Here is a 100,717-nt window from a genome sequence, read left to right on the forward strand (position 1 = left end):
GGAAGTTGTAGCCGCCAAGCCAGCCGGTGACATCAACCACTTCGCCTATGAAATAGAGCCCGGGGGCATTCTTTGCTTCCATCGTTTTGGAATCGAGATCGCGCGTATCAACACCGCCCAACGTGACCTCAGCCGTGCGATAGCCTTCTGAGCCTGCCGGTTTCACACGCCAGTCATTGACCGCGGCAGCAGCGCGGCGCAATACGGCATCTGACAGGTCAGCGAGATTGCCTGCTGGAAAATCAGCGGCAATCAGCTGGGACAGCTTCTTGGGTATGAAATAAGAAAGTGCAGTTTGCAGGGCCTGCTTGCCATTTTTGGATCGCTGTTCGCGCAGTGCTTCAAACAGATCGGTTTGGGGCAGCATGGAAATGACGATTTCATCCCCTTCCCGCCAATAAGAGGAAATCTGGAGGATAGACGGACCACTGATGCCGCGATGCGTGAACAGCATTGCCTCTGTAAATTTCGTCTTTTTGCACGCAACCACGGCATCAACGGCAACACCCGCAAGCGGCTTTAGCCTTTCAAGCAGATGCGGCTCAAACGTTAAGGGCACAAGACCGGGACGTGTCTCGACGAGACGAAGACCAAAACGCGTCGCAATCTCGTAGCCAAAACCGGTGGCCCCCATCTTCGGGATCGACTTGCCACCGGTAGCAATAACAAGCGATTTTGCTGAAACTGTGCCGCCCGAATGGCGAATGACAAAACCGCGTTCGGTTTTCTCGACATTCTCGATTGCTGTTTCGAGCTGCAAAAGCGCACCGTAGCGGTGCATCTCATCAAGCAACATATCAATGATCTGCGTTGCCGAACCATCGCAGAAAAGCTGCCCCAGCGTCTTTTCGTGATAGGCAATCCGATAGCGCTCAACAAGTTTGATGAAGTCTCGCTGCGTGTAGCGGCTCAATGCGGAAATGCAAAAGTGCTTGTTCTGCGACAGAAAATTCTTCGGGCTTGCATGCATATTGGTGAAATTACAGCGACCGCCTCCAGAGATACGGATTTTGTCACCCGGCTTTTTAGCATGATCCAGCACTAGAACGGAACGACCGCGCTTCGCGGCTTCAATCGCACACATCATGCCAGCAGCGCCAGCGCCTATCACCAAAACATCGACGCTCTGCAACATTCAACTCCGGTTCAATTCTTCGCGGCACCATATTATTGTATATCGCAAGCGCAAGACGTGTTTTGGAGTTTTTAAACGTCTGACGGTTAGGAACAATATAAAGTTGGACCATTTTCACGGAAGCGGGGGCAGAATTTGAAAGCTTCGGTCTCTTCAACGTCGAATAAAAAATCTGGAAGATCCCGTTTCATAAGCGGTCCGGTCTTCTGGATGGTGCTCGTTCTTGCCTTGCTTCTAGTCGTTTTGGCCCTGCCGCTTGTTGTGCCAATCGGCCCGATGTATTGGGACACCTACATCTATCTCGATGCAGCTCAGCGCATAGATACCGGGCAGATTCCATCGGTCGATTTCTTCACTCCTGCAGGGCCACTGGGGTATTATCTATTCGCTTGGGGACTGAACGTCTTCTCTTATGCTCAGCCAATGCTGCTCGCGCAATGGTCGACACTCGTAGTTGCCGCGCCACTAATGGGCCTCGTCGTTGCCGGTATTGACCGGCAAAACCGATTCACGGCTTTTGCATTGCTGATCCCGTTTCTGATTTTCGCTATCTCTCCGGCAAATGCTCAGTTTGAAACGTCTTATCCCGGTCTCGATGGCTTCGGCATTTATAATCGCCAGGCGAACCTGCTGCTTTATGTGCTGCTCGCGGGGCTCGTTTTCATACCGAACGGCAGAAAGCTTGCACTGTTTTGTGCCGCGACGATGCTTTGCTTGTTTCTGACAAAAATCACTGGTTTCCTTGTTGGCGGGCTCTTCGGATTTACAGCCCTTCTTGCCGGGCGGATCTCGATGAGCAATGTGCTAATGGCCATTGTTGCAGCCCTCGTGGTGCTCGCCGGACTGGAACTTAACGGCCACATGATATCAGCCTATCTTGCAGATATCGTCCAATTGCTCGTGCTAAACCAAGCAGTATTGCTGCCACGTTTTCTCACCGTCATATCCGGTAAGCTCGATGTTATTCTGCCAGCAGGCATTCTGGTTCTTGTGTTGTTCTGGCTCGAAACACGCGGCAAAATCACCCCAGCCCGCTTTTTCGATCACGGCTCAGTTTGGCTCGCAATCACGCTTGCCGGTGGGATCTTTGTCGAAACACAAAACACCGGCAGCCAGGAATTCATTTTTCTGTGGCCAGTTTTGCTCATCATCTGGCAACGCATCAAGCCGTTGAACGACAATAAAATCAAAATGACTGTGGTGATCCTGACGGCATTCATCGCAGTCCCCACGCTCAGCAACATTGGACATAAAGTATTGCGCGCAATTGCTGTCGCCCCGACATATGTTCAGCCGCCCGTTACCGAGATGAAAAACATGGCTCAGGTTTCCGCCAGAGCCGACATGATGGAGCGGGCTAAACTCTTGCCGCAGCATTATGAGGATTATTCCGCGCCCTATGAAGCACTGGCGCAGCAAGGGCAGCTGCCGAGCTGGCGGCTTTATTCCGAGCTCGACTTTCAGATTTACTGGCTTATCTCGGTCGACAAAGCAGTCAATGCGCTCAAAAAATTCGAAGCAGAAAACAGCATCCAGTTAAAAACGCTGATGACCCTCGACTTCACCGATCCCTTTCCGTGGCTCCTCAACCGAGAAGCCACCAGGAAAATCCAGATCGGTGCCGACCCTTTCCGCACTGTCGGAGCAATGACACCAGAGACAAAAGCGGCAGTTGAAGCAACCGATGGCATATTGCGACCTAAGTGTCCGATGACGACATCCCGCCTTGCCTTGCAGCAAATCTATGCCAACGCACTCAAAGATCGCGATGTTATCGCAATCGACCCTTGCTGGGATTTACTGCTACGCCCCGGCATTCTGAAATAATATAAAAGCCGGGTTCGCCCGGCTTTTTTTTCTTACTTGATCTGCGCCTTTACGAAATCCTTGACGATGCCAACAATGCCTCGTCCAAGAATTTCATCAAGCGCTGCTATGAATTCATCAACATGCATGCGGCCACAAATCAATGGCGGCTCAAGGCGGATAACGTTGCGATTATACTCGGTGAAAGCCACCAGTACGCCGTGATCACGCAGCAGATGACTACCGATAAAGCCTGGCAACGAACCCTTCAGCTTTTCATCAAGCATAGCCAGTACAGGGCGCAACACCATTGGCATTGCGTTGGAGAAGTCATGGAACTCCAGCCCAACCATCATGCCCTTGCCGCGCACTTCTTTGATGAGTTTAGGATAACGCGTGTGCAGGTCGTTCAGACGCTCCAGCAGATAATCGCCAATCTCTGCCGAGTTATCGATCAGATGCTCGTCGTAAAGCACGTTAATCGTTTCAATGGAGGTTATGCAAGCTTCGCCGATGCCGCCGAAAGTCGCCATGGCGTGGATCATCGCCGTCTTGGGCGTGCCATAGGCTTTCATATAGACGTCGCGCTTGGCAATCATCGCAGCCATAGCCGTTTTGCCACCACCCAGCGACTTGGCCAGGGCAGTAACATCCGGAATAACACCGTAATGTTCAAAGGCATAGAACTTTCCGGTACGACCAAAGCCGCATTGCACTTCGTCCGCGACCCAAATAACACCATACTGATCACAGAGCTGTCGCAGCTTCTGCCAAAATGCGGTATCGGCCTGAATGATACCTCCGCCACCCTGAACGGTTTCAAGCACAATAACGCCAATTTCAGGGTCCGCGCGAAACGCGTTTTCAATGGCATCAATATCGCCGAACGGTACGCGTACCGTATTGTCGACGAGCCTGAACTCGCCACGATAAAGTCCACCATCGGTGATCGACAGCACCCCCTTGGTTTTGCCGTGGAAAGAATTTTCGGCATAGACGATCTTCGGCTTCTTCGGTCCTGCAGCACGTTCTGCAACCTTGATTGCAGCCTCCATCGCTTCCGAGCCGGACGAGCCTAAGAATACCATATCAAGATCGCCCGGCGAGCAGGCTGCAATGTCATAGGCCAGTGCCGCCGCATATTGCGACATGAAAGCGATGGCGATTTCGTGCCGCATTTCATCCTGAAACTTGCGGCGTGCTTCGAGAATACGCGGGTGATTGTGCCCCAGCGCCAGCGAACCAAAACCACCAAAGAAATCGAGAATCCTGCGGCCATTCTGGTCATAATAATACATGCCTTCGGCACGCTCGATTTTCACCTTTTGAAACCCGAGCAACTTCATAAAATGCAGCTGTCCCGGATTAAGGTGTCCTGTGAAAAGCTCTGTCATGCGTGGCAGGTCAAGCGCCTTGGCGTCTTCAACCGTCAGAAGCTTCGGCTTAGGCGTGGTATTCGTTATAACTTGATTGGTCATGATCAGTCCTCACGCTGCCTTCGATGCAAGCTTTTTGTGATATTCGCTATAGGCTGCGATCAGCATCTCTTCATCGCGATATTGCGGCACCCAGCCGAGCTCCCGCTCGCCTTTCGAGACATCGAGAATGCACATTTCATCGGCAATCAGATATTGCTCCGGATCCATCAAAGGCTTGTTGACCCAGTCGAGGAAATCCAGCGTGCGCTTGACCGCCCAGGCTGGTGTCGGAACCAGAATGGACTTGGAGCCCGCGTGCTTGACCAGATCGCCGAGCAGTTTGCGCACCGGCGGCGGATTGAGCGAGCCGAGATTATAAACCTCGTTCGGCACCCCTGCCTTGAAGGCCGCATAGCAGGCAGACGCACAGTCAAACACGGAAATGAACTGATAAGGATTTTTACCAGAGCCGATCATCGGCACCGGCAGATTGTTATCAATCAGCTTGAACAGCTTTTCCAGAATGCCAAGGCGCCCCGGCCCTATTATTAGCCTTGGACGAAACAGCGAAATATTCATGCCGCGCTTACGCCATTCTGCGGCCAGCTCCTCGGTCTTTAGCTTCGACAACCCATATTCGCCAAGCGGATTGCATGGGTGATCTTCCTTCTGCGGCCAGACGTAAGTATGGCCATAAACCATGTCAGTTGTGAAATGCACGAGGCGATTTGCACCTGCCTCGTGCATCGCCTTGATGATGTTTTCCGTGCCGTAATAGTTAACCGGAAAAAAGAAATCGTGACGTTTGGACCGCACCTGAAGCGGTGACAGCATTTTGGCCGAGAGATTATAAACCATATCGTCAGCGCGAAGCCCAAGCTTGCGGATTGCGTCCGGGTCGGTCACATCCGTGTGCACGAAAGTTACCTGTGCATAATGCGCAAGATCGCTTTTCACGATGTCTGCGACAATCACTTCATGGCCGTCGGCGAGAAGCAAGGGAGCCAAATAACGCCCTACAAAGCCATCCCCACCAAAAATAATATGTCTCATAACTCTGCCCCAACCTTAAATTTATGATGCTGAACTGTCGTGAACCGCCGCGTTCTGTTCGGCATTCGGCGTCTTGCCGCTCTGCGCAATCAGCACTGTTCCAATGCAGATGAAAGCGATGCCCGCAATCTTGTAGGCGCCGAGTTCTTCCTTAAACAAAAGCCACGCGAAAACCGCCACGGCGACATAGGCAAGGCTCAGGAAAGGATATGCAAAAGACAAATCGACTTTTGAGAGCACATACATATGCGATGCCATGGAAATCACGAACATAGTCAATCCAGCGAAAACCCACGGATTAAAGACAATCTGAAAGATCCGGTAAATCAGCGTATCCGCTGTATAGCTGGCACTACTGAACGTCATCATGCCGTATTTGAGCAGCAGCTGTGCTGCCGCATTGGTCATGACCGTGAAGAGAATGAATGGAATATATTTCATCGTCTGTCCCGTGGTTTAATTCTTTAATGCGGTACGCCGCCAGAAATCGGAGCAGAACCGCGCGTCGCGCATGTCTTCAAGCTGCTGCCATTCTGGAAATCCCGCTTTGAATGTTTCAGCGCTCATGCGCTGATCCTTGTATGGATTAACGCGCCCGCCTGCCTCGACGGTCATTTTGTCAAGCTGGTCCAGCAGATCAAGCGTTTTGCGCCCGCGATTGGGGAAATCCATCGTAAGCGTATATCCCGGCCTTGGAAATGACAGCAACGCGGGAGAATGAAGATCGCCGAAGCGCTTGAGCACTGTCAGGAAAGAGGACTGTCCGGCATCACGACTTGATGTGAGCATTGCCGGGATAGTCTTCTCTGCCGTATCAAAAGGTATGACGCTCTGATGCTGATATAGCCCGGTTGGACCATAAAAGCGGTTCCAATTGTGCAAGCCATCCAGCGGATAGAAGAAGCCTGCTGAGTCCGTCAGATGCGGCTCCTGCTTGCGGCGCTTTGCATGGAAATAGATACTGTTGAAGGCCGTCAGGCTCAACTTATTGAGAACAGAAAATGGCAAATCGAACGGTACACCCAGCCACGCTTCACGACTGTTCACGCTACGGTTGCCATTGATCGCGTGATGTCCGGTTATCAAGATACCGCGCCCTTCCGAGCTGCCACTTGCCAGTTGATCCACCCAGGCCACCGCATATTCATTGTGGCGGTCGGCATCTTCTGCAATCGCGAAATACTCAGACAAGCTTTTAAACGGCGTGATGCGTTCTTCGACGTCCAACGATCCAACCGGCATGAGACGGATACAAGCATTGAGAATAATCCCTGTCAGACCCATACCACCAATCGTTGCAGCGAAGAGCTCAGCATTTTCAGCGCTTGAGCAGATGTAATGCACGCCGTCAGATCGAAGCAGCTCCAGACTCTCGACGTGGCTGCCAAACGTTCCGCGCAAATGGTGGTTCTTACCATGCACGTCATTGGCAATTGCTCCGCCAAGCGTCACAAATCGCGTACCGGGCGTGACCGGCAGAAAATAGCCATATTTTGCAACCGTCTGTATAATTTCGCTCAACAGCACACCAGATTCCGCCTCCAAAATTCCGGTGTGCGGGTCGAAACTTACAATGCGATTGTGTGTCCGCATCGGCACAAGCAAACCCGCGTCATTATGGCAACTGTCGCCATAAGACCGCCCATTGCCAAAAGCCAGCAGAGTTTCCTGGCCTTCCAGCTTGGAGAACACATCGCCGAACGCAATCGCGTTGCGCTTGCCGCGGTCGATGCGCCCAAAGCTGTCGAAAGATTGTTTCATTACCGCATCCCGGCCACAAACAGCAGGACTGTGCCAATTGCTATCACCACCTGACTGCGCCAGTCATTGGCCAGAAACACAACAGGATCGTCGTCCATTTCCTTGCGATGCGCCAGAATCCAAACACGGATAATGATGTAGAGTACGATCGGGACAAGCGGCCAGATAAGCCATGGATAGGTATATAGCTGCTGGACTGCGGCACTGTTGATATAAAGCGCCAATACCACGACGGCTGTAAAGGCGGAGGCCACACCGCTTTGTCCGACAATATCAATATCCTCAGGACGATAACCGCGGCCTGCAATGCGGTCTTTTTCCGTAACCGTCGAACTCTGGAGCTCGACGTAACGTTTCACCAGTGCGAGCGACAGAAAGAAGAACATAGCGAACGCCATCAGCCAGAATGACTGCGGAATATCTGTCGCGGTTGTCCCCCCCAATAGTCGCAGGGTGTAAAGCGCAGCAAGGCAGATTACGTCGACCAGCAACATCCGCTTGAGCGCTATCGAGTAAGCAGTCGTTGCGATCAGATAAAGGCCTATGACCAGCCCAAACGCAGGCGGCAAGAAAATGCAGGTCGCTGCTGCCATCAGCAGAAGAAAAGCTGAAACTTTAAGCCCGAAGGGGATGCTAAGCGTCCCGCTCGCAAATGGGCGCAGTTTTTTGCGAGCGTGTTGGCGGTCAAGCGGCAGGTCAATAATGTCATTGAGAATATAGATCGCAGATGCCGCTGCAGAAAACGCAACAAAGGCCAGGACCGAGGACAACAGCACATCTGGATAAAAGATGCTGTGAGCTAGGATTGCAGGCACGAACACCAGCAGGTTCTTCAGCCACTGATGAACACGCAACATTTTCAGATAAGGTTTGATACCCTTGGAACTGCTTTCGAACAGCCGGCTGCGATTGGCCTTCTGAAAGCGTGACGCAGCACGGTCGGGAGCCACGATAACCGCCTCACGCGCCGCCGCAAACACTGCGAGATCAGCACGGTCATTGCCCGCATAGTCAAAGCCGTTCAGACCATACCGCTCAATCAAAGCTTGTGCCTTGCGGTGCGATGAAAGGTTGGTCTTCCCGCTCGTCGCAAGCACTGCTTCGAAAATACCAAGTTCTGCCGCCACTGCCTGCGCCAGAGGTTCTGCTGCAGCTGTAACCAGCACGAGCCTGCGGCCAGCCATATGCTCCCGACGGAGAAACTCAAGAAAATCCTGGCGATAAGGCAGCAAACCCGCGTCCATGGAAATGCGACGCGCAATCTGCTGCTTTAAATTGGCTTTGCCGGACCACAACCAGACTGGAAACAAAAACAGGAGCAAAGGGTTTCGCTTCAGAAGAATGAAAGCGCTTTCCCAAAGAAGATCTGTCGCAACAAGTGTTCCGTCGAGGTCTACGGCCAAAGGCACTTCCTGGCTTTTTAGCCGCTCATCCATTTTTAGTCATTACCCTCAAACCCGCCCCGACAACTCTCGTCAGCCAAGCCCCCTTGGCAACGAACAAAACGAGAGCACAAATGAACAATAATTGGTCTTCGATACAATCGATAATTGTTATTGATGGGCTTGTCTCTACCAAACTGCCCTTTAAGCAATCGCTACGAGTTTTGGTTAATAAACACGTCATCCTACATAATTGCTGGTCTTACTTGTCATCGCGTAATATAAGGCATCGATTATTCTCCCGTTTGATCTGCGCTCATTGCACGGACGCCTCAGGTTTAGAGTCGACAATGAATATTGAATCTGCCTTTATTGACGGTGCCAGTGTCTTTGAGTTGGCGCCAATTTCCCTGTGGCTTGAGGACTATAGCGGGTTGCGAGCGCAGTTCGAGCAATGGCGTAAACTCGGCGTTACAGATCTCAGAGCTTTTCTTCACGAAGACACGAACCGGTTGCGCATCTGCACAAGTCTCATCCGAGTTCTAAAGGTCAATCGCAAAACCCTGTCGCTTTACGAAGCACGCGACGTCAATCACCTGATCGAAAATCTGGAGCGTGTTTTCCGCGACGATATGCTTGATCCGCACATTGAAGAAATGGTTCAGCTCTGGAACGGCGACAATGCCTTCAACAGCGATACCGTGAATTATTCACTCAGCGGAAAACGTCTCGACATCCAGCTTAAAGGCGTGGTTCTGCCAGGCCATGAAGATAGCTGGGATCGGGTTCTGCTTTCTATAGAAGATGTGACGGCACGCGAAGAAGCACGACGCGAGCAGTATAAGCATAAGCAACACGCGGAAGGGCTGTTCGAACATTCCCCCGTCTCGCTCTGGGTTGAGGATTTCAGCCGCATAAAGCAATTGATGAACGATATACGCGAGCGTGGCATTGTCGATTTCCGCGTTTTCACTGATGTTCATCCCGAGTTCGTGCGTCAATGCATGAGCGAAATCCGCGTTCTGGATATCAATCGAGAAACGCTCGATTTGTTTCTTGCACCTGACAAACAGACCCTGCTCAAAAACCTTCCAAACGTTTTCAAAGACGATATGGAAACTAATTTCCGCGAGCAGCTGATTGATCTCTGGAATGGCGTATATTTTCAGCGCCGTGAAGTGGTCAATTATGCGCTTGATGGTACCGAACGGCACCTCTTGCTGCAGTTCTCGGTGCTCCCCGGCCACGAAGACGATTGGTCGCTGGTTCAGGTCGCACTTGCCGACATAACTGCGCGCAAGAAGGCCGAAGCATATCTCGAATATCTCGGTAAGCATGATGTGCTGACCAAGCTACATAACCGCGCATTCTATGTTGATGAGTTGAATCGGCTCGAGCGCAAGGGCAACACACCGGTTTCTATCATCATTATCGATCTCAACGGTCTGAAAGCCGCCAATGACCAGCTGGGCCATGCCAGCGGCGATGGCTTGCTGCGGCGCATCGGTGAAGTGCTAAATGAAGCTGTTAAGCTGCCTGGCCATGCGGCCCGTATCGGCGGAGACGAATTTGCGGTCGTGCTGCCCTATGTGGATGAGCGTGGTGCAGACGCCGTCATGGAAGACATCCGCCGTCTAGTCGACATCAACAATCAGTACTACTCGCAGCTCAAAATCGAGCTTTCAATGGGCGCCGCTACCAGTATGCAAGGCGAAAAGCTGGAGACAGTTGCGAAGCGGGCAGACCTGTTGATGTATGAAGACAAGCGCAAGCACTATTCGGCAGAAGCACTCCGGAAGTCACAGCTTTCCTGATCAGTCGTCAAATTTGATGATTGTCTTGCCGCGTGTAAGATCGGTAGCAAGCTGCGCCAGTTGGCCTTGGACTGCGAGCGGCATGGCACCGGTGACTTCCACACCGGTTGCGGTGAAATTTTCATTCGCGATGATCACATGTTCCACAGCTGTGAGGCGGGCTTTCAGCAACGCATGATCGGAAAAGTCACAGGCAAGTGAAAAGCCGATCAACGGGATCACTTCAGTCTTTTCCGCCTGACGCAGACACATTGCGGCGGTGCCGCCATATGCACGCATCAATCCACCACTTCCCAGCAGAATGCCTCCAAACCAGCGCGTGACCACAACCACGATATTATCAAGCTGCTGCCCGTCTATTGCCTGCAGAATTGGCTTGCCTGCTGTGCCGCTCGGTTCGCCGTCGTCGCTGAAGCGATAGTTCTGCCCAATGCGCCATGCCCAGCAGTTGTGATTGGCGGACGGATCGGAATACTGAACTAGGAAATCCTTCGCTGCCTGCTCGTTGGCCACGGGAGCGGCGAAACCCACGAAGCGGCTCTTTTTTATTTCTTGCGCGATCGTTTCGATACGACTGATGGTGAACATGGCTACCCTGAAAGCGATATTTTGGGGACCTAGCATTTTACGTTGCGGATGACGACCCCTAATACCCGCGTGAGCATTGCGCCTATGCAAAGTTGCGTATAAGGCAATGAAAATGAGCCGCACGTCTTGCCTGCCGCCCATCCTGCCCAAAAATATGAAAGGTCCGCCGATGTTCGATTTGATTGTGAGAAACGCCAATCTCCCCGACGGACGTGAAAAGCAGGACATTCTGATCAAAGATGGCAAGATTGCCGATATCGTACCATCCAAGGGTGAACATCAGGCCGCCAAGGAAATCGACGCATCTGAGCGTCTGGTGACACCGCCTTTCGTTGATCCGCATTTCCATATGGATGCGACCCTGTCACTTGGCCTGCCGCGCCTTAACCGCTCCGGTACGCTCTTGGAAGGCATTGCACTTTGGGGCGAATTAAAGCCGATGCTGACTGTTGAAGCGATGGTCGAGCGCGCTTTACGTTATTGCGATCTGGCGGTAAGCCAGGGCCTTCTTGCCATCCGCAGCCATGTCGATGTCAGCGATCCGCGCCTGCTCACGGCTGAGGCCATGATCGAAGTCCGCGAGAAGGTGAAACCTTATCTCGACCTTCAACTCGTAGCATTCCCGCAGGATGGTTACTTTCGTTCGCCGGGCGCTGTTGATCTCGTCAATCGTTCACTCGATATGGGCCTCGATGTTGTGGGTGGCATCCCGCACTTCGAACGCACCATGTCGGATGGGGCAGCCTCCCTTGAAGAACTCTGCCGCATCGCTGCAGAACGCGGACTGCCAGTTGATATCCATTGCGATGAAACCGACGATCCAATGTCGCGCCATGTTGAGACACTAGCGGCGCAGACGATGCGTTTCGGACTTCAGGGCCGTGTATCCGGCTCGCATCTCACTTCCATGCATTCCATGGACAACTACTATGTCTCCAAGCTCATTCCGCTCATCGCAGAAGCTGAGATGAACGCAATTCCAAACCCGCTCATCAACATCACTCTGCAGGGCCGTGCCGACACCTATCCGAAACGTCGCGGTATGACCCGGGTGCCCGAATTGATGGCAGCTGGTGTCAACGTTGCCTTCGGCCATGACTGCGTTATGGACCCTTGGTATTCGATGGGTTCAGGTGACATGCTCGAAGTCGGCCACATGGCTGTTCATGTTGCACAGATGACCTCGATCGAAGGCAAGAAGCAGGTCTTCAACGCTCTCACTATCAATTCTGCAAAAGCACTCGGCCTTGAAGGCTACGGCCTCGAAAAAGGCTGTAATGCGGACTTCGTCGTGCTGCAGGCACGTGACCCGCTGGAAGCTCTGCGTCTTAAAGCCAACCGTCTGACAGTCGTGAAGCGCGGCAAAATCATCGCTGAAACTCCGCAGCGCGTCAGCGCTCTCAATCTTGAAGGTCGACCGTCGTCGGTTGATGGTGCGGATTATGCACCACAGGGATGATATGTCCACAAAGATACCACGAAAAACCAGTGCCTCAATTTCAATCGTCTGATAAAACCGCTTGAATTAACGGCAGATTCGTCTGAAATACGTGACGTTGCTCATAAGCCTCGAGAAAAGAGGCAGAGCAATCAGTCGCGCATAATTGCACGTCTACACATCACCCAAGAGGGGTCCCCATGACCATAACGTCCAAACTCACACGCCGCAGCGTTCTCGCAATGTCTGCGGCATTCGGCGTAACAGCAATTTCAACCCGCGTTTTTGCAGCAGATGAAAAGCTGAAAGTCGCAGGCATTCACGCGTCGCCAGTTGAAAACGCGTGGAATTCGCGCCTTCATGAAGCACTCAAGCAGGCACATGACGAAGGCGTCATCGAATATGTCTTCTCGGAGGGAGTTTCCGCCAGCGATTATCCCCGCGCAATGCGCGAATATGCCGAACAAGGCATCAAATTGATCGTCGGCGAATCCTATGCAGTCGAACGTGAAGCACGCCAGGTTGCAGGAGACTATCCGCAGACGACATTCATCATGGGCTCCTCCGGCAAGCCACAGGGCGACAATTTCGGCGTATTCGGGACCTGGAATTTTGAAGCTGCCTATCTCGCAGGCATGCTCGCAGGCGGCATGAGTAAATCCGGCACTTTTGGCTCAGTTGGCGCTGTGCCAATTCCGGAAGTCAACATGCTCATCAATGCTTTCCAGGATGGGGTGAAAGAAACCCGCCCGGATGCGAAGTTCAATGCTTCGTTCATCGGCACATTCTTTGATCCACCAAAGGCCCGTGAAGCTGGTCTTGCCCAGATCGACGCCGGTGCAGACATTCTGTTTGGCGAGCGTATCGGAACCGCAGACGCTGCCAAAGAACGCGGTATCAAGGCAATCGGCTCGTTGATCGATTACACGCCACGCTACCCGGAAACCGTCTTCGCCAATGCTATGTGGTATTTCCGCCCGATCCTCAATGCAGCCATTGCTGACGTTAAGGCCGGAACGCCGACCGGCAAAGATTACACGCCATTCAGCTTGATGAAGGAAGGCGGCAACGACATCGTTTACGTCAAGGGCTCAGCACCAGCTGAAGTCGAAGCCAAGATGGAAGCGCGTCGTGCCGAGATCAAGGCTGGCACTTTCAAGATCGAACCGAACCCCGCTGAACCTAAGTAACCCATTTCAGGACGGCAGACGTGGCACTCGATAGGAAGCAACAGGACGCAACGGCGCTCGCCAACGCGATTGCGAAAGGCGTTTTGACCGCAAGAGAGGCTATGGATGCCGCGATTGAAGCCGCACAAAAATGGCGCCCTCTGGGCGCCATTGCATATCTCGACGAAGAACTAGGCCGCAGCAATGCAGCTGCTTTTGATCACAAAGCTGCATTTTCCGGCGTACCTTCTTTATTCAAGGATCTCGGAGGACCGTGTGCTGGCGTGCCCATCCGCCTTGGCTCACGCGCCTGTGCCGATGCATCGCGAGACCTTGACTCAGAGCTCGCTGCGCGTTTGCGCAAAGCTGGTCTTAACTTCTTCGGGACGACAACTGTTCCCGAATTCGGCATGGCGCTTGCAAGCGAGCCGATAGACGGCCCTCTCGCTCGTCACCCTTTCGATGAAAGCCTGTCGCCTGCCGGCTCGTCTGGGGGTGCTGCCGCAGCTGTGGCAGCAGGCATTGTCTCCATAGCGCATGCAACCGATGCTGGCGGATCCATCCGCGTTCCGGCAGCAACCTGCGGGCTAATCGGCCTCAAGCCAAGCCGTGGCGCTATGCCAGCTGGCCCGCATTTCGGTAACTATCTCGCGGGGATCGCAAGCGAATTTGCCCTTTGCCGTTCGACCCGCGATGCAAAAACTCTATTCCCACTGATCGCTGGAAAAACCGAAAGCTTCCTTCCCGATGTCGCATTCGCACCAGACACGAACCTTACGAGTTTGCGTATTGGGATCGTTTCGGGTGATTTGGCCAAATACCCGGTAACGGAAGAAAGCCAACAAGTGGTTGCTGATGCTGCTCGCTTTCTTGAAACGCAGGGCCACACAATTTGCACGGTCAATGCAGACGCGCTTTCATCACTTATCGATGCCAGTGCAACGGCGTTTGACCGGATCATTTCAGCCAATCTCGCATCAGCGATTGATGCATTCTCTATTGATGAAGCAAAGCTCGAAAGTCTAACGCGTGCCGTCGCATCACGAGGGCGCAAAATGAGCGCAGTCGAACTCTACGCCGCCATGAATGGTGGCGTTGATACCGCCTATCAGCTCTGGCAGATCTTTCACAATTTCGATGTTATGATTACCCCGATGCTCGCGCGTGGTCCCCAACCAATTGGTTCATACGCAATGGATCATGACGATGTAGACGGCCATTGGCATAAGATGAATGCCTTTGCCCCTTACGCGGCACTGGCCAATATTTCCGGCTTCCCGGCGCTTTCCATGCCTTTTGGTGAGGACGCAAACGGTATGCCGCTGGCAATTCAGTTGATTGGACGGATGGGAGCGGACAATCTCCTCTTGAACCTTGGCGAGCTGATGGAAGAGGATCATCGCTGGCAGCACAAATTTCCCGTTGCGGGGTTGAACATATGACCACCACAGTTCTTGAACTGCAAAACATCACCAAGCGTTTCGGCGCGCTGACCGCCAATGACAATATTTCATTGAAGCTTGAGCGCGGCGAAATCCTCGCTTTCCTGGGCGAAAACGGTGCTGGCAAAACCACGCTGATGAATATCCTCTTCGGCCACTATGTGCCCGATGAAGGCCGCGTCTTCGTCAAGGGTGGAGAAATCCCGCAGGGCAAGCCCCGTGCCGCAATCGATGCAGGCGTTGGAATGGTGCATCAACATTTCACTCTCGCGCCCAATCTCACGGTTCTGGAAAACATCATCACCGGCACCGAAAGCCTCTGGAGGCTGAAGTCAGCGCATAGTGCTGCCCGCAGCAAGATCGCGGAAATCGCCAAGCGCTTTGGCCTGCAGGTCGATCCCGATGCCCGGCTTGGCGATCTGTCGGTCGGCGAACAGCAACGTGTGGAAATCCTTAAAGCGCTTTACAACGATGCGGATATTCTGATCCTTGATGAGCCGACCGCCGTCCTGACTACCCAGGAGGCCGAGAACCTGTTTGCGACATTGAAAGAAATGGCGCGTCAGGGGTTGTCTCTCATCTTCATTTCGCACAAGCTGCATGAAGTCATGTCAGCCTCAGACCGCGTTGTGGTCCTGCGCGGTGGTAAGCTCGTCGCTGAGCGTAATGCCTCCGAAACATCGAAGGAAGAACTGGCTGAACTTATGGTCGGCCGACGTGTCTCGCGCCCTTCGCGCGCAGCCGCAACTCCCGGCGAGACCTTGCTCGAGGCGAAAAATGTGAGCGTGACAGAGGATGGCGCGACACGCTTGACTGATCTCGACTTTCATCTGCGTGCAGGCGAGACGCTGGGCATCATCGGCGTTTCCGGCAATGGTCAGGCAGCGCTGGGTCGTCTTGTTTCGGGGCTCAGCCAGCCTGCCAACGGCTCCCTCGTCATGTTTGGTCAATTGGTGACCAAATTTGATCCCCGTCAATTTGTGGCGGACGGCGTTGGTCGTATTCCGGAAGATCGCAATGCAGAAGGCGCAATCGGCGACCTGACGCTGTGGGAGAACGCCGTGCTTGAACGCGTGCGCGATCCGCAGTTTTCCAAGGGCATTCTGATCAATCGAAAGACTGCGCGCGAATTTACGGATCGCATCATCAAGGACTTCGATGTGCGTGGTGGCACGCCCGACAGCCGCATTCGCCTGCTCTCTGGCGGCAACATGCAAAAGCTTATTCTGGGCCGCAACCTCGAAACGGCTCCACGTATTCTGATTGCAGCCCAGCCAACACGCGGCCTCGATGAAGGTGCGGTCGCAGCCATTCATGCCCGCATTCTGGAAGCACGTACCAAGGGCGCTGCAGTGCTTCTCATCTCGGAAGACCTCGACGAAATCATCGGCCTTGCTGACCGCGTTCAGGCGATCGTCAAGGGAAGGCTCTCACCACCCATTGATGCGAGCGAGGCCAATGCACAAAAACTTGGCCTGATGATGGCTGGCGAATGGAGCAAGGCATGATACCGAAAAGTTTGAAGTGGTTTTCGGATAAGACCGTGCTCAATCAATCGAAGGGGCTCAACTGATGCGTATTGAACGACGCGAAACACGGCCCATGGCTCTTGTTGCAACCGCTCCAATAATCGCTGTTCTTGCTGCCTTTTTGCTCGCCGGTCTGTTGATTGCAGCCGCCGGTGCGCCTGTGCTGGAATCTTTTCGCCAGATCGCCATAGGCGCATTCGGCACAAGGCTTTCGATCACTGAAACATTGACACGCGCAACCCCTCTAATGCTGACCGGTCTTGCTGCCGCTGTCGCTTTCCGTTCCAAACTCTGGAATATCGGCGCTGAAGGACAGTTTTACATAGGCGCTCTGGCAGTTGTTGCCTGCGGCACACAATTGGCGCTCCCTGCCCCGTTGCTTATTCCACTATTGCTGATCGTTGGCGCGATTGCTGGCATGGTCTTTCTGCTGATCCCACTTGGCCTTCGTTTGCGGTTTGGCGTCGATGAAGTCGTGACTACTCTACTGCTCAATTTCGTCGCCGTGCTGTTTGTCTCGATGATGATTGAAGGGCCTATGAAAGATCCTCTAGCTTTCGGCTGGCCGCAGTCCGAACCTGTACCCGATGCAGCCGTGCTACCAAAAATCATGGCGGGCATGAGGCTTCATATCGGTATTCTAATTGCCGTCGCCCTTGCTTTCATCATCGCATATGTGCAGAAGCGGACCGTATTTGGCCTTGAAACAAAGGCCGCAGGGCTTAACCCTCGTGCCGCACGTTTCGCAGGTGTTCCCCTTGGCAAAACGCTGGTCAAAGTTGCTTGCATTTCCGGTGGTCTGGCCGGTCTCGCCGGTGCGATACAGGTCATGGGTGTTAAAGGCTATGTTACGACAGACTTGTCGCCGGGCTTTGGCTATTCTGGCATTATCGTTGCAATGCTCGCCAATCTGAATCCCATCGGCGCTATTTTCTCTGCACTCTTTGCGGCCGCGATGTTTGTCGGTGCCGACGGCATGAGCCGTGCCATTGGCATTCCGAGCTTCATCGCTGATGTTACCGTCTCGCTTTCACTCCTCGCCATGCTGGTCGCACTCTTCTTCACCCAATACAGGATCGCCCGATGAACGAGTTGATGGATATCCTGCTTTCCGCTGGCCTCTGGGTCTCAGTCCTGCGCATCGCAACACCGCTGATTTTCGGTACGCTTGGCGCGCTTTATTGCGAACGCGCCGGCGTTCTCAATCTCGGCATTGAAGGCATCATGACCTTTGGTGCGATGATCGGGTGGCTTACAGTCTTTAACGGGGCTGACCTGTGGGTAGGCGTGCTTGCTGCTGCCGCTTCAGGTGCCGTTTTTGGGCTGCTGCATGCTGCACTGACGGTGCCGCTCGGCCTCTCGCAACATGTCGTGGGATTGGGCATAACGCTATTTGCATCGAGCCTCAGTTACTTCCTGTTTCGTCTCCTGGTGCCACTTTCTTCGACCCCACCGACGATCACGCCATTTCAGCCAGTCGATCCGTCGTGGCTGGCGGACATTCCATTTATCGGACAGGTTCTCGGCACCCAGACGGCGCTCACATGGATCGCTATTCCCCTGGCGCTCTTGCTCGGTTACGTACTTTTCCGCACACCACTTGGCCTTGCCATTCGCATGACGGGCGAAAACCCCCATGCGGCCGAGGCGCAAGGCATCAACCCGATCCGCGTTCGTATACTCACGATCATGTTCGGCAGCGCTTTGATGGCCGTAGGCGGTGCGTTCCTTACACTCTCCGCATTCAACTCTTTCTTCCCAACCATGATGCAAGGGCGCGGCTGGGTGTGTATCGCACTCGTCGTATTTGCCTCGTGGAAGCCCGCACGCGCGCTTTTAGGCGCTCTGCTCTTCGCGTTGTTTGACGCGTTCCAGCTGCGCTTACAGACGGTGTACGGCAAGGTCGTTCCTTATCAGGTTTTCCTGATGATCCCTTACATCATGTCGATTGTTGCGCTGATCGTCATGGCGCGCCGCGCACGCGTTCCCCAAGCACTGATGCAGCCCTATCGCCGCGGCGAGCGCTAAATTCACGCAACTCATAAAAGCAAATAAAAACGGCGCCTTTAGGCGCCGTTTCTTTTCATCATATTGTCAGAAGCAATCAGGCAGCGCCCTTGCCGCTCTTTTCAAAGCGCTTACGTTCATTTGGATCGAGATACAGCTTGCGCAGACGGATCGATTTTGGCGTCACTTCAACCAGTTCATCGTCCTGAATCCAGGACAGCGCGCGTTCCAGCGTCATGCGGATAGGAGGCGTAAGCTTCACAGCTTCATCCTTACCGGCGGCGCGGATGTTGGTGAGCTTCTTGCCCTTGAGCACATTGACTTCCAGATCGTTGTCGCGGCTGTGAATGCCGATCAACATGCCCTGATAAACCTTGACGCCAGCGTCAATGATCATCGGACCGCGATCTTCCAGGTTGAAGAGTGCGTAAGCAACAGCTTCACCCTGATCGTTCGAAATCAGAACGCCGTTGTTACGGCCCGAGATTTCGCCCTTGTATGGCTGATAGTCATGGAACAGACGGTTCATGATCGCCGTACCGCGTGTATCGGTCAAAAGTTCCGACTGATAGCCAATCAGACCACGGGTCGGAGCGTAGAACACCATACGGACGCGGTTGCCACCTGAAGGCCGCAGTTCCACCATTTCGGCCTTACGTTCAGACATCTTCTGAACAACGGTGCCCGAATATTCTTCATCAACGTCGATGACGACTTCTTCAACTGGCTCAAGCTTCTCGCCATTTTCGCCGTCTTTCATAACGACGCGTGGACGCGAGACGCCAAGCTCAAAACCTTCACGGCGCATGTTTTCAATGAGAACTGCGAGCTGCAATTCGCCACGACCGGAAACGAAGAACGAATCCTTTTCGTTGGATTCTTCAATCTTGAGTGCGACGTTACCTTCAGCCTCTTTCAGCAGACGGTCACGAATAACGCGGCTCGTAACCTTGTCGCCTTCTGTGCCAGCATAAGGGCTGTCATTGACGATGAAGGACATGGTCACGGTTGGCGGATCGATTGGCTGAGCTGCGAGAGGTTCGCTCACTGAAGGGTCGCAGAACGTGTCAGCAACTGTGCCCTTGGATAGGCCCGCGATTGCAACGATGTCGCCAGCCTGCGCCTCGTCAATTGGCTGACGTTCGATGCCACGGAATGCGAGAATCTTCGAGATGCGGCCGTTTTCAAGCAGCGAACCATCCTGACCAAGAACCTTGACAGCCTGGTTGGATTTGATCGAACCCGAATGAATGCGACCAGTGATGATGCGGCCCAGGAACGGATCAGCTTCAAGGATCGTACCGATCATGCGGAAAGGACCTTCAGCAACCTTTGGCGCCGGAACGTGCTTGAGAACAAGATCAAACAGCGGTGCCAAACCTTCATCCTGCGGGCCTTCCGGGTTCAGCGCCATCCAACCGTTACGGCCTGAACCGTAAAGAACCGGGAAGTCGAGCTGCTCGTCGGTTGCGTCGAGATTGGCGAAGAGGTCGAAAACTTCGTTGATGACTTCTTCGTGACGGCCATCCGGACGATCAATCTTGTTGATCGCCACGATCGGACGCAGGCCAACTTTCAGCGCCTTGCCAACAACGAACTTCGTCTGCGGCATTGGGCCTTCAGCGGCATCAACGAGAACAATCGCGCCGTCCACCATCGAAAGGATACGCTCAACTTCGCCACCGAAGTCGGCGTGGCCTGGCGTGTCAACGATGTTGATGCGGGTGTTCTTCCAGACAACAGAAGTGGCTTTCGCGAGAATGGTGATCCCGCGTTCCTTTTCGATGTCGTTCGAATCCATCATGCGTTCTGCAACGCGCTGATTGTCGCGGAACGAGCCCGACTGCTTCAGCAGTTCATCGACCAATGTGGTTTTGCCATGATCGACGTGTGCGATAATAGCGATATTACGCAATTCCATATGGAGATCACTTCTATATGAGTTGGGAGCCGCGCCAAGGTGGATGCACGGAAAATCAATGGGGCGCTCTTACAGGTTTTTTTGCGTTTTAGAAAGGGGCAGTGCGAAACTGCCCCCTAATTAACCCGAAAAGCCCGGATTTAAATGCATTTTTACACTGTATTTCTGACAGTTTTTTGTCGCCGGAGCCTATAAAAGGGTTCCCGACAAAATAACCAGAGCCACGCTGAAATAGATCACAAGCCCCGTAACGTCGACCAATGTGGCAACAAATGGCGCCGAAGCGCTCGCCGGATCAAACCCTAGTCGCTTGAGAATAAACGGCAGCATTGACCCTGTCACCGAGCCGAAAGTCACGATGCAGACGAGCGCCATGCCGACAGTAGCTCCCACCAAAATCCAATGCTCGCCATAATCATAAATGCCGAGCTGCTGCCACAAGGCAATGCGCAACATACCTATGAGGCCCAGGAAACTGCCGAGTGCAAGTCCAGTTGGCACTTCGCGTAGGGCAACGCGCCACCAGTCCTTGATTTTGACTTCCTGCAGCGCAAGCGCACGAATAATCAGCGAGGTTGCCTGTGAACCAGAATTACCGCCAGACGACATGATGAGTGGAATGAACAGCGTGAGAACCAGTGCCTTTTCCAACTCGAGTTCAAAATGCTGCATCGCGCTTGCTGTCAGCATTTCGCCCAGAAACAGAATTCCAAGCCAGCCAGCGCGCTTCTTCAGCATCTCGCCAAAGCCGATACGCATGTAAGGCTTGTCAAGCGCCTCCATGCCGCCGAAACGATAAGCGTCTTCGCTCGCTTCTTCCGTCATGGCATCCAGCACATCATCGACAGTCACAATGCCGATGATGTGGCGGCTGTCATCAACGACAGGAACGGCCAGAAGATCATGCTTACGGAACAGGCGCGCAACGTCTTCGCGATCTTCATGTGGCGATATAGTGATTGGATCGTCGTCGCGAGCAAGCGAGAGAATCGGCTCATCAAGTTCACGTATGATAAGGCGACGCAGACTAACCACCCCCAGCAAGACACGGGTCTGCGGATCAACCACATAGATTGCATAAACTGTCTCGCGGGTACGCTCGACCTTACGAATATGATCAAGCGTTTGCCCCACGTTCCAATTGGATGGCACCGTGATGAACTCGATCGTCATCAGACTACCGGCCGTGTTCGGCGGATAGCCCATCAGCTTCTTCAGCGCGGCTTTTGTTTCTGGCGCAAGAATGGGGAACAGACGAGCACGATCGGCATCTTCGAGTTCCTGAAAGACATCGGTCGCACGGTCGGCAGACATACCATCAAGCAATTGACTGGCGATGTTCGGGGGAAGGATTGCCAGAATTTCGGTTGTGCGTTCCAGTTCCGGCTGATCAAACAGGCGGATGGCATCGTCGTGCGAAAGCTGGGCGATAACAGAGACGGCGTCATCTGCATCCAGTTCATTGACGATCTCTACCGCGTCGCCCGTTCGAATATCGGCGATACGGCTAGCAATTGCTGCAGCAGGGAGGTCGGCAACATTGAGTACTTCGGAGGCGAAGTTGTTGTCGGTCATAGGCTTGCCTTTCTGTCGATCCGCCGTCAAAGACAGACCGTGCAAGCTGACCGCAAACGATCAGATCACGAACTGCCTTGACGGCTGAAACAATCGACTGTGACTGTCGCTTGGCATAAGAGAATAAAACTCCGGTTGAAATGCAGCCAAAGAAAATGCGGCTGCTTGGGTCATGTGCGCCCGGCAGGGGCTAAAGTCAACCCCCGGCGGGTAATCGTGGAAGCTTTTTCATACGAGTTTGAAATTGCGGTTTTCAAGTCGACTGAGGCAAACGCCGCCACAGCAGAAAAGCAATCGCCCCAGTAAAGCCAAGCGCCGGGATAAGCGTTGCAAATGCAATCACCGGATCCCCCATCAGCGCCGCAATTGCACCGCCAATAAGCCCACCACCCATCTGAAAGAAACCCATCATGGCCGAGGCAGCACCTGCCATCTTCGGAAATGGTGCCATGCCAGCTGAAGTCATCACCGGCATCACTAGCGACACGCCAAAAGCAAAAAGCCCCATGGGCATCATCACCAACAGATAAGTGGGCTCGAACACCCGGAGTAGCGTCGCAATCAGTATGCTTGCCACTACCATCGCAACATAACCGGCTGCAGCCAGCTGACGAGGACGATAGAACTTCATCAGTCGCCTGAACAACAGGCTTCCGACAAAATAGCAACTCGTCTGCAAAAGCAGGCCCACACCGAATTGTGTTGCCGTCATACCCACCCGCCCCATCAGCACAAAGGGCAAAATAGTGGCCGCTGTATAAAGCCCGCCGGTGGTGCCACCAACACCAACGCTTGCATAAACAAACGGACGACTCATCAGCAACGTGCAGTAAGAACGCAACAATTGCTTTGGTCGAATGCGGCTAAGATCGCGACTGACGGTTTCCCTGATAATGAAAATTGCCATCAGGACAACTAGAATGCCCAGACAGACCATGACGACGAAAATTGCCTGCCAGCCAAACAGTTCCATCGTCACACCGCCAAGTGTGGGCGCGACAGCAGGTCCAACTGCGATAACGATACCAATGAGGTTCATCACCCGCGCAGATGCGTCATGGGTGAAAAGATCGCGCACGATTGCGCGCGAAATCGTTACCCCGACAGCAGCCCCAACGCCTTGCAGAAATCGCGCAACCAGAAGCATGTCAATCGTGGTGGAAAAAAGGGCGAGAATGCTGGCAATGAGATAAATCACCATGAAGGCGATGGTAATCGGTCTCCGCCCGAAACCATCTGACAGCGGCCCGCAGACAAGCTGTGAAAAGCAGAAGCCTGTGAGATAGACCGATATTGTGAGCTTCACCATGGCTTCTGTCGTGCCAAAGGCACGAACAATCTCAGTCATGGCTGGCGTATAAAGTGCCATCGACATAAGACCCAGTGCGGCGAGAAGACCGCCGATAACGCCGACGCGTAATTCGCTCATTACCGGTTGCGTATCCTGGGCATTACGATGATGAGGCGCGAGTTTCATGGAATGCTACTACCGCTCTCGGCTTGACCACGAAAACCCGCAGTCAGAATGCCTAATTTACAGGGACTTGTAAGTGCCCACATTGCATGGGATCACGGCTGTCTTTCATCCCTATTATCTGCGGGGGGTAGGGTCAAGCCACGCTATACGGTCATGCGAAACAGAAGCATAGACCCTTGCCCGATAGTCAATGAACTCCTAAATCTGGTGCATACGGAATTCAATTGATGTGGAGTTTTCTGATGTCCGAAAAGCCAGCTTACAATCACGCGCTTACCGAATGGAACGGACCGCTTGGCCTGCCGGATTTCAAAGCATTCAAGGATGGCGATTTCGCTGCCACCTTTGATGCAGCTCTGGCGGATGACCTTGCGGAAGTGGAAACAATCTCTCACGAGACCGCTGAAGCGACGGTTGAAAACACGCTGAAAGCTTTACAACTGACGGGCAAGTCCCTTGATCGCGTTTCCTCCATTTTCTGGCTTCGCGCCGGTGCTCACACCAACGACACTATTCAGACGCTGGAGCGTGAAATCGCACCCAAAATGTCGCGCCATTATTCGCGCATCATGATGGACCCGAAGCTGTTCGCACGCATCGATGCACTTTATGAGAAACGCGACGATCTTGAGCTGGATGTCGAAACCAAACGCGTTTTGGAAAAGACCTGGAAAGGCTTTGTTCGCTCCGGTGCCAAGCTTGATGAAACCGGCAAGAAAGAACTCGCAGGCATCAATGAAAAGCTTGCTGGCCTTGGCGCACGCTTCGGCCAGAATGTTTTGAAGGATGAATCGAGCTGGGCTTTGTTCATCACAAATGAGGCCGATCTTGCGGGTCTTCCGGATTTCCTCAAAAATGCCATGCAAAGTGCTGCAGCCGAGCGTGGTCAGCCGGACGCATGGGCGGTGACGCTATCACGCTCGATTGTCGAACCATTCTTGACCTTTTCGGAAAATCGGGAACTGCGCGAACAAGCTTTCAACGCCTGGGGCAAGCGCGGCGAAAATGGTGGCGAGACCGACAACCGCGAAATCGTGCGGGAAATGGTGGAACTACGCGAGCGCAAGGCTCACCTGCTGGGCTATGCCAATTTTGCCGCATATAAGCTCGACGACACCATGGCCAAGACGCCTAAGGCTGTCATGGACTTGCTCGAGCCGGTCTGGGACAAGGCGCGCGCTAAGGCCCATGAAGAAGAAAGCGAACTTGAACGTCTGATCGCAGCCAACGGCCATAACCACAAAGTAGCGCCTTGGGACTGGCGCTTTTATGCTGAAAAGCTTCGTGCCGAACGCTTTGCCTTTGATGAGGCTGAACTCAAGCCATATCTGCAACTCGAAAACATCATCGAAGCGAGCTTCGATGTTGCAAGCCGCCTTTTCGGCATCCGTTTCGAGGAAAAGAAAGGGATCGCCGCATGGCATCCCGATGTAAGGGTGTTTCGGGTATTGAACGCTGACGGCAGCGAACGGGGGCTATTCTTAGGTGACTATTTCGCCCGCACATCTAAGCGCTCTGGTGCATGGATGAGTTCGCTGCAATCGAGCCACAAGCTCAATTCCGGGCAGAAGCCTTTCATCTACAACGTGATGAATTTTGCAAAGCCAAAGGCCGGTGAGCCCGCGCTTCTTTCGCTTGATGATGCCCGCACACTGTTCCACGAATTTGGTCATGCGTTGCATGGGCTTTTATCGGATGTGACATGGCCTGCTATTTCCGGCACCGCTGTTTCGCGTGATTTTGTTGAACTGCCATCCCAGCTCTACGAGCATTGGCTGACCGTCCCTGCTGTGCTTGAAAAATATGCCGTGCACTACCGCACTGGAGAAGCAATGCCAAAGGCGCTTTTAGAAAAGGTGCTTGCCGCACGTTCTTTCAATGCAGGCTTCAACACAGTGGAATTCACCTCATCCGCGCTTGTCGATATGGCGTTCCATACGGGCACGCAAACAATCAGCGATCCGCTAGCCTTTGAGGCGGAAACACTGAAAAAACTGTCGATGCCCGATGCGATTATCATGCGTCATCGCACGCCACACTTTACCCATGTCTTCTCCGGCGACGGCTACTCCGCCGGCTATTATTCCTACATGTGGTCGGAAGTGCTCGATGCCGATGCATTCTCGGCATTTGAGGAGACGGGCGATGCGTTTAACCCGGAACTGGCAGCGAAGCTAAAGCAATATATTTATTCTGCCGGCGGCAGCCGTGATCCAGAAGAGCTTTACAAAGCCTTCCGCGGTAAGATGCCAACGCCGGATGCAATGATTGAGAAACGTGGGTTAAATTAAGCCCATCTCAATGGATGAGGCCGGGAAACCGGCCTTTTTCAATTCTCATGACTGAGAATATTTACAAGCCGTCCATAGGGATCACGCACAAAGAAGCGTCGAACACCCCAATCCTCGTCAATGGGCCCATATTCAACTTGAAAGCCAGCGGCAATCATTCGCTCAAGCACCGCATCAGTATCATCGACTTCTATGGAGAGATCGGGCACCTGCGTGCCCGAACCACCTTCAGTAGCAAAGCTGATCTGCACCCTTGCTTGTGCATCTGCGGCATAGGTGACAATCCAGCCATGGTCCATCACCACGTCAAGTTCCAGTACATCCGCGTAAAATCGCTTCGCTGCCGAGAGATCATCGGCTACTATGTTGGATATGATGCGGCGGACAGCCATCAATATTCGCCGAGCTTGATGTCTGGTGTGTAGTCGACGCCGTCGACTTCCTTCACAACAGGCTGACCGCAATGCAGAACGCCAGTTGCCGCATTGAACGCGTAGGTCGGGGAGCCATAAAGCTGCCAACCCTTGTTAAGTGCCGCGGTAACTCGGTGACAGAACGCGGAATCATCCGGGCCGGTGATGAAACGATAGAGCTTCATAGTCATTCTTCCTTGGTTAAGATGTAAAACTGGATTTTGCGAGAACGCGCTCGGCTAGTTCGAGATGCAGACGCTCAACCATCTCTCCATTGAGCGACACTACGCCCTTTTGAGCATTTTCGGGCTGCGCAAACACTGAAATTACAGCGCGGGCATGGGCCACATCTTCATCGGACGGTGAGAAGGCACGGTTTGCTGGCTCAATTTGCGAAGGGTGAATAAGCGTCTTGCCATCAAAGCCCATCAGAGCTGCCTGTAAGCATTCAGCTTCAAAGCCCACACTATCCCGAAAGTCATTGAAAACGCCATCCAGCACATCAATACCGCCAGCGCGCGCGGCCAGAATGATCTGCATCAGCCATGGGATCAGATATGGCCTCCCGACTTGCGGACGAACACCGGTGGCACGCGCAATATCATTTGGACCCACCACAAAACAGCCGAGCCTTGCCGCCGAACGATGGCCAAGTACAGCAATTTCATCCGCATTGAGGATACCGCGTGGAGTTTCGATCATCGCCCAGACACGCGTATCAGGGTCCGCATCGTGGCGGTCAAGCCGATTGGCGGCGTCAATCACATCCTGCGGCCGCTCGACCTTGGGCAGCAACACCGCGTCCGCCCCCATATTGGCTGCGGCAGCAACGTCGCCTTTACCCCATTGCGTATCGGAAGAATTCACCCGCACCACCCGCTCGAATCCAACCTTTGGATGCTCGGAAAAATATGCGGACAGAGCGTCTCGCGCTGCAATTTTTGTCTCAGGAGCTACGGAATCTTCGAGATCGTAGATCACACAATCCGCTGCAAGCGTCAGCGACTTTTCGAGCGCACGACTATTGGATGCGGGTACGAACAAGACGGAACGACGCGGGCGAGCAATTGTTTTCATGCGCAATTTGTGCACCGTTCTGCATCAGCAGACAAGCGCTCGCCCGACAAAGTTTTTTAAATTCCGCTCGCTTCGTGTTCGAGTGTTCCGGTGAACTCACATGATGCACCGTGGTAATAGGTGCATCCGCCGACCTCTTCGATCTCGAGTTTATACTCACCAACGAAATTCATCTTGATCTCGCAATAGCGCGGGTTCCGCGCAGACTCGGCTTCGTTCGGATCAAAGCCTTCGCTCTGGATTTTGAAAATCGCTTTTTTGTCTTTAATAGTAACATCCCCGGAAACGCCGCCACCGCAGCCTGGCTGATTATCGACCATTGGGACGCTTGTCGTTAGAGATACGGCATATTGATCGCCACTTTTGTGCGTCACATCAGCCTTAAGCTCCATGCCTTCATTGCTTGTAAAAATTCCTTCATGCGGATTGAAACCCGGCTTGTTCTCCGAAGAAGCTGGCAAACTGGTCAGTGCTAATGTCAAGCCAAAGAGAAAAATTCGAAGCATATTCCACCCATCGCTGCTAGTCTTAAGACATGAAAATTGAACCGACTTTGATTATTTAAGCCCTAAGGTCAAGCACATATAGTATTTTGGTGTTGTTAGCATAATTGATCTTGCCGACGCGAATTTTGCTAGAGTGAGCGTTGCAGCGCCTTCAATTCTCAAGACTTGAAATCCGCACTAGCTCTGCTTATTTTCAATTCTTCGGTTGGAATGCACCCGCCGCTCGCAGCCTGATGGCCATGGTAAAGCATTCTAAATACGCGTTCCTGTTCCGGTGAGTGCAGAAACGGCAATGCGGGCACCCGTTTACGAAAATGCCGCTCACATGCAGGAGCAAAACCATGACAACAGCCATCCTTGCTGGGCACAATACATCTGATTTTAAACATCAGGCTCGCCGTTTGCGGCAGGCACTGGGTGAAGAGGGCATTCATATCAGCCACGGAAAGGCGCTGGATCTAGTTGCTCGCCAGTCCGGCACGCGCGATTGGAACACCCTTGCAGCCCATGGCGTGCAAGTCGGAACCTTACGCGCCGAAGACAGTGCTGCCCCATACCGTGTCGGCCAACGCGTTTCAGGCATGTTCCATTCAACTGCCTTCAACGCTCGCATCATCGGTGTTGAAGAGACAATCAAACCTGATCTCTGGCGGATCACCCTGCAGTTCGATCCTGCGATTGATGTCGTAGTTTCGCCAAACCTCTCGATGCTGCGCAGACGCTTCACAGTTGTTCTTGGTGCAGACGGGAAATCTCGCAGGTTGACGGGCAGCGAGACCGGCGGCATTGCACTTAATGTGCAATAATTTCGTCTAACTTCGCTTCAGCGCATGATTGCGAATTTTTGATGCGAGTTTCAGACATATTCATGCGTAACACACAATAGTCGTTTCCGGCTCGCCTCAAAACAGGCCGGAAGCGCTGCTAATCTGCCGAAAGGGTTGCGACCTATTAGGCAGTTGCGGCCTGAAACATTGACTCTGTGCGGTGCTGATGTAAATCAGACTGCAAATTTAAAATACCCAACCGACAGGTCAGGAACATGGACAAGTTCACCAAGCTCACGGGCGTCGCGGCCCCCCTGCCGATCGTCAATATCGATACGGACATGATTATCCCGAAGGATTATCTGAAGACGATCAAACGCACGGGTCTGAGCAAGGGGCTTTTTGCCGAAATGCGCTTTAATGAAGACGGAACCGAAAATGCGGATTTCGTGCTCAACAAGCCGGGCTATCGCAACGCCCAGATTCTGGTTGCTGGCGACAATTTCGGCTGCGGCTCCTCGCGTGAACACGCACCTTGGGCTCTGCTCGATTTCGGCATTCGTTGCGTAATTTCGACCTCGTTCGCCGACATCTTCTACAACAACTGCTTCAAGAACGGCATTCTGCCGATCAAGGTCAGCCAGGAAGAACTCGACAAGCTGATGGACGATGCATCGCGCGGTGCGAATGCTACGCTCACCATTGATTTGGAAGCCAAGGAAATCCATGGCCCGGATGGCGGCTCAATTTCCTTCGACCTCGATGATTTCAAGCGTCATTGCCTGCTCAATGGTCTCGATGACATCGGCCTGACCATGGAAAAGGTAACAAACATTGACACATTTGAAGCAAAGAACGCTCAACAGCGTCCTTGGGCATAATGGTCATTGCATTAAACGCCTCTGGTCGACGCGTGGTGGCCTGAACAAGTGAATAGGACACGATTGGCTGAAATGGCCCGAGAAGATCAAAGCGGTGATTGGGCGGCACGTTTGTCGCCCTCGCTAGACGAAATCGAATCCATCGCGATCGAAGCTCTTGCGCATCTGCCGCAAGAGTTCAGGACGCTGTGCGGCGATATTATTATCCAGATCTCTGACTTTCCCGAAGAACAGATTGTCGAAGACATGGGATTGGAAACGCCGTTCGACCTGTTAGGTCTGTTTGAGGGCACTGGTATTGGTGAACGCTTCAGCCTGCAAACCGGCGAAGGCCCCAATCGCATCACGCTCTTCCGCCGCGCAATTCTGGATTACTGGTCCGAACACGAAGAAACGCTTGGCGACATCATCACTCATGTTCTCATTCATGAAATCGGCCATCATTTTGGCCTTTCGGATGACGATATGGAAGCGCTGGAAGCCCAGGCAGATTAGAATTACGGATTTGCGATGAGCGGCACACTTTTGCTATTTTCGACCAAAACAGTGACAATTTCGGCAGTTTTCCAGTAGATTTCGATACAATCGCATACAGATATTGCATGCGCAGAATGCTATTGATTGCCTCAGTTCAAACTGAGTGACGATCATGAGCCTTTCTCCGGCGGCCTATCAGCTTCTCCTCGTTTACACGACCTATGTTATTGCTGCCGGAAGTCCTGGCCCCAGCAATATGCGCATCATGGGCGTTGCCATGAACCAAGGCCGAAAAGCGGGATTGATGTTTGCCGCAGGCGTCGTGACAGGCTCCATCTTCTGGGGTCTGATGGCTGCGACCGGTGTTTCAGCGATCCTCACACGTTTTGCTGAGGCGCTGATTGTTCTCAAGATTTTCGGCGGGCTGTACCTCCTGTACCTGGCCTTTAAAGCGGCACGCGCTGCCATGACATCGGACGAAAAGATCGCTGCTCGCGCAACTAGCGGAGATGCTTTCCTATCAGGCGGAGAGCTTTACCGACGTGGCTTGCTCCTGCATCTTTCCAATCCCAAGTCGATCCTGTCATGGATCGCACTGGTAACGCTTGGCCTTGGCACAAACTCGTCTTGGCCACAGCTGACGGCATTCCTCGGCGGCTGTATAACGCTGAGCATCACCATCTTCTGCGGCTACGCCGTTGTATTCTCGACCGCGCCCATGGTGCGCATGTATCGACGCGCTCGCCGCTGGATCGAAGGCGTTCTTTCAGCCGTCTTTGCCGTCGCTGGCATTCGCCTGCTTCTGTCACGCTAAACCTGTCTGAGAAACGAGTATCGCAATGAAGATTTTCAAAGGCCTCTCCGCCTTCCCCCTCACCCCAATCGACGCAGCAGGCAATCTTATTGAGGACGCGCTCAACTCTTTTCTCACCCGCGTCCACGACGCAGGCGCGGACTCGGTTGGCCTGTTGGGAAGCACGGGCGGCTACGCCTTCCTCACACGAGAACAACGTCGACATACGGTCAGGACTGCGGTGCAACACATCAGCGGCAAGGTGCCGCTGATCGTAGGCGTCGGCGCATTGCGTACCGACGAAGCGCAAGCGCTTGCCCGTGATGCGGCAGATGCTGGCGCTGATGCGCTCTTGCTCGCTCCCGTCTCCTATACTCCGCTCACACAGGAAGAAGGCTTTGAGCATTTCAAAGCTGTAGCAAGCGCGACCGATCTGCCTTTGTGTATCTACAACAATCCCGGCACCACTCGTTTCATTTTCACCGATGAACTGATTACGCGCCTAGCAGAACTCAAAAACATCAAGGCAATCAAAATGCCTCTGCCTGCCGATGAAGATTATGCGGCAGAGATTGCGAAGTTGCGCGCTACAACGCCCGATGACTTCGCTATTGGCTATAGTGGCGATTGGGGAGCAAAGGACGCCCTGCTCGCAGGCGCTGATGCTTTCTACAGTGTGTCTGCAGGTCTTCTACCGAAGCAGTTCGCAGCACTGGTGCGTGCTGCACAAAGCGGCGCACGGGAAGACGCCGAGCGCATCAACGCTGCATTTGAGCCACTCTGGAACCTGTTTAAAGCCCATGGCAGCTTCCGCGTAATGTACCTGATCGCCGATCTGCTGGGTATTTCAAAAATCGAACCGCCGCGGCCGATTCTTCCATTGGGAGGAAAAACGCGTGGCCAGGTTGAGACGGCATTGAAAGCGTTGAATATTCCGCCTCAATGAAAAATAATAAAGGCGCCCGTTTGGGCGCCTTTCGCTGGTTGGGCTTATGCCACGCTCAAGCGGACATCGATATTACCGCGTGTTGCATGTGAATAGGGACAAACAATGTGCGCTGCATTGACCAGCTCTTCTGCTTTGGCTTTTTCAACACCCGGCAGAGCAACCGCCAGAGCCACATCCAGACCAAAACCTGTACCATCTTCACGTGGGCCAATACCAACGGTTGCAGTCACCGTGCTATCAGCGGAAATCGAAACCTTTTCCTTGGCTGCCACGAATTTCAATGCGCCAAGGAAGCAAGCTGCATAACCGGATGCAAAAAGCTGCTCGGGATTGGTGCCTTCGCCACCCGAACCACCGAGTTCCTTCGGGGTGTCGAGAACAACACTTAAACGCCCATCAGCGGTCTTGGCGCTGCCCGTGCGGCCGCCGGTTGCTGTGGACTGGGTCGTGTAAAGAATTGCCATTTTAAAATCTCCGTCGGTGAGTGTTCGCTTATCTCCACAACCAAAATTGCAAAATTTTAAATTGTGCGCAATCTAATTTTGCGAAATGTTTTGACACATATATGTGATGCGCAATTCAATTGCACCTCATGTAAAGTTCTGCCAAGGAGCTTACGCTATGAAAGAAGACCCAAAGGGATCCCATCTCAATCTTTCGGATATGGTTTGTTTCGCGATCTATTCGACCGCGAATGCGCTGAGCCGCGCCTATCAACCGATCCTCAGCAAACTGGAACTCACCTATCCGCAGTTTCTGGTCATGATTGTTTTGTGGGAACAGGATAACCGCACGGTTTCTGAAATTGGCGCGAAACTCAATCTCGATTCCGGCACCCTCACACCGCTTTTGAAAAGACTAGAAGCAGCAGGCCATATTGCGCGTCGCAGAGACCCACAGGATGAGCGGCAGGTCCGTATTACGCTGACCGATGCAGGCCGGGCTTTGCGCATAGGGGCCGAAAGCATTCCTGAGCAGGTCTTCTGCGCGCTCGGTCAGCCCATCAGCAACTTGCAGGATCTTCGAGCACAGCTGCTCGATGTCCGCAACAATCTCAAAGCCAGTATCTCAGGTTAGATCTTCAGTGCGCAGCTTGCCAGAACACCGTCATAATTTTCTGGATGCACTATAAAAAAACGCCGGTTTCCCGGCGCTTTTGCTTTCAAACTGCAATCTCGATTAAGCAGCTAATGCCTTTGGCGTAATCAGGCCGCGAGCAACAAGCAGTTCTGCGATCTGAATCGTGTTGAGAGCAGCGCCCTTGCGTAGATTGTCGGAAACAACCCAAAGTGCCAGACCGTTTTCAACCGTGATATCTTCACGGATACGGCTGATGTAGGTTGCATCTTCGCCAGCCGATTCATACGGCGTGATGTAGCCGCCGTCTTCGTGCTTATCGACAACCTGACATCCCGGCGCTTCGCGTAGAATTTCGCGCGCTTCTTCAGCCGAAATCGGATTTTCAAACTCAATGTTGACTGCTTCCGAGTGACCGATGAACACGGGTACACGAACAGCCGTTGCCGTAAGCTTGATCTTTGGATCAAGCATCTTCTTGGTTTCGGCCACCATCTTCCATTCTTCCTTGGTGTAGCCGTCTTCCATGAAGACATCGATATGCGGGATCACGTTAAACGCAATGCGCTTGGTGAATTTCTGAGCCGTAACTGGATCCGCAACAAAAACTGCGCGCGATTGCTGGAACAGTTCGTCCATGCCTTCCTTGCCGGCGCCCGAAACGGACTGGTAAGTCGAAACGACAACGCGCTTGATCTTGGCTGCATCGTGCAGAGGCTTCAGAGCCACGACAAGCTGCGCAGTCGAGCAGTTCGGGTTGGCAATGATGTTCTTCTTACGGAAGCTTTCAATCGCATCAGGATTCACTTCCGGAACAATGAGGGGCACATTGGCATCATAGCGCCATGCAGAAGAATTATCGATTACAACGCAACCCTGCGCACCGATCTTTGGCGACCATTCCTTGGAAATATTGCCACCAGCGGACATGAGGCAAATGTCGGTATCAGAGAAATCGTACTGATCGAGTGCCTTCACCTTCAGCGTCTTGTCGCCATAGGATACTTCGGTGCCCTGGCTGCGGCGTGAAGCGAGCGCTACGACTTCATCAGCCGGAAAGCCACGTTCTTCGAGGATATTGAGCATTTCGCGCCCGACATTACCGGTAGCGCCGACGACTGCAATCTTGAAACCCATTTACCTTCTCCTGTCCTCTCCGCTTCCATAAAAACCCGCGACCAGCGGGCCTTTTCCCTGGGCCGGACCCGGGGAGAGAGGGCGAGCAGGCCAAGGGGTCAGACCGTTTTGGTGGTCGTTTTAATGCAAGTGGCCATGGTAGTTTTGGAAACGGACGCCATAGGGCTGTCAATGGCGATGAGGCCATTCAGTCCACACAGGCTATGTGATGCGCGAGAAGCGTTCACGGGTTTGTCTCCTTTTCCGATTGCGCTTTTAAGCCCTTTGAAAAAAGAGTCAATGTGTTTGCAGCCACGAGCGCAACAAAACTGCTCAAATATGCCGGAACGATGCCGCTTATTACGCCTCGACCACAAAAATGACAAAGGCCCGCGCCCGAAATCCGGCGCAGGCCTTTAAAAAATGATGCTCAAATTAGTAAAGCAGACGCGTCCGAACCGTGCCCGGAATTTCACGCATTGCCTGCAATACATCTTCGGCATGCTCTTCCATCGCGTCGCCTTCGATCACCACGTAACCGACTTCACCATCGGTCTGCAGAAACTGACTGACGATGTTGATGTTGTGCGATGAGAAGATATTGACGAGGCTGTTGAGGATACCGGGACGGTTCTCGTGCACATGCATGAAGCGCGTACCGCTTGGACGTGCAGGCAGTTGAACCTGCGGGAAATTGACAGCTCCCAACGTCGAACCGACATCGGAATATTCAACCAGCTTGCGGCTGACTTCCATACCGATGCGCTCCTGCGCTTCTTCGGTCGAACCGCCGATATGCGGCGTCAAGATGACGTTCTCCAATCCCTGCAATGGCGAAACGAACGGATCCTTGTTGGAAGCAGGCTCAACCGGAAACACATCAATTGCCGCGCCGGCAAGATGACCTTCTTTAAGAACCTTCGCCAGCGCCTCCAGGTCAACGACCGAGCCGCGCGCATTATTGATCAAGAAAGCGCCTTTCTTCATCTTACGCAGCTTGGCTTCAGTGATCATCTTGGCCGTCGATTTATTCGATGGCACATGAAGACTGATCACATCGGAGATTTCGAGCAGCTCATCAAGGGTTTCCGTCGGGATGACATTACCATATTGCAGTTTGTCGGTCATATCGAAGTAACGGACGGTCATGCCGAGACTTTCAGCAAGATTACCGACCTGCGAGCCAATATTGCCGTAGCCTACGATGCCCAGCGTCTTGCCACGGACTTCGCGGCTGCCGGTCGCACTCTTATCCCAGCCACCAACATGAGCTGCATTAGAGCGCGGGAAAATCCGGCGCATCAGCATGATGATCTCGCCAATCACCAGTTCAGCAACAGAACGCGTATTGGAAAACGGTGCATTAAAAACCGGAATACCACGTTTGCGGGCAGCTTTCAGATCAACCTGATTTGTGCCCACCGAAAAGCAGCCGACTGCAATCAAGCGCTGCGCTGCTTCAAACACTTCATCAGTAAGCTGCGTGCGCGAACGGATGCCCACGATATGCGCGGAAGAAATTGCCTCAATCAGTTCAGCTTTGTCGAGTGCCTTAGGCAAATGCACGACGTTAGTATAGCCAGACGACTTAAAATAATCGACAGCAGACTGGTTGATGCCTTCGAGAAGAAGAACGTTGATACGCTCGCGCGCGAATGAAAGACGTGCAGTCATGTTTGGGGCTTTCAGGCTCTGGGCTCAATACTCGCTCAGCGACATAAATCAATCTGCAAATGTCGTCACTGCGATATTTTGGGTCGGAATTGATCGCGAGAGCGACTTAGCACCCAATGAGTGAGAAAAAAACCAAATTCGATGAGAAAAGCCTTGTTAAGGCAGATTTGGATAAAGATTCTAATGTTGTGGCATCTGGGCATCCAAGAACGCGCCAAACCCTCCGAGGAGGCTCGTAAAGAACTCTGGCACCACGTAAGCAAATAAGTTTCTCAACCGGCAGAGCTCGCTTCGCTTCTCATACTAAAAGATAATAAACGGATTAAACGATTCAGTTCATCATGCTTGCGTGGAAAAAGTGTGTGGAAGTTGGAGGAGAACGTTCACACACATCAGCAAAAATGCTGTTGGGAGGAATCAATGTCAGTTCAATCGAGCGCCGCTGCCGGCGCGCCTAAAATGACGCGCGAAGAAAAGAAGGTAATTTTCGCTTCTTCGCTCGGTACTGTATTTGAATGGTACGACTTTTATCTCTACGGAACACTCGCAGCCTTTATCGGAGCTGCGTTCTTCAATGAGTATCCCGAAACGACCCGTAATATATTTGTATTGCTGGCTTTCGCGGCGGGCTTTCTTGTACGACCGTTTGGCGCGCTCGTCTTCGGACGTATCGGTGATCTGGTCGGACGTAAATATACATTCCTTGTAACTATCGTCATCATGGGCGCATCGACGTTCCTCGTCGGCATCCTGCCTGGATCTGCGACGCTCGGTATTGTTGCGCCAGCGATTCTAATCATTCTGCGCATGCTGCAGGGTTTGGCGCTTGGTGGCGAATATGGTGGCGCTGCAACCTATGTTGCTGAACACGCGCCGAATGGTCGCCGCGGATTTTACACCTCGTGGATCCAGACGACCGCAACTTTGGGATTGTTCCTTTCGCTCATGGTCATTCTGAGCATTCAAAACGTAATGACGACGGAGTCTTTTGCTGCTTGGGGCTGGCGTATTCCGTTTCTGGTTTCAATTGTTCTTCTGGGTATCTCGGTCTGGATTCGTATGCAGATGAGCGAATCCCCGGCCTTTAAGAAGATGAAGGAAGAAGGAAAGACATCCAAGGCACCGCTGTCTGAAGCTTTCGGTCAGTGGAAAAATGCAAAGATCGCCCTCATCGCTCTCTTCGGGCTCACCATGGGTCAGGCGGTTGTCTGGTATTGCGGTCAGTTCTACGCGCTTTTCTTCTTGCAGAACGTTCTCAAGGTCGAAAATCAGACCGCAAACATCATGGTGGCGGCCGCGCTTCTGATCGGCACCAGCTTCTTCGTAATTTTCGGCTGGCTATCCGATAAAATCGGCCGCAAGCCAATCATCATGGCGGGTCTACTGCTCGCGGCGGTCACATATTTCCCGCTGTTCAAGGCTCTCACGCAGGCCGCAAACCCTGCGCTAGCCCAAGCAGAACAGACGATCCGTGCAACTGTCACCGCTGCTCCTGGTGACTGTAACTTCCAGTTTAACGCGACCGGAACCTCAAAATTCACTAGCTCCTGCGATATTGCAACGAGCTTCCTGTCACGCAGTGCTGTACCATATGACGTCGTGATCGGTCCCGCCGGACAGCCTGCAACCGTCAAGATCGGTGAATCCACTGTAACTTCGTTCGATGCGAATGCAGCCGGTGCAGAAGCAACCGCAAAGCAGGCCGCGCTCACGCATGACATCAACTTCGCCCTGCAAAAGGCTGGTTGGCCGCTCGTTCGTAGCCCAGCAAAAGTCGCGGATTCTAAACTCGATGCATTCATCGCAGCCAATCCGGAACTGGAACTGAGCGCAGAAGCTGTTCGCGCGGGTGAAAAGGCTACAATGTCAAGTGCAGATCTTGTGAAGAACAAGATCATCACCCAGGCTGAAGCCGATGCTGCAGCGCAGCCAGAACAGGCTGTCTACACCATCCCGAATGCGGGAGCATTCAAGATGGTCGCCGATCCTTCGCAGATCAACTGGTTTATGACGATCGCCATTCTTACCATTCTCGTCATCTATGTGACGATGGTTTATGGCCCAATCGCCGCGATCCTGGTTGAAATGTTCCCGACCCGCATTCGCTACACCGGCATGTCACTGCCATATCACATTGGTAACGGCTGGTTCGGTGGCCTTCTGCCAGCAACGGTCTTCGCGATGAGTGCTGCAAAGGGTGATATCTACTACGGACTTTGGTATCCGATCGTAATTGCAACAATCACGCTCGTTATTGGTCTCATCTTTGTCAAGGAAACCAAGAATGTCGACCTCAACAAGGTCGAGTAATTGAGCTTAAATTTAATGAAGACGCCGCCTCACCAGGCGGCGTTTTTTTTCGATGCACTCAACGATATTGCGCCTCGATCTCGATAAGCTTCTGCTTGCGCCACAGACCTCCGCCATAACCCGTCAGTGAACCATCCGCACCAATCACCCGATGGCACGGAACAATGATGGCAATCTGGTTGGCACCGTTGGCGCGTGCCACAGCACGCACAGCAAGCGGCTTTTCTACGGCCCTCGCAATCTCGCTATAACTTCGTGTCTGACCGGCTCCGATATGCTGCAACACTCGCCAAACTTCGCGTGTAAATGCGCTCCCATGCATCACCAGAGGAATAGTGAACTTAGCAGATCGCCCTGCGAAAAATGCATCAAGCTCATGTTCGAGCATATCATGCGCCGGATAACGCCCGATGCCAATTGCGCCGTGACTGGCCTTGTATAGCTTTTTTAGCTCTTGCGGTAATGCCTTTCTGTCGGAGAACTCCAGCAGATGGAGTGCAGATTGATCGCACACAGCAATCATCGTACCGAGCGGCGTCTTGATCCAATCTGCCCGCAGCAAACCGTCCTTTTGCAACTGTGCCGGTGCCAGACCGAGGATACGGGCGAAGGCATTGCGGAACGCGTCAGGGGATTCAAAACCCGCATCAATTTGTGCGTCGATGACACGCTCGCCCTGCACAAGTGTTTGGAAACCCTGTCGCAACCGTTCCTGCCTCGCCATTTCAAGGAAGGTGATTCCAAAATGCCTTCTGAAACTGCGCCGCACCGTCGAAGGATCAAAACCCATCTCAGTGACATCGTCTTCGCTCCAGCGCCGTTGAGGCTGTGCTTCCAACGCCCTCAGCAGGCGATCAACTGAAACATCGGCCTCAGCTGCAGGCTGCAACGGGCAACACCTTTTGCATGGCCGGAAACCATCAGCAATACATTCAGGAATCGAAGCAAAAAATCGACAATTCTCTTTCAGAGGCTTTCTTGCAGGGCAGCTCAGCCGACAGAAGATGCCGGTCGAAACTACGCCCACATAGACCCTTCCCTCATAAGCGGAATCGCGAGCGAGTAAGGCATCATACAACGTGTTCATATCGGGAAGTGTGTTCAACATGACAATCATATTAGCGCTTTGGCTTCAATTTGCAGCCGGAAATCGGGCGTTTATTTTCCAACATTTCGCTGATGCAAACCAACCATACCCCTTTACCATAAAAGAATATTTCTATTCATTCCCAATAACTGGAACGCTATTTATTCGGTATGTACTGGTGACAAACTTAACAATCAGGTGAAAAATTGGCTTCAGGGGTCGAAACAGCCATCAGCGCTGCCGATGCTTTCTCTCATATGAGAATTATCAACGGGATGGGGATCAGTCTGTGCCTGTCACGGCTTCTCATTTTCGCTTCCCGGTTCGTCCAGCATCCCAATAAGCATAAGATTTCCTACATGCATATCGGCTGGATTATTGTAGTTTTTCTCTGGATAATTCAGTTTTGGTGGGATTATCTTTCTGAAAGCAGTACAAAGACATACAATATATATACATATGTTCTTGATCTTCTGTATGTATTTGGATTGTTTTTCATGTGCGTCACTTTAACTCCAGATGACATCACGGAGTATGGTGACTACGAGAGATACTTTCTGTCACGAAAAATCTGGCTCCTGTCACTGCTTATATTCCTCAACCTCGTAGAGCTAATGCGCAGTGCGGGGCCAAGCATTTCCATCAACGGAGAAAAGCTTGAAATCGCTGACTTTGTTGTCTTCGCGATTGAGACGATTGCAATCCTTTTGGCAATGCGCATCAAGCGTAAAGGCTTTCAGTACTTCTTCATATTCTTGCTGATCGGGGCAGTTTTTGCTGACTTCACAATTCAATTCGATTGAACTGTGAAAATAAAAAAGCCGCCATGCATTCACATGGCGGCTTATCTTTCTGGTGCAACAGCGATTAAGCCGAAAGCGCCTTGAATTTTGCAAGAATCGCATCACCCATTTCGGTCGTGCCGACCTTATTGGTACCTTCCGACCAGATGTCGGCGGTGCGCAGACCATCATCGAGGACACCAGCAATCGCCGCCTCCAGACGATCAGCTTCATCGATCAGGTTGAACGAATAACGCAGGCACATAGCGAGCGAAGCGATCATGGCAATCGGATTGGCAATGCCCTGACCAGCAATGTCTGGTGCCGAACCATGCACTGGCTCGTAAAGCGCCTTGCGCTTGCCGGTCTTTGCATCCGCTGCACCGAGCGAGGCGGATGGCAACATGCCGAGCGAACCGGTAAGCATCGCCGCGACGTCGGAAAGCATGTCGCCAAACAGGTTGTCGGTGACAATTACGTCGAACTGCTTCGGCCAACGGACGAGCTGCATACCGCCCGCATCAGCCAGCATATGCTCAAGTTCAACATCCGAATGCTTCTCCTTGTGGCGCGCCGTAACGACCTGATTCCACAAGACGCCCGACTTCATCACATTGCGCTTTTCCATGGAGGTGACTTTGTTGCGGCGGGTGCGCGCAAGTTCAAAGGCCACATCGGCAATGCGTTCGATTTCATAGGTGTCGTAGACTTGCGTATCGATACCACGCTTCTGGCCATTGCCGAGATCGATGATTTCCTTCGGCTCGCCGAAGTAAACACCGCCGGTCAGCTCGCGCAGGATCAGGATGTCGAGGCCCTCGATCACTTCCGGCTTCAGCGACGAAGAATGCGCCAGTGCCGGATAGCAGATTGCTGGACGCAGGTTCGCATAAAGGGCCAGATCTTTGCGCAGACGCAGAAGGCCTGCTTCTGGACGCACTTCATAAGGCACACTGTCCCACTTCGGGCCGCCAACCGCGCCGAAAAGCACGGCATCAGCAGCAAGCGCCTTTTCCATATCCGCATCGGAAATTGCCTGACCATGCGCATCATATGCCGATCCGCCGACCAGACCTTCGTCGGTTTCAAACGCAAGATTGAGGCCCGAATTGAGGAAAGCGATGATTTTGCGGACCTCAGCCATTGCTTCGGGACCGATGCCATCGCCGGGCAGGAGAAGGAGTTTTCTGGATGCCATAATGCCAAGCCTCTGTTTTTTCTCGCACAATAGCGGCTGGGAAATCAATTTCCCATAACGCGCTTTCAAGTTCCGCGAGGGTTATAGAACCCAGTCGCGCGGCAAGCAACAACCCTCAACGCGAAACTTATGAAAAAGAACAGAGGACATGTAGAAATTATATAACCGGGTTATCGGGCAGATTCGCTCAAACTTCAAATCTGCCCAAGGCTTATATTCTCTATTCCAGAGGACGTGCTTCCGATGGCAGCATGATCGGAATGCCACCGCGGACCGGATAGGCAAGCCTCGCCTTTTGCGAGATCAACTCGTTATGCTCCGCTTCATATTGAAGCGGTCCCTTGGTTAGTGGGCAAACCAGCAGCTCAAGCAGTTTCACGTCGAGATTGCCGGTACTTTCATCAATTGCCATTATTGTTTCCCCAGCGGTCATTGCAGACGCGAACCATAATCGTCCTTGGCTTTCGCCAGAACCATTTCAGTAATCGCGATCAAGGTCGCAGCTCGTGTTCTTAAATCTGCAGCTTCCAGAAGCGCCTGCTTTTCAGCAGGGCCGAAAGGCGACATCATTGAAAGCGCATTGACCAGTGTGTCATTTGCAGCCCGCGAAATACTATCCCAGTCGGCTTCTAGATTGTGTACGTCCAGATAATCCTTGAAAGCGCGCAACAGCGCTTCCCGGTCGATCTCGCCCATGTCGCGCGCAGCTTCAAGGTCAGTTAGGAATGGCGCAATCTTGCATTGGCGATAAGGCCTTCGGGAATTGACTTCCTCCAAAACCCGGAACCGGCAGATGCCCTGCAATGTGATAAGCACACGGCCGTCGCCAGTTTCAGAATAAGTGGTGATCCGTCCGAGACATCCAACCTTGCTCAATTGCGGTCGAGCGGTTTCATCGAACGTCTCGCTTTCGTCATCCTCACCTGTATCTTCAATGCGAGGCTGAATCATCGCGATAATTCGCTTATTAGAAATCGCGTCATCGACCATTTCGAGATAGCGTGGCTCAAAAATGTTCAGTGGCAACTGACCACCTGGCAAAAGAAGGGCCCCTTTGAGCGGAAATACCGGAACAAGTTCCGGAATATCCGAAGCTGTCCGATATCGCGCGTTGCCCACCTGCATGACTTTCTCCTTCCGAGCATTTCCAGCAAAGTTGTGAAGCGGCTTCGCATTTGTAAATGCATGAAAACAGCGAGATGAAGTGGCTTCAATCGTTCCCTGTCATGAAGCCTATTAAGAGAATAAGAGCGACGACAGCTTACGCCGCGCACCCAGTGTCGCCGGATCTGTGTTGCCCCATGCCTCGAAGAACTGAAGAAGCTGCTTGCGCGCGCCATCATCGTTCCAGCTGCGATCAGCCTTCATCACGGCCAACAGCTCATCAGCCGCTTCAACACGGCGTCCCTGAGCATTTCGCACCTGCGCAAGATCATAACGCGCCTGAAAATCGTTCGGATCAGCCTGAATACGGCGCTCCAGCTCTACCGGATCACCAATGAGCTTCACCTGATCGGCAAGAGCCAGCCGGGCTTCAAGTGCGCGAACCGGCGCTGCATCCTGCTTGTCAGCAGGCAGGCTTGCCAGAATTTCGCGCGCCTTATCGGCATCACCTGATTCAAGGAGGCAAGTCGCCAGACCAACAACAGCATCTACATTATCAGGGGCCACCTGCAGGATTGACGAGAAAATCTGCGCCGACTGCACAAAGTCACCAGCTTCAACCAGTTCCTTGGCCGCGGTCACTGCTTCGGCAATTGCCGCTTCCTGATCGCTTGGTCCACCAATTTTTGCGATGAATTCCTTCACCTTGGATTCCGGCAAAGCACCCATAAAGCCGTCGGCAGGCTGGCCGTTCACGAAGGCAATCACAGCCGGGATAGACTGGATGCCGAGCTGACCCGCGATCGACGGATGGTCATCGATATTCATCTTAACGAGCTTGACTGCGCCGCCTGCTTCACGAACTGCGTTTTCGATGATTGGCGTGAGCTGTTTGCAAGGGCCGCACCATGGCGCCCAGAAATCAACAAGCACCGGCTGATTGCGCGATTCCGCGATAACATCCGCCTGAAAGGCTGCGGTCGTTGTATCCTTAATAAGATCCTTGCCGCCTAGAGAAGCACCACCGGCAGTCGAAGCCGACGTGTCAAAAGACACATTGCCCGTCATTTGCGCAGCTGAGTTCGAATAGGGATTGTTCTGGCTCGTCATCGGATATTCCTTATGTCTTCCAGCTTGCATATAGTGCAGCAGCAGGCCGGTTTCGATATCTCAGTTTGTATCTGCAGCAACGAATTTCAAGCCACCTCGGCCCATCAAGCGTCACTTGCCAGTCTATACCTATGAAGACACCTTCGCATCCTCTGAAACAGCAAGAATGCGTACTTCATGTCCTGTCGCGGCGAGAAAACGCATCAGATCATCCCGCTTGATCGATGTGGTGGCCTCGTTGGTCAGGGGATGCCCATTGATGACGTCGTTTTCCATCAAACTTGCGTCAAGGACGATCTGAACTTTGTGGCCTGTATCGTTTACCGCGCCAAAGACCGTAACGCCACCAGGCACGACACCAAGATACTCCATCAGCTTCTCTGGCTTGCCGAAGGAAACACGGCTCGAAGCACCAATAATCTGATGAATCGACTTGAGATCAACAACAGCTTCTTCATCCACGGTCACCAGAAAGAAATTGTCTTTTTTGTCCTTCAGGAACAGATTCTTGGTGTGACCTCCGGCGATTTCGCCACGCAGGCTTTGTGAATCGGCGACCGTGAACAGAGGTGGGTGTTCCACCGTCTTCACCTCGATATCGAGGTTTTTCAGATATTCATGCAGCTCGGCCGATGTCATGGGCATAAGATTCTGTTCCCTTAATGCACAGTCTTTGCAAAAGACCATTATAGAAGCGTCGCTATACACTTAATCACGCAGACCAAAGACGCAATAGCCGTATTTTTGCCATCCGTAGAGCGATTGCTTCCCTACAGGCCCGAAGCACCACGGTTTATCGAGAATGACAAAAAGCACTCTCAAATACCGCTGATTCACACTGATTTGCCGAGTCGGAATCTGAATTGCCAACGATAAGTATCTTATTCACAACGAGGCAACGAATAATTTTTATTATTAATATCAATACCTTATATCATTTCTGCGATTTCTTTTCAGGAAAGAACATTTTCCCTGTTGCAATATCAAAAGCGTTGGGCCATATAGCGCCTGCCTGACGGAAACGACTGGCGCGAGCGGGTGTAGCTCAGGGGTAGAGCACAACCTTGCCAAGGTTGGGGTCGAGGGTTCGAATCCCTTCGCCCGCTCCAGTTTTCCGTTAAGTAAAGGCAACAAAATCCCGGCTTCGTCCGGGATTTTTGCTTTTTTACGCCAAAAACCTTCAAAGCCGAACAGCTCAAAAGTGTGTCTCCACGTCTGTGTTAGAACAGTTCTCGCAATGCGCTCTAAAGCGTACGACGATTGCTTGCTAGCAGCCACAAGAGATAGACACCGCCAAGCAGGCCCGTCGTCAAGCCAATCGGCATTTTCACATTGAGCGGAAAATGCTGGCTGACGAGATCAGCCCCTATGAGCAATGTCGCGCCCATAAGCGCGCTCGAAACAAGCGGCACGCCCGATCCACGCGTCAGCCGACGTACCATTTGCGGGGCAGCAAGTGCGATAAAGGCTATCGGTCCAGCCGCAGCTGTTGCAATTGAAGTTAGTCCAACAGCTGCCAAAACCATGACAAGCCGCGTCGATTCAGTTGCGACACCCAGCTGGCGTGCGGCATCGTCCCCCATTTCGATCAGATCGATCCGCTGGGCATGATAAATTGCAACCGGCAGTATCGCCACAAAGCCGATGATGGCAGGCACCGCATGAGACCAGGTTCGCGTGTTCAACGAGCCGGCAAGCCAGAGCTGTGCCGATGCCGCCTGATCAAGGTCCCCTGCGACAAGCATCACCGTATTTAAACCTGACAGAACAGCACCCACACCAATCCCCACCAGGATGAGCCGGTAGCCACCCGTCGTCCGACCCTTCATTGCGAGCAGAAATACGATCAGGGCCGTGCCAATGCCGGATAAAACCGCCGCCAGTGCAGTTTCAAATGGCCCGGAATTGAAAAGAATTATTTCTACGATAGCGCCCGTAGCAGCCCCGGTTGTAAATCCTATGATGTCGGGCGATCCAAGCGCATTGCGGGAGATGGATTGGAAAATTGATCCCGCCATACCCAATGAAGCACCGACGAAAAGTGCAGTTATCAAACGAGGAAGACGCACGCGGAAAACTATCCGGTCGGCCGTTGGGTTAAGTCCATGGCCCGTGATGCTTTTGAGAATATCATTGGAGGTAAAACTCATGCTGCCTGTACCCAGATGCATGACACCCATAGCGCAGGCAAGCACAATCAGCAGAATAGAAACGACCAATGTTCTCATTCGCCATTGAATGGAAAATGAACCAAAGCGCAGGACGGATCGAGGTTGAGCATTCATAGTTTCGACAACCGGAATCTGCGAACAACGAAAATGAAAAATGGTCCGCCAAGCAACATCGAAATGATGCCTGCCGCAACCTCTGAAGGCGCTGCGATCACGCGCCCGATAATGTCTGCGCCGAGCAGTAGAATTGCCGCGAACAGCGCTGAATATGGCAAAATCCAGCGATAGTTTGGCCCCACCACAATCCGTGCAAGATGCGGAGCCACCAGCCCCACAAATCCTATCGGTCCAGCACCCGCTGTTGCAGCACCAGCAAGAAGCATGACAGAGAGGCAGGACAGGAACCAGGTTCGATAGACATCCACGCCCAGTGCGGCACCCAGTTCTTTGCCCAGAGCAAGCGCATTCAAGCGTCCGGCAATCGAGAACGCTGCAATCAATCCGGCAGCGATCGAAACAGCAAGCACCACAATGACATCGTATCCCCTCCCCTCGACGGAGCCCGCCGACCAGTGACGAAACTGATCCAAAACAGATGTTGGCGCATTGATGATGAGAATGCCGGTAACAGAAGCCAGAACGACGGATATTCCAGCCCCAGCCAGCACCAGACGAACGGGGTTCGTCCCCGCGCGCCTTTCCTGCCCCAGAAGGAAAACTGCTACCCCGGCAAGGCCAGCGCCAACAAAGGCAAACCAGACATATTGTGAGACACTTGTCAGGTTGAATGCCACGATCCCAAGGATGACGGAAACAGCAGCCCCTGCATTGATACCCAGCAATCCCGGCTCGGCCAGTGGATTGCGGGTCACAGCCTGCATCACGGCACCTGCAACGCCTAGCGCCAGCCCGACCAGAATGGCAATAATGGTGCGCGGAACCCGCAATTCGCGGATGATCAGATGCTCATTATTTTGAAGATCCGGCAGCCAGAGCGCCTGCACGGTATCGGCAAGCGAGATCGAACGCGAACCGAGCACGAGGCTTGCGAAGACGGCAAGTAGCAACACAACAAGTCCCGCAATCAGCCCCCAAAAGCGGCGTTGCCTCTCCGAGATGGAAGAGAACCCACGACTTCTCGTTTGTTGAAACAAGCCGGAGATCATTTGCGGAAATGCGGAACGACCATATCGATCATCTGAATGCCAGAATAATAGTCGATGCGGAAGGATGTCGGCCCAAGCGAATAGACCCGACTGCCTTTCACGGCATCAAGATTAGCAAGTACCGGGTCGCTTAAAAATGAGCGTACATCGCCATCAAGGCCACGCAGGAGAAACACACTCTTGCCGGTTATCGCAGCAGAAAGATTCTCATGCGAAATAAAATCGAAATCGGAGCTGCGTGTGACTTGTTTTGTAAGAGCATCCGGCAAACCAGCGACTTTAAACCCAAGCGCTTCCAGCAATTGTGCTTGTGCACTCGTTTGTTTGCCGATCGAGTAGCTGTTTCCAATATTATAACCGACAATCGTCACCGGATCGACAGGCACTTTGATCTCCGCTGCAGCCTTCGCAGCATAATCATCAAAGCGTGCAACGCTTGCGACGACATCATTCTCAAGGCCTGCGGCCTTACCGAGTTGCTTCGCAATATCCTGCCAGCTCTGATTGGAATAATTGACCACCATGGTCGGGATGCCTTGCGCGACAAGCTCTGCATACTGGGGTAGAACGCTGTCCGCTCCCGTCGCTGAAACAACAACAAGATCAGGCTCGGCTGCGATAATTGCCTCAATATCGAATTCCAGATTGGAGTAGAGAACCTCTACGCCTCGCTCATCCGCCACTTTGGCCCATTGCGAGAAGAAGCCCTTTTCATCGGTCAAAGGGCTCGGCGTGGTTGCCGCACTGGCGACCAACGGCGCATTGATAGCCAACAGAATACCGGTCAGGCTCGGTGCAGTCGAAACAATCCGCACGGGCTTGGATTTCAGCGTCAGCGCGCCCGAATGATGTTCGATGGTCCGGGGCCATCCTAAATCTTGCGCAAGCGCGAATTCGAAAGGCAAAACCAGCAACGCGAGCATTACCAGAAACTTGAGAACATTCTTACTAAGTGCCATAGCTGATACTTCGTTGCCGCGTAATGCAATTGGATGGAGAAGACGCTTGATAAAACATGATCGCGCTACTCCATATTGCAGAACGTATTCTACAATGCAATACGGGACGACAATCCTACCCTGCTGAAGCCCCACCGAGGAGCCACAATGACACACCGCCTTCACGCTGAAGCCGTGACCCTGAAATACGACGAGAGAACGGTTGCAACCGATCTATCGGTATCTATTCCAGATGCGTCATTCACCGTGATTGTGGGCCCGAATGCCTGTGGGAAATCCACTCTTCTCAGAGCATTGTCGCGATTGCTCAAGCCCAGTCAGGGGAAGATTATTCTCGACGGCGGCGACATTTCAAGCTTGCCTGCAAAAGAGACCGCCCGACGACTGGGGTTGCTGCCACAAAGTTCGACTGCACCGGAAGGCATCACCGTTGCAGATTTGGTGGCCCGCGGCCGTTACCCGCATCAGTCATTCTTAAGGCAATGGTCTGAAGCTGATGAGCTGGCTGTGGCGCAGGCAATGGAAGCGACCCGCGTCACCCCATTAGCAGGAAGACTTGTCGATGAACTCTCCGGCGGCCAGCGTCAGCGCGTATGGATAGCGCTTGTCCTTGCACAGGAAACACCAATCCTGCTCTTGGATGAGCCGACAACCTATCTCGACATCGCACACCAGATTGAACTGCTTGATCTGCTAGCGCAGCTTAACCGACAGGGACGAACAATCGTCGCTGTGCTCCATGAACTGAACCACGCCTGTCGTTATGCGACCAACATGATTGCCATGCGCGAGGGCGCGATCATAGCGCAGGGCAAGCCTTCTGACATCGTCACCGAACAACTGGTCAAAGATGCATTCGGGCTCTCTTCGCTTATCATTCCAGACCCGATCTCGGGGACGCCGCTGATCGTCCCAAAGAGCAGCACTGCCCATATCGAGCCTGCAAAATAGAACAGCGAAAGCATGACGCATACCCGGTTTCCGAAACGCTTTAGCTCTTCGGCATTTCCAACTTGGTATCAACGATGAGGCCACCTGTTGATTCATTGACAATGCATGCTTCATAAAAAAGCGCACGGCGCTCTTCATCCGTGCGCAACTGACCAAGATCGGCAACAGTTGTCATCACGCAGACAATCTCGCCTTGAGCATCGAGCACAGGCGAAGCCTGACCCGTTACATTTGACAAGAGATGGCTGGTCATCTCCGACCAACGATCGTTGCGTACCTTTTCAAGCAGGGCTTTAGACGGCGGCGTTCCGCGAAAATGTGCAGGTTGGACCTTGCGCGCCCGATCGACCGTGGCCGTTGGAAGATAAGACTGAAAAATATGACCGCAGGCTGTATTGTCGATCGGCAATGTATCGCCAAGCGCCAGCGGGTTAACAGAGAAATAGGCGCTGCGATACCAGCGAACCAGCGTCGGCCCTCTGTCGGTCCAGATTGCCACACCACCACTCATCGCATGCGTTTGCGATAAAGCTTTCATGTGTTGTGCAGCGATCTCCACCGCATCAACCCGCCGAAGCGCGCCGATGCCGATGCTCAGTGCCGTTGGACCAAGGTCATAAAAACCACTGACCGGATCCTGCTTCGCGAGACCTTCCTTTACAAGGCTTTGCAGATAGCGATGCGCTGTCGAGCCGCCGGTTCCAGCACGTTTCGCCACCTCTCCCAGAGGCAGTTCATTCTCGGCATTGGCGAGAATCTTCAGAAATCGGGCAGCAATTGAAACAGACTGTATCGTGCCAGACCGTTTGTCGCTAACGACCTCCATCTCCTCACCCGCGGATTGACCCTGATCTTCCAAATGTCCTGCCTCCCGATAGATTCACCACTTTCTTTAGCCCGATGGGCACACAAAGTCATGCCTTTCCAAATAGCTAAGCCGACAAAGGCTACACTCAAAATCTGGCGTTGTCCGTCCAACTGCAAAACCTGTTGCGATTTGGCAACAGGCTGAACATGCTTGCAATCATACTGTATTGCGGTATGCATTCCTTATTGCGGAATCTATTTTGGAAGCATAACAGAACATGACTTACTCACTCATGTTTTGAGGCGACTCATGATTACCCGCTCCTCCCGCAACTTTTTCTATGGCGTCAGCGCGTTGACGCTAGCAGCGATCTCAAGCTCATCAACCTTTGCACAAGATGCTGAGGCATCTGGAGGCTCCAAAGGACTGGTGCTCGACACGCTCGTCATCACCGGCGAAAAAGTAGCGCGTGATATCAAGAACACTGCCTCATCCGTGACCGTGATTACCGCAAAGGAAATCAGTAAGGAAAAGACGGGCGACACCTCTGTATCGGAAGCGGTCCGTGGAACACCCAACGTTGTCTATACCGACACCGTGGGCGCACCCGTTATTCGCGGTCAGGACACGCAGGGCCCAAACAATGGCGCGACAGCCTTCTTCTCCGGCACAGTCCCCCGCGCAACAATCAATCTTGACGGCCACTATCTGAATTATAACGAGTTTATCTTCGGCTCCACTTCCATCTGGGATCTCGACAGCATCGAAGTCTTCCGCGGGCCGCAGACCACATCTCAGGGCGCGAATGCGATTGCCGGTGCGATTGTGGTCAATACCAAAGACCCGACATTTGAGCAGGAAGGCGCATATCAGGTCGAGATCGGCAGCTATAAATCCAAGCGCACCTCGATTATGCTGAACAGCCCGCTCTACAAAGACGAGCTCGCAGGTCGTTTGGCTATCGATTACTCGGGGCGCGACACTTTCATTGATTATGTCAATCCGGGCTTCTACTCTTCTGGAACCGATCAGGATTTCCAGTCGCTGAACATTCGTTCGAAGCTGCTCTGGCAGCCTGCTGAAATCCCAGGCCTAGAGGCAAAGCTCACCTACTCGTTCAACAAGAGCAATCGCCCGACCTATGAAGCGGCGACACCGCTTTACTATGATCTCGACTATAGTGGCGCAACTTTACCCTCTTGGGATCAGCGTACCAATACTGGCATCTTGGATGTCAGTTATGAATTTGAGAATGGCTTCAAGCTCCACAACCAGACACAGTTCTCAGACTCTTCGGTCGAGCGCAGAGTGGGGGTCGCACATAATGGTGACGCCAATATCGACCAGACAAATATCTCGAATGAGACACGCCTCACCTTTGGAGATCAGGAGGACGTCCTGAGCGGTGTCGCTGGTGTTTATTTTGCACATACAAAAACCGACGAGCTTCTCGATCTGGTGAACGCGGCCAATAAGGTCGCTGTAAACAATTATATCTCTGAGTTCGACGACAAGAAAACAAATGTTGGCCTGTTTGGCGAACTAAGCTGGCGTATGAATGAGCAATGGACACTGACTGGAGGCGCGCGCTTCCAGTACGACAAAATTCAGCGCGATGGTGTTTCAGTCTATGCACTGGACGCAATTGATTTTGATGAATCCTTCTCTGCTTTCCTGCCTAAGGTATCGCTGGCCTATGCAATCACCCCTGAGCTTACCGTCGGTGGCCTTATAAGCCGCGGCTACAATCCGGGGGGTGTTTCGCTTTATATGAACACATCCAACCCTGCTACGAGCAAATGGAACAAGTTCGACGAGGAAACACTATGGAACTACGAACTGTTCACCCGCGCCGAATTCCTGGACAATAAGCTCGTTATAAACGGCAACGTTTTCTACATGGACTTCAAGAATGCCCAGTACAATATTCCTGTTGTCATTTCTCCCGGGATAACACAGTCATATACCATCAACGCGGAGAAGGCACATGCCTATGGACTTGAACTCGGCGCTGATTACCAGATCCTCGACAATCTGACCCTCAAGGCAGGCGCAGGTATCATGCGCACGAAAATTGATGAGATTTCGAGCAATCCCGATTATGCGGATAATGAGTTTGCAAAATCGCCGGGCTACATGCTGAACTTCGGAGCAAGCTGGAATGTAACCGAAAAATTCAATGTTTCTGGTGATGTGCGCTATATCGACAGCTACTATTCCGATGTCGCCAACACCCCATCCTACTGGATCGACGCTTACACAATCGCCAATGCCCGCGTAAGCTACGACTTTAATGAAAAATTCCAGCTCTACGGATTTGTGAAGAATATCTTCAACGAACGTGTACCGACCGCCAAGCAAGCAACGCGTGGCCTAAGCGGAGCAACGACACAGGCCAGCATGACAATGCCACGCACTTTCGGCATCGGCATCAAGGGCAGCTTCTGACCACTTGAAGCAATCAATCAAACCGCGAGCTTTCGGCTCGCGGTTTTCTGCTGAAACACTGACTGGATTTCTTTATGACATCTCGCAAAACGCTCCACATTGGCATGTCGCTTGCTCCCACCTGGCTCAGCAATGATGGCTGGCGGCATGACAACAGCGATATTGAAGGTGTTTTCGGCTCAGACTTTTACGTCGACATTGCTCAACGCGCGGAGGCTGCAAAGCTCGACTTTGTGTTTCGTCCCGACAATCTATTTCTCAACAGCCAGATCATGGAAACCACGCCCGGATTCGCTAGTCTGGATGCCACATTGCTGATGGCAACGCTTGCGCGCGAAACTTCCAAAATCGGTCTACTCACCACGATTTCTACCACCTTCATGCCACCCTATGCCGTCGCACGGCAGGTTCTGTCATTGCATCATCTAAGCAACGGGCGTGCAGGATGGAACATCGTGACCGCCCTTGATGGCAATGTGAATTTCGGACTTGATGAAATGCCGACATCCGACGAGCGCTATGCGCGGGCAGCAGAGTTTACCGATGTCGTGCAAGCGCTCTGGCAAAGTTTTCCTGGTGACGCTCTCAAGCGTGACCGGGCTAGCGGCAACTATGCTGACACTGCACGTATCAAACCAATTAATCATGCGGGTGCTTTGTTTAAAGTCAAAGGCCCCCTCAATGTTCCTTCGCTGGAGAATGTCCCGATCCCATTGGTTCAGGCGGGCGCTTCACCAGCCGGGCGCAGTTTCGCAGCATCCGTCGCCGATGCGATTTTCTCGGCAACGCCCGATATTGATGCAGCGATTAATCTGCGTAATGACCTGCGCTCTCTGGCGCAATCTCACGGCCGGAATTCCGACGATGTGCGCCTGCTTCCGGGCCTCAGCCTTTATCTTGCACCAACGCGCAAAGAGGCGGAAGAGCTTTTCTCCTATACCCACGCGCGCGGCGACCGCACGCGCAAGATTGACTATATTCGGGATATGACCGGCCTTGATCTAACCGATTGGCCAGAAGATCGCCTGATCCGCCCGTCGGACATGCCTCCGCCACCAGAAAAAGTACGCAGCAAAACCCACGCGGGATTGCTGCAGCGCCTTTTGCACAAAGAAACACTCAGCCTTCAAGACCTGCTACGCAGGCCGGAAGTGATCAGCGCCGCCCATTGGCAGATCATTGGCACGGTCGATGACGCCATAGAAGCAATTCGAAAATGGTCTGATGCAAGTGCTATTGATGGTTTCATCACCGCCCCCGGCGGTTCGACCTCATCCATGCATCTCACACTTGACGAGTTGATGCCAAGGTTGAGCGAAACAGGTCTTCTCCGCTCCGACTATACCGGTGACACATTCGCTCATCACTTGAGCGAATAGGCTTTGCCGCTTACGCGAAGCTGAAATCGAGACCTATATCGAGGTTGGGCGCACTATGCGTAGTCCAGCCTATTGAGATCAGATCGACACCGCTAGCAGCAACGGCAGCGACAGTTTCAGGCGTAATCCCACCTGAAGCCTCGGCAATCGCCCGGCCATCGATAATGCTCACTGCCTCACGCAATTGCGCGGGTGACATATTATCGAGCAATACCGCATCCACACCCATCGCCATTGCCTCAAGCAACTGCTCCAGTGTGTCGACTTCCACTTCAATCTTGACCATATGACCAGCATTGCTCTTGGCGCGGGAGATTGCTTCGCCAACACCACCTGCAACTGCGATATGATTATCCTTGATAAGCACTGCATCATAAAGCGCAAAGCGGTGGTTCATGCCGCCCCCTGTCCGCACTGCATATTTTTGCAAAGCACGCAGCCCGGGCATGGTCTTGCGGGTACAAACGATTGCAGCTTTCGTCCCCGAAACAGCTTTGACCAGATTGGCTGTTGCTGTCGCTACACCTGAAAGATGGCCCAGAAAATTGAGCGCCGTGCGTTCGGCGGCAAGGATACTGCGCGAAGAACCTGAAACGCGAGCGACCTCTGTGCCGGGCTGGTGCGACGACCCATCGCAGCTCAACCGATCAAATGCAATTGAAGGGTCAACCAATCGAAAAGCAGTTTCAGCCACGTCCAATCCAGCGATAACGCCCGGCTGCCGTAGGCTGAAGACCATTGTCGAGCGATGATCGGCAGGCACGACTGCGTTGCTCGTGATATCACCCGCCAGTCCCAGGTCTTCAAGAAGGGTCGCGCGTACCATAGGTTCCACAATCAAAGGCGAAAGGCGCGGGAGGTCCATCATGCGATCCTCGATAATGGTTGGGATGTTGTAATTTCGCGTGCGAGCGCAAAAGCCTGTTCGAAGGTGTGAAAGCTGCGCTGAGCCCGCTCATGCTTGCTGTGGTAATCCGTGCGTGCATGACTACCGCGAGACTCCTTGCGCTCGAATGCAGCAACACTCATCACCAACGCCACAGCCGCCGCATCATTTGTGTTCGCAAGCCTAAGCAACGGGGCAATCGCCGTGCGCAGTTCATGTCCGCTGCGTAACAGACCAAGTGCACGCGAGACAATTGGGCGAACGGCGGAAGCATCGCTTGATAGCGGTGCTGTCGTTGATGCAAGCAATGGTACTGACACTTTCGGCTCTTTAGCGATGGCACGACCTACCCGCAAACCCATGACAGCCGCTTCTAGAAGCGAATTGCTTGCCAGGCGGTTTGCACCGTGAAGTCCGGTACAAGCGGCTTCCCCCACTGCCCACAACCCCGGCAGACTGGTGCGACCATCAGGGTCGGACGCCACCCCGCCCATATGATAATGGGCGGCAGGCTTCACCGGAATAAGATCGCAAGATGGATCAATACCATGCCGCCTCAAGAGCGCATCAATAGCCGGAAACCGCGATGCAAAGTGCTTGCCCAGAGAAGCTCTTGCATCAAGAAAAACGTTCCTGCCATGTGCAAGCTGTTCTCCAATCGCACGCGCAACAACGTCGCGTGGAGCAAGCTCTTGTCCATGCACGTTCTGCATAAAACGGTGACCGCGATCATCAATGAGGATCGCACCCTCACCGCGTACCGCCTCGCTGATCAGAGGCAATCGCTGCGATGGAACAGCCAACGCGGTCGGATGAAACTGCACGAATTCCATATCTGCCAAAATAGCACCCGCACGACCGGCAAGAGCCGCCCCTTGCCCAAGATTACCAGGCGGCGTGGTCGTTGCCTCATACAAACCGCCCGCGCCACCTGTGGCCAATACAACCGCACAGCCTGCGACTGGCCCCTCTCCTTCGAGCTCCACTCCGCAGATCCGCTGTTCATGCGTGATAAGACGCTGCGCCTTTTTATTCTCTCGCACGGTGATCGATGGCGTGGCGAGAATTCTGGCAATGAGTGCGCGCATGATACCTGCACCTGTCGCATCCCCATCGACATGGACAATGCGATGCCTTCCATGGGCAGCCTCCAACCCCAGAGAATAAGCCCCATCTGACCTGCGGTCGAAAAATACGCCGTAGCGTTCAAGCGACGCAATCGCTTGGGGCGCCGCCTCAATAATGTGCGTTGCCACGCGCGCATCGCAAAGACCGTCGCCTGCCGCCAGCGTATCGGCAATATGCAGAGCTGCGCTATCATCTTCACCAAGGGCCACTGCAATACCACCCTGCGCCAACGGGCTGGACCCCGCCAAGCCAAGGGGTCCCGCAGTCACCAGCAACACCGGATAAGGCGCAAGTGAAAGCGCGGTCATCAAACCTGCAAGGCCACTGCCGATCACGATTACAGGAGCGATGCTCATACCGCTAGCATCCGCTCGACAGCGCGGCGTGCAGGTTCAGCAATCGTGGGATCAATCGTGACTTCATGGCGATTGTTTTCCAGCGCATCACGTATATTGCCGAGCGTGATCCGCTTCATATGAGGACAGAGATTGCAGGGCCGGATAAATTCAACATCTGGATGGTCGACAGCCACATTGTCACTCATGGAGCATTCGGTCAGAAGCACTACGCGTTGCGGCTTTTTTTCACCGACAAAGTCCGACATTACAGCCGTCGAACCAGCAAAATCAGCAGCCTCGACCACTTCAGGTGGGCATTCCGGATGTGCCAACACCATCACGCCGGGATGGCTTTCACGCAGTTCTCGGATATCGTCTGGCGTGAAGCGTTCATGCACTTCACAATGGCCATGCCAAGCTAGAATTTCAACATTGGTTTCACGCGCAATATTCTGTGCAAGATACTCATCAGGGATCATTAGCACGCGCGGCACGCCAAGCGACTCGACGATCTTTTTTGCATTCCCCGACGTGCAGCAGATATCGGATGCAGCCTTAACAGCTGCGGATGTGTTGACATAGGTGATGATTGGCACCCCTGGATGTGCCTCACGTAAAAGCGCAACATCCTCCGGTGTAATGGAATCTGCCAGTGAGCATCCAGCACCCATATCCGGGATCAGAACAGTCTTTTTGGGATTGAGCAGCTTGGCTGTCTCCGCCATGAAATGCACGCCTGCCAGCACGATCACATCGGCTTCAACATCAATCGCCTTGCGGGCAAGAGCCAGACTATCGCCGACAATATCGGCCACGCAATGGAAGATTTCCGGCGTCTGATAATTATGCGCGAGAATAACGGCATTGCGTTTGCGCTTAAGTTCAAGGATGGCCGCAACGTCTTCTTCAAAACGCATCCATTCGACCCTGGGCAAGACCGACGCCACGCGATCATAAAGTTTTGAAACAGAAACAAACTCGTTCATGGCGGCCTCCCGAGCAGCGCATAAGCTCCAACACAGCGGAACCATCTGTTATACTCAATATGAGTATTTTATAGATCCGCAGTTATACTCGATTCGAGTATATTGTCAATCACGCGAGAGAGGGAGCTTAGTTCCTGCAACATGGCGCTCAGAAAGTGCGCGTTCCTCGACAATCGAATAGCGGAAACGGAAGAGTTTGGCCGGGCGGCCTCCAGTCTCGCTATCGCTTTCGCCAGTCTCTTCGACAAGGTCCTGCTGTTCGATCAGGCGACGGAAATTCTGTTTATGCAGTCGCAGTCCGGCGAGAGCTTCGACAGTACGCTGAAGCTGCAGAAGCGTGAAATTATCGGGCATAAGTTCGAATACGACAGGGCGATATTTGATCTTGGCACGCAACCGCGCGATAGCGGTTGCAAGAATCCGCCTGTGATCAGCGAACATATGCCTTCCGTTTTCCTCATCGCCTTTTTCAGCTTCGCTGACGAGGCCCGCTTCATACAGAAGCTCATAGCGCTGAAGCACCAGATCTTCGTTCCAGCGCTCGCCATTAAGCCCGAAAGAAAAACCTATTCGCCGCAAGCGCTGTGCCGTCAGTTCCGCAGAAGCAGCCAGATGCGCCCAGACGCGAAGACCATTGCTCAGATGCCCGACTATCTCAGGCACACCCTGCCGATGGTCCTCCCATGGCAGATAATCATACCAGCCTCGCCAGCTGGCCTGATGAGACGTCGCATCACCTTCACGCACCAGCCCAAGATAACTGATTGAAATTGTCCGCTCGCCAAGCTTGTGACGGTCACGATCAGCAAAAGTATAAAGCTGCTCAAGATAGCCCACCGGGTGAGCGGTTTCCGCTTGCACCCAGGCACGCAGGCCTGACTGCAACGAACGATGCTCAGTCTCAAATGGCCCGGACGGCAGAGCCTGCCCTTGACGCACCGTCATAACGCGTGGCTGCTCACCCGTGACGGCACTTAAAACGGCGATCAACTCGGTATGGGCAATATCGTCCGTCAACGCAGCAGCTTCTTTCTCAACTCAACGCCCGACGGCGTACAAATCCATATGAAACGGTTGTGCGTTGGATAATACATAAAATCAATTCAAAAACTTGCCGTGCACCAAGGCTTCCCGCCAGAAAAGCGCCGCCCGGCTCCCGATACGAAAAGTCAGATGTATCGATCGAGATCGCGGGTCGCAAAAGTCGCTCTTAGACACCACCGCACTCGAAATGCGGCGTGGGGGTAACTCCACCGTGGGTTCGAATCCCACCCTCTCCGCCACTTGGCTTTCCAGACGAATCCACAGCTATGCAAAACCCTTGCAATACAAGGGTTAACGCGTCATTCCTTCGTCTATCGTCGGCTATATGTGTATGCGGTAAGCTGCTCACTTTGCGTATATTTTGTGTGTAGCGTACTGCAAGGATGTGTATATCGCGACTACCCGCGATAAACCACTCGCCGGTAAGTCAAATTCATGGGTAAAGCCATCAGCTTTCATTTGCGGACAGTCTGTTGCTGGCAGCAAGGGCAGCTGCAAATGCGACCTTCCGGCTCTGATATTTATGACAGCTTCGTCGCCTTCAAAGCCAATCTCGCAGCCGTCAGGTGCCTTATTGATGGCGCTATACCGCAATGCGGAAGACACTGTACAATCGGGGAAATCCTCAATTCCGGCCTGTCGCGCTGTGGCTTTCAGAGCCGGATATTGTCACTGAACGAAAACCTGTGGTCGCAGATCCGGGTGAGCTTAGTAAAAGGCCATCGCGTAGCAAGACGGTTTGGACTTGGGCCGGGGTTGCCATCATGTAAGCGGTTAGCGGTATAGGTTCTTTCCTTGGCGGTTTGGATTGGCGCGTGCAGATCTTTTTCAGTGTGGCGATTGGGCTTTGCGATCTACGGCATCAAGCGCCGTTCGGATCTGTTCAAGGCTGTCAAAGAACTCCAGTCGGAATTCAGCTGATGGGGCTGGTATGGGCAAAATTCCCAACATGGCTGAAATATCTTCTTGCCGCCGTGGTTGCGGCGAGCTTGGCCGCTGGCGGTGGCTATCTGATTGGTAAGCGGGAAGGCAGACAGCAAGCGATTACTGAGCGACTGCGAGACGATATAAAAGCATAGCGTGAAAGGACAAAGGACGATGCAAAGCTTCGCCGCTTATCGGACTATATTTTTGCAGGCTTGCACTTCCTCGTCGTGGTTTGCCAGTCGAGCAATGCGACGAGCTGCGCGGGGTTTCGTCAGAATAATCTTTCTCCAGCCGGGCTAGTCGCCTTAGTCGAGGCAGACCGGGCCGGGGCAGAGAGCGGTGAAGGGAATGACGAAAACTGCAAGAGGCGGGGTTGCTGGAAATGAGAGATCAGGTTGCAGATCGAGTAAAGGCGGCGGTCGCAACGGTTGCCGCCGCTAATCCATGGTGGCTTCCGCACCTCGAAAAAGCTTTATCTCTCGGTTTATCCAGCCTTGGCATCATCTGGCTTCTTGTCCAGATCTACTACAAGATCAAAAATGACAATTAAAGAAAGGCTCTGGTGTGAACCAGAGCCTTTTTTTTATGCTGCGCCGCGAATTTTGTTTCTGGCAGCATCAGCAATGTACGCAGACCGACTTTGATTGTGTGCCTTTGCATCTTTGTCGATCGCTGATAGCAGGTGCTCATCTATTGTAATATTTATGCGAAGGATTTTCCCCGGCATCTCGAAACTAACCAAAGTTAATATGCCGTCTTCTAATTCCTCGGCAAGCTCCGGATCTGCGCGAAGCTCCTTCGCATTGCGCAGCATCGGAATAGCGTGACCCTCCTCAATCATGCCCTCGACGTGAAAATTAAGGGCTTCTGTTCCTCGGCGAATTGCTTCTTCTTCGTTTTTGCCACCCGAAATGCATCCGGGAAAGTCAGGAAACGAAATCCCGAACTGGCCGTTTTCTTGATGGATTAATGCGTATGTAACGGGCACGTCATGCGCTCCTTTTGTAAGGCGGGTCGGACTTACCAGCCCCACCCAGCGATTTTGTAAATGTTCTTTAAAGTCTTAGGCGGGAATTCGGTTGTGCCCATGTCGACTGTAACTTTGCCGCTTTTGCGCGGGTGGGTGTATTGAACATGATCTCCCGGCCCCTTTCTTTTAATTGTCCAGCCATCGGCATTTAGCATCTGAACAATTTCTCTCGGCTTCATTGGTCTGCGGTTTGGTGCCAACCTTTTCCCTTCTTTGTAGCACACTTATACACACCAAACGATAGTGTGGAAAGGTGTGTAGTAAAGTAATGTGTAAAAATACACACGAAATAGAATAGTTGTTGTAATGAACTTGGCAGATTGTGAAGCTGGGGCGCAGGGAAAGTTAGGCATAATGATACGGAACAAAGAGAAAATGGCGAATTGGCTAACCTAGAAATTAATTAATGAAATCAATAGTTGATGCAGTCCCTCCGGGACAGCCGGGACTTCGATCCCATGATGCGAACTTCACTGTCTGCGACCTCGACACGCTGTGCGAGCGCGCGCAGATGGTCGCGGCGATAGCCGCCGCTTTCCAGCCGGATACGCTCGCAGGTGGCTGCGGCGAACTTGCGCAGCATCTGCGGCGTCACCGCCTTTTGCACCTAATTTTGAAGCATGGCCTGGCCCGGTCGGCATCGGTCTTGGCCTGATCGCGGATGGCTTTGAAGCCGCCAATACGGTCTTTCAGCGCCGGATCGTCCAGATCGGCAAAGCCCGCCTCGATGGCGTCATAAAGCCGTTTGAGGCGCAATTGCGATTCGGCTGAGCGCTTGTTCAACTCGGCGATATGCTCGGCGGCGCTCAGCATGTTCTTCGGCTGCGGTCGAGCGCGGAGGCAAGCACGGTTTCCAGCCGCTCGGGCTGGAGAAGCTGTTTCTTAAGGTGATTGACGACAAGATCATCCAACGTTTCCATCGCACGGCCATGCCTTCGCAGGTGGTCGTCCCCTGCCGTGCCTTCATTGAGCAAGCATAATAGCGATACCGCCTGTCCTTGCCGGTGCGGATGATCATGGCCCGTCGCACTTGGCGTAATGGATTAGGCCGGTCAGCATGGTTGGGCCGCGGATGACGCGGGTGGGCATGACCTGGGGATTAGGAGTCTTGAGCAGCTTCTGAACCACCTCAAACGTATCTTTGTCTATAATGGGGGGGACCGGAACCGTTACGATCTCGCTGACCGGCTTCAACTCCTCGGTTTTGGAGCGCTTGTTGAACTCATGCTCGGCCTGCCGCGCCGTCGAAACGCGCAAATATAGGGCGGCGCGTAGCGGCACGGTAGAAGCGGTCATAGTCTGCTTCCTTTCAAAGCCCGTTGTGTTCCGAACGGGTTCGCTACTCTGCTGCCTCCCTGATGGTCCCGACGATCCATTCATTCAGGCTCTTGCCCGATGCTGCTGCGGCAATGACTGCGGCGGCATGATCGTCAGGCGTGAGGCGGACATTGAACTTTCCGGAGAACTTCCGGCGCGGCTCAATATCCTTCTCCCGGCACATTTCGAGATAGACGGCCAACGACTTGCGGCCTTCCTCGATCAGATCGTGGACGCTTTCGGCATAGAAGTCGGCTCCGCCATTGAGGCCGACAAACTCGCCGCGCAGCATCTGAATCTCGGGATCGAAAGCGATAACTGCCTTCTCGCCATTGATTTCAACGACATTATTCATGGCTTTACTCCGTGTTCGTCCAGCCATTTTCGGATGCTGGCAACCGCACCTTTGTCCGTATCCGGTGACGGATGCCGACAATGAAAGACGCGCACTTCACCGAACAGGAATACGCCGACGCGCGAACCGTCCCGCTCACTGACTTCCGCCCCGAGACTTGCAAACAGCGCCTCTAGATCGGCCCAGCGGATCGAACCGTTGACGGGGCGGGCGAAGATCAGTTCCAGCGTGGCTCTGTGACGCTTTTTCATGGAGCATCCAGTATCATTATTTAGTACCGTTTTCAAGATCAATCTGAGCTCCGGCGTCAGGCAATTCACTGTCGAGGCCGAATAGTTCATCGAACAAATCGCCGAACCATCGCTCGAACACTTCTATCTCGGCTTGTGTAACCGGAACGGGTCGGGCCAGTCGTCGGTCACGGTCCATGTGGTGAGGTCATGCTTGGGCGGCCTGCCGGGGGAACGGCTACGGATAGCCCAATTATTACTCAATCTGCTCGGATGCGGCAGGCGGTCGCTTTCTCCGCCGGAAACGGGATGCCGTCACCGGCAAGTGGTCACCGCTGCGGTCAGAAGTCATCGAGGAAATCAAATTCGTTGAACGAACGCTACCGCCATCCGACCGGGTTGGCGAGCCAGCGATTGATGGCGGACCAGGACAGCCCGGCGCGGGAGAGAACGGTCTTCAAACGGACGATACGGTCTGGTTGACGCATGGCTGCCTTGCCCCGTGCTGGCTGTTTCTGACGATTGCAGAGACCAGACAGAACAATGATTTTTCGTTGTACAACTGATATTTAGGCAGCGTAGGACTGTGGCGGTAGAAACGGCGGCAAATAGGAAAGTTCTTCGCTCTAAAATGCGATGCCTCGGCCTCTGCCGAGGCCATGACTGAGGGAAGTTGCCGCCCCAACCTCAGCCTGAGTCGAAATCCATGTCGATGCCGAGTTGTTTCTTGCGACCTTTGAGCAGGGATTCCATCTGGGGATCGCGCTCAAGGCTTTTTGCCATGTTGCCCATTCCTGCCCGCGCGGCCTTGTAGCCGAAATAGTTGCCTCACTTGCCTTTAGTCGGTCAAACTCCTGTCGGCTGGTAATTTGGAAAGTCATTCTATCCATGAATTGCGGATAGTGCCGCTGAAGTGTGCGAAAGAGATTCACCACATCTCCAGAGCGGTCGCTTATGAACTCTGCTCATGGCGCGAAGGTACGTCTGAAGAACACACCGCCCATGCCGACCAAAGGCTCTGCAAAATTGAGTGGGTACCTTCGCTATTTGATCGCATAGCGACTCGCGCTCGCCGTCGCGCGTGGCGATCGCGGAAAGAATGGCGGCTTCGTTTGCTGCCTCCGCGAGACCAAAAATGTGGCATCACACTAAAATCGATCAATGGATGTCACCGGATTTGCACCACTTACACGCCATTCAATGCGCGGCGTGTAAGTGATCTATTAAATCCCGATTATGGGGTTACGTCGAAGCCAAACCACTTTTCGGAAAGCTTCTTGATCGTACCATCAGCCTTGGCAGCCTCAATGGCTTCATTGAACATCTTCTGCAGTTCAGGCTCATTCTTGCGGATACCAACGGCGACGCCGCGACCCAGAATGCCACCCTTGAAGTACGGGCCGGTCATGACGATGTCTTCATTGCCTGGCTTCTTGGCGGCATCGGAGAGGTAAGCCAATGAGGCAACGACCAGATCGACACGGCCCGACTTGAGGTCGAGGTCATGCTGATCAGTGGTCTTGTATTCACGGATATCGGTTGAATCCTTGAAGTACTTGTCCAGCAACGAAAGGCCGAGTGAAGCAGTCTGAACGCCAACCGTGCGACCTTTGATTTCGGCCGCGACCTCATCGATTGCCTTCTGGTTCGCTTCTTCATCCTTGGCGAGATAAAGCGTTTCGCCGGTGTGGGGCAGCTTAGCAAAAGGACTGTCCTTAAGCGTGGCGAAAGTCTGCGGCGTCAACCCGTAGGAAACGGTAAAGTCGATGGTTTCTTCGCGTTTTGGCGTAGCAGTCAGACCAGCCATGATAGCGTCAAATTTTCCAGCATTCAGTGCCGGAATGATACCGTCGAAAGGTTGCGCTACCATCGTGCATTCAACCTTCATGCGAGCACAAAGGTCTTTGTAGAGATCAACTTCATACCCATCCAGCGTGCCGTCCGGCTTGGTGAAGTTATACGGACGGAAAGCGCCCTCCGTAGCGATAGTGATCTTGTCCCACTTTTTTCCCTCTGCATTTGCAGACGCGGTTGTGAGAACTAGCGCTGAAACGAACAGGGCTTTGAACAATCCCGTGGTCTTCATTTGACTTAAACCTTACGCAGTTAGTTGCTGACGCGCCTTTTGGCATAAATCAGCGTAGTTTGAAATAATCAGGCAGCATTTTCGTGGCTGATAAACTTGCGGAAACGTTCGGATTTGGAGTTTCCGAATACCTCTTCAGGCGCACCATCTTCTTCGACCAAGCCCTGGTGAACGAAGACCACGCGATTGGATACATCGCGGGCAAAACCCATTTCGTGCGTAACAACCAGCATGGTGCGGCCTTCTTCCGCAAGACCGCGCATAACGCGCAGCACTTCGCCAACGAGTTCTGGATCGAGCGCCGATGTTGGCTCGTCGAATAGCATGACCTTTGGCTTCATGGCGAGCGCACGGGCAATGGCTGCGCGCTGCTGCTGGCCGCCGGAAAGGTGAGCCGGATAAAAATCGCGCTTATCAGCGATCCCAACCTTGGCGAGAAGTGCTTCCGCCTCTTCCACGCATTCAGCGCGCGAACGGCCCTGAACATAGATCGGCGCCTCGATGATATTCTCGAGAATGGTCTTATGAGACCAGAGATTGAAGCTCTGGAAAACCATACCAAGCTCGGAACGGATGCGCGAAACCTGCCTCTTGTCAGCCGGATAGGCTTCACCTTTGGAGTTCTTCGCCATGCGAATAGTCTCGCCGGAAACGGTGACTTTCCCCGAAGTTGGGATTTCCAGCAGATTGATACAGCGCAGGAAGGTCGATTTCCCCGAACCCGAAGAGCCGAGGATTGATATTACTTCGCCCTCGCGCGCTTCCAAAGAAATGCCCTTGAGCACTTCATTGGCGCCGAAGCTCTTGCGCAGGTTTTCAACTTTCAAGGCCAGATTTGTCGCCACCGGGGCTGTTTGAGACTCAACTTTACTCACGATGTTTTTCCTTCGGTGGTGATCTTGACGACGGGCTGACGCAGATAAGGCGTAAGCTTGTATTCGGCGAACATGAGCACGCGTGTCAGAACGAAGTTGATTGCAAGATAGATGGCGCCCGCAATAACGAACACTTCAATCGCGCGATAGGATTCAGCGATCAGCTTGGCGGCGATGCCTGTCACTTCCATCAAGGTGATGATAGAAGCCAGCGACGTCGCCTTGACCATGGAGATCATTTCATTGCCATAGCCGGGCAGTGCCTGGCGGATTGCTAGCGGCATGACGACACGGCGGAAGCAGGTGAAGCGTGACATACCACAGGCTTTTGCAGCTTCGATCTGTCCATTTGGAACCGAGAGAAGACCGCCGCGGATGATTTCACTGGCATAGGCTGCATTGTTCAGCGTCAGAGCAATGATCGCACACCAGTAAGGTTCACGCAGGACCGGCCAGAGGAATGAGTAGCGGATGACCGGAAACTGGCTGAGGCCGTAATAGATGATGAAGATCTGCACCAGGAGCGGCGTGCCGCGAAATACGAATACGTAAAGCCGAGCAATCCAGTCAAGAACAGCGATGCCCGACAGACGCATCATAGCAAAAAGCAAGGCCAGAATAGCGCCAAAGACAATCGAGCTTGCTGCAAGCTGAAGGGTCAGCGGCACGCCGCTGATCATCTGAAAGAAGGCTTCAGAATAAAATTGAAGATTCATTTTGCCCTCCGGACGCCACGCGAAAAGTGGCGTTCAGCTGCTTGCAGTATGGTGCCGGAAACCGACGAGATCAGCAAATACAGCGCACCAGCGATGAGGAAGAAGTTGAACGGCAGGCCAGTTGAGCCGGCGCCGATCTGTGCCTGACGTAGAATGTCGACAACGCCGACAACAGAGATCAGAGCGGATTCTTTAAGTGCAACCTGCCAGACATTGCCAAGGCCAGGCAACGCATGGCGAAGTGCCAGCGGCGCGATGATGCGACGAAACTTGAGCGTCTGTCCCATGCCACAGGCAGAGGCCGCTTCAAGCTCGCCCTTGGAAACCGCACGGAATGCACCACGGAGAACTTCCGTGTGATGCGCTCCGCAGGAAATGCCGATTGCAAGCACACCAGCGAGGAATGCGGGAAAGCCGATAAAGCCCTGCGCACCAAAAAAGCGACCGATCGCCGTTACCGCAGCACTGCCGCCGAAATAGAACAGATAGATCACAAGAAGGTCGGGAATGCCGCGAATGATGGTTGTGTAACCATCCGCAATTCCGCGCAACGCAAGACCACCGGAAATCTTCGCCCAGGCAGCAAAAACGCCGATGATTGCTCCAAGAAGAAAGCCGAGGACTGCGAGCGAAACGCTCACCAAGGCGGCCATCATCAGCACATAGCCCCAGCCGTCCGGCCCGAAGCTCAGAATATCGAGAAACGCCTTCATGATGCGTCAGACCATGTGGGGGATTGCGAAATCAATGTCATATTGCTTTCCGGGTATTTCTTTAGATCGCCCAACTGGATGCACAAACGTCGATCTAAATTATTGAATATAAGCTTCTTTCTTCAGGCTTACGACTTCACTTATCAGACGCAGGCAAAGCTGGTTGAACACTGTCCGGGATCGGATTCACAAAAATCGCCCCATTGAGCTTCTTCTCATGATCTTCTTTGGCTCTCGCGATCTGCTCCGGATTGCGGAACAGCTCTATAGCCGTACTTCCCATAATCTTCGCCGCATGAGCCATGCCTTTGTGTGCTGCAGGCAGTTTACCCTGCGCGACCATCTGCCATGAGTGAAGCGGCGTGCCGATTGCACAGGTTGCACCGCGCATCTGCACAGTTGGAACAACCCAGCTTACGCTACCAACATCCGTGGAACCAACGAGCGAGTTGTCGCCCTTATAAGGCTCATAGTTGTCTTCGCAAAGCGCAATTTCAGCGTTTGGTTGGACACCGAAGCGGCGGAAGGCATCGGAGATGTCTTCTTTGGTCAGTGTTGCCTGAAAACGCTTTGCAGTTTCGCGGTCCTGTTCATCAAAAACCGGCGGACCAAGGCGATCGAGTTCGCGTTGCATCAGCTTTTCCAGCGCCGGATTGCCAATCAGATTGGCATCACCACTGACGATATCGCTCTTGACAGTTGTTTCGGTCATCAAAGCCGCACCATCGGCAATCTTCTTGACCCGTTCCAGCAGAACCTGCATTTGCGGCAAGTCCAGCGCGCGGATCAAATAGCGCACGCTCGCCTTTGCCTGAACTACATTTGGGGCAAAACCACCCGTATCGGTGACTGCATAGTGGATGCGTGCCGATGACGGCATGTGCTCGCGCATATAATTCACGCCGACATTCATCAGCTCGACGGCATCAAGCGCACTGCGCCCAAGATGCGGCGCGGATGCTGCATGAGCTGCGCGGCCGGTGAAGTTGAAATTGATTTCGTTGCAAGCCAGGGAAACTGGATCGTTTACGCCAGAAAAAGGCGCCGGATGCCAGCAGAACGCAATATCAACATCGTCAAACAAGCCTTCACGTACCATGAAGCCCTTGGCTGATCCGCCCTCTTCGGCAGGGCAGCCATAATAACGGACACGCCCTTTGATGCCATTGGCCTCAAGATATTCCTTCACAGCGGCAGCAGCCAGAAGTGAACCGGAACCGAGCAGGTTGTGGCCACAGCCATGCCCATTGCCGCCCGCTTCAATCGGCTGCTCTTCCGCTACACCGGCGAGCTGGCTCAACCCGGGAAGCGCATCGAACTCGCCCAGAATGGCTATGATCGGACCTTCTTCACCAGCCTCGCCCATCACAGCGGTTGGAAGACCTGCAATACCACGTTGCACGCGGAAGCCTTCGGCTTCCAGCTGCGCTGCATGAGCGTCGCTCGACTTGTATTCTTCGTAATTGGTTTCTGGGTTATCCCAAACCGTATCGCTCAGTTCGAAATAGGTCGCGCTCTTTGCGTCAACAATATCCCAGATGTCGTGATGGTTCTTCAACTTGAGGTCCACGCTCTCGGCTCAATTTTCAACATTTCAGTCGGAAGAAGCAGGTCTAGGACAATCGAGAAGACCAAGGCCTCGGCTTCTTTTTTATCGGCTTTTGTGGCCGAAACAGTTCGATCTGACTGCTGCCACAGAAGAGAACGCTCCTCCCGAGCGGGACCTAGAGGTACTCTAAACTGCTGGCAACAGATATAAGTGAAATTGCTCAAAAGACATATCAGAAGTGACATTATGGCCAGCAAGAGTTTCCGGTTTGATAAGCCATTAGGCGGATAGGTAACGATACGCTTTAGAACACGAAGGCCATTCAGGCCGCAGCGGAGGCTGCATCGATTAAGGCCGATGCAGCCTCCAACTGGCTTATGAGCGTTTGAGCTCATCTTCATCCATGTCTACTGCAAGACAGCTCAAACATTGAATTGAAAGCCATCGACCGTGAAAGCCTGCCCAGTGATGAAGCACGGCTCCGATGTCGCAAGGAAAGTTACCAAGCGTGCCACATCGTCGGCACAACCTAGCCGTCCCAATGCAATTCCCTTGATAACTTCATCGGCGCGTTCAGTGACATTCGTGTCGATCTCAGTGCGAATGACACCAGGACAGATGGCGTTGACCGCAATGTTTGGACCCAGTTCCTTGGCAAGGGAACGAGTCATGCCAAGGATACCGGCTTTTGCTGCCGCATAAGCGAACTTGCTGACCGCCGCCGTTACACCGCCCGAATAGGCGTTGAGCGACGACATTGAAACAATCCGGCCGCCACCCTGCTTCAGCATATGTGGTGCAGTATGCTGAATGTAATTGAAGCAGCTTTTCAGATTGATCGCGATTGCACGGTCAAACTCGTCTTCAGTTATCTCAAGAATGCCGACAGGAGCGGAACGCCCGGCATTGTTGAGCAGGAAGTCGACGCGCCCAAAGGTTTCAATTGCCTGGGCGACAATTTCACCTGCCCGCTTATGGCTAGAGACATCAGCAACACATTGAAGTGCACGCACGCCCAGAGCTTCGATCTCAGCTGCCGTATCGGCGAGCTCCGCCTCGAGTAGATCGACCAGTGTCACATGATAACCAGCTCGCGCCAGATCGAGAGCACATGCCTTGCCAATTCCTCGCGCGCCCCCCGTGACGATGGCAACTCTATCTTCAGTCTTCATTTCAAAACGTGCTCCTTTTGTGTTGCCTTGTGATCGTATGTCTGTCACATTATTCCACAATAGGAATTTGGTTCACATATATGAACATTGAAAACAACGGCGAAGTTAAATCGGCAGTCAGGGTTCTCGAAATTCTCGAATTCCTTGCTCGCGCTCACAAACCGGTCACATTGAAAGCGATTGTTACCGAACTGGGCTATCCAAAGAGCAGCACTTTCAATCTGCTCGCAACCTTGGTTGCGCGGGCTTATGTCGTCCGCGACGACACCGAGTCCTATAAGATTCATGATGCTTTCCGGAACGGCCCCGGCTGGTGCAGCGGTAGCGACGCCTATCTGATCGCAACAGCACAACCGATCATGGATGCCATGCGCGATACCGAAGGCGAGACGGTATTTCTCGGCGCGCGCCGTAAGGATGGTCGCGTCAAGCTTCTGGCCAAGAGTGCGAGCCATCAGGTGGTGCGCTTCGATTCTGATCTCACAGGCTCGGACCCCGCCTACTGCACTGCAATGGGCCGTATCCTTCTCGCGCATTGGCAACCTGAAAAGACAGCAAGCTACCTCGCCAAAGAACGCATCATACCGCTCACCGACAAAACTGTAATTGACCGCGTGCAGATCCGCCGCATCATCGATGCTGCCCGAGAAAACGGCTACGCGATTTGTGACGAAGAAGCGGTCATCGGCGGTTCAGGTGTTGCTGCACCGGTTTTTGATGCCAGCGGAGAGGTAATTGCCACGCTGAATATGGCAACGATTTCATCGCGGTTCACTGCTTGCCGGCAACGTATGATCGACGCAGTGATCAAGCATGCAGCCGAGTTGAGCGCTCGCCTTGGACATAAACCAGTACCAGCCACAACAGTTAAGCAGTAAAATGGATATACATTTCAAAGAGAAGCGAGTCCTGGTCACCGGAGCCGCGAGGGGAATTGGGCGTGCCATATGTGAGGCGTTCGCCGCAGATGGTGCATCGGTTACTGCAACGGATGTTCTTGACGAGGAACTGGCGAAACTCGTTAGTGAAGCACGTCCGGCACGCGGTGGGTCAATCCGTACCGCCCATCTTGACGTCACTGACGAAGCAGCAATTGCCGAATTGGTAGCGGAAGCTGAAAAAGACGGTGGTTTCGATATTTTCGTGCATGTGGCAGGTGGGGTTCTGGGGCAGAAAAAACGCCCCCTTGAAGAAGTACCGGCTGACGACTGGGATCGTATTTACGATATTAATGTGCGTGGCGCATTTCTTGTCGGCAAAGCGGTCGTTTCCTCTATGAAAGCCCGTGGCACGGGCAAAATGGTATTCATTTCAAGTGGTGCGGGGCTTGGCGTTAGCCTGACCGGCATTCAAGCATATGCCAGTGCAAAAGCCGCCCTTATAAGCCTCGCACGCCAGCTTGGTCACGAACTCGGCCCATTCGGGATCAATGTCAATGCGGTGGCTCCCGGCTTCCTGCGAACAAGTCCCGATTATGAGCGACAGTGGGCGTCTTATGGCGACGATGGCCAGGCTGCGATGATCAATGAAATTCCGCTGCGTCGTATCGGACTACCAGAAGATATTTCCAATGCCGTGCTCTTTCTCGCTTCGCCCTATGCAAGCTGGATCACAGGCCAGACCTTATCGGTCAGTGGAGGACCGACAACATGACAACTGATACACCCGTTCCAACATGGACCTGGCCAGAAGAGCGGCTGCAGACCATCATGAACCGTGCTCGCGCTGGTCGTAGCTTCAAGCCGGCGGCTTGGGCCAATGGTGCTAAGTGTGCAGTTGGCCTGTCGTTCGATTCCGACCATGACACTTTCGAATTGCGTGATGGCGGCAAATCGATTTCTGCTCTTTCACAAGGACAATTCGGTCCAAGGCAAGGCATTCCGCGCATTCGTGCATTGCTGCGCAACAACAACATCCCCGCGACATTCTTTGTGCCAGCAGTTTCGGCGATCCATTATCCTGACGAGCAGCGCGCCTTAGTCGATGAGGGCCATGAAATTGCCCTTCACGGCTGGATTCACGAACGAAATACTTTGCTTGATGGCGATACCGAGCGCGACCTGCAACATCGTTCTGCTGATGCGCTAGAAAAGATCACGGGAATTAGACCCGTGGGCATCAGAACGCCATCATGGGATTTTAGTGACAATACTCTGCACATTACCGCCGAAATGGGCCTACTTTACGATTCTTCGCTCATGGCCGACGTCGATTGTTACGAGCTTTTGCTGAATGGCGAGCCGAGCGGCGTGACTGAACTGCCGGTCGAGTGGATTCGTGATGATGCTGCCTATCTGGTTATGGATCGTTGGGGCGGTTTGCGTCCACAGATTGCGCCACATGATATTCTCCAGATTTTCATTCGCGAATTTGATGCTGCTTATGACGAGGGCGGGATTTTCCAGCTGACGATGCACCCGGATATCATTGGTCATCGGTCACGAATCTGGATTTTGAAAGAACTGATCGGCCACATAAAGCAACATCAGGATATTTGGTTTGCCACGCATGCGGACATCGCGCGCTTTGCAAAGCTAAACGGCTGAAAATATTAAACTTTTTTCGATAATTTTTCGAGCCCGACCTGAGTTTCAGGTCGGGATTTTCCGCTTTTTGATCAACGCATGTTGCCTTTCAGTATTCAGAACAAAATTCATATATATGAACCAAATTCCGCTTTTCATCCCTCGCAAGTGGGTACACACTTGATTTTGAAGAAGGGCGTGGAAACTCAATCCTAACAAGACTCCATCCCGAAACAATCATAAGAACGAGGGAACTATGTTCAAGAAAATCGCCGCTATAAGTCTATGCACCCTCTCCGTTCTCTACAGCGGAAGCGTGCTTGCGAAAGACTGGAAGACAGTCACAGTTGGCGTGGAAGGTGCCTTTCCGCCATTCAACCTCACCACTCCTGGTGGTGAGCTTCAGGGGCTTGATCTGGATGTTATCAAGGAAGTCTGCAAGCGTGCTGAACTTGATTGCAAGATCGTAGCGCAGGATTGGGACAGCCAGATTCCGTCGCTTCTCGCTGGCAAGTTTGATGTGGTCCTGACTATGGGCCCGAACCCTGAGCGTCGCAAAGCAATCGACTTCTCCGCCCCATATGTAATCACACCCAATACTTTCCTGGTTCCGGCCGAAGGACCATTGGCCAATCTGCCTCACACAGGTGAAAGCCTCTCTACTGATACCGAAGAAGGTAAAAAGGCTATTGCCGATATCAAAGAAGCGCTAAAAGGCAAGACGATCGGCGCTTCACTTTCCACCAGCCAGTTGCAGTTTGTAGAAGAAAACTTCGGCGATGCGGTCCAAGTCCGAACCTATAAGGGATCGGAACAAGTCAAACTCGACCTGCAGTCGGGCCGCATCGATGGTCAGTATGACAATGTTGTTTTCGCACGTGATCGCGCGGAAAAAAGCAATGGTGTGCTGAAGATTACCGGACCACTTCTCGTCGGCGGCATTCAGGCAACGAACGTCTGCCTCGGACTAAGAAAAGACGAACCGGAATTGAAAGCCAAGCTCGATAAGGCCATTGGCGAAATGCAGGCCGATGGGACACTCTCGAAAATGTCCGAGAAGTGGTTCTCTATGGATTTGAGCCCGAAGAGTTAAGCGGGACACAAACAAAAAGCAAAAGCGCGCTGTTCTCACAGCGCGCTTTTTTTATCAGAAGTCCCAGTCTTCGTCTTCCGTCGCGACTGCTTTGCCGATCACATAAGAGGAACCGGAGCCGGAGAAGAAGTCGTGGTTCTCGTCGGCATTCGGCGAAAGCGCCGAGAGGATAGCTGGGTTTACCTTGCAGGCTTCTGCTGGGAACAGAGATTCATAGCCGAGATTCATCAATGCTTTGTTTGCATTGTAGTGGAGGAACTTTTTGACATCCTCGGTGAGACCAACGCCATCATATAGCGCTTCGGTATAACGCACCTCATTGTCGTAAAGCTCAAGCATTAGGTCGAAGGCAAAATCCTTGATCTCCTGCTTCTTGGCTTCATCAAGCTTCTCAAGCGCGCGCTGATATTTGTAGCCGATATAATAGCCGTGAACAGCCTCATCGCGGATAATAAGGCGGATAAGGTCCGCCGTGTTGGTGAGCTTGGCGCGGCTCGACCAGTACATTGGCAGATAAAAGCCGGAATAGAACAGGAAGCTTTCCAGAAACACGCTGGCAATCTTCTTCTTGAGCGGATCTTCAGCATTGTAATTGTCGAGGATCAGCTGCGACTTCTTTTGCAGGAATTCGTTTTCTTCCGACCACCGATAGGCATCGTCCACGTCAGGCGTCAAGCATAGCGTCGAGAAGATCGACGAATAAGAACGCGCATGAACCGCTTCCATGAAGGAAATGTTAGACAGAACCGCTTCTTCATGTGGGGTCGAGGCGTCATCCATCAGTTTGACAGCGCCAACGGCATTCTGGATTGTATCCAGAAGCGTCAGGCCTGTGAATACGCGGATGGTGAGCTGCTTCTCTTCAGCTTTCAGCGTTTCCCACGACTGAATGTCATTGGAAAGCGGCACCTTTTCCGGCAGCCAGAAATTGCCGGTCAAACGGTTCCAGACTTCAAGGTCTTTGTCGTCTTCGATCCGATTCCAGTTGATGGCTCGTACGACAGCCGGCTTTTTCGCATTGTTGTTTTTAAACTGCATATTCATTTGTCTCTACCTTGATTTGGATCGACGTGAGATTCTGGCTAAGACGTGCCGAAAATGGTGGGGTTCGAGAGCCGGAGCGCAGCGTACATAAAAGTACCCGGAGCACCGGCTCGCAGAACAATGCCATTTGCAGTTCGCCAGAGCCTGAATATCCGCGATCCTAGAGGGCGCAGGAAACGCAGCCTTCTACCTGCGTACCTTCAAGCGCCATCTGGCGCAGTCTGATGTAATAAATCGTCTTGATGCCCTTCTTCCAGGCGTAGATCTGCGCCTTATTGATATCGCGCGTGGTGGCGGTATCGCGGAAGAAAAGTGTAAGCGACAGCCCCTGATCGACATGCTGCGTTGCCGCTGCATAAGTGTCGATGATCTTCTCCGGGCCAATCTCGTAAGCATCCTGATAATATTCAAGATTATCATTCGTCATGAAGGCGGCCGGGTAATAGACGCGGCCAATCTTGCCCTCTTTACGGATCTCGATCTTGGAAACAATCGGGTGGATCGAAGAGGTCGAATGATTGATGTAGGAGATCGAGCCTGTTGGCGGCACGGCCTGCAAGTTCTGATTATAAAGTCCGCCTTCCATGACGGCCTTTCTCAGTTCCTGCCAGTCTTGCTGCGTCGGGATCGCAATTCCGGCATTCTCGAAAATCTCGCGAACCTTCTCCGTTGCAGGCTGCCAGGCCTGATCGGTATACTTGTCGAAATATTCACCCGTCGCATATTTCGATTTCTCAAAGCCCTTGAACGAACTTTTCTGTTCAACAGCGATAAGATTGGACGCGCGAACTGCGTGATAAGCCACCGTGTAGAAATAGATATTGGTGAAATCGACGCCTTCTTCCGAACCGTAGAAAATTCGTTCTCGAGCGAGATAGCCGTGGAGGTTCATCTGACCAAGGCCGATAGCATGGCTTTCATCATTGCCACGCGCAACCGAAGGAACGGAGCCGATATGGCTCATGTCTGCAACGGCCGTCAGCGCTCGGATGGAGGTTTCGATGGTTTTTCCGAAATCCGGGCTATCCATGGCTGCTGCAATGTTGAGCGAGCCGAGATTACAGGAAATATCTTTGCCAAGATATTCATAAGACAGATCATCATTGAAGATGCTGGCTTCACTCACCTGCAGAATTTCAGAACAGAGATTGCTCATGGTGATGCGGCCATCAATTGGATTGGCGCGGTTCACCGTGTCCTCAAACATGATGTAAGGATAGCCGGATTCAAACTGAATTTCCGCCAGCACCTGGAAGAAGTCACGTGCGTTGATCTTCTTCTTACGGATACGGCCGTCATCAACCAATTCGCGGTATTTTTCGGTGACCGAAATCTCGGTCATCGGCACGCCATAGACACGCTCGACGTCATAAGGCGAGAAGAGATACATATCCTCGTCGTTTTTAGCGAGTTCAAACGTGATGTCCGGGATCACAACGCCAAGCGACAGCGTCTTGATACGGATTTTTTCGTCCGCATTTTCGCGTTTGGTATCGAGGAAGCGCATGATATCGGGGTGATGGGCATGCAGATAAACCGCGCCCGCCCCCTGACGCGCACCAAGCTGGTTGGCATAGGAGAACGAATCCTCAAGCAGCTTCATCACCGGAATGATGCCGGAAGACTGGTTCTGGATCTGTTTGATCGGTGCACCGGATTCACGAATATTGGTCAGGCTCAGTGCCACACCACCGCCGCGCTTTGAAAGCTGCAAGGCGGAATTGATGGAGCGACCAATCGATTCCATGTTGTCTTCAACGCGCAACAGGAAACACGAGACCAGTTCGCCACGCTGCTTTTTGCCTGCATTGAGGAAGGTTGGTGTTGCCGGTTGATAACGGCCCGCAATGATTTCATCGACCATTTCGCGTGCGTGCTGTTCATTACCACGCGCAAGCGCAAGCGCCACCATGCAAACACGGTCTTCGTAGCGTTCGAGATAGCGCTTACCGTCGAAGGTTTTCAGCGTATAGCTGGTATAATATTTGAACGCGCCGAGGAAGGTCGGAAAACGGAATTTCTTATCATAGGCATGATCGAAAAGATCGCGCACGAAATTGAAGGAATACTGATCCAGTACTTCCTGTTCGTAATAGCCTTCATCGACCAGATAATCGAGCTTCTCACGCAGATTGTGGAAGAAAACCGTGTTCTGGTTGACGTGCTGCAGGAAATATTGCTGTGCCGCCTGCCGATCGCGATGCAGCTGAATCTTTCCCTCGTCATCATAGAGGTTCAGCATCGCATTGAGCGCGTGATAATCAAGCGAGGTCTCAGCAAGCTTCTGTGGCTTGCTACCCGATGCAGCACCCGTTGCCGCAGATGGCTCCTGCTTTTCCGATGAGGCGACCGTCTCGCGCTCACGGGTCAAGGTTGTGTCTGCCGTGTCCAAAATCGTTCCATCCCGTCTTTAACATTGCCAAGATCTTCGTCGGTTCCCAGCAACTCGAAACGATAGAGATAGGGAACCTGACACTTGGCAGAAATGATGTTGCCTGCGAGGCCAAAGGCCTCTCCGAAATTGCTGTTTCCAGCGGCAATGACGCCGCGAATGAGGGATCGGTTATCCGCATCATTGAGAAAGCGGATGACCGGTTTGGGAACAGCGCCTTTCGCGCCGCCGCCGCCATAGGTTGGCGTTACGAGCACAAAAGGCTCGTTGACCCGCAACAGGCCAGCATTGTCTTCGTAGCTTTCCAACGGAATACGCTTTGAACGCATTCCCAAACGCAGCACAAAGCGATGCGTGTTTTCCGATCGGCTGGAAAAATAGACGATCTGGCCCATCACAAACCCCGGCAGTAGACCGGCATTACGCCAGCGAGCTGATCATATCCGGACGGAAACCCGCCCAATGGGATTCACCCGCAACAACAACCGGCACCTGACGGTATCCGAGGCCCTGAACGAGATCATAAGCATCAGCATCGGCAGAAATGTCGATGACATCATATTCAATGCCCTGACGGTCGAGCGCGCGGGTGGTTGCGGTACACTGGACGCAGGCGGGCTTGCTATAGACGGTAACGTTCATTTTTTCCTCACTGGGGATGGAGCATTTCCAGCACTTCCGCAAAAGCATCTGGCGTTGGAGAATGCGTATAGACAGATGTTTTTATCCACTGCGCCTCAGGCAAATGAAGACGCAACAAGGCATTCGCACATGGCAAAATGTGCGTGAAAAGCAACGAAAACTGAGAGGCTCAACGCGCTTTCAGAGCGCGAATCCTTCAAACTAACCCGTAAAGGGCGGACCTGAACTGTTTGGTCTTGAATTACTCGACATGCTTGTCACCCCGAAGCTTATGAGAGGGATATACGGGGCACCAAAAAGACATGGCATTACAATGCCACAACTTATCGCGCGCCAACCGGACACCCCGCCCGTGGACGTTCTTGTTCAAGGCAGGTCTCCTGGCTCACGACTCAACGCCCGCATCCGTCTTCCCGGCCTGCGCCAGTGACATCTGGATATGAGCTCGCCGCTTACAGTTGCGGGGGCAGCTACGGCTTAACAACATCCATCATGGATACCGCGCACCGTATTCCCATCTTCGCTTTTGATCCTCACGAATCGCAAGAACCTTGAACACAAGATATAGTAGCTGAAGTTAAAAAGTCGTCAATGGATAGACAGATCAAAAAAACTAAATCTAACCTTTGTTTCGTCCAGCCTGTGAATAGCAGGGATATGTAGCCGACTATTCCACAGGCGTAATCGCTTTGGGACGAAACTCGGACTTTATGGCTTTTAAAGCCATGCGGTCCACTATATGTGGTGCCAAAAGTTTCAACCAGCGCCCCAAACGCATTTGACGCGTCATCAAAACTTCGCGTTTGCGATTGGCGATTCCATTCAGCATCAGCTCGACTGCCCGCTGAACAGACATCATATCGTCTTCGCGCACACCGCTTGTGCCAAGCACGCCACCGCTCGCGCTGTAACCCCTGGTGCGAATGTCAGTTTTGACGACACCCGGATAAACGATCGTCACCGAAATTCCGCTCGCCTCAAGCTCCGATCGTAGTGCCTCGCAGAACCCTGAAAGCGCAAATTTGGTGCCACTGTAGGCGGTGCGTCCCGGCACACCTATAAGTCCCGCAACGGATGAAACCGCTACAATGCGGCCTTTGGTTTTGGCGAGATGCGGAAGTGCTGCATGGATCGGCCAGACGCTGCCCCAGTAGTTAAGCTCCATCAGATCATGCATCCATTGCAAATCTTCCGGTTTTATCTCGGCAAAATTGGCATGGGCCGACATCCCCGCATTCACGATCAGCGTATCGATCCGCCCAAACGCAGTAGCCGTCTTTTCAATAAGCTCAATACAGGCATTGTGGTCCGTAACATCCGTTGGAACGACCAGTACTTGACTGCCTAAATGTTCAAGCTCCACAGCAAGTCCCTGCAACTTCTCGACATTGCGTGAAGCCAGAACCAGTGCTGCCCGCACCCCATCCCGCGCACTGAGCTGCCGCGCGGTTTCAGCGCCGATACCATCGGATGCACCTGTGATGATCGTTACTTCCATGAAGCCCTCCCTTGCTCCCATGAATGAACGTGTTCCTAAGCTTACATTCCAGCGCGCCTGGCCGTCCACTACAAGGATTTTGGGTATAGTCGCACCCTAGGTTCACAATGCCGTGAGGACCGAGCGTCAAAGAGTTTAAGGAAATCAATAAGCTGAAGAACGGTCTCCTCCAGGAAGCTATTGAATCGATTAAAATCCTTCGTCTTGGTCGAAGGGATAATTTGACAGCTGGGCTAAATATCCTGTATCGATCTACTAAATCCTGAACATTGTTCAATATATTGAACAATTAAGAAGAGATCCTCCCAAGCATCTCTTCGGACAACCGGTGCAACGGCTGCATCGGAAAACTGTCGATCCGGCTTTCCTATACGTGAAAGCTGGATCGTTTGAAACCCAGCGCCTCTGTGCCGGCGAGGAATGAGAGACCTCGGCTCTGGGAAAAATTTGAATAAGGGTGGAAATAATGACTGTAGGTATCAAGCCATTTTCGTTCGACACGGTTGGCTCAATGCTTGTGGAATGGGGGGCTGCAAAGCGTCTCGGCGAAGTTCTGGGAGAACGTTTCTCAGAACGCAAAATCCTCATCGTGACCGACAAAGGCTTGCACAAGGCTGGCGCCCTGGACGAAGCGCTTGCTTCGCTTGAGAAGGCTGGCTTCGGCATCAGCATTTTTGATTCCGTCGTTGCTGATCCGCCGGAATCAGTGCTGTTTGAATGTGTCGATCAAGCCAAGAAAGCAGGTTGCGATATCGTGTTGGGCCTCGGCGGAGGTTCCTCGATGGACATTGCAAAGCTTGCTGCAGTGCTAATCGTCTCCGAACAGGAACTGTCCGAGCTTTATGGTATAGGTAAAGTGCAGGGTACGCGGCTGCCGCTGATCCAGATCCCAACCACTGCTGGCACCGGATCGGAAGTGACCAACATCACGATTCTAACCACGGGTGAAACCACCAAGATGGGCGTCGTTTCCCGTCAGCTTTATGCAGATTTCGTCATTCTGGATGCCGAACTGACATGCGGTCTGCCGGCGCTTCACACGGCAGCCACCGGCATCGACGCCATGGTTCACGCCATTGAAGCCTATACTAGCCGTATCAAGAAAAATCCTCTTTCTGACGCATTCGCGCGTGAAGCGCTAAAGCTCTTGTCAGCCAATCTGGTTGCTGCCTGCGAAAACGGCAATGATCGCCATGCACGCGAAGCCATGTTGCTTGGAGCAAACTATGCCGGTCAAGCCTTCTCCAACTCGCCGGTTGGCGCCGTTCACGCATTGGCTTACCCGCTCGGTGGTCACTATCATGTGCCCCATGGCCTTTCCAACGCCCTGATGCTGGGACCAGTCCTGCGCTTCAACATGGCGGGCGCAGCTCAACTTTATGCAGAACTTGCAGACCTGCTGCTCGACACGTCGGAGGGCACGACGGAGCAACGTTCAGCAGCTTTCGTTGATTATATGGAAGACCTGATGAACCGCTCTGGAGCACCACGCCGCCTGCGGGACGTTGATGTCACCGAAGAAAGCCTCGAAACGCTTGCTCGCGATGCAATGCTTCAGACACGTCTTCTGGGGAACAACCCAGTTGAAGTAACAGAAGCTGACGCCTTGGCGCTTTATCGCGAAGCATTCTGATCCAACACTGACAATTCAAACAGCATCCCGGAAGGCGTGGCTATCATCGCCGCTCTTCGGGAGCGCTGTTTCGTTCCTTCGGAGTAAAACCTTGAGCACTGAACGCATCGACGGTCAGGAGCAGCCATATTGGCCTGCCGGACCGTTCAAAATCCGTCTGCCTTTCGTTCACTATAAATTCGAGTGGCCTGATTATTGTCAGGGCCTTTTGATGTGTGCAGTCGACCTCTCGGCCATTCCATTGATGGCCGAATTGCTCGGAATGCCATTTGAAGTGGCGCTGGCCGTCGTCGTTCTCAACGGCCTGTTCTACCTCACCCATCACCTGCTCGGCGACCCGGTCGTTCCGGGTTGGATCACCCCTGCCGTACCGCTCATTATGGCGTATTGCGCGACCTTTCCCGAAGGTCCTGAGCGGATCCATGCTCTTGTATCCTTCCAGATGACATTGGGGCTATTATCGATATTCATCGGCGCGACCGGCATCGCAAATCGCGTGATTGCCGCTATTCCGCAGGCGATCAAATCCGGCATTATCATTGGTGCTGGCTTTGCAGCGGTGATTTCGGTCTTTAAAGTTGGCGGCAACTTCGACATTTTCCCGTTCACCATCGCGATCTCGATCGGCCTGTGCTTCTATTTGATGTTCTCGCCGCAATTCGCACGCCTTTCGCGCAATGGTGGCTTTTTCGGTCTGATCGGAAAGCTCGGCGTTCTGCCGTGCATCCTGCTCGCCGTGATTGTCGCTCCACTATTTGGCGAAGCAAAATGGCCTGAATTCCAGTGGACGATCTCATCGCCGGATTTCACGACGCTCTGGCGCGAATACACGATCTTTGGTCTCGGCCTGCCGCCCCTCTCGATGTTCCTGACGGCTCTGCCGACGGTTCTCGCTACCTATATCGTTCTTTTCGGTGACGTTCTGAAAACCAAGTCGATCCTCGGCGAAGCACAGCTTCAGCGCCCGGATGAAAAGATCGATTACAGCGCCGACCGCGCCCACCTTGTTTTCGGTATCCGTAACACAGGCATGTCGGTTCTCGGTCCCGATGTGACAATGTGCGGACCCGTATGGGCTGCGATGCAGGTCGTCATCTGCGAACGCTTCTCAAAGGGCAAGAAGTCGATGCATTCGCTCTTCGGCGGTGCGGGTTCGTTCCGCTGGGGCACCAATACAGGCTTGTTCCTGATGCCAATCGTGACGCTCGTTCAGCCGATCCTGGGTGTGGCGCTAACCCTGACACTGCTCATCCAGGGCTACGTTTCCGTTCGCATCGGCGTGATGGAAGCCCGTTCGCAACGTGATCTTGGCATCGCTGGTGTCACGGGTGCCGTTCTGGCGACGCGCGGTGCTGGATGGGCGTTTGCCACCGGCGTTGTACTCTGCTTGATTATCTATGGCCGAGACTTCTTCAAGGGCGAGACCGATCGCACCTTCGTCAAGGATCAGCAATCGCAGTAATCTGACCAACAAGTCTCCCGGAGAACCGCCGGGAGACTTCCAAGGCGAATAAGTTACCACAAGGCAGATTTGCCTCTTCAAGAATATTCCTATAGATTTCAGCCGCAGTCCGGCAATCGCATTTCTCCTCCCAACGTCTATTGCCGCGCGCTGCGTGTCAATTCGGAGTAAAAATTGCGTAGTGAACAATCTATTCTTCAAATATCCATAGCAGTTACTATTTTTGTTGCAGGCTTTGGTGTCGTTTTCGGCCTTTTGTCTGGATCATTTTCTATTGTCTTTGACGGTGTTTACATGTTTGCGGACGCTGCGATGAGCGGGCTTGCACTTGTTGTTGCCCGGCTCATCGCATTGTCTGCGCTACCAGAACCTCCAAGCGGGAAATTGCGTGATCGCTTCACCATGGGTTTCTGGCATCTTGAACCGATGGTTCTGGGCCTCAATGGCATCATGTTGACGGGGGTAGCGATATACGCACTCATCAATGCCATCGGCAGTCTGATGCATGGTGGCCGCGACCTCGAATTCAGTTACGCGATCTTCTATGCAGTTGTTGCTCTGATTGCATGCCTTGGCATGGCGTGGCTCGAAACCCGTGCCAACCGCAGATTGAAATCCGACTTCATTGCGCTTGATGCCAAGGCGTGGATCATGTCAGGTGGCATAACCGCTGCACTCCTGATCGCGTTTGTAGTCGGCTATTTCATTCAGGGTACCCGGTTCGACTGGGTGACACCTTATATCGATCCCGCTGTTCTCGCCCTAGTCTGTATCGCAATCATTCCGATGCCGATCGGGACCATCAAGCAGGCCCTTGCAGACATGCTGCTTGTGACACCTCTCGATCTCAAGCACCATGTGGATCAGGTTGCAAAAGAAGTCGTTGAGCGCAATGGCTTCAAGTCTTATCGCGCCTATGTCGCCAAGGTTGGGCGCGGAAAGCAGATCGAACTCTACTTCATCGTGCCCCCCGATCAGCCCGCAAGAAAGCTCGAAGAATGGGATGCATTACGCGATGAAATCGGCGATGCGCTTGGCGGCGAAGGTCCAGACCGCTGGCTGACGATTGCCTTCACCACGGATGTTGAATGGGCCGTTTAACGGCCCATTCAACATCCATTATTCAGTACGCTGACGACGTTTCGTCATCAGCATGGGCGCATATTCCAATACATACAGACCAAAGGCCAGCATCCAGAAAAGCGCCGAGGCCGCCAGCAATGTATGAAAGAAATTTGGCATCATTTCCGCGAATGGTCGGATTATCGCTGACAGTATCAGGCATAGATAGGCGATTTGGGTTGTGGGCGACGCGACAAGTTCACGTCCCGTGTGCCCACGGGTGGCACGGGTCATCACTGCCAACATCATGCAGCCAATAACGCCCACAGTCATAACGTGAAGAGCTGAAAATGGATTAAGCTGTTCGATTGCCGCCGCCGCTATGGCAACGAAACCGGCAGGCACAAAGAAATAGGCAACGTGTAGGACAAGAACGAGCTTGTCTTTTGCCACGCTCCATCCACGCCAACGATAAAGCCGCACAAGATGCAGACAAGCTGCAATGATTGCGATGACCGCCGTCAGCGAATGTTCCGGTGCCACAGTCCAACTCACGCAGGCGATGGCACCAACAACAATAGCAAGACCATCATAGCGATTGAACGGCTTCGGAAAGCGATTGGCGCCCATACGATTAAGCCAATTGCGGGTGAAGCTTGGGATGATACGTCCACCGATTAACATAACCAGTAGCACATATGCGCTGACTCCGGCGCGATTGGCAGTGGCTATGTCGCCGTTTGTTATCGCCAGATAATGGAAGCAGATATTGGCAAGCATAACGATTGCCACGCCGATCAAAACCTTGAGGTTCTTCCATTGATGACCGGCAATGATTTCGCGCGAAGCGATAAACAAAAGCAACGGCAGAAAGAGGCTTTCAATGCCGATTGCGATATAGAGATCAACGAGATCGGGAACCAGAAAAACCAATCGTCCTAAGAGCCACACACTGAACAGCAGGGCAAGGGATTGTCCTGAAACTGGCAAGCGGCCAGTCCAGTTCGGAACGGCTGTCAAAAGAAATCCAGCAAGAATGGCCGACGAAAAGCCAAACACCATCTCATGCGCGTGCCAGTTGAGCGCGCCATATGCGCCGCCAACCGTCAAACCGAATGTGAGAGAGAGTATCCAGAGCAGCATGGCCAGAACGGCCCATATTGCACCACCCAGAAAAAATGGGCGAAACCCATAGCTGAAGATCGCCGGGCCCGTCTTTTTATTGCCGCGAGCGATCGCTCCACGACGTTCGGAGGGCATTGCGAAGGGGGGTGTTTGAGCAGTTGAGGCTGCGGGGGTGGCCAGCAGGCCTTCCTTTATTGTCATGACGTCCTCATCATGGAACCGCAGCCAGAGCGCATCGTATCTGTCTCGAATTGACCTGCGCTCTAGCATCATAGAGTTATGCAGCAACGCTGCACATTTGAAACCCATTATTTCGCGCTGGCAATTGCCTTTTCGAGGCGCGCTTGAACGGGTTTGGGCTTCTTGGCAGCAACGATTTCTTCAAGATTGGCCGGATTATCACCGACAACGATCAGAGCAACCATGCCCATCGCATAGTGCGGCGTGCACTTGACAAAATATGCGCCGGGTTCGGAGACGGAAAGAACGTAATTCTCGTTAATCTTACTTTTGAATTTTTCCGCAGCGGGCGGGATCATGTCCTTGATCGACTCGACATTGTGTCCTTTGTCGACCGGAATGAATGTAATCGTGTCGCCGGGATTTGCCTTGATGTAGGCAGGCTCAAAAACCATTGCACCTTCAGCGCCCTTATTGAGCATATGAACCTCAATATTTTCGGCCAAGGCGGGAGCAGCCATCGCAAAGCAAAGTCCGAATGCTGCGAAGGGAATCGCAAACTTACGCATCTAATTTCATCTCCATGGGCCGGCCTCTGCAGCATCATGATGGTGCCCGAAGAACCGCGCTGTTGGAGATTTAGACCGACTCCGCTTCATTCTCTTTGATTGGGATCAAACACATTCAATATTGTTGATTATGACAGTCAGATATCTCGGACAATCTGCTGAAGCGACCCTTGGTCGATCGAGAAATGATGGTGATTTGCATCACACAGCGAAAAGCTGCTTCGGCAAGAAGTCGAGATTGCACGCCAAAATAAGCGTGACTTGCATGCCACATGTCCCGTTAATCACAGATTACACAAATATTGTAGGTTGCGATTAGCGCAACGATTTCATGTCTTTGCGATGTGTTTCAAAACGTACCCACAAATGTGATCGCCGTTTGTGTTGACTATTAACACTTCGTTAACCACAGTTTGTTGCAATCTGTTACACAGCGTTACAATCGCAATAGCAGGCTATTTTGATACGAGGTGCATATTGGAAAAAATACGGCAGATAAAACAGCAGTCCTTACAGGTAAGGAATAGCTCTGCCGTGTCCCAGATGACATCCTTCTGGGGCCTTATGCGCGCTTACTGGGTATCCGATCGCTGGAAAGAAGCCTGGGCCCTTACATTTGCTATCTTCGTTTTCACCGCCTTCATCAGCAAAACCACCGTATGGGTTGCAGAAGCTTCCGGGCTTCTGATGAACTCGATCGTCAATGTGAAAAGCGCCCCTGTTCAGAACCCGCTTATGGCAATTGCTATGAATGCTGGCGTACTGATCCTCCTGATGTTGGCCAAGGATGTGCTTCTGGTCGGCTTACGACATCTTCTGTCGACGACATTGCACCGCAAATGGCGTAAATGGCTAAACGATAGCTTCTCTGATGCAATGCTGGATCGAAATCACACCCATTTTCATCTGCAGCAGGGCAAGGGTTCAAACCTTCCCGACAACGTTGACCAGCGCCTGCAGGAATCCATCAAGGGTATGACGGGCGGTGCAATCGGTCTTGTGATGGGTGTTGTCGGCGTCGTGCTTTCGGCTTTCTTCGTCGGCCAGAAACTATTGGAGATTTCGACCGAAGTAACCGGCCTCGAGTTCCTCGGCTCTTATGGTGGTGCAATTCTGGCTTTCACCGCGATCATTATCTATGTGCCGATTGGCACACTGATTGCGATCAAGATTGGCCGCCAGCTGGAGCGTCTTAATCTCGGTATGCAGAAAGCTGAAGGTTCCTATCGTGGAGAGTGGACCACGCTTCTGCGCCGCAGTTTTCAGATATCAGCCTCAGATGGCGAATCCGTCCAGCGATCCGTGAACAAGCGTCTTTACAAAGACGTTGATGGCACCTGGAACAAACTTAACCGCTTTGATGCTGCCTATCTGGCCTTTTCGCAAGCCTATGGATTCATGTCCAACCGCATCATTGCTTATATTCCGGGCCTTGTTCCCTATATGAGCGGCGCTGTCAGCTTCCGCAATTATGTGACGGGCGCTGAACTGGTTGCAGCCATGATTAATGATTGCTCCTGGTTCATTCAGGTCATGCCAGCCATTGCCAATCTAAGGGCAAATGCCGGGCGCGTGACGGGTCTCGCCCAGGCAATCGACAATGTTCAGGAACCAGCTGCGTTCTATGCAGCGTCGGGGATCAACCGCTTCAAATTCTCAACCCAACATTCTCGCTTCGGTCTTTCCGTTCGTGATCTCACGCTTATGCAGGGGCCAGACACTCAAGCACCGTTCCTGCGTTCGGGCGTGATAAACATCCGCAGTGGTGACTGGGTCTACATGCGAGGAGAGTCCGGTTCCGGGAAAACCTCTTTCATCAAAGCACTGAACGGACTTTGGCCCTATGGCACCGGTGACATTATCTATCCGCAAAATGCGAAGTCAATTTATGCAACACAGGAAGCAAAGTTTCCTTCGGTCTCACTGAAACAGCTCGTCTGCCTTCCTGATGATGAAGCTGAGTTCAACGACCTCTCTATTGCTGTCGTGCTGCATGAAGCTGGTCTCGGTGAATTTATCGAACGTATGAACGACGCAGATGCCGACGGCTCGCCGTGGGATATGGTGCTTTCGGGTGGACAAAAGCAGAAATTGGTGCTGGCACGCATTCTACTTCACAAGCCGGCTGTCATCTTCCTTGATGAAGCTACAGGCGCGCTTGATCCTGTATCAAAGCTTCGCTTTCATACAGCGCTCAAGACGCGCTGCCCTGATGCGATTGTCATCAGCATCATGCATGAAGAGAAACTTCCAACGCTGGAAAATGGCGAAAGCGTCTATTCGCATGTTCTTGAAATTCGTAACGGATATGTCTCGTTGCGTCCAACCCACTACACAATCGATACCGGCGTAGCCATGGTGGCAGCTGAATAGAGAAAAGAAAGCTAAAAACGGTCCGCCTTTGAGAAGTGGATTTCTTGTTCAGCTCAATCAGCAGGGGCATCATGGTCGGATGGATTACACAAGCTATGTCTACATCGTGATAGCCTTGCTGCCCTTCATTGCCTGGGCATCAATCATCATCGCCCTTTCCAATAGCGGCGAAACCATACAGCAAAAAAAATCGAGAACGAACGGAACGACAGACCACGAACCGGCGGTTGAAGTATCAATGATCCCTTACGGACTGATATTTCCACTTTATTACAGTTATCCATCTGACCGTCGTAATCTGGGCTGACGGCCGATCCGGCCAAATGCAAACATTTGACCGGACGCTTATTTTCAGGCCGCAGCTAAATCTGCAAAATCCCCCTGGCGCGTAAACGCGATGCCCTTGCTGTCGAACAAATGGCAGGACTGTGGGTTGATACCAACCTTGATTTCGGCATCACCGCTGATCGGTGCTGTACCAGGCGTGATGATGCAGAAGGTTTCACTCATGCCTTCCGGCACGCTGTAGACGATGGTCTGCTGTCCAAGGCGTTCAATCACGGAAGAACGCACGGTAATTGAGTTCGAGCCCTCGCCAATCGTGACATGCTCGGGACGAATGCCTAGTGTCAGCGGCTGGCCCACTTCTGGACGAGCGGCTTCTTCACAAAGAACCGGGAGAACCAGTTCATTGTCTGCGAGCTTCACACGGGCATAACCATTGTTCTCAAAGCCAGCAAACGTCACCGGCAGCATATTCATGCGCGGGTTGCCGATGAAACCAGCAACGAAGCTGTTGCGTGGACGATGATAGAGTTCGAGTGGCGTACCAACCTGTGAGATGTTGCCTCCTTCAAGCACCACGATACGATCGGCCATGGTCATGGCTTCAACCTGATCATGCGTCACATAGATCATGGTTGCTCCAAGCTGCTTGTGCAACTTTGTCAGTTCGATACGCATATCGGCGCGAAGCGCTGCATCGAGATTGGAAAGCGGCTCATCAAACAAGAAGATCTTAGGTTCACGTACAATCGCACGGCCAATGGCTACGCGCTGACGCTGCCCGCCGGACAACATGCCAGGCTTCTGTTCAAGACGCTGATCCAGATGTAGGATCGAAGCCGCATGTTCCACTTTGCGCTTAATGGTAGCGTTGTCCGCACCTTCTACGCGCAGTGGGAAGGCAATATTTTCGTAAACGCTCATATGCGGATAAAGCGCATAGCTCTGGAACACCATCGCGATGCCACGCTTGACCGGAGGCAGGTCGTTGACGCGCTTTTCATCGATGACGATATCGCCCGATGTCGTATCCTCAAGGCCCGCGATCATGCGCAGAAGTGTGGACTTGCCGCAGCCCGATGGTCCGACAAAGACCATAAACTCGCCTTCTCTCACTTCAAGGGATACGTTCTTGACGACGTCAAACTGGCCGAAGCTCTTGACAATATTCTTGAGGGATAATTTTCCCACGCTGCTCTCCTGCGGCCGCAAATTCGTGTTCGATACACCGCCCTGCCGCTAATCCCAGCAGGGCGGATCATTTATCGATTTAGTTCAACTTCTTCAGCTCTTCATCTGCCTTCTTCAGTGCATCTTCAGGCTTTGCATCGCCTGTAATGACGGACTGAACCATGGCAATCATGACGTTCTGGAAACCGCGCCAGTCTGTGAAGAGTGGCTCTGCGCCACCATACTGAATGCCTTCGATCAGAGGGCGCCAGTAAGGAATGTCCACCATCACTTTATCAACTGCTGGCGACGGACGCATTGGCGTCAGGCCTTCGTCGGTTGCCAGTTCATACTCTTCCTGAACGGCAGGCGAAGTGATGTACTTGGCGAACTCGGCAGCCTTTTCTTCAACGCCCGAATCCTTGAAGATTGCAAGAGAGTCGGTCACGACCAGCGTACCCGGACCCTTGGCATCTGGACCAAGCGGAAGCGTTGCGATACCCCAGCCGAACTTCACGTCCTGAAGGCGAACAGCGGCACCCGATCCGCCCTGGATCATGCCAACCTTACCGTCGAGGAAGATTGCGCGAACTTCGTTCTGTTCGTAAGCCGTCGGGCCTTCCTGCGCATATGCCTTGATGTCGTTATAGGCATTGAGTGCAGCAAGAACCTGCGGGTTGTTGATGACGACTTCACCCTTGTCGTTCACGATCTTGCCGTCATTGGTGTAAACCCAATGCAGGAACTGGTGAACAGTGTTGTCGAAGGTCTTGGCCGACAGGCCATAGCCTGGAATGCCGGTCTTTTCCTTGATGATCTTGGCAAATTCGATTTCTTCAGCCCAGGTCCGTGGTGGCTTCTCAGGGTCAAGACCGGCCTGCTTGAACAAATCCTTGTTCCAGTAAAGAACCTTGGTCGAAAGCGCGATCGGAACGCCCCACTGGGTGCCGTCATAGGTGACGGTTTCAACGACGTGTGGGAAATAGGTTGCCTTTTCCTCATCCGTCATCGGAACGGACACGATCATGTCGTTGTCTGCGAATTCCTTGAGGGTGCGTGAACCAACATAAGCGATAGCTGGCGGTGTGCCCGCAGCAGCAAGTGTGGTTGCCTTATCCTGGCACTGTGCCCAGCCGACCACTTCTACAGCGATCTTCCAATCCGGGTTCTTTTCTTCCCAGGCCTTGATGTATTTATCATGCGTCTTGTCGAGCTTGTCGCCGCAATAGATCCATGAGATTTCCTGCGCTGCAGCTGATGCACCAAGCGTGCTGAGCATCGTACTGCCTGCAAAAACAAGCGCCGCAGCCCCCATTTTGAATATCGTCGTCACCTCTGGAAACTCCCTTATGTTGGTAGATTGTGTAGACGGATTGTTATTGCTTCACCGCGCCCGCAGTCAGACCCCCGACCAGATAACGCTGTAAAAGGAAAATAATGATCATCGCCGGTGCGATGCCGATGAACGATGCCGCCATCAACTCATTCCAAACGACTTCCTGCTTGCCGAAGAAGGCAAAGAGGCCAACCGGCAGCGGCATGTATTCCGCCTTGGAATTGAACGTCAGCGCGAAGATGAACTGCTGTGCATAAGCACCAATGAAGGTGGTGATGGCCACAACGATGATACCCGGCATAGCAATTGGCAGAATGACACGGCGCAGCGTGTAGAACTGGCTCGCGCCATCCATGTAGGCGGCCTCATTCAGCTCACGTGGAATACGCATCATGTAAGTGCGCAGTAGCCAGATCGCCGCCGGAATGAGGAATGCCACACCTGGCACGATCATCGCCGCATAGGTATTTAGCAGCTGGAAGCTGCGCATTAGACGAAACAGCGGAATCAGCAAAACCGCGCCAGAAAACATGTTGATCGCCAGAAAGCCACCAAGGATCAGCCCTGCGCCGCGAAACTCGAAACGCGAGAAAGCGTAAGCGGCGGGTACCACCAGAATGAGAACGATGATCGTGACCACCGAGGAAATAAAGAACGAGTTGAAGATATAGCGTCCGAACTCAGGCACGCTCTTCCACATTGAGAAATAGGCATTGAAACTGCCATTCTCGGGCCAGAACGTATAAGGCGACGAGAACAGCTGATTGAGCGGCTTCAGCGAAACTAGAAAGCCCTCGATGAACGGCGCCAGCAGAAAAAACAGGAACGCTGCAATGCCCACATAGGCAGCGATTTTTTCATACCATGTATAGCGGTCGATAAGCGGCGTATTTTGCGGTTGGCTCATTATCTTTCCCCTTACGCAAGTTTTTCCGGGCTGATGCGCCGCGTGACACGGAAATAGGCAAGGCAGAATAACGAGAGAAATATGCAGATGGTTACAGCACGTGCAGCCCCCTCACCATAACGCTTCGAGCCGATAGCCGTCTGATAGGTGTCGATAATCATCGTCGTGGTCGAGCCGTTCGGGCCGCCCTGCGTAAGGATCCAGATGATGTCGAACGAGTTGAATGTCGCAATGGTTGAAAGCATCGACATGGTGATGATGGCAGGCAGCATCAGCGGCAACGTCACACGGCGGAAACGGTACATACGGCCTGCGCCATCCGTCCACGCAGCTTCATAGAGATCCTTTGGGATCGCCTGAAGGGCCGCAAGGAAATAGAGCGTCACCATCGGCACACCAATCCAGACGTCCGTGACAATCGTTGCCCAGAAAGCCGTACTGCCATAAGCGAGGAACGCAATCGGTCCATCGACCAGTCCGGCGCGCTGAAGCATACCGGAAATCATGCCAAACTGGCCATTATACATCCAGCTCCACATGAAGATGCCGATAGCCATCGGCACGATCCACGGCGGCATAATCATCAGGCGGAACAATGCACGCCCCGGCAAAGCCATGTTGAGAAGCACCGCTCCAAACATACCGATCGATATCTTCATCACTACCGAAAAGAACGTCCAGATGAATGTCCGACCAATGACAGCCAGAAACTGCGCATTGGCGATCTTTTCATAATTGGCCCAGCCAACCCAATTGGTCGTGCGACGCAGCGATGCATCGGTAAAGGACAGGATGAAAGTGTCGATCAGCGGATAGGCCACGATGGCCAGCACATAGATCAGTGCTGGCGCAAGCATGACCCACGCAAAGATGACTTTGGAGCGTTGCATTCCCATTTATCAGATCAAACTTTCTGAAGTGCTGTGTCAAAGCGGTCCCAGACGGGACGCAGATCGATGACCGTGCGCTTTTCGCGCGCTTCATCCATTGCCATGGCAAGAATGCCTGCTTCCATTGCATCAAGCGGCGAAACAGGAAGCGGTCCGGCATGCATAACATGCGCGATCACTTCTTCCGCCATCTTTTCGTCTGCGCCATAGTGCTGTGAAAGCGTCGTGCGGGTCGCATATTCTTTGTGAATAGTGCGCTTTTCATTCAGCACTTCATGCACATCGAAATAACCGCGGATAAAGTCGCCCTCAGCCTGACCACGCGTTCCGAAAATCGCAAAGCGGCGGAACTGGTCCGGCGCATTCAGATTCGTATGGAAGTTCATGCCGACGCCGTTGGCATATTCAATGATCGCCACCTGATAATCGATGATGTCACCGTCGGAATCGAAAACCTTGTCCGAGCCTTCCCAGCCCGTCGGCTTGCGATGGAACAGCGACATATCGTTGATACCTTCACGACGCGGATCATTTTCCGGAATGAATGTCTTGCGGCCGCCAAAGCTTGCAACGCGTTCAGGGCGCGAGCCGATCACACTGTTGTAAAGATCGAGATCGTGACAGCACTTCTCTAGAAGAAAGCTACCCGACCACTTCGAATAGCGGCGCCAGTCGCGCATGAAGAATGCGCCATGGTATGGATAAATATGCTCTGCGGCTTCGACCGAAACGATATTGCCCAGCATACCGTCACTCTTGGCCTGCATCAGATCACGATACATCGGCGCATAACGCAGCACCAGGCCAACAAGCAAACGCTCCTGACCATGCTTGGCAAGGAGCTCAGCCAGCGCATAGGTCTGCTCGATAGACGATACAATCGGCTTTTCCGTGAAAACAGTAAGACCCGCTTCAAGACCCACGCGAATATGATCGAGATGCATGTGGTTTGGCGAGCCGATCATCAGCAGATCGAACTTCTCGTTGGCGATCAGCTCTTCCGGCGTTGCATATTGCTTGCCAGCCGAAATGCCATGCTCATCCAATTCTGCCATGCCCGCTGGAGCAGGATCGACATAGCCGACAATCTGGAAATCGGGATCAAGCGCATTGAAGACAAAACCCAAATAACCCAGACGATAGCCCAGTCCTACAATGCCGACTTTCACGATAAACTCCCATGCGATTTTTAGTAAGATGAAAATCTACACCACAAAATGTCAAGAAAAAACACACAGAATTTAGCAAAACAAAAACTTTTCACACAGACTTGAAGCGGTTCAGAAACAGCATTCCTGCACGCCAGCCTGAAAAGAAACCATATTGCTCGAAATCGGATCAATCTGTTCAAATTCCAATCGACGAAAGCGCGAGTTGCAATTTTTTCGAATTAGAACAATTGCTTATATCAAATCGAGCTTCCTGTACCTACTGCCACAGCGCACTTAACCGCGATGTTGACGCGATAAAACCTCACTCCATCGGGCGCATGAAGTCATGCTAAATCCGCAGCAAAAGAATTTAATAACCATTAAATCATGAGTGGGTGAATTTTAGGATGGACAAAATTCATTGAAGGCGATGATATAGTTACTAACAAGGCCAAACACTCAATACCGCACGATTGGAAGCCTACGCGACCGAGACTCAGCGGAATTGCATATATCTAAAATCCGCATCTATCCGAAAGTAGTTTAGACCTTTTGGGATGCGCTTACATTTGCTGGTGGAGAATTGCATGCCTAGCCTATTCCGACTTGAAAATTCGTGGGTCGCAACGCCTGCACCAGCCGGAACAATGACAATCGAAGTGTTTAACCTGTCGGATGAAACCCTGACTGATTTCTCGCTTTGCTACACCAGCATTACCCGTATTGTTGGAGAACCGCAGATCACGAACGGACACTTCGTCCTGCATGATGGCAGCTTCAACGAAGTAGCTGCACCCAAAGGCTTCACATTGAAGCCGGGTGGAACATGGACGGTGAGCGTCGCACCACTTAATCGCTCACCGTTTCATGTTAATGACGGAGCGAAGACGGCTTATCTCAAATGTGCCGATGGCCGTTTGATCCACATTGAGACCGGCGAACTCGCACTTTCGGGACAGAATCTCCCTCTGCCCGGCCCGCGTCTGCCGGAGGGTCGTCTTACGCTTCCGTTTGCCGTGCTGCCATGGCCTGTAAAGTTTAGTGCTGAGGCAGGCAGCACACCAATTGCTTTGCACCCCGCAGAAGGTACCGATCTTGCTGGCCTGCGTGCACTGTCGCTGGTTGAATCGCTTCATGCCCGGCTATTCCCGCAAGCACGTCAGGTCTTTTCACTCAAGTCGGTCGAAGGCGGACGCGCCGTTTCTATAAAGACCGACGCGCGCATCAAAAAGAGCGGCTTCACCATCGATTTCACCGCTGAGCTGATCACGGTTACGAGTGCCGACGTCGACGGCACACGCCATGGTCTTGTCGCGCTCGCACACATTCTTGATGGTGCAAAGCAGGATGCAGAACGCTTCAAATTCCCACTCTCGGGCCGCATTGAAGATGCCCCACGCCATGATTGGCGTGGCTGCCTTCTCGATGTTTCGCGTCATTTCTGGACGCATCAAGAAGTCACGAGGTTCCTTGACATCATGGCCTGGTATCGCCTCAACACCTTTCATTGGCATCTGACCGACGACGAAGCCTGGCGCATTGAAATACCTGAACTACCCGAACTGACGGGGATCGGCTCAACCCGCGCTCCGAACAGTGTTATGCTGCCGCAATTGGGCGATACGCTTGAACCATCGCGCGGCTTCTATACGCAAGCGCAAATACGCTTAGTTGTCGAACACGCGCAATCGCTGGGCATCGAAGTGGTCCCGGAAGTCGATATGCCTGGCCATTGCAAGGCGGTGTTGACCGCGTTGCCGTATCTTCAGGACCGAAATGAAGCAAATGAGTCCTACAAAACAGTGCAGGGCTTCACGAACAATGCGCTCAACCCGGCCATGCCAGCGACATGGGAGTTTGTGAAGACGATCCTGGACAATATCGTTGCGCTTTTTCCGGGCCGCTATATCCATATCGGCGGCGACGAAGTGGCCGACAATTCCTGGATCGGCTCGCCACTTGCGCGCGAATTGATGGAGCGCGAAGGCCTTGAAGGCACGTTTGAACTGCAATCCTGGTTCATGCGCAAACTCAAGATCATGCTGGAACAGCGCGGCCGCGTTCTCGCTGGCTGGAATGAAGTAGCCCATGGCGGCGGTGTGCAGTCGGAAGGCACTCTGCTGATGGCATGGCAGGCACCCGAGATTGGAATTGAGCTTGCAAAGCAGGGTTATGACGTCGTCATGACGCCGGGTCAGGCCTATTATCTTGATATGGCGCATTCGCATAACTGGTGGGAACCAGGCGCTGGCTGGGCTGGCGCTTCTACGCCAGAAGAAAGCTATGCTTACGAGGCTGCGGGCGATTTCCCGCCGGAACTGGCGCAGCATCTTAAGGGTGTTCAGGCATGTATCTGGTGTGAACATTTCACTACGCACGCCTATTTCAACGACCTCACCTTCCCACGCCTGCTGGCGGTCGCCGAAGCAGCATGGACACCAGCATCGGAAAAGGATTGGCTGCGCTTTGCTGTGCAGGCACGCCGTCATCCGCTATTTTGATCCTTGTGTCCTGTGCGGTTTTAGCTGTGCAGGACAAAGACTATTTTGGATATAGTGGCGCACTGAATGTCGACCTCGAGCCTTGATCTTGTCCGGCAATATCCGATCGTGCGTGCCAGCACGATCGCGATCCTGTTTTTTGGTTTTGCGGGGGCGGCCACAACACCTTATCAGCCGATTGTCGGCATCCGGGTCATCGGCTTAAGCGATTTCACCTATTCGGTCGTGGCCTTCTGTGCCGTCGTGGCCAATCTCGCGGCCAGCATCGCCATCGGACTGGTATCAGACCGCATCGGGCGTTATCGCGCGCCGATGGTTATCGTTACAGCCCTAGGCGTTGCAGGCTTCGGCCTGATCTGGCTGTTTCCGTCGCCATGGGTCTTTGCACTGGCAACAATTGGTCCGATTGCACTTTTCAACGTCATCAGCACGCTGCTCTTCGCCAATATCCGCAATCACTCGGCGGGAATGACAACGATTGAACTCGGAGATTCGATCACCATCGTTCGTATGGCGATTTCGATCGCGTGGATTCTTGTCCCCGGCCTCGTCGGTGCCGTGCTTGCCGGAACTGGCTCGCCTCTCACTGCATATTCCTTTGCAACGCTGCTTTCGCTTGGTTGCTTTGTGTCGATCATGACGCTGATGCCCCATGATCATAAGCCGGAAGTAAACGTACAAAGCACAAAGCCATCAAGCGTTGCCGATCTTCAGCGCCTGATTTCCCCCGGCGTTCTCATTCGGTTGATCGGAACCGCGCTCATTACCTCGGTTTTACATGTGAACGCCATCGCTTTGCCGCTAATCATTACCGGGCGTGGTGGTGGTACGGTCGAAGATGTCGGCATGGTAATGGGCTTCGTGGCAGGACTTGAAGCAATCCTCATGCTCGTCTGGGCCCGCATAGGACGCCGCAAAAGCCAGATTAGCATTTTCTGTGTCGCATCATTGCTTTACGCAATCTATCTTGTCTGGCTTGCATTCCTAACCACACGATGGGAGATTTACGCCGCATCAGCGATTGGGGGGATCGGCGCTGCTGCGATCGTGAGCCAGCCAATAAGCTATCTGCTTGGTATCATTCACGATCGGCCCGGCTTGTCTGCTTCCCTGATCGCAATAAACATGTTTGTCGGCGGTGGCATCGGCACGGCGCTTTTTGCGATCGGCACAAGCTTTGCTGGCTATGGAACCGTCACCATCATGGGTGCTATCGCAGGATTGGCCGGTGTCGCGATACTTGCAAAGGTAGAGTACAAGAAAAACTGAGGGGGATTATTTTGAGCCGGATACTATTGGAAGTCTGCGTTGATGATGCTGAAGGGCTCGACGCCGCGATCAAAGGCGGTGCAGATCGGATTGAGCTTTGCGCGGCACTCGCAATCGGCGGGCTGACGCCCTCCATCGGCCTCATGCAACTTTCGGCCAAAGCACCAATTCCTATCATGGTGATGATACGGCCCCGCGCTGGCAGCTTCGTCTGGACCGAAGATGAATTGCAGATCATGGAAGCCGAAATTGCAGCAACACGCGCGCTTGGCCTTGCAGGTGTTGTGATCGGTGCCAATCTGCCCGATGGCAGGCTTGATAAGCATGCATTGCAGCGATTGGTCAAAGCAGCCGATGGCCTTGAGATCGCACTGCATCGCTCAATTGATCTTACTCCGGATGCAGCGCAGTCAGTGCACTTGGCTGTTGAACTTGGGATGAACCGGATTTTGAGTTCAGGCGGCGCCTTGAAAGCCATATCTGGCCTCGATCGCCTGAATGTCATGCAGAACGCAGCGAATGGCAAAATCATCATCATGCCGGGTTCAGGCGTGAATATAAGCACACTTCCGGCAATCGCGGCAGCATTGCCTCATCTCACTGAAATTCATGCATCCTGCAGTGCGCCAATCGATGCAGATGAGATTTTGCTAAATTTCGGCTTCGCCGTGCCGGGTGCCACAAGAACCACAGTAGCGAAGGTTGCCGAGCTTCAAGCAGCCCTCAAAGCAATTGCCGACGGCAGACAGCCACCTTCCTGATTTGAGCAGCCAACCCGTGCTCAGGAATGGCTGATACGCAAACGGAGCAAAACAAAATTTGTGTTAAAATAAACAACTGACATAAGAAATTTGTGTTGAAGTAAAATTTTCTTTTCAATAGAAAATTACAACACAAGGAAAGGGCCGGAGTTGCAACCGACAGAAGACCTCTATCAGACTGTGCAAGCAGCGGTGCCGGAGCTTACTCCGAAGCTGCGTGGCATATGCCTGTTGATCGAAAACGATCCGGTAGGCTTCATTCGCTCCACTGCACGCGAATTGTGCAATCAGCTTGGTACTTCAGAACCAACTCTCATCCGCTTCTGCCAGCGCTTTGGCTATGCGGGCCTTGCCGATTTCCGCATCGACCTCGCTTTATCGCTTGCCCAACGCCCCGGCCTCGTGCCCGCTGGCGTGGAAGCCAATCCAGTTGATCGTCGCGCCGTCAATTTCGACGCCAAGGATGCAATCGGACGCAAGGCAGTCCAACTGCTTGAAGGCGATACAGCGGTGCTGTTTGATAACGGCTCCAGCATAGAACGCTTCGCAGCGCATCTAGGCGACCTTGCGCCACTTATCGTCATGACCAGAAGTCTTGACGTTGCACAGACCGTGCTTCGTCACAAGCAGCATCAGGTGATGCTGACTGGTGGTAGCATTCGTCGTGAGACCATGTCCGTCTCCGGGCGACTGGTGGATACGGCTCTTTCCCAGATGCGTTTCGATACGTTCGTCATGGGTGCAGATAGCATTGAGCCCGAAACAGGCGTCAGCACTTTTCTGGAAGACGAGGCCCATGAAAACCGTGCGATGATCGAGGCTTCTGGCCGTGTCATCGTACTGGCCGACAAGACCAAATTCAGCAAACCACGGCTGCATCGTATCTGCGCAATGGATCGGATTACGGCGATCATAACCGATCTTGAACCCAATCACGAAATAGCCAACCGCATCCGCGAACGCGGTGTGCGTGTCATCAGTACTCAAGAGGACGGCGTTAATGACTAAACTGGAAACGAGCCACACCTGGCAGGAAATTCATGCGCAGCCGGGTATCTGGCAGGCATGGGCAGCACCTCTTGCCACCCAGTCGGCTGAAATCCGTGAATGGATCTCCGCCAAGGGCATCAAGCGTATCGTTTTCAGTGGCGCGGGCACCTCGGCTTTCATCGGTCAGGCTCTTGCATCGGTCAAGGCAGACGCGATTTCACTTACCGCCATTCCAACCACCGACATCGTTTCCAATCCATCCGAAACGCTGTCCGATGATGCGGAACTGCTCGTGGTTCAATTTGGCCGCAGTGGCAACAGCTCGGAAACCATCGCAACACTCGACCTGCTGGACGAGCATTTCCCGAAGGCGCACCGGCTCAACATTACCTGTAATGGTGAAAGCGCACTGGCAGTTCGTGCAGCTAAAGGCCCAGGCGAGCAGCGCGTGATCGTCCTGCCTGAAGCAACACATGACCGCGCCTTTGCCATGACCTCCAGCTATACCACGATGCTTCTGTCGGCACTCGCCTGCATTGATGGCACGGTTGACGTCGCCGACAAGCTCAACAAGCTCTCGGCTTCGGGCGCTAAGGCAATTGCACAACTCGACGCAACGCCTGCCCCGCATCCAGACCGAGCAATATTCCTGGGTTCCGGCGCACTGACCGGCGTTTCTCGCGAAAGCGCACTCAAGGTACTAGAGCTGACCGCAGGTCAGGTCATGACCAACTGGGACAGCACGCTCGGCTTCCGTCATGGACCAAAAGCTTCGGTTGTCGGCAACACTCGCGTTGTGGTCTTCATTCACCCGGATCAGCACACCGCGCGTTATGATCGCGACATCGCAGCTGAAATTGCTCAGCAGTTCCCGACAGCGACTGTTACGACTGTTGGCGGCGAAGGCTGTGATCTTGCGCTTGATCTTACCGGCGACAGCCGCTGGGACGCCGTACTTTACGTGCTTCTGGCGCAAATCTGGTCTGCCCGCTGGTCAGCAGAGCTCGATCTCAACATCGACAATCCATTTATTGATCAGGGCAACCTGACACGCGTTGTTTCCGGGGTTAAGATTTACCCCTTTGCAGCATGAAACACGAGGTCAGCATGATCTGCGGTGCCATTGATCTGGGCGGCACCAAAATTGAGGGCCGCCTGTTCGACGCAAATATGGAAACGGTTCTGACAAGGCGTATTCCAACGCCTGTCAGCGACTTTGAGGCCTTTATCGATGGGCTTTCGGCGCAGATTGAATGGCTGACCGAGACGGCGGGCAATCCAAATCTGCCCGTTGGCATCAGCCTGCCGGGCTGGATTGATCCAGCCACCGGCCACGGCTTTGCATCCAATATCCCCATCACCGGTCGCGATGTGGGTACAGCATTGGTCAAACGTTTCGGTCGCAGCTTTCCGCTGATGAACGACTGTATGGCTTTCGCCTATTCGGAAGCGCATGGCGGTGCAGCAGAAGGCAGCGAAGCGATGATCGGCCTGATTGTCGGCACCGGCATGGGCGCTGGTGTGGTCATCAAGGGCGAAATTCCGCCGCGCTATAATGGTCTTGCACTGGAAATCGGTCACACGGGTATGCCTGCACGCGTTCTGAGCGAGCAGAACCTGCCATTGATCCCTTGCGGCTGCGGCAAGACGGGTTGCATGGAACGCTATGTTTCTGGCACGGGCCTCGCCGATATTTCCAAGATCAAGCTCAATGAGACAATCTCCAATCAGGAACTCACATTGCGCGCGTCCAATGGCGATGCGAACGCAGAAAAAGTTCTCGATAACTGGGGTGATCTAATGGCGGAATCGCTTCTGACCATGCAGCTTGTTGTCGATCCGGATTGTTTCGTTCTTGGCGGCGGCCTTTCCAATATGGATGGTGTAGCCGAACGCGTCTCAAAGGCATTTGAAAAGCGCAAGCTCGGACCCACTCGCATACCCGCCATCAGAACTGCACGTTTCGGTGATAGTTCAGGTGCCCGTGGCGTTGCGCTATATGCACTTAATCATTCTGGAGAAAGCCAATGACCCGTCTTGTCGCCCCCGATTATGTATTTCTGAATGGGCGACTTCAGACTGGCCTCGTAGCCGAGATCGGCCGGCATGGCGTCGATCGTCTTCGCCCGCGCAAATCGGATGAAACGCCGGACCTCACGCCGCACGTGCTGATGCCAGCCTGCATCGACCTGCAGGTCAATGGTGCTGGTGGCGTCATGCTAAACTCGGAAACCAGTGCAAAAGGTATCGCGCACATCGTCGCGACACTGCGCAAACTCGGCACTGCTTGGGTTCTACCGACGCTCATTACCTGCGAGCCGGAGCGCATCATTCAGGCAGCCCATGCAGCCGTTGAATGCAAGGGCATGGATGGTTTCTTCGGCCTGCACATCGAAGGCCCACATCTCAACCCTGCCCGCAAAGGCACGCATCGCGTTGAATTCATCCGCCCGATGGATGTTTCCACGCTTGAAGCGCTGCAAATTCTGCGCAAGGCGGATGTGCCTGTCATGTTAACGCTGGCTCCGGAAATGGTGCCTGGCGACACGATCCGCGAGATCGCCGATATGGGTGTCGTGGTTTCCGCCGGTCACACCAACGGCACAACGGAACAGGCGCGCGCCGGGCTTGAAGCTGGCATCAGCTGCTTCACCCATCTTTACAACGCCATGCCGCCAATGACATCGCGGGAGCCCGGTGTGGTCGGCACTGCAATTGGCAGCGATGCTTTCGTCGGCATCATTGTTGATGGGCATCATGTGACATGGGAAATGGTCGGCGTCGCATGGCGTGCGCGCCCAAAGCGCGACCGCATGTTCCTTGTATCCGACGCCATGTCGACCATTGGAGGCCCGGATCATTTCGAACTTTATGGCGAGCGCATCGAAGTGCGCGATGGTGCACTCGTTAATGCGGCGGGTTCCTTGGCAGGTGCTCATATCGACATGGTCGGCTGCCTTGCCAATCTCGTTCAGCATGTCGGCGTGCCGCTTGAAGAAGCCATTCGCGCGGCCTGTGTCGTGCCTGCCGATGTAATGGGCGTAGCTAGCCCAAACCTTGGTGCCGGAACGCCACTGCCAGAGGTGCTTGCTCTGGATAGTCATCTTCAGCGCATTTCTCTCTGAAATTTACCTTATAAATGGAGTCCCGTTATGAGTAGCACTCAGACCTTGAGCAAACTTCCCGCCCGTTATGCGAGCGGGGCGCGGGGCGGCATCACCTCGATCTGCTCGGCACATCCTCTGGTTATCGAAGCAGCCCTTCTTGAAGGCATTGCAACCAACACCGACGTTCTGATCGAAGCCACCTGCAATCAGGTCAATCAGGATGGCGGCTATACCGGCATGACAGCTGCAGATTTCCGCCGTTTCGTCGAAGACATTGCTGCACGTCTCGGTTTTGATACAAGCCGCCTTATTCTGGGTGGTGACCACCTCGGCCCCAATCCGTGGAAGCACCTTAGCGCTGAAGAAGCCATGGCCAAGTCCGAAGTGATGA

General features: G+C 53.1%; 96 protein-coding genes, 1 tRNA gene, 1 pseudogene and 1 riboswitch (1 of these 99 running past the window's edge). Of the genes and pseudogenes, 40 read left to right on the plus strand and 58 right to left on the minus strand.

From position 1 onward, the window contains the following. On the minus strand, positions 1 to 1,132 hold the 5' portion of the coding sequence (locus QSJ70_RS18550; protein WP_285538744.1) for a BaiN/RdsA family NAD(P)/FAD-dependent oxidoreductase. Its footprint begins 44 nt before the window's first position; the window shows 1,132 of its 1,176 coding nt (coding positions 1-1,132); it begins with the start codon at positions 1,130 to 1,132; its stop codon lies off the left edge, out of view. A gap of 213 nt (positions 1,133 to 1,345) precedes the next feature. On the opposite strand from QSJ70_RS18550, the gene QSJ70_RS18555 reads away from it, so the two are divergent. After that, a complete protein-coding gene (locus tag QSJ70_RS18555; RefSeq protein WP_285538602.1) occupies positions 1,346 to 2,962 on the plus strand; it encodes a hypothetical protein in 1,617 nt (538 codons plus the stop codon). Positions 2,963 to 2,994: 32 nt separating this feature from the next. Here QSJ70_RS18555 and QSJ70_RS18560 read toward each other — a convergent pair whose 3' ends face one another. The 5 genes from QSJ70_RS18560 to QSJ70_RS18580 are packed head-to-tail and all read right to left on the minus strand — an operon-like array spanning position 2,995 to position 8,609. Beyond that, the gene (locus QSJ70_RS18560) at positions 2,995 to 4,419 is read right to left on the minus strand and encodes an aspartate aminotransferase family protein (RefSeq protein ID WP_285538604.1); all 1,425 of its coding nucleotides are present in this window, start codon (positions 4,417 to 4,419) and stop codon (positions 2,995 to 2,997) included. 9 nt (positions 4,420 to 4,428) lie between these two features. After that, the gene (locus QSJ70_RS18565; RefSeq protein ID WP_285538605.1) at positions 4,429 to 5,412 is read right to left on the minus strand and encodes an NAD-dependent epimerase/dehydratase family protein; all 984 of its coding nucleotides are present in this window, start codon (positions 5,410 to 5,412) and stop codon (positions 4,429 to 4,431) included. A 21-nt stretch (positions 5,413 to 5,433) separates the two neighbouring features. Beyond that, a complete protein-coding gene (locus QSJ70_RS18570) occupies positions 5,434 to 5,853 on the minus strand; it encodes an EamA family transporter (RefSeq protein WP_215777558.1) in 420 nt (139 codons plus the stop codon). A 15-nt stretch (positions 5,854 to 5,868) separates the two neighbouring features. Next, positions 5,869 to 7,173, minus strand: coding sequence for an FAD-binding oxidoreductase (locus tag QSJ70_RS18575; RefSeq protein ID WP_285538607.1), 1,305 nt, complete (start codon positions 7,171 to 7,173; stop codon positions 5,869 to 5,871). Then, positions 7,173 to 8,609, minus strand: coding sequence for a UbiA family prenyltransferase (locus tag QSJ70_RS18580; protein WP_285538609.1), 1,437 nt, complete (start codon positions 8,607 to 8,609; stop codon positions 7,173 to 7,175). The genes QSJ70_RS18575 and QSJ70_RS18580 overlap by 1 nt, the downstream gene beginning before the upstream one ends. A 296-nt stretch (positions 8,610 to 8,905) precedes the next feature. On the opposite strand from QSJ70_RS18580, the gene QSJ70_RS18585 reads away from it, so the two are divergent. Further along, a complete protein-coding gene (locus tag QSJ70_RS18585) occupies positions 8,906 to 10,369 on the plus strand; it encodes a sensor domain-containing diguanylate cyclase (RefSeq protein WP_285538611.1) in 1,464 nt (487 codons plus the stop codon). On the opposite strand, the gene QSJ70_RS18590 is transcribed toward QSJ70_RS18585, so the two are convergent. Then, complete coding sequence (locus QSJ70_RS18590; RefSeq protein WP_285538614.1) at positions 10,370 to 10,957, minus strand: IMPACT family protein; 588 nt, start codon at positions 10,955 to 10,957, stop codon at positions 10,370 to 10,372. A gap of 169 nt (positions 10,958 to 11,126) precedes the next feature. Between QSJ70_RS18590 and QSJ70_RS18595 the strand changes: the two genes are divergently transcribed. The 6 genes from QSJ70_RS18595 (at position 11,127) to QSJ70_RS18620 (ending at position 18,563) form a co-directional block, all read left to right on the plus strand. After that, the gene (locus QSJ70_RS18595; RefSeq protein WP_285538746.1) at positions 11,127 to 12,416 is read left to right on the plus strand and encodes an amidohydrolase family protein; all 1,290 of its coding nucleotides are present in this window, start codon (positions 11,127 to 11,129) and stop codon (positions 12,414 to 12,416) included. A 179-nt stretch (positions 12,417 to 12,595) separates the two neighbouring features. Further along, on the plus strand, positions 12,596 to 13,585 hold the full coding sequence (locus tag QSJ70_RS18600; RefSeq protein WP_285538616.1) for a BMP family protein: 990 nt from the start codon (positions 12,596 to 12,598) through the stop codon (positions 13,583 to 13,585). Positions 13,586 to 13,605: 20 nt separating this feature from the next. After that, positions 13,606 to 15,006 (plus strand): amidase, encoded by a 1,401-nt coding sequence (locus QSJ70_RS18605; RefSeq protein ID WP_285538618.1) that lies wholly within the window; start codon positions 13,606 to 13,608, stop codon positions 15,004 to 15,006. Beyond that, complete coding sequence (locus tag QSJ70_RS18610; protein ID WP_285538619.1) at positions 15,003 to 16,514, plus strand: ABC transporter ATP-binding protein; 1,512 nt, start codon at positions 15,003 to 15,005, stop codon at positions 16,512 to 16,514. Before QSJ70_RS18605 ends, QSJ70_RS18610 begins: the two co-directional genes overlap by 4 nt. A gap of 64 nt (positions 16,515 to 16,578) precedes the next feature. Beyond that, positions 16,579 to 17,622, plus strand: a complete 1,044-nt coding sequence (locus QSJ70_RS18615; protein ID WP_285538620.1) for an ABC transporter permease — start codon at positions 16,579 to 16,581, stop codon at positions 17,620 to 17,622. Then, on the plus strand, positions 17,619 to 18,563 hold the full coding sequence (locus QSJ70_RS18620; protein ID WP_285538621.1) for an ABC transporter permease: 945 nt from the start codon (positions 17,619 to 17,621) through the stop codon (positions 18,561 to 18,563). The genes QSJ70_RS18615 and QSJ70_RS18620 overlap by 4 nt, the downstream gene beginning before the upstream one ends. A 76-nt stretch (positions 18,564 to 18,639) precedes the next feature. Here the strand turns inward: QSJ70_RS18620 and typA are convergent, their stop codons facing one another. The 3 genes from typA to QSJ70_RS18635 form a co-directional block, all read right to left on the minus strand. Then, complete coding sequence (gene typA, locus QSJ70_RS18625) at positions 18,640 to 20,463, minus strand: translational GTPase TypA (RefSeq protein WP_285538622.1); 1,824 nt, start codon at positions 20,461 to 20,463, stop codon at positions 18,640 to 18,642. A gap of 189 nt (positions 20,464 to 20,652) precedes the next feature. Beyond that, the gene (gene mgtE / locus QSJ70_RS18630) at positions 20,653 to 22,038 is read right to left on the minus strand and encodes a magnesium transporter (protein WP_285538623.1); all 1,386 of its coding nucleotides are present in this window, start codon (positions 22,036 to 22,038) and stop codon (positions 20,653 to 20,655) included. A 253-nt stretch (positions 22,039 to 22,291) separates the two neighbouring features. Beyond that, complete coding sequence (locus QSJ70_RS18635) at positions 22,292 to 23,467, minus strand: multidrug effflux MFS transporter (protein ID WP_285538624.1); 1,176 nt, start codon at positions 23,465 to 23,467, stop codon at positions 22,292 to 22,294. A gap of 290 nt (positions 23,468 to 23,757) precedes the next feature. On the opposite strand from QSJ70_RS18635, the gene QSJ70_RS18640 reads away from it, so the two are divergent. Next, the gene (locus QSJ70_RS18640; RefSeq protein ID WP_285538627.1) at positions 23,758 to 25,806 is read left to right on the plus strand and encodes a M3 family metallopeptidase; all 2,049 of its coding nucleotides are present in this window, start codon (positions 23,758 to 23,760) and stop codon (positions 25,804 to 25,806) included. Between the two features lie 38 nt (positions 25,807 to 25,844). Here QSJ70_RS18640 and QSJ70_RS18645 read toward each other — a convergent pair whose 3' ends face one another. Genes QSJ70_RS18645 through QSJ70_RS18660 form a run of 4 tightly spaced genes read right to left on the minus strand, consistent with a single transcriptional unit; the run spans position 25,845 to position 27,802 of the window. Continuing rightward, complete coding sequence (locus QSJ70_RS18645) at positions 25,845 to 26,198, minus strand: VOC family protein (protein WP_285538628.1); 354 nt, start codon at positions 26,196 to 26,198, stop codon at positions 25,845 to 25,847. Beyond that, positions 26,198 to 26,404, minus strand: a complete 207-nt coding sequence (locus tag QSJ70_RS18650) for a DUF1737 domain-containing protein (RefSeq protein WP_007877777.1) — start codon at positions 26,402 to 26,404, stop codon at positions 26,198 to 26,200. The genes QSJ70_RS18645 and QSJ70_RS18650 overlap by 1 nt, the downstream gene beginning before the upstream one ends. A 16-nt stretch (positions 26,405 to 26,420) precedes the next feature. Beyond that, positions 26,421 to 27,311, minus strand: coding sequence for an HpcH/HpaI aldolase/citrate lyase family protein (locus tag QSJ70_RS18655; protein ID WP_285538636.1), 891 nt, complete (start codon positions 27,309 to 27,311; stop codon positions 26,421 to 26,423). A gap of 41 nt (positions 27,312 to 27,352) precedes the next feature. Continuing rightward, the gene (locus tag QSJ70_RS18660; RefSeq protein ID WP_285538637.1) at positions 27,353 to 27,802 is read right to left on the minus strand and encodes a hypothetical protein; all 450 of its coding nucleotides are present in this window, start codon (positions 27,800 to 27,802) and stop codon (positions 27,353 to 27,355) included. Positions 27,803 to 28,143: 341 nt separating this feature from the next. Between QSJ70_RS18660 and QSJ70_RS18665 the strand changes: the two genes are divergently transcribed. The 5 genes from QSJ70_RS18665 (at position 28,144) to QSJ70_RS18685 (ending at position 31,666) form a co-directional block, all read left to right on the plus strand. After that, complete coding sequence (locus tag QSJ70_RS18665) at positions 28,144 to 28,608, plus strand: glyoxalase superfamily protein (RefSeq protein WP_285538640.1); 465 nt, start codon at positions 28,144 to 28,146, stop codon at positions 28,606 to 28,608. Between the two features lie 236 nt (positions 28,609 to 28,844). Beyond that, positions 28,845 to 29,450, plus strand: a complete 606-nt coding sequence (gene leuD, locus QSJ70_RS18670) for a 3-isopropylmalate dehydratase small subunit (protein WP_007877773.1) — start codon at positions 28,845 to 28,847, stop codon at positions 29,448 to 29,450. Between the two features lie 72 nt (positions 29,451 to 29,522). Beyond that, a complete protein-coding gene (locus QSJ70_RS18675; RefSeq protein ID WP_215777594.1) occupies positions 29,523 to 29,945 on the plus strand; it encodes a metallopeptidase family protein in 423 nt (140 codons plus the stop codon). A gap of 154 nt (positions 29,946 to 30,099) precedes the next feature. Beyond that, on the plus strand, positions 30,100 to 30,741 hold the full coding sequence (locus tag QSJ70_RS18680; protein WP_285538642.1) for a LysE family translocator: 642 nt from the start codon (positions 30,100 to 30,102) through the stop codon (positions 30,739 to 30,741). A 25-nt stretch (positions 30,742 to 30,766) separates the two neighbouring features. Further along, entirely contained in the window at positions 30,767 to 31,666 is a 900-nt protein-coding gene (locus tag QSJ70_RS18685) for a dihydrodipicolinate synthase family protein (RefSeq protein WP_285538643.1), read from the plus strand. Positions 31,667 to 31,710: 44 nt separating this feature from the next. Here QSJ70_RS18685 and QSJ70_RS18690 read toward each other — a convergent pair whose 3' ends face one another. After that, positions 31,711 to 32,133, minus strand: coding sequence for an organic hydroperoxide resistance protein (locus QSJ70_RS18690; protein WP_200636383.1), 423 nt, complete (start codon positions 32,131 to 32,133; stop codon positions 31,711 to 31,713). Between the two features lie 157 nt (positions 32,134 to 32,290). On the opposite strand from QSJ70_RS18690, the gene ohrR reads away from it, so the two are divergent. Further along, a complete protein-coding gene (gene ohrR, locus QSJ70_RS18695) occupies positions 32,291 to 32,746 on the plus strand; it encodes a transcriptional regulator OhrR (RefSeq protein WP_285538647.1) in 456 nt (151 codons plus the stop codon). Positions 32,747 to 32,848: 102 nt separating this feature from the next. On the opposite strand, the gene QSJ70_RS18700 is transcribed toward ohrR, so the two are convergent. After that, the gene (locus QSJ70_RS18700; protein WP_215777605.1) at positions 32,849 to 33,883 is read right to left on the minus strand and encodes an aspartate-semialdehyde dehydrogenase; all 1,035 of its coding nucleotides are present in this window, start codon (positions 33,881 to 33,883) and stop codon (positions 32,849 to 32,851) included. Positions 33,884 to 34,297: 414 nt separating this feature from the next. Beyond that, entirely contained in the window at positions 34,298 to 35,536 is a 1,239-nt protein-coding gene (gene serA / locus QSJ70_RS18705) for a phosphoglycerate dehydrogenase (RefSeq protein WP_215777607.1), read from the minus strand. A gap of 420 nt (positions 35,537 to 35,956) precedes the next feature. On the opposite strand from serA, the gene QSJ70_RS18710 reads away from it, so the two are divergent. Further along, positions 35,957 to 37,846, plus strand: coding sequence for an MFS transporter (locus QSJ70_RS18710; protein ID WP_285538654.1), 1,890 nt, complete (start codon positions 35,957 to 35,959; stop codon positions 37,844 to 37,846). A gap of 58 nt (positions 37,847 to 37,904) precedes the next feature. Here the strand turns inward: QSJ70_RS18710 and QSJ70_RS18715 are convergent, their stop codons facing one another. Next, entirely contained in the window at positions 37,905 to 38,954 is a 1,050-nt protein-coding gene (locus QSJ70_RS18715) for a bifunctional transcriptional activator/DNA repair enzyme AdaA (protein ID WP_285538656.1), read from the minus strand. A 338-nt stretch (positions 38,955 to 39,292) separates the two neighbouring features. Between QSJ70_RS18715 and QSJ70_RS18720 the strand changes: the two genes are divergently transcribed. Continuing rightward, positions 39,293 to 39,736, plus strand: a complete 444-nt coding sequence (locus QSJ70_RS18720) for a hypothetical protein (RefSeq protein ID WP_285538658.1) — start codon at positions 39,293 to 39,295, stop codon at positions 39,734 to 39,736. Between the two features lie 64 nt (positions 39,737 to 39,800). On the opposite strand, the gene leuB is transcribed toward QSJ70_RS18720, so the two are convergent. The 5 genes from leuB to QSJ70_RS18745 all read right to left on the minus strand — a co-directional run bounded on the left by leuB (position 39,801) and on the right by QSJ70_RS18745 (position 43,772). Continuing rightward, complete coding sequence (gene leuB, locus QSJ70_RS18725) at positions 39,801 to 40,913, minus strand: 3-isopropylmalate dehydrogenase (RefSeq protein WP_285538660.1); 1,113 nt, start codon at positions 40,911 to 40,913, stop codon at positions 39,801 to 39,803. A gap of 220 nt (positions 40,914 to 41,133) precedes the next feature. Beyond that, a complete protein-coding gene (locus QSJ70_RS18730; protein WP_285538662.1) occupies positions 41,134 to 41,325 on the minus strand; it encodes a Trm112 family protein in 192 nt (63 codons plus the stop codon). A gap of 17 nt (positions 41,326 to 41,342) precedes the next feature. Beyond that, the gene (locus tag QSJ70_RS18735; RefSeq protein WP_285538663.1) at positions 41,343 to 42,038 is read right to left on the minus strand and encodes an LON peptidase substrate-binding domain-containing protein; all 696 of its coding nucleotides are present in this window, start codon (positions 42,036 to 42,038) and stop codon (positions 41,343 to 41,345) included. Positions 42,039 to 42,149: 111 nt separating this feature from the next. Then, complete coding sequence (trxA, locus tag QSJ70_RS18740) at positions 42,150 to 43,127, minus strand: thioredoxin (RefSeq protein WP_285538665.1); 978 nt, start codon at positions 43,125 to 43,127, stop codon at positions 42,150 to 42,152. A 129-nt stretch (positions 43,128 to 43,256) separates the two neighbouring features. Continuing rightward, complete coding sequence (locus QSJ70_RS18745; RefSeq protein ID WP_285538668.1) at positions 43,257 to 43,772, minus strand: prolyl-tRNA synthetase associated domain-containing protein; 516 nt, start codon at positions 43,770 to 43,772, stop codon at positions 43,257 to 43,259. Between the two features lie 389 nt (positions 43,773 to 44,161). On the opposite strand from QSJ70_RS18745, the gene QSJ70_RS18750 reads away from it, so the two are divergent. After that, a tRNA-Gly gene (locus QSJ70_RS18750) sits at positions 44,162 to 44,236 on the plus strand. A gap of 135 nt (positions 44,237 to 44,371) precedes the next feature. Here QSJ70_RS18750 and QSJ70_RS18755 read toward each other — a convergent pair. The 3 genes from QSJ70_RS18755 to fepB all read right to left on the minus strand — a co-directional run bounded on the left by QSJ70_RS18755 (position 44,372) and on the right by fepB (position 47,423). Continuing rightward, on the minus strand, positions 44,372 to 45,412 hold the full coding sequence (locus QSJ70_RS18755; RefSeq protein ID WP_352231019.1) for a FecCD family ABC transporter permease: 1,041 nt from the start codon (positions 45,410 to 45,412) through the stop codon (positions 44,372 to 44,374). Continuing rightward, complete coding sequence (locus tag QSJ70_RS18760) at positions 45,409 to 46,368, minus strand: FecCD family ABC transporter permease (RefSeq protein WP_285538670.1); 960 nt, start codon at positions 46,366 to 46,368, stop codon at positions 45,409 to 45,411. The genes QSJ70_RS18755 and QSJ70_RS18760 overlap by 4 nt, the downstream gene beginning before the upstream one ends. A 92-nt stretch (positions 46,369 to 46,460) precedes the next feature. After that, the gene (fepB, locus tag QSJ70_RS18765) at positions 46,461 to 47,423 is read right to left on the minus strand and encodes a Fe2+-enterobactin ABC transporter substrate-binding protein (protein ID WP_285538672.1); all 963 of its coding nucleotides are present in this window, start codon (positions 47,421 to 47,423) and stop codon (positions 46,461 to 46,463) included. A 147-nt stretch (positions 47,424 to 47,570) separates the two neighbouring features. On the opposite strand from fepB, the gene QSJ70_RS18770 reads away from it, so the two are divergent. Next, a complete protein-coding gene (locus QSJ70_RS18770; protein WP_215777624.1) occupies positions 47,571 to 48,374 on the plus strand; it encodes an ABC transporter ATP-binding protein in 804 nt (267 codons plus the stop codon). Between the two features lie 40 nt (positions 48,375 to 48,414). Here QSJ70_RS18770 and QSJ70_RS18775 read toward each other — a convergent pair whose 3' ends face one another. Then, positions 48,415 to 49,200 carry an IclR family transcriptional regulator gene (locus tag QSJ70_RS18775; protein WP_285538749.1) on the minus strand — a complete coding sequence of 262 codons (786 nt, stop codon included), beginning with the start codon at positions 49,198 to 49,200 and terminating at the stop codon, positions 48,415 to 48,417. Positions 49,201 to 49,491: 291 nt separating this feature from the next. Between QSJ70_RS18775 and QSJ70_RS18780 the strand changes: the two genes are divergently transcribed. Together QSJ70_RS18780 and QSJ70_RS18785 are read left to right on the plus strand one after the other, a co-directional pair. Further along, complete coding sequence (locus tag QSJ70_RS18780) at positions 49,492 to 51,630, plus strand: TonB-dependent receptor (RefSeq protein WP_285538675.1); 2,139 nt, start codon at positions 49,492 to 49,494, stop codon at positions 51,628 to 51,630. A gap of 74 nt (positions 51,631 to 51,704) precedes the next feature. Next, a complete protein-coding gene (locus tag QSJ70_RS18785; protein ID WP_285538677.1) occupies positions 51,705 to 53,009 on the plus strand; it encodes an NtaA/DmoA family FMN-dependent monooxygenase in 1,305 nt (434 codons plus the stop codon). 10 nt (positions 53,010 to 53,019) lie between these two features. Here QSJ70_RS18785 and nadC read toward each other — a convergent pair whose 3' ends face one another. The 4 genes from nadC to QSJ70_RS18805 all read right to left on the minus strand — a co-directional run bounded on the left by nadC (position 53,020) and on the right by QSJ70_RS18805 (position 57,364). After that, positions 53,020 to 53,874, minus strand: a complete 855-nt coding sequence (gene nadC, locus QSJ70_RS18790) for a carboxylating nicotinate-nucleotide diphosphorylase (protein ID WP_285538751.1) — start codon at positions 53,872 to 53,874, stop codon at positions 53,020 to 53,022. After that, positions 53,874 to 55,379: an L-aspartate oxidase gene (locus QSJ70_RS18795; RefSeq protein ID WP_285538679.1), complete on the minus strand. Its 1,506-nt coding sequence runs from the start codon at positions 55,377 to 55,379 to the stop codon at positions 53,874 to 53,876. Before QSJ70_RS18795 ends, nadC begins: the two co-directional genes overlap by 1 nt. Then, positions 55,376 to 56,347 carry a quinolinate synthase NadA gene (gene nadA, locus QSJ70_RS18800; RefSeq protein ID WP_215777631.1) on the minus strand — a complete coding sequence of 324 codons (972 nt, stop codon included), beginning with the start codon at positions 56,345 to 56,347 and terminating at the stop codon, positions 55,376 to 55,378. The genes QSJ70_RS18795 and nadA overlap by 4 nt, the downstream gene beginning before the upstream one ends. Positions 56,348 to 56,452: 105 nt before the next feature. Continuing rightward, a complete protein-coding gene (locus QSJ70_RS18805) occupies positions 56,453 to 57,364 on the minus strand; it encodes an NUDIX hydrolase (protein WP_215777633.1) in 912 nt (303 codons plus the stop codon). Positions 57,365 to 58,311: 947 nt separating this feature from the next. Between QSJ70_RS18805 and QSJ70_RS18810 the strand changes: the two genes are divergently transcribed. Together QSJ70_RS18810 and QSJ70_RS18815 are read left to right on the plus strand one after the other, a co-directional pair. Beyond that, on the plus strand, positions 58,312 to 58,470 hold the full coding sequence (locus QSJ70_RS18810; RefSeq protein WP_215779142.1) for a hypothetical protein: 159 nt from the start codon (positions 58,312 to 58,314) through the stop codon (positions 58,468 to 58,470). A 230-nt stretch (positions 58,471 to 58,700) separates the two neighbouring features. After that, the gene (locus QSJ70_RS18815; RefSeq protein WP_285538681.1) at positions 58,701 to 58,868 is read left to right on the plus strand and encodes a hypothetical protein; all 168 of its coding nucleotides are present in this window, start codon (positions 58,701 to 58,703) and stop codon (positions 58,866 to 58,868) included. 33 nt (positions 58,869 to 58,901) lie between these two features. Here QSJ70_RS18815 and QSJ70_RS18820 read toward each other — a convergent pair whose 3' ends face one another. From QSJ70_RS18820 to QSJ70_RS18885, 15 genes and pseudogenes are all read right to left on the minus strand, one after another. After that, positions 58,902 to 59,306 carry a type II toxin-antitoxin system HicB family antitoxin gene (locus QSJ70_RS18820; protein WP_285538683.1) on the minus strand — a complete coding sequence of 135 codons (405 nt, stop codon included), beginning with the start codon at positions 59,304 to 59,306 and terminating at the stop codon, positions 58,902 to 58,904. 32 nt (positions 59,307 to 59,338) lie between these two features. Then, positions 59,339 to 59,527 (minus strand): type II toxin-antitoxin system HicA family toxin, encoded by a 189-nt coding sequence (locus QSJ70_RS18825; RefSeq protein WP_285538753.1) that lies wholly within the window; start codon positions 59,525 to 59,527, stop codon positions 59,339 to 59,341. A 233-nt stretch (positions 59,528 to 59,760) separates the two neighbouring features. Continuing rightward, a complete protein-coding gene (locus QSJ70_RS18830; RefSeq protein ID WP_285538685.1) occupies positions 59,761 to 59,931 on the minus strand; it encodes a hypothetical protein in 171 nt (56 codons plus the stop codon). An 8-nt stretch (positions 59,932 to 59,939) separates the two neighbouring features. Next, entirely contained in the window at positions 59,940 to 60,161 is a 222-nt protein-coding gene (locus QSJ70_RS18835; RefSeq protein ID WP_285538688.1) for a hypothetical protein, read from the minus strand. A gap of 201 nt (positions 60,162 to 60,362) precedes the next feature. Next, on the minus strand, positions 60,363 to 60,644 hold the full coding sequence (locus tag QSJ70_RS18840; RefSeq protein ID WP_285538690.1) for a hypothetical protein: 282 nt from the start codon (positions 60,642 to 60,644) through the stop codon (positions 60,363 to 60,365). Positions 60,645 to 60,687: 43 nt separating this feature from the next. Next, positions 60,688 to 61,020 carry a type II toxin-antitoxin system HicB family antitoxin gene (locus tag QSJ70_RS18845; RefSeq protein WP_252349081.1) on the minus strand — a complete coding sequence of 111 codons (333 nt, stop codon included), beginning with the start codon at positions 61,018 to 61,020 and terminating at the stop codon, positions 60,688 to 60,690. Beyond that, positions 61,017 to 61,271: a type II toxin-antitoxin system HicA family toxin gene (locus QSJ70_RS18850; RefSeq protein WP_285538692.1), complete on the minus strand. Its 255-nt coding sequence runs from the start codon at positions 61,269 to 61,271 to the stop codon at positions 61,017 to 61,019. Before QSJ70_RS18850 ends, QSJ70_RS18845 begins: the two co-directional genes overlap by 4 nt. Positions 61,272 to 61,287: 16 nt before the next feature. Next, positions 61,288 to 61,449: a hypothetical protein gene (locus QSJ70_RS18855; protein WP_285538694.1), complete on the minus strand. Its 162-nt coding sequence runs from the start codon at positions 61,447 to 61,449 to the stop codon at positions 61,288 to 61,290. 427 nt (positions 61,450 to 61,876) lie between these two features. Further along, positions 61,877 to 62,078, minus strand: a pseudogene (locus tag QSJ70_RS27780) (hypothetical protein); the annotation flags it as partial. A 406-nt stretch (positions 62,079 to 62,484) separates the two neighbouring features. Continuing rightward, on the minus strand, positions 62,485 to 63,336 hold the full coding sequence (locus tag QSJ70_RS18860; protein WP_215777660.1) for a transporter substrate-binding domain-containing protein: 852 nt from the start codon (positions 63,334 to 63,336) through the stop codon (positions 62,485 to 62,487). Between the two features lie 68 nt (positions 63,337 to 63,404). After that, positions 63,405 to 64,211 (minus strand): ABC transporter ATP-binding protein, encoded by an 807-nt coding sequence (locus tag QSJ70_RS18865; RefSeq protein WP_215777661.1) that lies wholly within the window; start codon positions 64,209 to 64,211, stop codon positions 63,405 to 63,407. Then, positions 64,208 to 64,927, minus strand: a complete 720-nt coding sequence (locus tag QSJ70_RS18870) for an ABC transporter permease (RefSeq protein ID WP_215777663.1) — start codon at positions 64,925 to 64,927, stop codon at positions 64,208 to 64,210. The genes QSJ70_RS18865 and QSJ70_RS18870 overlap by 4 nt, the downstream gene beginning before the upstream one ends. Beyond that, complete coding sequence (locus QSJ70_RS18875; RefSeq protein ID WP_215777665.1) at positions 64,924 to 65,640, minus strand: ABC transporter permease; 717 nt, start codon at positions 65,638 to 65,640, stop codon at positions 64,924 to 64,926. Before QSJ70_RS18875 ends, QSJ70_RS18870 begins: the two co-directional genes overlap by 4 nt. Positions 65,641 to 65,776: 136 nt before the next feature. Beyond that, positions 65,777 to 67,210: a M20 family metallopeptidase gene (locus tag QSJ70_RS18880; RefSeq protein WP_285538697.1), complete on the minus strand. Its 1,434-nt coding sequence runs from the start codon at positions 67,208 to 67,210 to the stop codon at positions 65,777 to 65,779. 401 nt (positions 67,211 to 67,611) lie between these two features. Continuing rightward, positions 67,612 to 68,361 (minus strand): SDR family NAD(P)-dependent oxidoreductase, encoded by a 750-nt coding sequence (locus QSJ70_RS18885; protein ID WP_215777666.1) that lies wholly within the window; start codon positions 68,359 to 68,361, stop codon positions 67,612 to 67,614. Positions 68,362 to 68,441: 80 nt separating this feature from the next. On the opposite strand from QSJ70_RS18885, the gene QSJ70_RS18890 reads away from it, so the two are divergent. The 4 genes from QSJ70_RS18890 to QSJ70_RS18905 all read left to right on the plus strand — a co-directional run bounded on the left by QSJ70_RS18890 (position 68,442) and on the right by QSJ70_RS18905 (position 71,979). Continuing rightward, positions 68,442 to 69,239, plus strand: a complete 798-nt coding sequence (locus tag QSJ70_RS18890; protein ID WP_285538698.1) for an IclR family transcriptional regulator — start codon at positions 68,442 to 68,444, stop codon at positions 69,237 to 69,239. 1 nt (position 69,240) lies between these two features. Continuing rightward, on the plus strand, positions 69,241 to 70,014 hold the full coding sequence (locus QSJ70_RS18895; RefSeq protein ID WP_285538700.1) for an SDR family NAD(P)-dependent oxidoreductase: 774 nt from the start codon (positions 69,241 to 69,243) through the stop codon (positions 70,012 to 70,014). Beyond that, positions 70,011 to 70,907: a polysaccharide deacetylase family protein gene (locus tag QSJ70_RS18900; RefSeq protein ID WP_285538701.1), complete on the plus strand. Its 897-nt coding sequence runs from the start codon at positions 70,011 to 70,013 to the stop codon at positions 70,905 to 70,907. The genes QSJ70_RS18895 and QSJ70_RS18900 overlap by 4 nt, the downstream gene beginning before the upstream one ends. A 235-nt stretch (positions 70,908 to 71,142) precedes the next feature. Beyond that, entirely contained in the window at positions 71,143 to 71,979 is an 837-nt protein-coding gene (locus tag QSJ70_RS18905) for a transporter substrate-binding domain-containing protein (protein WP_285538703.1), read from the plus strand. A gap of 54 nt (positions 71,980 to 72,033) precedes the next feature. On the opposite strand, the gene nrdF is transcribed toward QSJ70_RS18905, so the two are convergent. The 5 genes from nrdF to QSJ70_RS18930 form a co-directional block, all read right to left on the minus strand. Continuing rightward, the gene (gene nrdF, locus QSJ70_RS18910; RefSeq protein WP_285538705.1) at positions 72,034 to 73,023 is read right to left on the minus strand and encodes a class 1b ribonucleoside-diphosphate reductase subunit beta; all 990 of its coding nucleotides are present in this window, start codon (positions 73,021 to 73,023) and stop codon (positions 72,034 to 72,036) included. A 160-nt stretch (positions 73,024 to 73,183) separates the two neighbouring features. Beyond that, the gene (gene nrdE, locus QSJ70_RS18915) at positions 73,184 to 75,415 is read right to left on the minus strand and encodes a class 1b ribonucleoside-diphosphate reductase subunit alpha (RefSeq protein WP_215777677.1); all 2,232 of its coding nucleotides are present in this window, start codon (positions 75,413 to 75,415) and stop codon (positions 73,184 to 73,186) included. Further along, a complete protein-coding gene (gene nrdI, locus QSJ70_RS18920; RefSeq protein WP_215777679.1) occupies positions 75,391 to 75,810 on the minus strand; it encodes a class Ib ribonucleoside-diphosphate reductase assembly flavoprotein NrdI in 420 nt (139 codons plus the stop codon). Before nrdI ends, nrdE begins: the two co-directional genes overlap by 25 nt. 25 nt (positions 75,811 to 75,835) lie before the next feature. Beyond that, positions 75,836 to 76,057 (minus strand): glutaredoxin-like protein NrdH, encoded by a 222-nt coding sequence (nrdH, locus tag QSJ70_RS18925; RefSeq protein ID WP_094539441.1) that lies wholly within the window; start codon positions 76,055 to 76,057, stop codon positions 75,836 to 75,838. Between the two features lie 353 nt (positions 76,058 to 76,410). After that, positions 76,411 to 76,626: riboswitch (cobalamin riboswitch) on the minus strand. A 98-nt stretch (positions 76,627 to 76,724) separates the two neighbouring features. Next, the gene (locus tag QSJ70_RS18930; protein ID WP_285538710.1) at positions 76,725 to 77,555 is read right to left on the minus strand and encodes an SDR family oxidoreductase; all 831 of its coding nucleotides are present in this window, start codon (positions 77,553 to 77,555) and stop codon (positions 76,725 to 76,727) included. Positions 77,556 to 78,021: 466 nt separating this feature from the next. Here QSJ70_RS18930 and QSJ70_RS18935 point away from each other — a divergent pair, with 466 nt between their 5' ends. The 3 genes from QSJ70_RS18935 to QSJ70_RS18945 all read left to right on the plus strand — a co-directional run bounded on the left by QSJ70_RS18935 (position 78,022) and on the right by QSJ70_RS18945 (position 81,751). After that, positions 78,022 to 79,188 carry an iron-containing alcohol dehydrogenase gene (locus QSJ70_RS18935; protein WP_285538711.1) on the plus strand — a complete coding sequence of 389 codons (1,167 nt, stop codon included), beginning with the start codon at positions 78,022 to 78,024 and terminating at the stop codon, positions 79,186 to 79,188. A 91-nt stretch (positions 79,189 to 79,279) separates the two neighbouring features. Further along, a complete protein-coding gene (locus QSJ70_RS18940) occupies positions 79,280 to 80,650 on the plus strand; it encodes a hypothetical protein (RefSeq protein ID WP_215777684.1) in 1,371 nt (456 codons plus the stop codon). A gap of 174 nt (positions 80,651 to 80,824) precedes the next feature. Further along, complete coding sequence (locus tag QSJ70_RS18945) at positions 80,825 to 81,751, plus strand: cation diffusion facilitator family transporter (protein ID WP_215777686.1); 927 nt, start codon at positions 80,825 to 80,827, stop codon at positions 81,749 to 81,751. Between the two features lie 18 nt (positions 81,752 to 81,769). Here QSJ70_RS18945 and QSJ70_RS18950 read toward each other — a convergent pair whose 3' ends face one another. Then, the gene (locus QSJ70_RS18950) at positions 81,770 to 83,038 is read right to left on the minus strand and encodes an NnrS family protein (RefSeq protein ID WP_285538713.1); all 1,269 of its coding nucleotides are present in this window, start codon (positions 83,036 to 83,038) and stop codon (positions 81,770 to 81,772) included. A gap of 107 nt (positions 83,039 to 83,145) precedes the next feature. Next, positions 83,146 to 83,586: a pseudoazurin gene (locus tag QSJ70_RS18955; RefSeq protein WP_285538715.1), complete on the minus strand. Its 441-nt coding sequence runs from the start codon at positions 83,584 to 83,586 to the stop codon at positions 83,146 to 83,148. 534 nt (positions 83,587 to 84,120) lie between these two features. On the opposite strand from QSJ70_RS18955, the gene QSJ70_RS18960 reads away from it, so the two are divergent. Both QSJ70_RS18960 and QSJ70_RS18965 read left to right on the plus strand, forming a co-directional pair. Continuing rightward, positions 84,121 to 85,959: an ABC transporter ATP-binding protein/permease gene (locus QSJ70_RS18960; protein ID WP_285538716.1), complete on the plus strand. Its 1,839-nt coding sequence runs from the start codon at positions 84,121 to 84,123 to the stop codon at positions 85,957 to 85,959. 79 nt (positions 85,960 to 86,038) lie between these two features. Continuing rightward, positions 86,039 to 86,266 (plus strand): hypothetical protein, encoded by a 228-nt coding sequence (locus QSJ70_RS18965; protein WP_285538718.1) that lies wholly within the window; start codon positions 86,039 to 86,041, stop codon positions 86,264 to 86,266. 44 nt (positions 86,267 to 86,310) lie between these two features. Here the strand turns inward: QSJ70_RS18965 and QSJ70_RS18970 are convergent, their stop codons facing one another. The 5 genes from QSJ70_RS18970 to QSJ70_RS18990 all read right to left on the minus strand — a co-directional run bounded on the left by QSJ70_RS18970 (position 86,311) and on the right by QSJ70_RS18990 (position 91,716). Beyond that, positions 86,311 to 87,435, minus strand: coding sequence for an ABC transporter ATP-binding protein (locus QSJ70_RS18970; RefSeq protein WP_285538720.1), 1,125 nt, complete (start codon positions 87,433 to 87,435; stop codon positions 86,311 to 86,313). Between the two features lie 79 nt (positions 87,436 to 87,514). Further along, entirely contained in the window at positions 87,515 to 88,729 is a 1,215-nt protein-coding gene (locus QSJ70_RS18975) for an ABC transporter substrate-binding protein (RefSeq protein ID WP_285538755.1), read from the minus strand. Between the two features lie 61 nt (positions 88,730 to 88,790). Then, entirely contained in the window at positions 88,791 to 89,657 is an 867-nt protein-coding gene (locus tag QSJ70_RS18980) for a carbohydrate ABC transporter permease (protein ID WP_215777695.1), read from the minus strand. An 11-nt stretch (positions 89,658 to 89,668) separates the two neighbouring features. Then, a complete protein-coding gene (locus QSJ70_RS18985) occupies positions 89,669 to 90,553 on the minus strand; it encodes a carbohydrate ABC transporter permease (protein WP_285538722.1) in 885 nt (294 codons plus the stop codon). Between the two features lie 8 nt (positions 90,554 to 90,561). Beyond that, entirely contained in the window at positions 90,562 to 91,716 is a 1,155-nt protein-coding gene (locus QSJ70_RS18990) for a Gfo/Idh/MocA family protein (RefSeq protein ID WP_215777699.1), read from the minus strand. 569 nt (positions 91,717 to 92,285) lie between these two features. On the opposite strand from QSJ70_RS18990, the gene QSJ70_RS18995 reads away from it, so the two are divergent. From QSJ70_RS18995 to QSJ70_RS19030, 8 genes are all read left to right on the plus strand, one after another. After that, positions 92,286 to 94,199, plus strand: a complete 1,914-nt coding sequence (locus tag QSJ70_RS18995) for a family 20 glycosylhydrolase (protein WP_285538725.1) — start codon at positions 92,286 to 92,288, stop codon at positions 94,197 to 94,199. Between the two features lie 66 nt (positions 94,200 to 94,265). Further along, complete coding sequence (locus QSJ70_RS19000; protein ID WP_215777702.1) at positions 94,266 to 95,468, plus strand: MFS transporter; 1,203 nt, start codon at positions 94,266 to 94,268, stop codon at positions 95,466 to 95,468. 11 nt (positions 95,469 to 95,479) lie between these two features. Continuing rightward, positions 95,480 to 96,229, plus strand: a complete 750-nt coding sequence (locus QSJ70_RS19005) for a copper homeostasis protein CutC (RefSeq protein WP_285538726.1) — start codon at positions 95,480 to 95,482, stop codon at positions 96,227 to 96,229. A gap of 150 nt (positions 96,230 to 96,379) precedes the next feature. Then, positions 96,380 to 97,237, plus strand: a complete 858-nt coding sequence (locus QSJ70_RS19010; RefSeq protein ID WP_215777706.1) for a DeoR/GlpR family DNA-binding transcription regulator — start codon at positions 96,380 to 96,382, stop codon at positions 97,235 to 97,237. After that, positions 97,230 to 98,312 carry an SIS domain-containing protein gene (locus QSJ70_RS19015; RefSeq protein ID WP_285538728.1) on the plus strand — a complete coding sequence of 361 codons (1,083 nt, stop codon included), beginning with the start codon at positions 97,230 to 97,232 and terminating at the stop codon, positions 98,310 to 98,312. The genes QSJ70_RS19010 and QSJ70_RS19015 overlap by 8 nt, the downstream gene beginning before the upstream one ends. Positions 98,313 to 98,326: 14 nt before the next feature. Next, the gene (locus QSJ70_RS19020; RefSeq protein ID WP_285538730.1) at positions 98,327 to 99,250 is read left to right on the plus strand and encodes an ROK family protein; all 924 of its coding nucleotides are present in this window, start codon (positions 98,327 to 98,329) and stop codon (positions 99,248 to 99,250) included. Continuing rightward, positions 99,247 to 100,344 carry an N-acetylglucosamine-6-phosphate deacetylase gene (gene nagA, locus QSJ70_RS19025; RefSeq protein WP_285538732.1) on the plus strand — a complete coding sequence of 366 codons (1,098 nt, stop codon included), beginning with the start codon at positions 99,247 to 99,249 and terminating at the stop codon, positions 100,342 to 100,344. Before QSJ70_RS19020 ends, nagA begins: the two co-directional genes overlap by 4 nt. 27 nt (positions 100,345 to 100,371) lie before the next feature. Further along, positions 100,372 to 100,717, plus strand: a 346-nt coding sequence (locus tag QSJ70_RS19030; RefSeq protein ID WP_285538734.1) for a class II D-tagatose-bisphosphate aldolase non-catalytic subunit, incomplete at its 3' end; no start/stop codon positions are given.

The organism is Brucella sp. NBRC 12950 (assembly GCF_030268145.1).
Lineage (GTDB): Bacteria > Pseudomonadota > Alphaproteobacteria > Rhizobiales > Rhizobiaceae > Brucella.

Bases quoted from the DNA above. Each gene is read 5' to 3' on its own strand.
- QSJ70_RS18555 (WP_285538602.1), top strand. From the start codon at position 1,346: ATGGTGCTCGTTCTTGCCTTGCTTCTAGTCGTTTTGGCCCTGCCGCTT.
- QSJ70_RS18560 (WP_285538604.1), bottom strand. From the start codon at position 4,419: ATGACCAATCAAGTTATAACGAATACCACGCCTAAGCCGAAGCTTCTG.
- QSJ70_RS18565 (WP_285538605.1), bottom strand. From the start codon at position 5,412: ATGAGACATATTATTTTTGGTGGGGATGGCTTTGTAGGGCGTTATTTG.
- QSJ70_RS18570 (WP_215777558.1), bottom strand. From the start codon at position 5,853: ATGAAATATATTCCATTCATTCTCTTCACGGTCATGACCAATGCGGCA.
- QSJ70_RS18575 (WP_285538607.1), bottom strand. From the start codon at position 7,173: ATGAAACAATCTTTCGACAGCTTTGGGCGCATCGACCGCGGCAAGCGC.
- QSJ70_RS18580 (WP_285538609.1), bottom strand. From the start codon at position 8,609: ATGGATGAGCGGCTAAAAAGCCAGGAAGTGCCTTTGGCCGTAGACCTC.
- QSJ70_RS18585 (WP_285538611.1), top strand. From the start codon at position 8,906: ATGAATATTGAATCTGCCTTTATTGACGGTGCCAGTGTCTTTGAGTTG.
- QSJ70_RS18590 (WP_285538614.1), bottom strand. From the start codon at position 10,957: ATGTTCACCATCAGTCGTATCGAAACGATCGCGCAAGAAATAAAAAAG.
- QSJ70_RS18595 (WP_285538746.1), top strand. From the start codon at position 11,127: ATGTTCGATTTGATTGTGAGAAACGCCAATCTCCCCGACGGACGTGAA.
- QSJ70_RS18600 (WP_285538616.1), top strand. From the start codon at position 12,596: ATGACCATAACGTCCAAACTCACACGCCGCAGCGTTCTCGCAATGTCT.
- QSJ70_RS18610 (WP_285538619.1), top strand. From the start codon at position 15,003: ATGACCACCACAGTTCTTGAACTGCAAAACATCACCAAGCGTTTCGGC.
- QSJ70_RS18615 (WP_285538620.1), top strand. From the start codon at position 16,579: ATGCGTATTGAACGACGCGAAACACGGCCCATGGCTCTTGTTGCAACC.
- QSJ70_RS18620 (WP_285538621.1), top strand. From the start codon at position 17,619: ATGAACGAGTTGATGGATATCCTGCTTTCCGCTGGCCTCTGGGTCTCA.
- typA (WP_285538622.1), bottom strand. From the start codon at position 20,463: ATGGAATTGCGTAATATCGCTATTATCGCACACGTCGATCATGGCAAA.
- mgtE (WP_285538623.1), bottom strand. From the start codon at position 22,038: ATGACCGACAACAACTTCGCCTCCGAAGTACTCAATGTTGCCGACCTC.
- QSJ70_RS18635 (WP_285538624.1), bottom strand. From the start codon at position 23,467: ATGAGCGAATTACGCGTCGGCGTTATCGGCGGTCTTCTCGCCGCACTG.
- QSJ70_RS18640 (WP_285538627.1), top strand. From the start codon at position 23,758: ATGTCCGAAAAGCCAGCTTACAATCACGCGCTTACCGAATGGAACGGA.
- QSJ70_RS18645 (WP_285538628.1), bottom strand. From the start codon at position 26,198: ATGGCTGTCCGCCGCATCATATCCAACATAGTAGCCGATGATCTCTCG.
- QSJ70_RS18650 (WP_007877777.1), bottom strand. From the start codon at position 26,404: ATGAAGCTCTATCGTTTCATCACCGGCCCGGATGATTCCGCGTTCTGT.
- QSJ70_RS18660 (WP_285538637.1), bottom strand. From the start codon at position 27,802: ATGCTTCGAATTTTTCTCTTTGGCTTGACATTAGCACTGACCAGTTTG.
- QSJ70_RS18665 (WP_285538640.1), top strand. From the start codon at position 28,144: ATGACAACAGCCATCCTTGCTGGGCACAATACATCTGATTTTAAACAT.
- leuD (WP_007877773.1), top strand. From the start codon at position 28,845: ATGGACAAGTTCACCAAGCTCACGGGCGTCGCGGCCCCCCTGCCGATC.
- QSJ70_RS18675 (WP_215777594.1), top strand. From the start codon at position 29,523: ATGGCCCGAGAAGATCAAAGCGGTGATTGGGCGGCACGTTTGTCGCCC.
- QSJ70_RS18680 (WP_285538642.1), top strand. From the start codon at position 30,100: ATGAGCCTTTCTCCGGCGGCCTATCAGCTTCTCCTCGTTTACACGACC.
- QSJ70_RS18685 (WP_285538643.1), top strand. From the start codon at position 30,767: ATGAAGATTTTCAAAGGCCTCTCCGCCTTCCCCCTCACCCCAATCGAC.
- QSJ70_RS18690 (WP_200636383.1), bottom strand. From the start codon at position 32,133: ATGGCAATTCTTTACACGACCCAGTCCACAGCAACCGGCGGCCGCACG.
- ohrR (WP_285538647.1), top strand. From the start codon at position 32,291: ATGAAAGAAGACCCAAAGGGATCCCATCTCAATCTTTCGGATATGGTT.
- QSJ70_RS18700 (WP_215777605.1), bottom strand. From the start codon at position 33,883: ATGGGTTTCAAGATTGCAGTCGTCGGCGCTACCGGTAATGTCGGGCGC.
- serA (WP_215777607.1), bottom strand. From the start codon at position 35,536: ATGACTGCACGTCTTTCATTCGCGCGCGAGCGTATCAACGTTCTTCTT.
- QSJ70_RS18710 (WP_285538654.1), top strand. From the start codon at position 35,957: ATGTCAGTTCAATCGAGCGCCGCTGCCGGCGCGCCTAAAATGACGCGC.
- QSJ70_RS18715 (WP_285538656.1), bottom strand. From the start codon at position 38,954: ATGTTGAACACACTTCCCGATATGAACACGTTGTATGATGCCTTACTC.
- QSJ70_RS18720 (WP_285538658.1), top strand. From the start codon at position 39,293: ATGCATATCGGCTGGATTATTGTAGTTTTTCTCTGGATAATTCAGTTT.
- leuB (WP_285538660.1), bottom strand. From the start codon at position 40,913: ATGGCATCCAGAAAACTCCTTCTCCTGCCCGGCGATGGCATCGGTCCC.
- QSJ70_RS18730 (WP_285538662.1), bottom strand. From the start codon at position 41,325: ATGGCAATTGATGAAAGTACCGGCAATCTCGACGTGAAACTGCTTGAG.
- QSJ70_RS18735 (WP_285538663.1), bottom strand. From the start codon at position 42,038: ATGCAGGTGGGCAACGCGCGATATCGGACAGCTTCGGATATTCCGGAA.
- trxA (WP_285538665.1), bottom strand. From the start codon at position 43,127: ATGACGAGCCAGAACAATCCCTATTCGAACTCAGCTGCGCAAATGACG.
- QSJ70_RS18745 (WP_285538668.1), bottom strand. From the start codon at position 43,772: ATGCCCATGACATCGGCCGAGCTGCATGAATATCTGAAAAACCTCGAT.
- QSJ70_RS18755 (WP_352231019.1), bottom strand. From the start codon at position 45,412: ATGAATGCTCAACCTCGATCCGTCCTGCGCTTTGGTTCATTTTCCATT.
- fepB (WP_285538672.1), bottom strand. From the start codon at position 47,423: ATGGCACTTAGTAAGAATGTTCTCAAGTTTCTGGTAATGCTCGCGTTG.
- QSJ70_RS18770 (WP_215777624.1), top strand. From the start codon at position 47,571: ATGACACACCGCCTTCACGCTGAAGCCGTGACCCTGAAATACGACGAG.
- QSJ70_RS18775 (WP_285538749.1), bottom strand. From the start codon at position 49,200: ATGGAGGTCGTTAGCGACAAACGGTCTGGCACGATACAGTCTGTTTCA.
- QSJ70_RS18780 (WP_285538675.1), top strand. From the start codon at position 49,492: ATGATTACCCGCTCCTCCCGCAACTTTTTCTATGGCGTCAGCGCGTTG.
- QSJ70_RS18785 (WP_285538677.1), top strand. From the start codon at position 51,705: ATGACATCTCGCAAAACGCTCCACATTGGCATGTCGCTTGCTCCCACC.
- nadC (WP_285538751.1), bottom strand. From the start codon at position 53,874: ATGGACCTCCCGCGCCTTTCGCCTTTGATTGTGGAACCTATGGTACGC.
- QSJ70_RS18795 (WP_285538679.1), bottom strand. From the start codon at position 55,379: ATGAGCATCGCTCCTGTAATCGTGATCGGCAGTGGCCTTGCAGGTTTG.
- nadA (WP_215777631.1), bottom strand. From the start codon at position 56,347: ATGAACGAGTTTGTTTCTGTTTCAAAACTTTATGATCGCGTGGCGTCG.
- QSJ70_RS18810 (WP_215779142.1), top strand. From the start codon at position 58,312: ATGGGGCTGGTATGGGCAAAATTCCCAACATGGCTGAAATATCTTCTT.
- QSJ70_RS18815 (WP_285538681.1), top strand. From the start codon at position 58,701: ATGAGAGATCAGGTTGCAGATCGAGTAAAGGCGGCGGTCGCAACGGTT.
- QSJ70_RS18825 (WP_285538753.1), bottom strand. From the start codon at position 59,527: ATGAAGCCGAGAGAAATTGTTCAGATGCTAAATGCCGATGGCTGGACA.
- QSJ70_RS18830 (WP_285538685.1), bottom strand. From the start codon at position 59,931: ATGCTGCGCAAGTTCGCCGCAGCCACCTGCGAGCGTATCCGGCTGGAA.
- QSJ70_RS18835 (WP_285538688.1), bottom strand. From the start codon at position 60,161: ATGCTGAGCGCCGCCGAGCATATCGCCGAGTTGAACAAGCGCTCAGCC.
- QSJ70_RS18840 (WP_285538690.1), bottom strand. From the start codon at position 60,644: ATGACCGCTTCTACCGTGCCGCTACGCGCCGCCCTATATTTGCGCGTT.
- QSJ70_RS18845 (WP_252349081.1), bottom strand. From the start codon at position 61,020: ATGAATAATGTCGTTGAAATCAATGGCGAGAAGGCAGTTATCGCTTTC.
- QSJ70_RS18850 (WP_285538692.1), bottom strand. From the start codon at position 61,271: ATGAAAAAGCGTCACAGAGCCACGCTGGAACTGATCTTCGCCCGCCCC.
- QSJ70_RS18855 (WP_285538694.1), bottom strand. From the start codon at position 61,449: ATGGACCGTGACCGACGACTGGCCCGACCCGTTCCGGTTACACAAGCC.
- QSJ70_RS18860 (WP_215777660.1), bottom strand. From the start codon at position 63,336: ATGAAGACCACGGGATTGTTCAAAGCCCTGTTCGTTTCAGCGCTAGTT.
- QSJ70_RS18870 (WP_215777663.1), bottom strand. From the start codon at position 64,927: ATGAATCTTCAATTTTATTCTGAAGCCTTCTTTCAGATGATCAGCGGC.
- QSJ70_RS18875 (WP_215777665.1), bottom strand. From the start codon at position 65,640: ATGAAGGCGTTTCTCGATATTCTGAGCTTCGGGCCGGACGGCTGGGGC.
- QSJ70_RS18885 (WP_215777666.1), bottom strand. From the start codon at position 68,361: ATGAAGACTGAAGATAGAGTTGCCATCGTCACGGGGGGCGCGCGAGGA.
- QSJ70_RS18890 (WP_285538698.1), top strand. From the start codon at position 68,442: ATGAACATTGAAAACAACGGCGAAGTTAAATCGGCAGTCAGGGTTCTC.
- QSJ70_RS18895 (WP_285538700.1), top strand. From the start codon at position 69,241: ATGGATATACATTTCAAAGAGAAGCGAGTCCTGGTCACCGGAGCCGCG.
- QSJ70_RS18900 (WP_285538701.1), top strand. From the start codon at position 70,011: ATGACAACTGATACACCCGTTCCAACATGGACCTGGCCAGAAGAGCGG.
- QSJ70_RS18905 (WP_285538703.1), top strand. From the start codon at position 71,143: ATGTTCAAGAAAATCGCCGCTATAAGTCTATGCACCCTCTCCGTTCTC.
- nrdF (WP_285538705.1), bottom strand. From the start codon at position 73,023: ATGAATATGCAGTTTAAAAACAACAATGCGAAAAAGCCGGCTGTCGTA.
- nrdI (WP_215777679.1), bottom strand. From the start codon at position 75,810: ATGGGCCAGATCGTCTATTTTTCCAGCCGATCGGAAAACACGCATCGC.
- nrdH (WP_094539441.1), bottom strand. From the start codon at position 76,057: ATGAACGTTACCGTCTATAGCAAGCCCGCCTGCGTCCAGTGTACCGCA.
- QSJ70_RS18930 (WP_285538710.1), bottom strand. From the start codon at position 77,555: ATGGAAGTAACGATCATCACAGGTGCATCCGATGGTATCGGCGCTGAA.
- QSJ70_RS18935 (WP_285538711.1), top strand. From the start codon at position 78,022: ATGACTGTAGGTATCAAGCCATTTTCGTTCGACACGGTTGGCTCAATG.
- QSJ70_RS18950 (WP_285538713.1), bottom strand. From the start codon at position 83,038: ATGACAATAAAGGAAGGCCTGCTGGCCACCCCCGCAGCCTCAACTGCT.
- QSJ70_RS18955 (WP_285538715.1), bottom strand. From the start codon at position 83,586: ATGCGTAAGTTTGCGATTCCCTTCGCAGCATTCGGACTTTGCTTTGCG.
- QSJ70_RS18965 (WP_285538718.1), top strand. From the start codon at position 86,039: ATGGATTACACAAGCTATGTCTACATCGTGATAGCCTTGCTGCCCTTC.
- QSJ70_RS18975 (WP_285538755.1), bottom strand. From the start codon at position 88,729: ATGGGGGCTGCGGCGCTTGTTTTTGCAGGCAGTACGATGCTCAGCACG.
- QSJ70_RS18980 (WP_215777695.1), bottom strand. From the start codon at position 89,657: ATGAGCCAACCGCAAAATACGCCGCTTATCGACCGCTATACATGGTAT.
- QSJ70_RS18985 (WP_285538722.1), bottom strand. From the start codon at position 90,553: ATGGGAATGCAACGCTCCAAAGTCATCTTTGCGTGGGTCATGCTTGCG.
- QSJ70_RS18995 (WP_285538725.1), top strand. From the start codon at position 92,286: ATGCCTAGCCTATTCCGACTTGAAAATTCGTGGGTCGCAACGCCTGCA.
- QSJ70_RS19000 (WP_215777702.1), top strand. From the start codon at position 94,266: ATGTCGACCTCGAGCCTTGATCTTGTCCGGCAATATCCGATCGTGCGT.
- QSJ70_RS19015 (WP_285538728.1), top strand. From the start codon at position 97,230: ATGACTAAACTGGAAACGAGCCACACCTGGCAGGAAATTCATGCGCAG.
- QSJ70_RS19020 (WP_285538730.1), top strand. From the start codon at position 98,327: ATGATCTGCGGTGCCATTGATCTGGGCGGCACCAAAATTGAGGGCCGC.
- nagA (WP_285538732.1), top strand. From the start codon at position 99,247: ATGACCCGTCTTGTCGCCCCCGATTATGTATTTCTGAATGGGCGACTT.